The organism is Citrobacter sp. Cpo109 (assembly GCF_030332565.1).
Lineage (GTDB): Bacteria > Pseudomonadota > Gammaproteobacteria > Enterobacterales > Enterobacteriaceae > Citrobacter > Citrobacter portucalensis.
This window is the reverse complement of record NZ_JAOWHQ010000069.1, coordinates 287,993-403,335: the sequence shown is the minus strand read 5'-3', so window position 1 is coordinate 403,335 and position 115,343 is coordinate 287,993. Positions and strand designations below refer to the sequence as shown.

At 52.2% G+C, this 115,343-nt stretch carries 106 protein-coding genes, 1 tRNA gene and 1 riboswitch (2 of these 108 running past the window's edge); of the genes, 50 read left to right on the top strand and 57 right to left on the bottom strand.

Going from position 1 to position 115,343, the window contains the following annotated elements; genetic code table 11:
- The 6 genes from dmsA to lrp form a co-directional block, all read right to left on the bottom strand.
- A protein-coding gene (dmsA, locus tag OGY71_RS19860) for a dimethylsulfoxide reductase subunit A (protein WP_063940624.1) crosses the window boundary here: on the bottom strand, positions 1 to 2,306 show its 5' portion. The gene continues 139 nt to the left of window position 1, outside the view; only the first 2,306 of its 2,445 coding nucleotides appear in the window; the start codon lies at positions 2,304 to 2,306; its stop codon lies off the left edge, out of view.
- Positions 2,307 to 2,542: 236 nt separating this feature from the next.
- Positions 2,543 to 3,835: a serine--tRNA ligase gene (serS, locus tag OGY71_RS19855; RefSeq protein WP_003831902.1), complete on the bottom strand. Its 1,293-nt coding sequence runs from the start codon at positions 3,833 to 3,835 to the stop codon at positions 2,543 to 2,545.
- Positions 3,836 to 3,927: 92 nt separating this feature from the next.
- Positions 3,928 to 5,271 (bottom strand): replication-associated recombination protein RarA, encoded by a 1,344-nt coding sequence (gene rarA, locus OGY71_RS19850; protein ID WP_063940625.1) that lies wholly within the window; start codon positions 5,269 to 5,271, stop codon positions 3,928 to 3,930.
- Positions 5,272 to 5,281: 10 nt separating this feature from the next.
- Positions 5,282 to 5,893: an outer membrane lipoprotein periplasmic chaperone LolA gene (gene lolA / locus OGY71_RS19845; RefSeq protein ID WP_003831898.1), complete on the bottom strand. Its 612-nt coding sequence runs from the start codon at positions 5,891 to 5,893 to the stop codon at positions 5,282 to 5,284.
- A 111-nt stretch (positions 5,894 to 6,004) separates the two neighbouring features.
- Positions 6,005 to 10,030, bottom strand: a complete 4,026-nt coding sequence (gene ftsK / locus OGY71_RS19840) for a DNA translocase FtsK (RefSeq protein ID WP_286613570.1) — start codon at positions 10,028 to 10,030, stop codon at positions 6,005 to 6,007.
- Between the two features lie 134 nt (positions 10,031 to 10,164).
- Positions 10,165 to 10,659 (bottom strand): leucine-responsive transcriptional regulator Lrp, encoded by a 495-nt coding sequence (lrp, locus tag OGY71_RS19835; RefSeq protein WP_002439523.1) that lies wholly within the window; start codon positions 10,657 to 10,659, stop codon positions 10,165 to 10,167.
- 547 nt (positions 10,660 to 11,206) lie between these two features.
- Here lrp and trxB point away from each other — a divergent pair.
- The 5 genes from trxB (at position 11,207) to infA (ending at position 17,031) form a co-directional block, all read left to right on the top strand.
- Positions 11,207 to 12,175, top strand: a complete 969-nt coding sequence (gene trxB, locus OGY71_RS19830) for a thioredoxin-disulfide reductase (RefSeq protein WP_045441247.1) — start codon at positions 11,207 to 11,209, stop codon at positions 12,173 to 12,175.
- 114 nt (positions 12,176 to 12,289) lie between these two features.
- Positions 12,290 to 14,056, top strand: coding sequence for a heme ABC transporter permease/ATP-binding protein CydD (gene cydD / locus OGY71_RS19825; RefSeq protein WP_003831887.1), 1,767 nt, complete (start codon positions 12,290 to 12,292; stop codon positions 14,054 to 14,056).
- On the top strand, positions 14,057 to 15,778 hold the full coding sequence (cydC, locus tag OGY71_RS19820; protein WP_003831885.1) for a heme ABC transporter ATP-binding protein/permease CydC: 1,722 nt from the start codon (positions 14,057 to 14,059) through the stop codon (positions 15,776 to 15,778). It begins immediately after the preceding gene.
- A gap of 44 nt (positions 15,779 to 15,822) precedes the next feature.
- On the top strand, positions 15,823 to 16,527 hold the full coding sequence (gene aat, locus OGY71_RS19815; RefSeq protein WP_003831883.1) for a leucyl/phenylalanyl-tRNA--protein transferase: 705 nt from the start codon (positions 15,823 to 15,825) through the stop codon (positions 16,525 to 16,527).
- A gap of 285 nt (positions 16,528 to 16,812) precedes the next feature.
- Entirely contained in the window at positions 16,813 to 17,031 is a 219-nt protein-coding gene (gene infA / locus OGY71_RS19805; protein ID WP_002211347.1) for a translation initiation factor IF-1, read from the top strand.
- 79 nt (positions 17,032 to 17,110) lie between these two features.
- On the opposite strand, the gene OGY71_RS19800 is transcribed toward infA, so the two are convergent.
- Positions 17,111 to 18,022 carry a LysR family transcriptional regulator gene (locus tag OGY71_RS19800; protein WP_003831675.1) on the bottom strand — a complete coding sequence of 304 codons (912 nt, stop codon included), beginning with the start codon at positions 18,020 to 18,022 and terminating at the stop codon, positions 17,111 to 17,113.
- A gap of 108 nt (positions 18,023 to 18,130) precedes the next feature.
- Here OGY71_RS19800 and OGY71_RS19795 point away from each other — a divergent pair, with 108 nt between their 5' ends.
- The 3 genes from OGY71_RS19795 (at position 18,131) to OGY71_RS19785 (ending at position 19,922) form a co-directional block, all read left to right on the top strand.
- Positions 18,131 to 18,991 (top strand): pirin family protein, encoded by an 861-nt coding sequence (locus OGY71_RS19795; RefSeq protein ID WP_003831674.1) that lies wholly within the window; start codon positions 18,131 to 18,133, stop codon positions 18,989 to 18,991.
- Between the two features lie 16 nt (positions 18,992 to 19,007).
- Positions 19,008 to 19,685 carry an isochorismatase family protein gene (locus OGY71_RS19790; RefSeq protein ID WP_003831673.1) on the top strand — a complete coding sequence of 226 codons (678 nt, stop codon included), beginning with the start codon at positions 19,008 to 19,010 and terminating at the stop codon, positions 19,683 to 19,685.
- A 149-nt stretch (positions 19,686 to 19,834) separates the two neighbouring features.
- Positions 19,835 to 19,922 (top strand) — tRNA-Ser (locus OGY71_RS19785).
- A gap of 310 nt (positions 19,923 to 20,232) precedes the next feature.
- Here OGY71_RS19785 and OGY71_RS19780 read toward each other — a convergent pair.
- From OGY71_RS19780 to OGY71_RS19750, 7 genes are all read right to left on the bottom strand, one after another.
- Positions 20,233 to 21,339, bottom strand: coding sequence for a PTS fructose transporter subunit IIC (locus OGY71_RS19780; RefSeq protein WP_063940631.1), 1,107 nt, complete (start codon positions 21,337 to 21,339; stop codon positions 20,233 to 20,235).
- A gap of 43 nt (positions 21,340 to 21,382) precedes the next feature.
- Positions 21,383 to 21,694, bottom strand: coding sequence for a PTS fructose transporter subunit IIB (locus OGY71_RS19775; RefSeq protein ID WP_063940632.1), 312 nt, complete (start codon positions 21,692 to 21,694; stop codon positions 21,383 to 21,385).
- 55 nt (positions 21,695 to 21,749) lie between these two features.
- The gene (locus OGY71_RS19770) at positions 21,750 to 22,220 is read right to left on the bottom strand and encodes a PTS sugar transporter subunit IIA (RefSeq protein ID WP_286613569.1); all 471 of its coding nucleotides are present in this window, start codon (positions 22,218 to 22,220) and stop codon (positions 21,750 to 21,752) included.
- Positions 22,221 to 22,355: 135 nt separating this feature from the next.
- Positions 22,356 to 23,033 carry a D-allulose 6-phosphate 3-epimerase gene (gene alsE, locus OGY71_RS19765; RefSeq protein WP_063940634.1) on the bottom strand — a complete coding sequence of 226 codons (678 nt, stop codon included), beginning with the start codon at positions 23,031 to 23,033 and terminating at the stop codon, positions 22,356 to 22,358.
- 22 nt (positions 23,034 to 23,055) lie between these two features.
- Positions 23,056 to 24,318, bottom strand: a complete 1,263-nt coding sequence (gene ulaA, locus OGY71_RS19760; RefSeq protein WP_080625471.1) for a PTS ascorbate transporter subunit IIC — start codon at positions 24,316 to 24,318, stop codon at positions 23,056 to 23,058.
- Positions 24,319 to 24,349: 31 nt separating this feature from the next.
- Complete coding sequence (locus tag OGY71_RS19755) at positions 24,350 to 24,616, bottom strand: PTS sugar transporter subunit IIB (RefSeq protein WP_063940636.1); 267 nt, start codon at positions 24,614 to 24,616, stop codon at positions 24,350 to 24,352.
- A 7-nt stretch (positions 24,617 to 24,623) separates the two neighbouring features.
- Positions 24,624 to 25,067: a PTS sugar transporter subunit IIA gene (locus tag OGY71_RS19750; protein ID WP_063940637.1), complete on the bottom strand. Its 444-nt coding sequence runs from the start codon at positions 25,065 to 25,067 to the stop codon at positions 24,624 to 24,626.
- Positions 25,068 to 25,289: 222 nt separating this feature from the next.
- On the opposite strand from OGY71_RS19750, the gene OGY71_RS19745 reads away from it, so the two are divergent.
- A complete protein-coding gene (locus OGY71_RS19745; RefSeq protein ID WP_080470551.1) occupies positions 25,290 to 26,342 on the top strand; it encodes a LacI family DNA-binding transcriptional regulator in 1,053 nt (350 codons plus the stop codon).
- A gap of 90 nt (positions 26,343 to 26,432) precedes the next feature.
- Here the strand turns inward: OGY71_RS19745 and rlmC are convergent, their stop codons facing one another.
- From rlmC to OGY71_RS19695, 10 genes are all read right to left on the bottom strand, one after another.
- Positions 26,433 to 27,560 carry a 23S rRNA (uracil(747)-C(5))-methyltransferase RlmC gene (rlmC, locus tag OGY71_RS19740; RefSeq protein WP_149335576.1) on the bottom strand — a complete coding sequence of 376 codons (1,128 nt, stop codon included), beginning with the start codon at positions 27,558 to 27,560 and terminating at the stop codon, positions 26,433 to 26,435.
- A 41-nt stretch (positions 27,561 to 27,601) separates the two neighbouring features.
- Positions 27,602 to 28,090 carry a YbjO family protein gene (locus OGY71_RS19735; RefSeq protein ID WP_267440842.1) on the bottom strand — a complete coding sequence of 163 codons (489 nt, stop codon included), beginning with the start codon at positions 28,088 to 28,090 and terminating at the stop codon, positions 27,602 to 27,604.
- A gap of 59 nt (positions 28,091 to 28,149) precedes the next feature.
- The gene (gene potI / locus OGY71_RS19730) at positions 28,150 to 28,995 is read right to left on the bottom strand and encodes a putrescine ABC transporter permease PotI (protein WP_003831669.1); all 846 of its coding nucleotides are present in this window, start codon (positions 28,993 to 28,995) and stop codon (positions 28,150 to 28,152) included.
- Positions 28,992 to 29,945: a putrescine ABC transporter permease PotH gene (potH, locus tag OGY71_RS19725; protein WP_286586915.1), complete on the bottom strand. Its 954-nt coding sequence runs from the start codon at positions 29,943 to 29,945 to the stop codon at positions 28,992 to 28,994. The genes potI and potH overlap by 4 nt, the downstream gene beginning before the upstream one ends.
- A 9-nt stretch (positions 29,946 to 29,954) precedes the next feature.
- Entirely contained in the window at positions 29,955 to 31,088 is a 1,134-nt protein-coding gene (gene potG, locus OGY71_RS19720; RefSeq protein ID WP_003831665.1) for a putrescine ABC transporter ATP-binding subunit PotG, read from the bottom strand.
- Between the two features lie 138 nt (positions 31,089 to 31,226).
- Positions 31,227 to 32,339, bottom strand: a complete 1,113-nt coding sequence (gene potF / locus OGY71_RS19715; RefSeq protein ID WP_003831664.1) for a spermidine/putrescine ABC transporter substrate-binding protein PotF — start codon at positions 32,337 to 32,339, stop codon at positions 31,227 to 31,229.
- 433 nt (positions 32,340 to 32,772) lie between these two features.
- On the bottom strand, positions 32,773 to 33,249 hold the full coding sequence (locus OGY71_RS19710; RefSeq protein WP_003831662.1) for a type III secretion system chaperone family protein: 477 nt from the start codon (positions 33,247 to 33,249) through the stop codon (positions 32,773 to 32,775).
- An 89-nt stretch (positions 33,250 to 33,338) separates the two neighbouring features.
- The gene (gene rimK, locus OGY71_RS19705; protein ID WP_286613568.1) at positions 33,339 to 34,241 is read right to left on the bottom strand and encodes a 30S ribosomal protein S6--L-glutamate ligase; all 903 of its coding nucleotides are present in this window, start codon (positions 34,239 to 34,241) and stop codon (positions 33,339 to 33,341) included.
- A gap of 59 nt (positions 34,242 to 34,300) precedes the next feature.
- Positions 34,301 to 35,023 (bottom strand): nitroreductase NfsA, encoded by a 723-nt coding sequence (gene nfsA, locus OGY71_RS19700; RefSeq protein WP_286613567.1) that lies wholly within the window; start codon positions 35,021 to 35,023, stop codon positions 34,301 to 34,303.
- Positions 35,007 to 35,297, bottom strand: coding sequence for a DUF1418 family protein (locus OGY71_RS19695; protein WP_003831656.1), 291 nt, complete (start codon positions 35,295 to 35,297; stop codon positions 35,007 to 35,009). Before OGY71_RS19695 ends, nfsA begins: the two co-directional genes overlap by 17 nt.
- Positions 35,298 to 35,469: 172 nt before the next feature.
- Here OGY71_RS19695 and OGY71_RS19690 point away from each other — a divergent pair, with 172 nt between their 5' ends.
- On the top strand, positions 35,470 to 35,733 hold the full coding sequence (locus OGY71_RS19690; protein ID WP_003035358.1) for a GrxA family glutaredoxin: 264 nt from the start codon (positions 35,470 to 35,472) through the stop codon (positions 35,731 to 35,733).
- A 34-nt stretch (positions 35,734 to 35,767) separates the two neighbouring features.
- On the opposite strand, the gene OGY71_RS19685 is transcribed toward OGY71_RS19690, so the two are convergent.
- Positions 35,768 to 36,148 carry an inner membrane protein YbjM gene (locus OGY71_RS19685; protein WP_003035356.1) on the bottom strand — a complete coding sequence of 127 codons (381 nt, stop codon included), beginning with the start codon at positions 36,146 to 36,148 and terminating at the stop codon, positions 35,768 to 35,770.
- Positions 36,149 to 36,417: 269 nt separating this feature from the next.
- Between OGY71_RS19685 and OGY71_RS19680 the strand changes: the two genes are divergently transcribed.
- Together OGY71_RS19680 and OGY71_RS19675 are read left to right on the top strand one after the other, a co-directional pair.
- A complete protein-coding gene (locus OGY71_RS19680; protein WP_003831652.1) occupies positions 36,418 to 38,103 on the top strand; it encodes an aspartate:alanine antiporter in 1,686 nt (561 codons plus the stop codon).
- 271 nt (positions 38,104 to 38,374) lie between these two features.
- The gene (locus OGY71_RS19675) at positions 38,375 to 39,172 is read left to right on the top strand and encodes an SDR family NAD(P)-dependent oxidoreductase (protein WP_279274955.1); all 798 of its coding nucleotides are present in this window, start codon (positions 38,375 to 38,377) and stop codon (positions 39,170 to 39,172) included.
- On the opposite strand, the gene OGY71_RS19670 is transcribed toward OGY71_RS19675, so the two are convergent.
- Positions 39,159 to 39,719: a TetR/AcrR family transcriptional regulator gene (locus tag OGY71_RS19670; protein ID WP_286613566.1), complete on the bottom strand. Its 561-nt coding sequence runs from the start codon at positions 39,717 to 39,719 to the stop codon at positions 39,159 to 39,161. The genes OGY71_RS19675 and OGY71_RS19670 overlap by 14 nt on opposite strands.
- Positions 39,720 to 39,804: 85 nt before the next feature.
- Between OGY71_RS19670 and OGY71_RS19665 the strand changes: the two genes are divergently transcribed.
- The 3 genes from OGY71_RS19665 (at position 39,805) to OGY71_RS19655 (ending at position 42,217) form a co-directional block, all read left to right on the top strand.
- Entirely contained in the window at positions 39,805 to 41,013 is a 1,209-nt protein-coding gene (locus OGY71_RS19665) for an MFS transporter (protein ID WP_032934393.1), read from the top strand.
- Complete coding sequence (locus OGY71_RS19660; RefSeq protein ID WP_003831644.1) at positions 41,013 to 41,828, top strand: Cof-type HAD-IIB family hydrolase; 816 nt, start codon at positions 41,013 to 41,015, stop codon at positions 41,826 to 41,828. The genes OGY71_RS19665 and OGY71_RS19660 overlap by 1 nt, the downstream gene beginning before the upstream one ends.
- Before the next feature lie 107 nt (positions 41,829 to 41,935).
- A complete protein-coding gene (locus OGY71_RS19655; protein WP_003831642.1) occupies positions 41,936 to 42,217 on the top strand; it encodes a hypothetical protein in 282 nt (93 codons plus the stop codon).
- Positions 42,218 to 42,434: 217 nt separating this feature from the next.
- On the opposite strand, the gene OGY71_RS19650 is transcribed toward OGY71_RS19655, so the two are convergent.
- Positions 42,435 to 43,667 carry an MFS transporter gene (locus OGY71_RS19650; protein WP_008784235.1) on the bottom strand — a complete coding sequence of 411 codons (1,233 nt, stop codon included), beginning with the start codon at positions 43,665 to 43,667 and terminating at the stop codon, positions 42,435 to 42,437.
- A gap of 298 nt (positions 43,668 to 43,965) precedes the next feature.
- On the opposite strand from OGY71_RS19650, the gene ybjG reads away from it, so the two are divergent.
- Complete coding sequence (gene ybjG / locus OGY71_RS19645; RefSeq protein ID WP_003831635.1) at positions 43,966 to 44,574, top strand: undecaprenyl-diphosphate phosphatase; 609 nt, start codon at positions 43,966 to 43,968, stop codon at positions 44,572 to 44,574.
- Positions 44,575 to 44,638: 64 nt separating this feature from the next.
- Positions 44,639 to 45,397, top strand: coding sequence for a DNA-binding transcriptional repressor DeoR (deoR, locus tag OGY71_RS19640; protein WP_003831632.1), 759 nt, complete (start codon positions 44,639 to 44,641; stop codon positions 45,395 to 45,397).
- A 45-nt stretch (positions 45,398 to 45,442) separates the two neighbouring features.
- Here deoR and dacC read toward each other — a convergent pair whose 3' ends face one another.
- Positions 45,443 to 46,645, bottom strand: coding sequence for a serine-type D-Ala-D-Ala carboxypeptidase (dacC, locus tag OGY71_RS19635; protein ID WP_003831630.1), 1,203 nt, complete (start codon positions 46,643 to 46,645; stop codon positions 45,443 to 45,445).
- A gap of 329 nt (positions 46,646 to 46,974) precedes the next feature.
- Here dacC and OGY71_RS19630 point away from each other — a divergent pair, with 329 nt between their 5' ends.
- Complete coding sequence (locus tag OGY71_RS19630; protein ID WP_286613565.1) at positions 46,975 to 47,601, top strand: glutathione S-transferase family protein; 627 nt, start codon at positions 46,975 to 46,977, stop codon at positions 47,599 to 47,601.
- A gap of 5 nt (positions 47,602 to 47,606) precedes the next feature.
- Here OGY71_RS19630 and OGY71_RS19625 read toward each other — a convergent pair whose 3' ends face one another.
- The gene (locus tag OGY71_RS19625) at positions 47,607 to 48,704 is read right to left on the bottom strand and encodes a PQQ-dependent sugar dehydrogenase (protein ID WP_149384175.1); all 1,098 of its coding nucleotides are present in this window, start codon (positions 48,702 to 48,704) and stop codon (positions 47,607 to 47,609) included.
- Between the two features lie 102 nt (positions 48,705 to 48,806).
- On the bottom strand, positions 48,807 to 49,190 hold the full coding sequence (gene bssR, locus OGY71_RS19620) for a biofilm formation regulator BssR (RefSeq protein WP_008784229.1): 384 nt from the start codon (positions 49,188 to 49,190) through the stop codon (positions 48,807 to 48,809).
- A 220-nt stretch (positions 49,191 to 49,410) separates the two neighbouring features.
- Between bssR and OGY71_RS19615 the strand changes: the two genes are divergently transcribed.
- Complete coding sequence (locus OGY71_RS19615) at positions 49,411 to 50,334, top strand: LysR family transcriptional regulator (protein WP_063940643.1); 924 nt, start codon at positions 49,411 to 49,413, stop codon at positions 50,332 to 50,334.
- A 35-nt stretch (positions 50,335 to 50,369) separates the two neighbouring features.
- Here the strand turns inward: OGY71_RS19615 and glgP are convergent, their stop codons facing one another.
- Positions 50,370 to 52,820, bottom strand: a complete 2,451-nt coding sequence (gene glgP, locus OGY71_RS19610) for a glycogen phosphorylase (RefSeq protein WP_193135190.1) — start codon at positions 52,818 to 52,820, stop codon at positions 50,370 to 50,372.
- A gap of 468 nt (positions 52,821 to 53,288) precedes the next feature.
- Between glgP and rimO the strand changes: the two genes are divergently transcribed.
- On the top strand, positions 53,289 to 54,596 hold the full coding sequence (gene rimO / locus OGY71_RS19605; RefSeq protein ID WP_003831616.1) for a 30S ribosomal protein S12 methylthiotransferase RimO: 1,308 nt from the start codon (positions 53,289 to 53,291) through the stop codon (positions 54,594 to 54,596).
- 92 nt (positions 54,597 to 54,688) lie between these two features.
- Here the strand turns inward: rimO and gsiD are convergent, their stop codons facing one another.
- The 6 genes from gsiD to OGY71_RS19575 form a co-directional block, all read right to left on the bottom strand.
- Positions 54,689 to 55,600: a glutathione ABC transporter permease GsiD gene (gene gsiD / locus OGY71_RS19600; RefSeq protein ID WP_003831612.1), complete on the bottom strand. Its 912-nt coding sequence runs from the start codon at positions 55,598 to 55,600 to the stop codon at positions 54,689 to 54,691.
- Positions 55,601 to 55,602: 2 nt separating this feature from the next.
- Entirely contained in the window at positions 55,603 to 56,523 is a 921-nt protein-coding gene (gsiC, locus tag OGY71_RS19595; RefSeq protein WP_048235754.1) for a glutathione ABC transporter permease GsiC, read from the bottom strand.
- 46 nt (positions 56,524 to 56,569) lie between these two features.
- A complete protein-coding gene (gene gsiB / locus OGY71_RS19590) occupies positions 56,570 to 58,108 on the bottom strand; it encodes a glutathione ABC transporter substrate-binding protein GsiB (RefSeq protein ID WP_126318710.1) in 1,539 nt (512 codons plus the stop codon).
- 28 nt (positions 58,109 to 58,136) lie between these two features.
- Complete coding sequence (gene gsiA / locus OGY71_RS19585) at positions 58,137 to 60,008, bottom strand: glutathione ABC transporter ATP-binding protein GsiA (protein ID WP_003831607.1); 1,872 nt, start codon at positions 60,006 to 60,008, stop codon at positions 58,137 to 58,139.
- Positions 59,995 to 60,960 (bottom strand): beta-aspartyl-peptidase, encoded by a 966-nt coding sequence (gene iaaA, locus OGY71_RS19580; protein WP_003836974.1) that lies wholly within the window; start codon positions 60,958 to 60,960, stop codon positions 59,995 to 59,997. The genes gsiA and iaaA overlap by 14 nt, the downstream gene beginning before the upstream one ends.
- A gap of 191 nt (positions 60,961 to 61,151) precedes the next feature.
- Positions 61,152 to 61,940 (bottom strand): aminoglycoside nucleotidyltransferase ANT9, encoded by a 789-nt coding sequence (locus tag OGY71_RS19575; RefSeq protein ID WP_003831605.1) that lies wholly within the window; start codon positions 61,938 to 61,940, stop codon positions 61,152 to 61,154.
- 174 nt (positions 61,941 to 62,114) lie between these two features.
- Between OGY71_RS19575 and moeA the strand changes: the two genes are divergently transcribed.
- Positions 62,115 to 63,350: a molybdopterin molybdotransferase MoeA gene (moeA, locus tag OGY71_RS19570; protein ID WP_008784221.1), complete on the top strand. Its 1,236-nt coding sequence runs from the start codon at positions 62,115 to 62,117 to the stop codon at positions 63,348 to 63,350.
- Positions 63,350 to 64,099: a molybdopterin-synthase adenylyltransferase MoeB gene (moeB, locus tag OGY71_RS19565; RefSeq protein WP_063940649.1), complete on the top strand. Its 750-nt coding sequence runs from the start codon at positions 63,350 to 63,352 to the stop codon at positions 64,097 to 64,099. Before moeA ends, moeB begins: the two co-directional genes overlap by 1 nt.
- 86 nt (positions 64,100 to 64,185) lie before the next feature.
- On the opposite strand, the gene fsa is transcribed toward moeB, so the two are convergent.
- Entirely contained in the window at positions 64,186 to 64,848 is a 663-nt protein-coding gene (gene fsa / locus OGY71_RS19560; RefSeq protein ID WP_063940650.1) for a fructose-6-phosphate aldolase, read from the bottom strand.
- 132 nt (positions 64,849 to 64,980) lie between these two features.
- Here fsa and OGY71_RS19555 point away from each other — a divergent pair, with 132 nt between their 5' ends.
- From OGY71_RS19555 to OGY71_RS19540, 4 genes are all read left to right on the top strand, one after another.
- Complete coding sequence (locus tag OGY71_RS19555) at positions 64,981 to 65,880, top strand: glycyl-radical enzyme activating protein (protein WP_126956723.1); 900 nt, start codon at positions 64,981 to 64,983, stop codon at positions 65,878 to 65,880.
- Between the two features lie 5 nt (positions 65,881 to 65,885).
- Positions 65,886 to 68,318 (top strand): glycyl radical protein, encoded by a 2,433-nt coding sequence (locus tag OGY71_RS19550; protein ID WP_003831600.1) that lies wholly within the window; start codon positions 65,886 to 65,888, stop codon positions 68,316 to 68,318.
- Positions 68,319 to 68,542: 224 nt separating this feature from the next.
- Positions 68,543 to 69,358 (top strand): Cof-type HAD-IIB family hydrolase, encoded by an 816-nt coding sequence (locus tag OGY71_RS19545; protein WP_257661523.1) that lies wholly within the window; start codon positions 68,543 to 68,545, stop codon positions 69,356 to 69,358.
- Positions 69,359 to 69,510: 152 nt separating this feature from the next.
- Entirely contained in the window at positions 69,511 to 70,773 is a 1,263-nt protein-coding gene (locus OGY71_RS19540) for a DUF1479 domain-containing protein (protein ID WP_003831596.1), read from the top strand.
- Positions 70,774 to 70,851: 78 nt separating this feature from the next.
- Here the strand turns inward: OGY71_RS19540 and OGY71_RS19535 are convergent, their stop codons facing one another.
- Complete coding sequence (locus OGY71_RS19535) at positions 70,852 to 72,444, bottom strand: ABC-F family ATPase (RefSeq protein WP_032934551.1); 1,593 nt, start codon at positions 72,442 to 72,444, stop codon at positions 70,852 to 70,854.
- A gap of 228 nt (positions 72,445 to 72,672) precedes the next feature.
- On the opposite strand from OGY71_RS19535, the gene ldtB reads away from it, so the two are divergent.
- The gene (gene ldtB, locus OGY71_RS19530) at positions 72,673 to 73,593 is read left to right on the top strand and encodes a L,D-transpeptidase (protein ID WP_063940654.1); all 921 of its coding nucleotides are present in this window, start codon (positions 72,673 to 72,675) and stop codon (positions 73,591 to 73,593) included.
- A gap of 94 nt (positions 73,594 to 73,687) precedes the next feature.
- Here ldtB and OGY71_RS19525 read toward each other — a convergent pair whose 3' ends face one another.
- Positions 73,688 to 74,797 (bottom strand): anion transporter, encoded by a 1,110-nt coding sequence (locus tag OGY71_RS19525; RefSeq protein ID WP_003831588.1) that lies wholly within the window; start codon positions 74,795 to 74,797, stop codon positions 73,688 to 73,690.
- Positions 74,794 to 75,267 (bottom strand): manganese-binding transcriptional regulator MntR, encoded by a 474-nt coding sequence (gene mntR / locus OGY71_RS19520; RefSeq protein WP_003831586.1) that lies wholly within the window; start codon positions 75,265 to 75,267, stop codon positions 74,794 to 74,796. The genes OGY71_RS19525 and mntR overlap by 4 nt, the downstream gene beginning before the upstream one ends.
- 186 nt (positions 75,268 to 75,453) lie before the next feature.
- Between mntR and mntS the strand changes: the two genes are divergently transcribed.
- Both mntS and OGY71_RS19510 read left to right on the top strand, forming a co-directional pair.
- On the top strand, positions 75,454 to 75,582 hold the full coding sequence (gene mntS / locus OGY71_RS19515) for a manganase accumulation protein MntS (RefSeq protein ID WP_003831584.1): 129 nt from the start codon (positions 75,454 to 75,456) through the stop codon (positions 75,580 to 75,582).
- Positions 75,583 to 75,858: 276 nt separating this feature from the next.
- Positions 75,859 to 77,439 (top strand): phosphoethanolamine transferase, encoded by a 1,581-nt coding sequence (locus OGY71_RS19510; protein ID WP_126318725.1) that lies wholly within the window; start codon positions 75,859 to 75,861, stop codon positions 77,437 to 77,439.
- Positions 77,440 to 77,559: 120 nt separating this feature from the next.
- Here OGY71_RS19510 and ompX read toward each other — a convergent pair whose 3' ends face one another.
- A complete protein-coding gene (gene ompX, locus OGY71_RS19505) occupies positions 77,560 to 78,075 on the bottom strand; it encodes an outer membrane protein OmpX (protein WP_003831579.1) in 516 nt (171 codons plus the stop codon).
- A gap of 411 nt (positions 78,076 to 78,486) precedes the next feature.
- Here ompX and rhtA point away from each other — a divergent pair, with 411 nt between their 5' ends.
- From rhtA to ybiO, 6 genes are all read left to right on the top strand, one after another.
- Positions 78,487 to 79,374, top strand: a complete 888-nt coding sequence (gene rhtA / locus OGY71_RS19500; RefSeq protein WP_003831578.1) for a threonine/homoserine exporter RhtA — start codon at positions 78,487 to 78,489, stop codon at positions 79,372 to 79,374.
- Between the two features lie 303 nt (positions 79,375 to 79,677).
- Entirely contained in the window at positions 79,678 to 80,181 is a 504-nt protein-coding gene (gene dps / locus OGY71_RS19495; protein ID WP_003035253.1) for a DNA starvation/stationary phase protection protein Dps, read from the top strand.
- Positions 80,182 to 80,546: 365 nt separating this feature from the next.
- Entirely contained in the window at positions 80,547 to 81,293 is a 747-nt protein-coding gene (gene glnH / locus OGY71_RS19490; protein WP_003035251.1) for a glutamine ABC transporter substrate-binding protein GlnH, read from the top strand.
- A 137-nt stretch (positions 81,294 to 81,430) separates the two neighbouring features.
- Positions 81,431 to 82,090, top strand: coding sequence for a glutamine ABC transporter permease GlnP (glnP, locus tag OGY71_RS19485; RefSeq protein WP_003035248.1), 660 nt, complete (start codon positions 81,431 to 81,433; stop codon positions 82,088 to 82,090).
- On the top strand, positions 82,087 to 82,809 hold the full coding sequence (glnQ, locus tag OGY71_RS19480) for a glutamine ABC transporter ATP-binding protein GlnQ (RefSeq protein ID WP_286613563.1): 723 nt from the start codon (positions 82,087 to 82,089) through the stop codon (positions 82,807 to 82,809). Before glnP ends, glnQ begins: the two co-directional genes overlap by 4 nt.
- Before the next feature lie 118 nt (positions 82,810 to 82,927).
- Positions 82,928 to 85,165 carry a mechanosensitive channel protein gene (ybiO, locus tag OGY71_RS19475; protein WP_149384170.1) on the top strand — a complete coding sequence of 746 codons (2,238 nt, stop codon included), beginning with the start codon at positions 82,928 to 82,930 and terminating at the stop codon, positions 85,163 to 85,165.
- Here the strand turns inward: ybiO and rlmF are convergent.
- Complete coding sequence (gene rlmF / locus OGY71_RS19470) at positions 85,162 to 86,088, bottom strand: 23S rRNA (adenine(1618)-N(6))-methyltransferase RlmF (protein ID WP_286613562.1); 927 nt, start codon at positions 86,086 to 86,088, stop codon at positions 85,162 to 85,164. The genes ybiO and rlmF overlap by 4 nt on opposite strands.
- A gap of 210 nt (positions 86,089 to 86,298) precedes the next feature.
- On the opposite strand from rlmF, the gene mcbA reads away from it, so the two are divergent.
- The 5 genes from mcbA to ybiJ all read left to right on the top strand — a co-directional run bounded on the left by mcbA (position 86,299) and on the right by ybiJ (position 90,762).
- Positions 86,299 to 86,559, top strand: coding sequence for a DUF1471 family periplasmic protein McbA (gene mcbA, locus OGY71_RS19465; protein WP_063940658.1), 261 nt, complete (start codon positions 86,299 to 86,301; stop codon positions 86,557 to 86,559).
- Positions 86,560 to 86,852: 293 nt separating this feature from the next.
- Positions 86,853 to 89,138, top strand: a complete 2,286-nt coding sequence (locus OGY71_RS19460) for a catecholate siderophore receptor Fiu (RefSeq protein WP_286613561.1) — start codon at positions 86,853 to 86,855, stop codon at positions 89,136 to 89,138.
- Between the two features lie 43 nt (positions 89,139 to 89,181).
- Positions 89,182 to 89,859 (top strand): PKHD-type hydroxylase YbiX, encoded by a 678-nt coding sequence (ybiX, locus tag OGY71_RS19455; RefSeq protein WP_164562979.1) that lies wholly within the window; start codon positions 89,182 to 89,184, stop codon positions 89,857 to 89,859.
- Between the two features lie 75 nt (positions 89,860 to 89,934).
- Positions 89,935 to 90,201, top strand: a complete 267-nt coding sequence (locus OGY71_RS19450; protein ID WP_150344823.1) for a DksA/TraR family C4-type zinc finger protein — start codon at positions 89,935 to 89,937, stop codon at positions 90,199 to 90,201.
- A 300-nt stretch (positions 90,202 to 90,501) separates the two neighbouring features.
- The gene (gene ybiJ / locus OGY71_RS19445) at positions 90,502 to 90,762 is read left to right on the top strand and encodes a DUF1471 family protein YbiJ (protein ID WP_003831561.1); all 261 of its coding nucleotides are present in this window, start codon (positions 90,502 to 90,504) and stop codon (positions 90,760 to 90,762) included.
- A gap of 97 nt (positions 90,763 to 90,859) precedes the next feature.
- Here ybiJ and OGY71_RS19440 read toward each other — a convergent pair whose 3' ends face one another.
- From OGY71_RS19440 to OGY71_RS19420, 5 genes are all read right to left on the bottom strand, one after another.
- Positions 90,860 to 91,945 (bottom strand): malate/lactate/ureidoglycolate dehydrogenase, encoded by a 1,086-nt coding sequence (locus OGY71_RS19440; RefSeq protein ID WP_286613560.1) that lies wholly within the window; start codon positions 91,943 to 91,945, stop codon positions 90,860 to 90,862.
- A 161-nt stretch (positions 91,946 to 92,106) separates the two neighbouring features.
- Complete coding sequence (ybiB, locus tag OGY71_RS19435; RefSeq protein ID WP_164562981.1) at positions 92,107 to 93,075, bottom strand: DNA-binding protein YbiB; 969 nt, start codon at positions 93,073 to 93,075, stop codon at positions 92,107 to 92,109.
- 29 nt (positions 93,076 to 93,104) lie between these two features.
- Entirely contained in the window at positions 93,105 to 95,255 is a 2,151-nt protein-coding gene (gene dinG, locus OGY71_RS19430; RefSeq protein ID WP_071445151.1) for an ATP-dependent DNA helicase DinG, read from the bottom strand.
- A gap of 177 nt (positions 95,256 to 95,432) precedes the next feature.
- The gene (locus OGY71_RS19425) at positions 95,433 to 96,854 is read right to left on the bottom strand and encodes a DASS family sodium-coupled anion symporter (RefSeq protein WP_286613559.1); all 1,422 of its coding nucleotides are present in this window, start codon (positions 96,852 to 96,854) and stop codon (positions 95,433 to 95,435) included.
- Between the two features lie 33 nt (positions 96,855 to 96,887).
- The gene (locus tag OGY71_RS19420; RefSeq protein ID WP_003831555.1) at positions 96,888 to 98,240 is read right to left on the bottom strand and encodes a class-II fumarase/aspartase family protein; all 1,353 of its coding nucleotides are present in this window, start codon (positions 98,238 to 98,240) and stop codon (positions 96,888 to 96,890) included.
- A 202-nt stretch (positions 98,241 to 98,442) separates the two neighbouring features.
- Here OGY71_RS19420 and OGY71_RS19415 point away from each other — a divergent pair, with 202 nt between their 5' ends.
- The gene (locus OGY71_RS19415; RefSeq protein ID WP_164562983.1) at positions 98,443 to 99,177 is read left to right on the top strand and encodes a GntR family transcriptional regulator; all 735 of its coding nucleotides are present in this window, start codon (positions 98,443 to 98,445) and stop codon (positions 99,175 to 99,177) included.
- 68 nt (positions 99,178 to 99,245) lie between these two features.
- Here the strand turns inward: OGY71_RS19415 and rhlE are convergent, their stop codons facing one another.
- The gene (gene rhlE / locus OGY71_RS19410; protein WP_003831551.1) at positions 99,246 to 100,592 is read right to left on the bottom strand and encodes an ATP-dependent RNA helicase RhlE; all 1,347 of its coding nucleotides are present in this window, start codon (positions 100,590 to 100,592) and stop codon (positions 99,246 to 99,248) included.
- A gap of 221 nt (positions 100,593 to 100,813) precedes the next feature.
- Here rhlE and cecR point away from each other — a divergent pair, with 221 nt between their 5' ends.
- The 5 genes from cecR (at position 100,814) to OGY71_RS19385 (ending at position 106,560) form a co-directional block, all read left to right on the top strand.
- The gene (gene cecR, locus OGY71_RS19405) at positions 100,814 to 101,491 is read left to right on the top strand and encodes a transcriptional regulator CecR (protein ID WP_003831550.1); all 678 of its coding nucleotides are present in this window, start codon (positions 100,814 to 100,816) and stop codon (positions 101,489 to 101,491) included.
- Positions 101,488 to 102,483, top strand: a complete 996-nt coding sequence (hlyD, locus tag OGY71_RS19400) for a secretion protein HlyD (protein ID WP_003831548.1) — start codon at positions 101,488 to 101,490, stop codon at positions 102,481 to 102,483. The genes cecR and hlyD overlap by 4 nt, the downstream gene beginning before the upstream one ends.
- On the top strand, positions 102,476 to 104,212 hold the full coding sequence (locus tag OGY71_RS19395) for an ATP-binding cassette domain-containing protein (RefSeq protein ID WP_003831546.1): 1,737 nt from the start codon (positions 102,476 to 102,478) through the stop codon (positions 104,210 to 104,212). Before hlyD ends, OGY71_RS19395 begins: the two co-directional genes overlap by 8 nt.
- A complete protein-coding gene (locus OGY71_RS19390) occupies positions 104,205 to 105,338 on the top strand; it encodes an ABC transporter permease (protein WP_003831545.1) in 1,134 nt (377 codons plus the stop codon). Before OGY71_RS19395 ends, OGY71_RS19390 begins: the two co-directional genes overlap by 8 nt.
- 115 nt (positions 105,339 to 105,453) lie before the next feature.
- Positions 105,454 to 106,560: an ABC transporter permease gene (locus OGY71_RS19385; protein WP_003831543.1), complete on the top strand. Its 1,107-nt coding sequence runs from the start codon at positions 105,454 to 105,456 to the stop codon at positions 106,558 to 106,560.
- Here OGY71_RS19385 and OGY71_RS19380 read toward each other — a convergent pair.
- Complete coding sequence (locus OGY71_RS19380) at positions 106,522 to 106,932, bottom strand: YbhQ family protein (protein WP_003831542.1); 411 nt, start codon at positions 106,930 to 106,932, stop codon at positions 106,522 to 106,524. The genes OGY71_RS19385 and OGY71_RS19380 overlap by 39 nt on opposite strands.
- Before the next feature lie 131 nt (positions 106,933 to 107,063).
- Here OGY71_RS19380 and OGY71_RS19375 point away from each other — a divergent pair, with 131 nt between their 5' ends.
- From OGY71_RS19375 to OGY71_RS19365, 3 genes are read left to right on the top strand one after another with little or no spacing between them, the layout of a single operon-like run.
- Positions 107,064 to 107,825 carry an endonuclease/exonuclease/phosphatase family protein gene (locus OGY71_RS19375; RefSeq protein WP_126318751.1) on the top strand — a complete coding sequence of 254 codons (762 nt, stop codon included), beginning with the start codon at positions 107,064 to 107,066 and terminating at the stop codon, positions 107,823 to 107,825.
- Complete coding sequence (gene clsB / locus OGY71_RS19370; RefSeq protein ID WP_286613558.1) at positions 107,822 to 109,063, top strand: cardiolipin synthase ClsB; 1,242 nt, start codon at positions 107,822 to 107,824, stop codon at positions 109,061 to 109,063. The genes OGY71_RS19375 and clsB overlap by 4 nt, the downstream gene beginning before the upstream one ends.
- Entirely contained in the window at positions 109,063 to 110,025 is a 963-nt protein-coding gene (locus OGY71_RS19365) for a lysylphosphatidylglycerol synthase domain-containing protein (RefSeq protein ID WP_286613557.1), read from the top strand. The genes clsB and OGY71_RS19365 overlap by 1 nt, the downstream gene beginning before the upstream one ends.
- Positions 110,026 to 110,111: 86 nt before the next feature.
- Here the strand turns inward: OGY71_RS19365 and OGY71_RS19360 are convergent, their stop codons facing one another.
- From OGY71_RS19360 to moaA, 6 genes are all read right to left on the bottom strand, one after another.
- On the bottom strand, positions 110,112 to 110,816 hold the full coding sequence (locus tag OGY71_RS19360) for a Bax inhibitor-1/YccA family protein (RefSeq protein WP_003831536.1): 705 nt from the start codon (positions 110,814 to 110,816) through the stop codon (positions 110,112 to 110,114).
- 41 nt (positions 110,817 to 110,857) lie between these two features.
- Positions 110,858 to 111,310 (bottom strand): molybdopterin synthase catalytic subunit MoaE, encoded by a 453-nt coding sequence (moaE, locus tag OGY71_RS19355; RefSeq protein ID WP_003831533.1) that lies wholly within the window; start codon positions 111,308 to 111,310, stop codon positions 110,858 to 110,860.
- A 1-nt stretch (position 111,311) separates the two neighbouring features.
- Positions 111,312 to 111,557 (bottom strand): molybdopterin synthase sulfur carrier subunit, encoded by a 246-nt coding sequence (gene moaD / locus OGY71_RS19350; RefSeq protein ID WP_003831530.1) that lies wholly within the window; start codon positions 111,555 to 111,557, stop codon positions 111,312 to 111,314.
- Positions 111,550 to 112,035, bottom strand: a complete 486-nt coding sequence (moaC, locus tag OGY71_RS19345; protein WP_003831529.1) for a cyclic pyranopterin monophosphate synthase MoaC — start codon at positions 112,033 to 112,035, stop codon at positions 111,550 to 111,552. The genes moaD and moaC overlap by 8 nt, the downstream gene beginning before the upstream one ends.
- 2 nt (positions 112,036 to 112,037) lie before the next feature.
- Positions 112,038 to 112,550 (bottom strand): molybdenum cofactor biosynthesis protein B, encoded by a 513-nt coding sequence (moaB, locus tag OGY71_RS19340; RefSeq protein WP_003035187.1) that lies wholly within the window; start codon positions 112,548 to 112,550, stop codon positions 112,038 to 112,040.
- A 19-nt stretch (positions 112,551 to 112,569) separates the two neighbouring features.
- Complete coding sequence (gene moaA / locus OGY71_RS19335; protein ID WP_032934386.1) at positions 112,570 to 113,559, bottom strand: GTP 3',8-cyclase MoaA; 990 nt, start codon at positions 113,557 to 113,559, stop codon at positions 112,570 to 112,572.
- A riboswitch (molybdenum cofactor riboswitch) is annotated at positions 113,547 to 113,692 on the bottom strand. It overlaps the preceding gene by 13 nt.
- A gap of 329 nt (positions 113,693 to 114,021) precedes the next feature.
- Between moaA and yvcK the strand changes: the two genes are divergently transcribed.
- The gene (gene yvcK, locus OGY71_RS19330; RefSeq protein WP_164562987.1) at positions 114,022 to 114,930 is read left to right on the top strand and encodes a uridine diphosphate-N-acetylglucosamine-binding protein YvcK; all 909 of its coding nucleotides are present in this window, start codon (positions 114,022 to 114,024) and stop codon (positions 114,928 to 114,930) included.
- A gap of 150 nt (positions 114,931 to 115,080) precedes the next feature.
- On the opposite strand, the gene uvrB is transcribed toward yvcK, so the two are convergent.
- A protein-coding gene (uvrB, locus tag OGY71_RS19325) for an excinuclease ABC subunit UvrB (protein ID WP_003831523.1) crosses the window boundary here: on the bottom strand, positions 115,081 to 115,343 show its 3' end. Its footprint extends 1,759 nt past the window's final position; 263 of the gene's 2,022 nt are visible here — the last part of the coding sequence; its start codon lies off the right edge, out of view; the stop codon is at positions 115,081 to 115,083.

Here is a 115,343-nt window from a genome sequence, read left to right as displayed (position 1 = left end):
CCCAATGCCACCACGCCAGGCATCATACGCGGCGTTACTTTCGCCTCGATGTGCACTTCACCACGATCGTTAAAGATGCGCACCTTGTCGCCGTTGTTAATGCCGCGTCGCTGTGCATCCATCGGGTTGATCCACATTTCCTGACGGCAGGATGCTTTCAGAACATCCACGTTGCCATAGGTCGAGTGGACGCGAGACTTATAGTGGAAGCCGGTCAACTGCAGAGGGAATTTCTCCACCAGCGGATCGTTTAAGCTCTCAAAGCCTGGGGTATAAATCGGCAGTGGATCAATCACATCACCTTCCGGCAGTTCCCAGGTTGACGCGATCTCGGCAAGCTGCTGCGAATAAATTTCGATCTTACCTGACGGCGTGGTCAGCGGATTGGCGTTAGGATCCTCACGGAACGCCTTGTAGGCCACGTGATGTCCCTGTGGGTCGCGCTGTTTAAAGATCCCCTGCTTGCGGAATTCTTCAAACGTTGGCAGTTCAGGAATGGCTTTTCGCGACTGCTCGTACAGATGACGCATCCACTCTTCCTGAGTACGACCTTCTGTAAACTGCTGCTCAACACCAAGGCGTTTCGCCAGCTCACTGGTCATCTGGTAGATAGTCTTGCATTCGAAGCGTGGTTTGATCGCCTGATCGGTGAAAATCACATACGACATATTTCCGCAGGAGGCATCCAGTGCGAAGTCCATCTGCTCCGAAGCGGTGCAGTCCGGCAGCAAAATATCCGCGTATTTCGCCGAGGAGGTCATATGACAGTCGATAACAACGATCATCTCGCACTTCTTATCATCCTGTAGGATTTCATGTGTGCGGTTGATATCAGAGTGCTGGTTAATCAGACAGTTACCGGCATAGTTCCAGATCATCTTAATCGGAACATCGAGTTTATCTTTACCACGAACACCGTCACGCAGCGCCGTCATCTCCGGACCTCGCTCAATGGCGTCCGTCCACATAAACATAGAGATGCTGGTTTCGACTGGGTTTTCCAGCGTAGGCATACGTTCAAACGGCAAACTGTATGAGCCCTCACGCGCCCCGCTGTTGCCGCCGTTAATCCCAACGTTACCGGTAAGGATTGCCAGCATAGAAATGGCACGGGTCGCTATTTCACCGTTAGCATGACGCTGCGGTCCCCACCCCTGACTGATATATGCCGGTTTAGCGCTACCGATTTCACGGGCCAGTTTGACGATTCGATCAGCAGGAATACCGGTAATTTGCGCTGCCCATTCCGGGGTCTTGGCGATACCGTCTTTGCCCTGCCCAAGAATATACGCCTTATAGTGACCGTTTTTCGGTGCGTCGGCCGGTAAGGTTTTCTCGTCGTAACCCACGCAGTATTTATCAAGGAACGGTTGATCGATCATGTTTTCGGTGATCAGCACATACGCCAGACCATTAACCAGCGCCGCATCGGTACCTGGGCGGATCGGGATCCATTCATCTTCACGACCCGCGCCGGTATCCGTGTAACGAGGATCGATAATAATCATGCGGGCATTGGATTTTTGTCGCGCCTGTTCAAGGTAATAGGTTACCCCACCCCCGCTCATACGGGTTTCACCTGGGTTATTCCCGAACAGAACCACCAGCTTGCTGTTTTCAATGTCGGACGGGCTGTTACCGTCTGCCCAGCCGCCGTATGTGTAGTTCAACCCGGCAGCGATTTGCGCTGAAGAGTAGTCACCGTAGTGGTTCAGGTAGCCGCCACAGCAGTTCATCAACCGTGCCACCAGTGTTTTGCCTGGCGGCCAGGAGCGTGTCAGGGTGCCGCCCAGCGTACCTGTGCCGTAGTTCAGGTAGATAGACTCGTTGCCGTAGTCTTTGATAAGACGCTGCATATTGCTGGCAATGATGTCGTAGGCTTCATCCCAGCTGATGCGCTCAAATTTCCCTTCACCACGTTTACCGACGCGTTTCATCGGGTATTTCAGACGGTCGGGATTATAAACGCGACGACGCATGGAGCGACCACGCAGACAGGCGCGTACCTGGTGCAAGCCGTCATAGTTGTCATCACCGGTGTTGTCGGTTTCAACATACTTTATTTCACCGTCTACCACGTGCATACGCAGAGGACAGCGGCTACCACAGTTCACCGTACACGCGCTCCATATGACTTTCTCATTGGCCTGTGTCGGATTAAGGGCTTCTGCAGCATTTGCAATACGGGTAAATGGCAGGGTAAACGCGCTACTGGCCGCCGCCAGTCCGCCTATCGCCGTCGTTTTCACCAAACCTCGGCGACTAACCTCAGCTGCCAGCATGGCATCGGGGATCTTAGTTTTCATAGTGGCTCACTCTGCTGCTCACAATAAACAAAAGAGAAATACTCGTTATGTAGATTTTTATATAGCGTATATGTCGATATACAGACTGGTAGATACCGAATTTGCGAAAAGACAGAGATAAATACTGACTTTCATTCGAAGGCAGTATTACTCCTATGGAGGTAGGCGTTATTGTCCGACGTCAAACGGGCATAAAAAAAGCGCCCTAAGGCGCTTTTTTAGCAAAGAAAGGTAGCTTAGCCGATAAATTCCAGGCCATTCATGTACGGGCGTAACACTTCCGGAACCTGAATACGGCCATCAGCCTGCTGATAGTTTTCCATCACCGCAACCAGCGTACGTCCAACCGCCAGACCGGAACCGTTCAGCGTATGTACTAAACGGGTCTTTTTGTCGGATTTGCTGCGGCAACGCGCCTGCATACGGCGAGCCTGGAAATCCCACACGTTGGAGCAAGAGGAGATTTCGCGATAGGTGTTCTGCGCCGGGATCCACACTTCCAGATCGTACGTTTTGCATGCGCCGAAGCCCATGTCGCCTGTGCACAGGATGATCTTACGGTACGGCAGGCCCAGCAGCTGAAGAACCTTCTCGGCATGGCCGGTCATTTCTTCCAGCGCGTCCATAGAGTCTTCCGGGCGAACGATCTGCACCATTTCAACTTTATCGAACTGGTGCATACGGATCAGACCACGGGTATCACGACCGTAAGAACCTGCTTCAGAACGGAAGCACGGCGTATGCGCGGTCATTTTGATCGGCAGCGCATCTTCGTCAATGATTTCGTCGCGAACCAGGTTGGTCAGCGGAACTTCTGCCGTTGGGATCAGCGCATAGTTGCTGCTGTCAGCTTCTTCATCCAGCGGACGGGTGTGGAACAGATCGCCAGCAAATTTCGGCAGTTGCCCTGTTCCGTACAGCGTGTCATGGTTAACCAGATACGGAACGTAGTTTTCGCTGTAACCATGCTGCTCGGTATGCAGATCCAGCATGAACTGAGACAGCGCACGGTGCATGCGCGCGATCTGCCCTTTCATCACGACGAAACGAGAGCCGGTCAGCTTAACCGCAGCGGCAAAATCAAGACCCGTGTGCATTTCACCCAAGGTAACGTGATCGCGCACTTCGAAATCAAACTCACGCGGAGTACCCCAACGGCTGACTTCAACGTTGTCATTTTCATCTTTACCCACCGGAACGTCGTCCGCTGGCAGGTTAGGAATGGTCAGCGCAATGTCGCGGATCTCGGCCTGTAAGGTATCAAGTTCAGCTTTCGCGGCATCCAGCTCTTCGCCCAGTTTGTTCACTTCCAGACGTAAAGACTCGATATCTTCCCCGCGCGCTTTTGCCTGGCCGATGGATTTCGATCGAGAGTTACGCTCTGCCTGCAGGTTTTCAGTTTGTACCTGCAGAACTTTACGACGCTCTTCAAGAGCGCGCAGCTTATCTACATCCAGCTTAAAGCCCCGGCTTGCCAGTTTTTCTGCGACTGCGTCTGGCTCATTACGCAGCAGATTGGGATCGAGCATGCTTATCCTGTGCTTATCGAATTAAAATAGGAGAAAGTGACCACAGCCTGCGGTCACAGGGATACAGAGACAACATTACCGCAACGATAACACTAACGGTAGCGTTTTATAGGGCTATTTTGATCCTGTCCGGCGAGCCAGGCGAGCTTTTCGCCAATCTTGCCTTCAAGACCTCTGTTTGTGGGGTGATAATAGCGCGTTTGTGCCATTTCCTGCGGGAAGTACTCTTCTCCGGCGGCATAGGCATTTGGTTCATCATGGGCGTAACGATACTCCTGACCATAGCCCATTTCTTTCATCAGCTTAGTTGGCGCATTGCGCAGGTGGACCGGCACGTCGTAATCCGGACGTTCGCGGGCATCAGCCAGCGCGGCTTTGAAGGCGGTGTAAACCGCATTACTTTTCGGCGCGCAGGCCAGATAAACAATCGCCTGAGCAATCGCTCGTTCACCTTCCGCGGGTCCCACGCGGGTAAAGCAGTCCCATGCGGAAATTGCCACCTGCATGGCGCGAGGGTCGGCATTGCCCACATCTTCAGAGGCAATCGCCAGACAGCGACGAGCAACATACAGCGGATCACCACCTGCACTAATGATGCGCGCATACCAATAAAGTGCCGCATCCGGGGCGCTGCCGCGAACCGATTTGTGTAATGCGGAGATGAGATCGTAAAAGCGATCGCCTTTATTATCGAAACGCGCGCTGCGTTCACCGGCAATTTCAGTGAGCAACTTGGCCTTCAATACGCGCTTGCCAGAATCATCAACTTCGGCCATATCGGCCATCATTTCCAGCGTATTCAGCGCTCGCCGCGCGTCGCCATTCACCAGTTCAGCAATCGCCCGACGCGTCTCTGGAGGCAGAACGATATCCTGGGCGCCGTAACCCCGCGCTTTGTCTGACATAGCCTGGTCCAGCACCTGTTCAATATCGTCGGTGGTTAACGACTTCAGTAAGTAAACGCGCGCACGCGACAGCAGCGCCGAGTTCAGTTCAAACGAGGGATTTTCTGTGGTGGCGCCAATAAACGTGATGGTACCGTCTTCAATATGCGGTAAAAACGCATCCTGTTGGCTTTTATTAAAACGGTGAACTTCATCCACAAACAGGATCGTACGCCGGCCCGCGTTACGATTCTGACGCGCACGCTCAATCGCTTCACGAATTTCTTTTACGCCAGAGGTAACTGCCGAAATTCGTTCAACATCGGCGTTAGCGTAACGGGCAATAACTTCGGCAAGCGTGGTTTTCCCCGTCCCCGGCGGCCCCCATAAAATCATGGAGTGCAGGTGCCCGGCCTCGATGGCGCGTGGCAAGGGTTTACCCGCAGCCAGCAGATGCTGCTGGCCGATGTACTGCGCTAAATTTTCTGGCCGCATACGTGCGGCCAGTGGCTGAAAGGTATTATCAGAAAAGTCGAGCGACAGATTGCTCACTCACACGCCTCTACTTACGTTGATCGTCAACCGTTACACCTTGCGGCGGGGTAAAGGTAAATTTCGAAGGTTCAATCGCACCATTTTGCTGGGATTTCAGCTGATAGCTGCTGCGCTGATCGTCTTGCTCAACGGCACTAAACTGGTGGATCGTCCCGTCCCGCCCAACATTGATAGTAAACTGCTTCAGGTTACCGCTGCTGGTTTTTGGCGTCAGCACGAAATCGTCGCCGTTTTGCTTAATGTTGTACTGTTGCCAGTCGCTGGCCTGGTTACGCGCAATCAGCATAAACGGAGTGTTACCCGTGGCGTCTTTCAACCAGGTCGCAGTCGCCTGCTCAACAAACGGGTTAAAGAACCACAGCGTTTTACCATCGGAAACCAGGATGCTCTCGTCAGGCTGCGTCATATGCCAGTTAAACAGATTAGGGCGTTTAACCCATAAGTCGCCCTGACCTTCCTGCACCGCCGCGCCGCTACCGTCCGTGACCTTCTGAGTAAAGCTGGCATGGAAGCTACTGACTTTATCCAGACGGCTTTTCAGGTCGCTGGCAGCGTCAGCCCAGACGCTGCTCACCACAAAGCTAGACAGTAATGCACAGGTGATTGCGATTCTTTTCATCGTTATTCCTCAAAATACGTCACTCCCAACGGGGAGATCCCTCTGCTATCCATTTCAGGCCAAAAATCAGCATGAGGAAAGTAGAAAATACTGAATTACTTAACTTTGCAATCATTCGAAGGGCGGCGGAGCCAGCACTTCACGATTACCATTATGCCCTTGTTCGCTGACTATTCCCTGCGCTTCCATCTGTTCGATGATGCGCGCCGCTCGGTTGTAACCGATACGGAACTGACGCTGGACGCCGGAGATTGAGGCTTTGCGTTTCTGAGTAACAAAGTTCACCGCCTGATCGAACAGCGGATCCAGTTCTTCGCCACCATCAAAGCCGCCACCGCCGCCTTCGCTTTCGCTGTCAGAGGTAATGCCATCAACGTATTGTGGACGGCCGCGCGCTTTCCAGTCCTGAACTACCGCGTGAACTTCTTCATCGCGTACAAAGGCGCCGTGTACACGTACAGGGATCGTCGAGTTTGGTGCAGAATAAAGCATGTCACCCATACCCAACAGCGATTCCGCGCCGCCCTGGTCAAGGATGGTACGCGAGTCAATTTTACTGGACACTGTAAAGGCGATACGCGTCGGGATGTTCGCTTTAATCAGACCGGTGATAACGTCAACTGATGGTCGCTGGGTTGCCAGCACCAGATGGATCCCCGCCGCACGCGCTTTTTGCGCCAGACGAGCGATCAGTTCTTCCACCTTTTTGCCAACGGTCATCATCAGGTCAGCGAATTCATCCACCAACACCACGATATACGGCAGTTTTTCCAGCACCGGATGCTGAACATCCATGCTGTCGCCCGGCTTCCAGTATGGGTCTGGAATCGGACGTCCCATACGGGCGGCTTCAGCAATCTTATCGTTATAACCGGCAAGGTTACGCACGCCAAGCGCCGACATCAGTTTGTAGCGACGTTCCATTTCATTGACGCTCCAACGCAAGGCATTGGCGGCATCTTTCATGTCGGTCACAACTTCAGTCAGCAGATGTGGAATACCTTCATAAACAGAAAGTTCCAGCATTTTCGGGTCAATCATGATAAAGCGAACGTCTTCCGGCTGCGCTTTGTACAGCATGCTGAGGATCATGGCGTTCACCCCAACAGACTTACCGGAACCGGTTGTCCCTGCCACCAGCAGGTGCGGCATTTTAGCCAGATCGGCCACCACCGGTTCGCCTGCAATATCTTTGCCCAGCACCACAGTCAGCGGAGATGAGTTATCACGGAATTTAGCGTTATCCAGTACTTCACGCAGATAAACGGTTTGACGTTTTTTGTTCGGTAACTCCAGTCCAACATACGGTTTGCCTGGAATAACCTCGACCACACGTACCGCCGCGGTCGACAATGAACGCGCCAGATCTCGTGACAGGTTAGAAATACGCGCCGCTTTAACCCCTGGAGCCAGATTAAGCTCAAAGCGGGTAATCACCGGGCCAGGAGAGTAGTTCACCACATCGGCTTTAATGCGGAAATCCGCCAGACGCGCTTCCACCAGACGTGCCATTTGTTCTAGTGCGAACGTATCTATCGGCTCAACTTCGCTCGGCGGCGGCGTGAGCAGATCTAACGATGGCAGCGGCGTGCTTGGACGGTGCGCCGGACGACTATCCCCATTACGCATCAGCAGCGGATGGATCAGACTATCCTGCGGCGGCGGTGTAACAGGCCGCGCTGGCTGCTGATAATGCTGCTGCGGTGCAACTGGCTGCGCTGGCTGTTGATAATGCTGCTGCGATGCAACTGGCTGCACCGGTTGCTGGTAGTGCTGCTGCGATGCAACTGGCTGTGTCGGTTGCTGATAGTGCTGCTGCGGTGCAACTGGCTGCGCCGGTTGCTGATAATGCTGCTGCGGCGCAACTGGTTCCTGGTACTGCGGCGCGGGCTCCGGCATTACGCCAGGCGTAAACAGCGGCTCATGCGGCCCCTCATCCACCAGCGTTTTCATTGGCGAAAATTCAAAGTCATCGAGGGAGAATGGATTCGCTCCGGCAGGCTGTTCACCGGAATAACGCTGCTGCTGAGAAGACGCAAACTGGCGAGCAAGCTCCGCTTCTGCGGCTGAATCTTCGTCATCAGTCTGGTGGGTATCGTCCTGATACTCTTCGCCATAACGATGCTGCTGCGACTGAGCGAACTGACGTGCCAGCTCGTCCTGCTGCATTGCATCCATTTCATCGTCACTGTACGCATCTGTATCAAGCTGCTCTTCGCGCGCTTTCTCTTCAGCCATACGCTGTGACGGCAGTTTTATGCCATATGAAGCCAGCTCACGACGAGTAGGCACGCGCACACGATTCGGACGCGGCAACTGCGGGCCAATGCCCTCTTTCACCTGCGGACGCGGCGTACCGCTGCCTGCAAGGCTAAAGACAGGTGCTGCGGCAGCGGCACTCGCCCCTAACGCGGCGCTTTTTACGCCAGCGGCCAGCGGTGCAACGGCAGCAACAGATTCAACGGGCGGTATGGATGCAGTCGTCGGCATAGACGGCGTAGACGGCTTAACACGCTCAGGCTCCTGAGCAGGTTCTGGGATCGGTTGATACCATGCGGCCAGTTGCTCACGCTCACGCGCACGTTTCTCTTCGACTTCTTCAAAGTAATAGAGCGGCGGACGAGTCGGTTTAACTTCTTCAACCACCGGCTCAGGTTCCACCACTGTTGGTTGTTCAACCACAGGCTGCTGGAACGTAGTGCTCTGTTGAAAAGTTGGATCCTGCTGATAAACAGGTTGCTGCACAGGCTCCGGCTGATAAGCAGGCTGCTGGAATGCGGCGTTCTGTTGAGAGGTTGGATCCTGTTGATAGACAGGTTGCAGCACGGGCTCCGGCTGATAAACAGGTTCCGGCTGCGGCGCGACAGGCTGCGTATAAACAGGTTCAACGGGCTGCTGTGCGTAATATTGCGGCTGCGGACTCTGCTCCACAACCGGCTGTTGCCATGGCTCATACGGCTGCTGCACCGGAGGTTGCGCGTACTGGGCTGGCTGCGGATAACCTTCAGGCGCTGGTGCAATCGCGGCATCACCGGTTTGCGGGCCAGGCACGGGCTGCCAGGCCACAGTTGGGACCGGTTGCTCCATAACAGTGTTGGTCACGGGAGACGTTTGCAGCAACGGATCAATCGGTGCGCTCCAGGCCTGAGCGGCCGTTGTAGCTGCAGCTGCTGCAGCCACAGGCTCGGTCACCGAGTGGCCGTTAAGGAGCGGATCAAGTTCGTCATATTCAGGCAGCGTCGCGCGATTACCGGAAAACAGCACATCATTAGGATCGGCAACCACGCCACGGGCGCTGTATTCAATTTCGTCTTCATCATCCATGCGTTTGCCGGAGAACAGCGCCGCATCGGTATGACGACCAAGCGGGTTGGTAAATTTCTCCGCCAGACGTTTACGGCGCGCTAACGCACCGCGCAGAATACGAGCCCGGCGCGATTCATGGGGTTTGCCATCAGCGGCGTCGACAGACTCTTCTTCGTCTTCATATTCTTCGTCATCGACCCAGGTATCGTCGCGGCGGGTACGGTTGCTGGCAAACGTCAGGATATTGAGTAACCAGCCGCCCAGTTTTTCCGCAATGCTCACCCATGACCAACCGGTGAACAGCGTTAATCCCGCAGCCCAAATGCACAACAACGTCAGCGTGCCGCCGCTGCTGTGCAGCAATGGTTGTAGCGTGGTGCTGAGCAGACTGCCGATCACGCCGCCAGAGGCGAAATACCAGATATCATCGGCGTTAATTGCGGCCAGCCCGCAGGAAGTGAGAATCAGCGCCAGAACGCCAATAATGCGCAGCGAGACGGCAAAATAATCGACGTATTCGTCGCTGGCCTGATGTCGCCAGGCAAACCAGCAGCCACCGACAATGATGACGGGGATAGTGTAGGCCATGACGCCAAAAATAAAGAACAGCGTGTCCGCCAGCCATGCTCCAGGTATTCCGCCCAGATTATGGATAGGCTCATGCCACGCGGTTTGCGACCAACTGGGATCCGAAGGGTTAAAGCTGAGTAAGGCAGCCATCAACCAGACGGCAAAAAGGGCAATAAGGATCAGTAGCGCTTCCAGAAGTCGGCGCCCGCTGCTTAACTTCGTCAATGTGACGTCTTTGTCTTCAGTGTATTCCTGGCTCAAAAACGGCTCTCCAGGTTTCGGGCTTTTCCTGCCCGATGCTAAAACGGACAACAGCACCGGGTTGCCCCGGCACTGTTGCTGTATGGATTAACAGGAGTGTAATCAAACTGCGTCGATTTTGCACCTGTTCCGTGTTAGCGCGTCTTAATTACCAGACGATTGCTCTGTTTGACTTCTTCCATTACTACATAAGTACGTGTGTCATTCACGCCAGGCAGACGCAGCAGGGTTTCCCCCAACAGCTTACGGTATGCCGACATATCCGGTACGCGTGTTTTCAGCAAATAGTCGAAATCACCGGAAACCAAATGACACTCTTGAATTTCTTCAAGTTTTTGTACTGCAGAGTTAAATTGTTCAAACACATCCGGGGCGCCACGATTCAGAGTAATCTCAACAAAAACCAGAAGTGATGCATCCAGATAATGCGGGTTTAACAGCGCTGTATAGCCCTGAATAAAACCCTGTCTTTCCAACCGACGCACACGCTCAAGGCAGGGCGTTGGTGAAAGTCCCACACGTTTAGAAAGCTCGACGTTAGAAATACGCCCATCCTTTTGCAGCTCATTAAGAATGTTACGATCGATACGGTCGAGATCTTTGCCAGGGCGCTTCTTACTATCTACCATTATTATTGTCTCTCTGTATTCCTTCCCTACTCCTGCCTGACTCTACCAACATCACTGTTCAGAGTCGCTACCCATCAAGATAAACCGCAACCCAGAGGGATTTTCGGTTCGCAATGTCTGGGTTTATGGTGAGAAGACCGTTGCCTGTCGGCGGCTATCGACATCACGAATGGCATCTGTCCACACCATGCGTAGATTTCGCTAACACGGTAAACATGGTATCTACATGCATGATTATGCAGCACATACATGACACAGTTTTTTTCTTCCTTGAATGTTTTCGCAAAACAGCAGGGGATTGTCAAAGCAAAACATCGATTTTTAGTACAACATGCCAGTTATTCATTCGCAGTGATGGAAAATCGTCATTTTATCACCTTATAACTGACCGATTTTAAGTAGAAATCGTTATAGTATTACGACTAATTCTGCCGTTCATCGGTTCCCGCTATTACACATATTGTTAACAAAATCGCCATACTCTTTTTTTACGCCTGTAAATTCCCTACAATCCTGCTCATTGCCTGCTAACAACTATGGGGATCTCATGGGCACAACCAAACACAGTAAACTTCTTATTCTGGGCTCTGGCCCTGCGGGGTATACCGCTGCGGTCTACGCTGCACGCGCGAACCTGCAACCGGTACTGATTACCGGTATGGAAAAAGGTGGTCAGTTGACCACAACAACAGAAGTGGAGAACTGGCCTGGCGATCCGCACGATCTCACAGGCCCATTGCTGATGGAACGCATGCACGAACATGCGACCAAATTTGAAACTGAAATTATTTTTGATCATATCAGCAAAGTTGATCTGCAAAACCGCCCTTTCCGTCTGACCGGCGACAGCGGTGAATACACCTGTGACGCACTGATCATCGCCACCGGTGCGTCAGCACGCTACCTGGGTCTGCCTTCAGAAGAAGCCTTCAAAGGCCGTGGCGTTTCCGCCTGCGCGACCTGCGACGGTTTCTTCTACCGTAACCAAAAAGTTGCGGTGATCGGCGGCGGCAACACCGCTGTTGAAGAAGCGCTGTACCTGGCGAATATCGCATCTGAAGTGCATTTGATTCACCGTCGCGACAGCTTCCGCGCCGAGAAAATCCTGATCAAGCGTTTGATGGATAAAGTCGAAAACGGCAACATCGTGCTGCATACCCACCGCACACTGGAAGAAGTGACCGGCGATCAAATGGGCGTAACCGGACTGCGCCTGCGCGATACGCAAAACACTGACAACGTCGAGTCACTTGACGTTGCAGGGTTGTTTGTCGCTATCGGCCACAGCCCGAATACCGCCATTTTTGACGGTCAGCTTGAACTGGAAAATGGCTACATCAAAGTTCAGTCCGGTATTCATGGTAACGCCACCCAAACCAGCATTCCGGGTGTATTCGCCGCCGGTGACGTGATGGACCATATTTATCGCCAGGCGATCACTTCAGCAGGCACCGGTTGCATGGCTGCGCTTGACGCAGAGCGTTATCTCGACGGTCTGGCAGACGCTTGCAAATAAGTTTTACAAATCAGTAACAAAAGTAAAAAAGGCGACTATAAGTCGCCTTTATTTTTGCCTCGTTGTAACATTGTCCTGCCCAAAAATTCCAATAACTCACCTGCTAAGCGTGCAATGAATAAAACCCGTCAAAAAGAGCTGACCCGCTGGTTAAAACAGCAAAGTGTAATTTCCCAACGATGGCTGAACATTTCACGCCTGTTGGGGTTCGTGAGCGGCCTGTTAATTGTCGCTCAGGCCTGGCTCATGGCCCGAATTCTCGACCATATGATCATGGACAATATCCCCAGAGAGGCGCTTCTGCTCCCTTTCATTGTGCTGGTATTGATTTTCATCCTGCGAGCATGGGTCGTCTGGTTACGCGAACGCGTCGGGTTTCATGCTGGCCAACATATCCGCTTTGAGATTCGCCGCCAGGTGCTTGACCGTCTGCAACAAGCAGGTCCCGCCTGGATACAAGGCAAACCAGCCGGGAGCTGGGCTACGCTAATCCTGGAACAGATTGATGACATGCATGATTACTATGCACGTTATCTGCCGCAAATGGCGCTGGCCGTATGCGTCCCCTTATTGATCGTGGCAGCGGTATTCCCGTCAAACTGGGTAGCCGCCCTTATTCTGCTTGGAACTGCCCCGCTGATCCCGTTGTTTATGGCGATGGTTGGTATGGGTGCAGCCGACGCTAACCGCCGCAATTTTCAGGCTCTTGCTCGCCTCAGTGGCCATTTTCTCGATCGCCTGCGGGGTATGGAGACGCTAAGAATCTTTGGTCGCGGTGAAGCTGAAACAGAAAGCATCCGCGCAGCGTCACAAGATTTCCGCCAGCGCACCATGGAAGTCCTGCGCCTGGCGTTTCTGTCATCCGGTGTCCTTGAGTTCTTTACCTCCCTGTCCATCGCACTGGTCGCGGTTTACTTCGGTTTTTCCTACCTCGGTGAACTCGATTTTGGTCACTACGGGACAGGCGTCACATTGGCTGCTGGCTTCCTCGCGCTCATTCTGGCGCCGGAATTTTTCCAGCCCCTGCGCGATCTGGGCACGTTTTATCACGCCAAAGCGCAAGCCGTTGGTGCCGCGGATAGTCTGAAAACCTTCATGGAAACCCCGCTTGCACATCCTGAGCGTGGCGATATTGAGCTGACAACAAAAGACGCAGTTTCAATTGAAGCAGAAGATCTGGTCATCACCTCGCCGGAAGGTAAAGTGCTTGCAGGTCCGCTCAACTTTACCCTGCCAGCGGGCCAACGCGCGGTGCTGGTTGGCCGCAGCGGTTCCGGCAAAAGTTCGTTGCTCAATGTCCTGTCCGGTTTTCTCTCTTATCAGGGTTCGCTGCGGATTAACGGCTTTGAGCTGCGCGACCTGTCGCCTGATTGCTGGCGCAAACAGCTGTCCTGGGTTGGACAAAATCCGCAGCTCCCTGCCGCCACGTTACGCGATAACGTGCTTCTCGCTCGCCCCGATGCCAGCGAAGAACAGTTGCAGGCCGCACTCGACAGCGCCTGGGTAAGTGAGTTTTTACCACTTCTGCCACAGGGTGTGGATACACCAGTAGGCGATCAGGCTGCTCGACTTTCTGTCGGACAAGCGCAGCGCGTTGCCGTGGCTCGCGCCTTACTCAATCCATGTCAGTTGTTGCTGCTTGACGAGCCCGCCGCCAGCCTTGATGCACACAGCGAACAACGCGTGATGCAGGCGTTGAAAGCAGCGTCACGCCGCCAGACCACTCTGATGGTGACACACCAACTTGAAGATCTTGCCGACTGGGACGTTATCTGGGTAATGCAGGACGGACAGATCGTTGAACAAGGCACTTATGCCGAACTTAGCGCAGCCAACGGGGCGTTTGCGACATTACTGGCTCATCGTCAGGAGGACATCTAAATGCGCGCTTTGCTACCTTATCTGACGCTGTATAAACGTCACAAATGGATGTTAACCCTGGGGATCGTTCTGGCGATCGTCACACTGCTGGCAAGTATTGGTTTGCTGACGCTTTCCGGCTGGTTCCTGTCGGCTTCTGCTGTGGTGGGTGTCACCGGAATTTACAGTTTTAACTATATGCTCCCTGCTGCCGGGGTACGCGGTGCGGCAATCACCCGAACCGCGGGCCGCTATTTCGAGCGGCTGGTCAGCCACGATGCGACGTTCCGCGTGCTGCAACATTTGCGTATTTATACCTTCAGCAAACTGCTGCCGCTCTCCCCTGCTGGCCTGTCCCGTTATGGACAAGGTGAATTGCTTAACCGAGTAGTGGCAGATGTCGACACGCTCGATCATCTCTATTTGCGCGTGCTCTCCCCGCTTGTGGGCGCTTTTGTCGTCATCATGGTGGTCACGCTGGGGCTAAGCGTTCTCGATTTCACGCTGGCTATCACTCTCGGCGGTATTATGCTGCTGACCTTATTTATCCTGCCCCCACTCTTTTATCAGGCAGGTAAAAGCACCGGGCAAAGCTTGACGCATTTACGTGGGCAGTATCGCCAGCAGTTAACATCCTGGCTGCAGGGCCAGGCTGAACTGACCATTTTTGGCGCCAGTGAACGTTACCGCGCCCAAATGGAAGCCACCGAGTTGCAGTGGCATGAAGCCCAACGACGTCAGTCTGAATTAACGGCGCTATCACAGGCGGTCATGCTGTTAGTCGGCGCACTGGCAGTGGTTGTGATGTTATGGATGGCCTCCGGCGGCGTGGGTGGCAATACCCAGCCTGGCGCGCTGATCGCGCTGTTTGTCTTCTGTGCGCTGGCCGCGTTTGAAGCATTAGCACCCGTCACCGGCGCGTTTCAGCATCTCGGACAGGTTATTGCCTCTGCGCTGCGCATCACCGAACTGACCGAACAGCAGCCAGAAGTCACCTTCCCGGATGCCAGTTCTCCAGTTTCTGAGCAGGTCACTCTCACGCTACGCGATGTTTCATTCAGCTATCCGGGGCAAGCACAAAAAGCGCTCGACACCCTTTCGCTGCAGGCTCAGCCCGGTGAACACATTGCGATTCTCGGTCGCACCGGCTGCGGTAAGTCAACGTTACTACAATTGCTGACCCGCGCATGGGATCCGCAGCACGGCGAAATTCTGATTAATGAGCAGCCGATTTCAGCCCTCAGTGAAGCCACGCTGCGCCAGAGCATCAGCGTCGTGCCACAGCGCGTGCACCTGTTCAGCGCGACGCTGCGTGATAACCTGCTGCTGGCAGCACCGCACGCCAGTGATGACACATTATCCGCAATGCTGTGCCGCGTCGGTCTGGACAAACTGCTAGAGGGTGATGGACTCAATGCCTGGTTAGGCGAAGGCGGTCGTCAGCTTTCTGGCGGCGAACTCCGTCGTCTGGCTATCGCCCGCGCCTTATTGCACGATGCCCCACTGATGCTGCTGGATGAACCGACCGAAGGGCTTGATGCCACAACAGAAAGCCAAATGCTTGAATTAATTGGCGATGTCATGCGCGATAAAACCGTACTGATGGTGACACATCGTCTGCGCGGCTTGTCACGTTTTGATCAAATAATAGTGATGGACAACGGACACATTATTGAGCAAGGTAATCACGCAGATTTGTTAGCCCGGCAGGGGCGTTATTACCAGTTTAAGCAACGTCTGTAAGCTATTATTGAACGATCAAACTCGCGTAGTGGAGTTTCGCTGTCATGCGCCTGGTGCAATTGTCCCGCCATTCTATAGCCTTCCCTTCACCGGAAGGCGCTTTACGCGAGCCTAACGGTTTGTTGGCGCTTGGCGGCGATCTCAGTCCAGCCCGACTGTTAATGGCCTACCAGCGCGGAATTTTCCCGTGGTTTTCACCTGGCGACCCCATTCTTTGGTGGTCGCCCGATCCACGCGCCATTCTTTGGCCCGAGAAATTTCATCTCAGCCGCAGCATGAAACGTTTTCATAAAAACTCGCCTTATCGCGTGACGCTCAATTACGCGTTCGGTCAGGTGATTGAAGGCTGCGCGAACAACCGGGAAGAAGGCACCTGGATAACGCATGATGTAGTCGACGCCTACCATCGCCTGCACGAGCTGGGCCATGCGCACTCCATTGAAGTATGGCGACAAAATGAGTTAGTGGGCGGTATGTATGGCGTGGCGCAAGGTACGCTATTTTGTGGCGAATCAATGTTCAGCCGTCAGGAAAATGCGTCCAAAACCGCACTGCTTGTTTTTTGCACTGAATTTATCCGTCAGGGCGGAAAATTAATCGACTGCCAGGTATTAAATAGCCATACAGCTTCGCTGGGCGCCGTCGAAACCCCACGTCGGGAGTACCTTGAACACCTGAGCAGACTGCGCCAGCAGCGGCTACCGAGCCATTTCTGGGTTCCCAGGACGTTATTTTCGCCTCAGGGGTGAATGTTTTCGGCACATTTTTTGTCGGGGTGTTATAATTGTCGCGCAGAGTTGGTTTAGCCCATTACCCCGCCGCCGTTAAGGAACAGTTCGCGTCAGGCAACGCCTATCGTTTATCTCCTCGTTCCCTTACACGTTGCGCTTTAAGTGCGGCTTTGCCGTGTGTGGTTAGAGTAATGCGCCAAACCCGATTTGCTGTGTTTTAAACGCACAAATCTTTACTTATTAAAAGAACTTCGGCATTATCTTGCCGGTTCAAATTACGGTAGTGATACCCCAGAGGATTAGATGGCCAAAGAAGACAATATTGAAATGCAGGGTACCGTTCTCGATACGTTACCTAATACCATGTTCCGCGTAGAGTTAGAAAACGGTCACGTGGTTACTGCACACATCTCCGGTAAAATGCGTAAAAACTATATCCGCATCCTGACGGGCGACAAAGTGACTGTTGAGCTGACCCCGTACGACCTGAGCAAAGGCCGCATTGTCTTCCGTAGTCGCTGATTGTTTTTAACGCCCGAATGGCGTCCAGATAATAAAAGGTCGGTTTAACCGGCCTTTTTTGTGGGCCAAGGTCAGGTATTTAATCCTCAATCATCCGCGCATATTCTTCCGTTAAGAAATCCACTAATGTGCGTACTGACGGCAATAATCCCCTGCGTGATGGAAAGACTGCGTGAATTATTTCTCGCTTCGGTTCCCAGCCGTCGAGCAATGCCACCAGTTCACCCGCAGCTACTTGATCTTTTACCATCAGCTGTGGAAGTTGAACTACCCCCACACCGGCAACTGCGGCTTCACGTAACGCCAGCATATCGGTGGTGATCATACGCGGCGTGAAATGCACCTCCGCACGTGCGCCCTGCGGCCCGAATAACTCCCAACGATGCACATGTTTACCCGTCGCCAGACTCAGGCCCGGCCAACGCGTCAGCTCCGCCGGAGAATGTAGCGTTCCCATTTGCTCGATTAACTGCGGGCTGGCATACAAACGATGCCCCCTGTCCGCCAGCACACGCATCACCAGGTCGCTATCCTCAAATGGTCGGGGCCTGACGCGAATCGCCACGTCCAAGCCCTCTCCAACAACGTCCACGCGGCGGTTAGTAGCCTCCAGTTGCACTGATACGTCAGGATAACGCGCCATAAAACGGGCAAGCATCGGCCCGATATGCACATGCAGCAGCGTGACCGGACACGTCAACTTCACCACGCCACGCGGTTCAACCTGTAACGCGGCAATCGCATCCTGCGCTGCCTGCGCTTCCACCAGCATCGCCTTACAGTGTTCGTAAAAGGTTTGCCCAACTTCCGTCACGTTAAACTGGCGGGTGGTTCGCTGAATCAGTCGAACTCCCAGTGTCTCTTCCAGTTGCGCTATCCGTCGGCTTAGTTTTGATTTCGGTTCATCAAGCGCCCGACCCGCCGCCGCGAATCCCCCTTCCTCTACAACATGCACAAACCATGCAAAATCATTGAGATCTGGCTTTGTCATCTAATTGTCCTATTTATGAGACAGTGAAGACTATTTTAGCTACTACTCAGCTCGCTGTCATGAATATAAGCTTATTCACATCAAGATAACGCCACAGAGGAGACACATATGAAACAAGTAACAGGCGTCTACACCGCACCTCGCCCGCACTGGGTTGGCGATGGATTTCCGGTTCGCTCGATGTTTTCTTACCAGTCTCATGCTGAGCAACTAAGTCCGTTCCTGCTGCTGGATTACGCCGGTCCACATACGTTTACACCGGGTAACGAAAAACGCGGCGTAGGCGAACACCCTCACCGTGGTTTTGAGACGGTGACCATCGTTTACAGCGGCGAAGTTGAACACCGTGATTCAACCGGTCGCGGCGGCATTATCGGCCCCGGCGACGTGCAGTGGATGACCGCAGGAGCAGGAATATTACACGAAGAGTTCCATTCACCTGAATTTACCCGTCAGGGTGGCGAATTGGAAATGGTACAGCTGTGGGTCAATCTGCCAGCAAAAGACAAAATGGCCGTTCCGGGTTACCAGGGCATCAGCAGCGATGTGATCCCCACTGTCGCCCTGCCTGATGAAGCAGGGAGCGTTCGTGTGATTGCGGGCAGCTATCAGGATACAAAAGGCCCGGCACATACCTTCTCGCCGCTGAACGTCTGGGATATGCGTTTGCAACGTAATCATCAGCTCACGTTGTCCCAGCCGGAAGGATGGAGCACTGCGCTGGTGGTATTGAAAGGGAATATCACCGTAAACGGCACTACGTCTGCCAGCGAAGCACAACTGGTGGTGCTGAGCCAGCAGGGGAAAACGCTGCATATTGAAGCCTCCAGCGACGCCAGCGTGCTGCTGCTTTCTGGAGAACCGTTGAACGAGCCGATTGTAGGTTACGGTCCGTTTGTAATGAACACGAAACAAGAAATCGCTGAAGCCGTACGCGATTTTAACTCCGGCCGCTTTGGCCAAATCTGAATCGAAGGAGAAGAATATGTCCAGTCCTGCAAACTTTAATGGTTCACGTCCAGTCATCGATGTGAATGATTCCGTGATGCTGCTTATCGATCATCAGAGCGGGCTGTTCCAGACCGTCGGCGACATGCCAATGCCAGAACTGCGTGCGCGTGCCGCCGCGCTGGCTAAAATGGCGACTCTGGCGAAGATGCCGGTGATTACCACGGCATCCGTACCGCAGGGACCTAACGGCCCGCTGATCCCTGAGATCCACGCCAATGCGCCGCATGCCCAATACGTGGCGCGTAAAGGCGAAATCAACGCCTGGGATAACGAAGATTTCGTGAAAGCGGTCAAAGCAACTGGTCGTAAAACGCTGATTATCGCCGGTACGATTACCAGCGTGTGCATGGCTTTCCCGGCTATCAGCGCGGTTGCGGAAGGCTATAAGGTTTTCGCTGTGATCGACGCTTCCGGTACTTACAGCAAAATGGCGCAGGAAATCACCCTGGCTCGAGTTGTTCAGGCTGGCGTTGTGCCGATGGATACCGCCGCCGTCGCTTCTGAAATTCAGGGCACATGGAACCGTGAAGACGCCGCCGAATGGGCTGAAGTGTATACCAAAGTCTTCCCGGCTTATCAGTTGCTGATCGAAAGCTACAGCAAAGCCCAGGAAGTCGTGACCAGCGGAGAAAAACTGGACTCTCAGCGCTAATCCAATCCTCTGCGCCTGCCTGGGCGGAGGAATATGTATAATGCGTAACCAAACGAGAGTTAACACGTAAATTCTGCTTGACCGTTTTAGCGCAACTCCCTATAGTAGCGCCCCGTTGCCCCCCAAGCGGTCAGGCAGCAATACAATATGGTGAGGTGTCCGAGTGGCTGAAGGAGCACGCCTGGAAAGTGTGTATACGGCAACGTATCCGGGGTTCGAATCCCCGCCTCACCGCCATATTTTAAGAAGAGCTCGTACGAAAGTACGGGCTTTTTTTTCGCATGTTGCACATCTGCGGGGGGATGAGAAGCCCCGACCGGGGTTCGACTACTGGCGCAGCCAGTTGGACAGACCGGGAGCGCAGCGTACGGGCTGCCCCGCAGGGGCGAGCAAAGCGAGTCAATCCCCGCCTCACCGCCATATTTTAAGAAGAGCTCGTACGAAAGTACGGGCTTTTTTTTCGCATGTTGCACGCCAGTGGGGGATGTAAATCCCCCACTGTATGATGAACGCTTTCCGATATGCACGGAGTACTTTTATTACGTACTTAGCTTATTTTAATATCATCCCAATCGATATCTTCCTCTTCTTGATCATTATTTATAATTACATCCCGAGGAACATCTTTTTTGATAACGGCATAGACAGTAGCCGTGACAAATATATTAACTATCAATGCCATAATACCGGCCATTGGATGTGACATTGTAGGAATCATCAAAACACCACCAAACGGTACTGTTGCATCTGCGCCATAAACCATGGTGATTGCACCACCACAAGCACCGCCGATTGCTGCAGCAGCAATACCACGAACGATATCATTCATAACTATGGGTATAGATCCTTCAACAATATTCACCACCCCCATAGGAACAGCCGATTTTAACATTTCGATTTCTTCGTTATTATAAATATTTTTGCGAAGAAGTTTGGCAATAAAGAATGCAAGCCCAAAACCGATAGGTGTTGCCGTGTTAACTAACTGCAGGGCCGTAATTGGTTCATTTATACCCTGCGCCTGGAGTGTTAAGACAAATGCAAAACACGTTTTATTTATCGGACCGCCAAAGTCAACGATACACAACGCTCCTATAACAGCACCTAATAGTAAATTAGATGAAGTTCCCATACTTCTCAGGAACGATGTCAGAGCGTCTGTAAAAATACCAATAGGCGTACCGATGATATAAACCATAATCAGGGCACTGAGAACGGATGCAAAAAATGGCACAATCAATGTGGGCATTAACCCTCTAGCCCAGTCAGGCACCTTCATATTTTTAATAATAGCAAGAGCAATATACCCGGAAATGTAGCCGCCGATCATGCCACCAATGAAGCCCGCACCAATAGCATTAGCCGCCAGACCAACGACAAAACCAGGGGCAATACCGGGCTTACCTGCGATAGAACCGGAAATCCCGATAGCTATAACGACGGGTAATAGTCCAAGCGCCTTGGCCCCCATAGTAGCGAAGGCCTGCCACAGATCAAATTGACCCGGTACTAAAGTGTCCTGAACCGTCCCCCCAAGACCCATACCAATTGCAATAATAAATCCAGCACCACAAACAATGGGAATCAAGAATGAGATGGCAGTAAGCAGATGACCCTTAGGGTTTGCTGCTTTCCATACTTCTTTAATATTCATAAATTACGCCCTTTAATTTATATAGGATACGCATAGGTAAAAGTTATGAATTTACTAATTCACTGAGTTTTTCAATAAGTTTATTGGGAGATTTAACTGCCATTTCAGTTGGCACTCTGACTACTTTCTTTCCAGCGAACCTTTCTTCACCAGAAACCTTAACATCGGCGGCTAACAGGACAATGTCGGCTTGTGCGATCTCATCAGCGGTTAAGGCATTCTCGATACCTATAGTGCCTTGTGTTTCAATTTTGACATTATGCCCTGCTTTTTTCGCAGCTATTTCAACTTTCTTTTGCGCAATATATGTATGTGCAATACCTACAGTACAGGCTGTAACGCCAACAATATTCATAACTATTCTCCAGGATTTAATTATTTGCTATGCTATGGCAGAGGTGTTGATTAAATTAAGCGTTGATGCCTTCATCTTCAGGGATCAAAAGTTCGATGATTTTCTGAGGATCATTTTCTTTCAGCAATTTTTCTATTATTTCTTCATCTGCTAATGAGCCAGAGACTTGTGATAGTAAACGGATATGAGTTGCATTTTGATCCACTAGACAAACAGCAAATAAAATAATACAACGAACATCACTACCATCCATTGTTTCCCAGGGTATTTGATGCTGGGTTCGTCCAATAGCCAATGCAGTACGGGCTACGCCTGAGGATTTCCCATGTGGGATCGCAACATGATTCTCGAACCCAGTGGAGCCTTGTTCCTCGCGTAGCCAGACATCTTTTAGAAAATCATTTTTACTGATGACAACTCCATCAAGTACTAATAAGTCGGTTAATTCTTCAATGGCTTCTTCTTTTGTTTTAGCCATCATTTTTAGCTTAATGTTCTTTGCATTAAGCACATCCGAAATATTCATAACTCACCTTCATTAATATAATAGGGTTACAGCGCCCTCAACCGAATAAATCAAGAGCGAGAGTAAAGAGACAGATCGGTTAAATAGACTCTTTACCCCAAGTAATGGCTTAATACGGTTGAGCGCACTATAATTTTAGGCAGCGACTTCGCGCTGGTAGATATCGACCATTTTATCCCAGGCATCACTGACATTATCCGCCAGGGAGAACAGACCCGAGGTTCCCACAATAAAGACGTCAACACCGGACCGGGAGATCACATTAAAGGTTTTCTCGTTGCAGGATCCATCAATCTCAGTCAAGTAGTGGTAGCCTTTATTTTCACGCATCGCAATCAGTTCTTTGATTTTGGTGAGTGATTCCGGAATAAACTTCTGCCCTGCGTAGCCGGGGTCAACCGACATAACGGTCACTTTATCCAGCAGATGAGCGTACTCTTTAATAGCATCCGCTGGAGTTGCCGGATTCAACACGACGCCACAGCGGCGACCAGCATCTTTAATCTGGTTCAGCAGGCGGAATATTTTGTTATTCGCCGTTTCCGGATGGAAACTGATAATATCGGCTCCGGCCTCAATACACATTGGAATTATATCTTCCGGGTGATTCACCATCAGATGCACATCAATTGGCACATCGGTGATTTTCTTCAGATTTTCGATAAAGAAGGGTGACAACGTAATGTTCTTCACATAGCTACCGTCCATAATATCGACGTGATAAAAATCAGCCCGGGCGTTCATTGCCGTAATTTGTTCTCTGAACCGCGTTAAATCCATACACATTAACGAGGGCGAAAATTTAGCTGCCATACCTTACCTCTATAAGAATCAATTAGTTAAATAATGAAACGACATGCCCAAGTATGATGCCAACAACGCCGAAATCCGCATCACCAAAGGTGGTGGATGCAAAACCAAGGTCGCCCATTAGAGGCAGCAAGATTGCAGGCAAAAACGAAATCAGCAGGCCGTGCGCGAAGGCCCCCACCACCGCACCTCGGCGACCGCCGCAGATGTTGCCGTAGACGCCCGCCGTCGCGCCGCAGAAGAAGTGTGGTACCAAACCCGGAACAATGACGCTTAAACCAAACAAAGGGCATAGGAACATGCTCACCAGACCGGCGGCAAAACTTGACAGAAAACCGACGATTACGGCATTCGGGGCGAACGGAAAGACGGTTGGGCAGTCGAGCGCCGGTTTGGCGTCTTTCACCAACTTGTCGGCGATACCTTTAAAGGCTGGAACAATTTCGGCAATAATCATGCGCACACCCGCAAGGATGATCCACACGCCTGCCGCAAAGGTCAGCGACTGGATAACGGCGAAGATGATAAAGTTCTGACCACCACTGACGCTGCTCTCAACAAATTCCTTACCTGCAACCAGCACCAGAATTACAAACAGGATCATCATCGTCAGAGAGATAGCAACCGAGGAGTCCCGCAGGAAATTCAGTGATTTCGGCACCTGCATTTCTTCAATTGATGGGCTACCTTTACCGACCGCTTTTCCCACCAGCGCCGACAGCAGATAGCCAGTTGAACCAAAATGACCTAGTGCCAGATCATCAGTACCGGTTATTTTGCGAGTGAACGGCTGCAGAATGGCCGGAGAGACCACCATCATGATGCCGAGGATCACCGCCCCGACCAGTATCACCCAAAATGGTGACAAGCCGCCGACGGAGAGAATGACAGCCAGCATCGCCGCCATATACAGCGTGTGGTGCCCCGTTAGAAAGATGTATTTCAGCGGTGTAATGCGGGCAAGTACAATGTTAAACAGCATCCCCAGCACCATGATCATTGCCGTCGCGGTACCGTAGTTTTTCTGCGCCAACGCCGCCATAGCGTCAGTATTTGGCACAACGCCCTGAATATGGAATGAGTACTCAAACAACTGGCTAAACGTTGTTAACGTAGTGGCAACAATCGCCGCACCGGATGTTAGTATTACAAAACCCATTATAGTTTTAAGAGTTCCGGAAATAACCTCGGAGACTGCTTTTTTTTGCAATAATAAACCGATCATGGAAAACAGACCGACCAGTATTGCTGGTGTACCTAATACATCATGAATAATAAACTGCAGCATAGAATGACTCCGTAGGGCCGCAAAAAATTAGTCAGAGATTCTCGGAAAGAATTTCTTTGATTTTATTGTTATCCAGTAAATTTGATAAGCCAAAGACCTGTGCAGCATGGCTGGATAGGTGCTCAGCAATATCTTTAGCGCTAAGAATAATATCTGCAGTTTCGCTTTTCGCCGACGTCAGATCAGTATGAGAAACAACTGCTTCTTTATTTAACTCTTTAATGATTTTTTTCACGTTCATTTCAACGATAAAACTACTGCCTAAACCGTTACCACACACAATCAGAATTTTTTTCATCTTTACCTCACCATCCGTTGATAACGGCTTGAATTTTTTCCATTGAGGATGCTTTTAACAACGCTGAGAGTCTTTCATCATCGCTAAAAATATCCGCAAGGGCTGTGATCATATTAATGTGCTCATCTCCCGAAATCGCACATAACATAATCACCACATAAATAGGATCATTGTCTTCCGAGTCAAAAGAAATGCCTTGTTTAATATGCAAAAGCGATAAGCCATTTTTAATCCCACCCTGTTCCGGACGAGCATGGGGCATCGCCAGACCAGGTGCTAAAATATAATAAGGACCGAGTTCCTGATGGCTATTTAAAATGGCTTTAATATAAACCTGAGTTATCGACTCTTTATCCAATAAAGGTTGTGCCGCTAACGTAATGGCCTGTTTCCAGTCACAGACTGAATCCACAATTTGGATATTTTCCGTAGGTAACCAGGTCGTAATCATAAATACCCCGATAGCGTTGAAATTGAGCCTACTATAGAGGAATGCCTTCACGCCTTACCGTGATCTCCCTCGCAAAGTTAGCGCTAACACTATGACGATGTTAAAATTCTTGTTACCGCTAACTTCATTAACCATACTTATCATTACTTTGCAGTTGGGCAATGCGCAAAACGCTAAACATCATTTACAATGGGAGCCCAGACAGGCTATAGGAGGACATCAGTGCAGACGTTACAAGCGGACGATAGCGCGCGAGAAAAACGCAGGAAAAACACTGGCAAAATTACGCTCGCCGAAGTGGCAAAACTGGTCGGCGTTAGCACGATGACCGTGTCGCGCGCATTACGTATGCCTGAAAAAGTGAATCCTGAACTACGCATCCGCATCGAAGCAGCGGTGAACGAGTTGGGCTATGTGCCAAACCTGCAGGCCCGCAGCCTCGCCTCTGCTGACTCCAGTCTCGTAATGGGTGTGGTGCCTTCTTTTTCCTCCCCTGGATTTCTTGCCGTCTCCGAAACGCTACAGACGGTGATCGCGACCCAGGGCTACAGCATGATGTTTATCGAGTCCGGCCAGGGTGGACAAAGCGAAGAAAAAGCCTTTGCACAAATGCTCGCCTATAACCCGGCGGCAATTGTTCAGTTCAATATTGATAACATCAGCAGTTGTTCGCAGATGATAAGTAATACCGGCGTGCCGGTGGTTGAGATTGGTGCTATTAATCGCGATGCTAGCTGGGTCAGTATCGGCGTTGACTACGCTGCGGCCATTAAAAAGCTGGTTACCTCCCTTGCGCAGAGCGGATATAAAAATATCGGCTTGCTCTGCACCGCCTCCAATAACATTATGTTTCGCCAGGTGCTGAGCGGCTGGAACAGCGCCATGCTCTCGGTTAACCACTCCCCACATCGCGTGGTGACCTCTCACCTACCAGCAGGCATAACGACCGGTTTAAACCTGCTGGGAGATATTCGTATCACCTGGCCAGAGCTGGATGCGCTGATTTGTACATCTGATGAAATTGCCTGCGGCTGCATTATGGCCTGCCACGGTGCAGGACAAAAAGTGCCCAACTCCCTGGCATTGGCAAGCTTGAGTGGTGGTACTCTTGCCGCAGTTTGCTCACCTTCTCTGACTGCTGTCGAGTTCCCATGGAGTGAAACAGGAACTCGCGCAGGAAAAACGTTACTTGATCTCCTTGCTGGCAATTCGACGGATAAATTCATTGAATTACCATCAACGTTACAAGTTCGCGCGAGCACCAGAAAAATGTAATGCGCTAATATATTTATTGATTTGTCATCCTGCCTACAGCCTTGCATATCTCCGTAGGCCTGATAAGCGAAGCGCCATCAGGCATGGCAGTTATTGTCGGCTGAGCAGCGTTAACACTTCATAGTGCGCGGTGTGTGGGAACATATCGAAAAGTTGGACGCGTTCAATGCGATACCCGGGCAACTCACAAATATCCTTCGCCATGGTTTGCGCATTACAGCTGGAATAAATGATAAAACGCGGTGCCATGCGGGAGAGAAAATCGCATAGCGGCTTTCCAATCCCGCGACGCGGCGGGTTCACCAGCACCAGGTCAGGTACTTCGCCCTGAGCGGTAGCAAACTGGGTTGAATCCAGCGCCTGAAAATGCAGATTCTGCAATCCAAGCTCCTGCGCTGACTGCTTCGCGCAGGTAATCGCTTCTGGCGCGATTTCAATCCCCGTCAGTTTCATCTGCGGTGTGGCGCAGTGCAGACCAAAGCCCCCGACGCCGCAAAACAGATCCCACATATGATTAACCGGAAGCTGACGCACCCAGCCGCGCGCCGTGGCATATAACTGCCCTGCCACCACAGGGTTGGTCTGGAAAAAGCTCTGCGGGCGGATCCACAACGGCACATCGTTAAAGCGTTCCGCCAGTGCCTGTTGTTCAGTCAGGAAGATTTCGGTCTCCCCTTCCATAATCGCCATATGCACCGGCTGAATATTGGCAGTAATTACTTTTAACTGTGGGAGTTGTGCCTGCAACCAGGGTAGCGCCGCGCGCAGTTGTGCCAGTTTTGCGTCAGAACGCAGGACAAAACGCAGCATCATACCGCCGTCGTACCGGCTTTCCGTTAACAGCAGATATTTCAGTTCCCCGCGTTTTCGCGCCACGTTATAGGGCGTCAGCCCCGCCCGAGCGATAAACGGCTTAAGCGCGGCAAATACGGGCGCAAAAGACTCAGGATAGAGCGGACAGTCGCACAAATCCTCAGGCGTACCGTCACGATGCAGCATTCCCAGCAGCGGTTTTTCCACGCTGCCGCTGACCACCATTTTAGCTTTATTACGAAACGCGCTTTCCGGACCACTGATCGGCGCGCACCATTCTCCGACCGGATGCTCGGCAAGCAGATTCTGCAGATCGGCTGTTTTAGCGAAGAGTTGATCGGCGACAGGCTGAGTTATCCACTGACAGGAGCGGCAGCGCTCGGCGTCATATAGTGCGCACTGCATACAAAAACCTATAAATTAACAGGGGGCCAATATTATACACGTTATTGCAAACGGAAGAACCGCCTGCTGGACGCAGGAACAAACAGTAACAGCAATACCAGCATATCCGGCAGTTTTTGCATTACCAGCGTATGCAGGATTTCGCGTCTGGACTCCCCCGCAATACTGAATAGTTCTGGGTATCCGTAGCCCAGCGAAGCAGCCCACAGATAGGCGCTGGCGATAATCTGGGTCAACAGATAGATCCAGCGTGCCCAGTTCCGTCCTTTTACCAGCGAAAATGCGCAGTAAATTTCGATAAATAGCAGCATCAGACTGCCCAGAAACACCAGCGTCAAATTCCAGGTCTGCACGCTGCGATGAATAAACTCACTGGTTCCACGAAACCCAAGCGTATTAAAAATCATCAACAGATCGAGACAGCGGATCATGATAATAGCCAGCGCCGCCACCTGCACCAAAGCAGGGACGTTTAAGCGAGCATGTGATGTGGATGATTTCTTAAAAAATCCCAACGCGTCGTCTTCCATGAAAACGGCGCAACCACCACAGCTGCGCCGTATAGACAGGTTGGCAGATTTTAGTTTTTTCAGCCGCGTCTTGCACGTTGGATATCGCGGATCCGTTGTTTTTCTGTTCGCGCCATCAGATACCACGCGATAAATCCGATAATTCCTACCACACCAAGGATCAGCGTCGCCAGCGCGTTGATCTCCGGGTTCACCCCCATACGTACGCTGGAGAACACCAGCATCGGTAACGTTGTGGCGCCAGGACCAGAGACAAAGCTGGCAATAACCAGATCATCGAGCGACAGCGTGAAGGCTAATAACCAACCGGAAATCACCGCCGGCATAATCATCGGCAGGGTGATGACGAAAAAGACCTTCAGCGGCGTGGCGCCGAGATCCATCGCAGCTTCCTCAATGGAGTGATCCAGTTCGCGCAAACGTGAAGAAATCACCACCGCCACATATGCCGTACAGAAAGTGACATGCGCCAGCCAGATGGTCAGCATGCCGCGATCCGCTGGCCAGCCGATGGCGTGAGCCAACGCAACAAACAGCAGCAGCAGCGACAAACCGGTAATAACATCCGGCATGACCAGCGGCGCGGTGATCATAAAGGCGAAACCATTTGAACCACGAAAACGACCAAAGCGCACCATTACCACGGCGGCGATGGTGCCAAGGATTGCCGCCATCGTCGCAGCACCCGCAGCAATCGTTAAACTCATGCCGACGGCGCTTATCATCGCGCTATCGTGGAAAAGCTCACCATACCAACGGGTTGACCAACCCGCCCATACCGTCACCAGCTTCGAGCTGTTAAACGAATAGATAACCAGCATTAGCATCGGCGCATACAGGAAGGTAAAACCCAGCACCAGGATAAAAATACGCCACGGCGAGCGAACGACCGGTAAGTTATTCATCCGTGTTCCCCCACGCTTTTTTGCTGATATTTATGGAACCACATGATTGGCACAATCAGTAACAGCAGCATAATAATGGCGACAGCAGAAGCCACCGGCCAGTCGCGGTTATTGAAAAACTCCTGCCAAAGCACACGGCCAATCATGATGCTATCCGGGCCGCCCAACAGTTCCGGGATCACAAACTCGCCAACAGCCGGAATAAATACCAGCATTGACCCGGCGATAATACCGCCCTTGGTCAACGGCACAATCACGCTAAAGAAGGTCTTCAGCGGCCGGGCACCTAAATCCAGCGCCGCTTCCACCAGCGAGTAATCGATACGGGTCAGCGCGGTATAAATCGGCAGCACCATAAAGGGCAAATAGGCGTAAACAATACCGATGTAGACCGCCAGATTGGTGTGCAAAATCGTCAACGGTTGGTCGATGACGCCCAGCCACATCAGGAAGTTGTTCAGCACGCCGTTGTTTTTCAGGATCCCCATCCAGGCATATACGCGAATTAAAAACGAGGTCCAGGACGGCAGGATCACCAGCAACAGCAGAATATTACGCGTTGAGGGTTTACTGTGCGCGACGGCCCATGCCAGTGGGTATCCCAGCAGCAGGCAACAGATTGTCGAAATTCCCGCCACCTGTAACGATTGCAGGTAGGCATCGAAATAGAGCGGATCGTCCGTTAACTGCAGGAAGTTGGCTAAGTTGAGTGTGATGGATAGCTGATCATCAGCCCATGAAACGATGTCCGTATAGGGAGGAATAGCGCGCGCCATTTCAGCCAAACTGATTTTGAAGACAATCAGAAAAGGCAGCAGAAACAGGAGCAGCAGCCACACATACGGCAGCGCGATCACCAGCTTGCGCCCGTGCTTCATTTGCAGCCGCGACATAAACAGCGTGAATCGCCCTGCTTTATCCACGCGTGCCGGAGGTTCAAGTGTACTCATCTTCGCTCCTTAAACCGTCAACACCACACAGCTGTCCGCATCCCAACATAAACGGACTTCGTCACCCCAGGTTGGTAATCCCTTGCGATAACGATGCTCATTTTGTAGCTGGGCGCTCAACATCTGGCCGCTTTTCAAACGTACGTGGTACACCGACAAATCACCCAGATAGGCAATGTGCACCACTTCGCCTACCGCGAAGTTATAACCCTCTGGCGGAGGGGCTTCGCAGAGCATGATTTTTTCCGGACGCAGCGCAACATACACCGGGACGTTATCGACAACAGAAGCATCGGCGTCCACTTTCAGCGGATGTACCAGACCAGGAGACTCAATCACCAGACCATCTTCCTGGCGTTCTTTTAGCAGTCCCTCAAAAACGTTTACCGAACCGATAAACTCTGCGCTGTAACGCGTAGTCGGATGCTCATAGATCTCTTCCGGCTCGCCAATCTGGACAAATTTGCCACGGTTCATGATCGCAATACGGCCCGCCATCGTCATGGCTTCTTCCTGATCGTGTGTCACCATCACGCAGGTCACGCCGACGCGTTCAAGAATATCCACCACTTCCAGTTGCATGCGGTCTCGGAGTTTTTTATCCAGCGCCCCCATTGGCTCATCCAGCAACAGCAGTTTTGGACGTTTTGCCAGGCTGCGCGCCAATGCCACGCGCTGACGCTGGCCGCCAGAAAGCTGATGTGGCTTGCGTTTGGCGAACTCCTGCATATGCACGAGTCCCAGCATCTCATTCACCCGACTGGCGATTTCAGCCTTCGGCAGTTTGTCCTGCTTGAGGCCAAAGGCAATGTTCTGCTCCACCGTCATGTGCGGAAACAGGGCATAGGACTGAAACATCATATTAATCGGACGCAGATAAGGCGGGACATGCGCTAAATCGACGCCATCAAGCATGATTTGCCCGGTAGTCGGCAGTTCAAATCCCGCTAACATGCGCAGCAGAGTCGATTTGCCACAGCCGGACGCGCCGAGCAGAGCAAATATTTCACCTTTGTAGATAGTAAGATTGACGTCATCAACGGCGTGCTGACCGTCAAATGACTTGGTCAGATTGCGAATTTCAAGCAGCGGGGTCAGCGCCTTGCGGATTTTCGCTTGTGGGCGTGGGGTTGCATCATTCACTCAGGTGCTCTCCGGCATAAAACAAAGAAACGGTGCAAATAACGCACCATAACGGTGCGTATTGCCGGGTTATATGTGTCCGGGCTCAACACTGCCCGGCAGGCAAAAATCCTGCCGGGTCATGTCCCAAACATCGGTTTATTTCCCGCTTTTTACCTTCGTCCATGCGCGGGTACGTACACGATCGATCTTCGGATCCTGTACTTTCAGTGTGAACAGCTTGGCGCGAACATCCGCAGGCGGGTAGATACCCGGGTTGTCACGAACCTCAGGGCTGACCAGAGCCGTCGCTTCTTTGTTGGCATTGGCATAAAACACGTGGTCGGAGATATGCGCAATCACATCAGGGCGCAGCAGGTAATTGAGGAACTGATAGGCTTCATCTTTGTTTTTCGCATCGGCAGGCATCGCGAATACGTCAAAGAACGCCATTGCACCTTCTTTAGGAATTGAGAAGGAGATATTGACGCCATTTTTCGCTTCTTTCGCACGGTTTGCCGCCTGCCATACGTCCCCTGCCCAGCCAATCGCGACGCAGGTATCACCGTTTGCCAGGTCGTTAATATATTGCGAGGAGTGGAAGTAGCGAATATTTGGACGCAGCTTCAACAGCAGATCGGTTGCTGGCCCGGTGTAATCATCCGCTTTGGTACTGTTTGGGTCTTTACCCAAATAGTTCAGCACCGTGGCAAATACCTCTTCTGGCGCATCGAGGAAAGAGACGCCGCAGCTTTTGAGTTTTTCCAGATTTTCCGGTTTGAGGATCAAATCCCAGCTGTTAACCGGCGCATCCGGCCCAAGCACCGCTTTGACTTTATCCACGTTATAGCCAATACCGGTCGTAGCCCACATGTACGGCATCGCGAACTTGTTGTCCGGATCGTGTTTACCCACCAGCTTCAGCAGTTCAGGATCAAGATTTTTCCAGCCCGGCAATTTGCTCTTATCCAGCGGCTGGAATACGCCCGCAGTCAGTTGACGCTCAAGGAAGCTGGCAGAAGGAACGACAAGGTCAAAGCCGGTACTGCCAGCCATGAGCTTACCTTCCAGTACTTCATTGGAATCAAATACATCATAGATAACTTTAATTCCGGTCTCTTTTTCAAAATTAGCCACCGTATCCGGGGCAATATAATCAGACCAGTTATAAATATGCAGCGTTTTTTGTTCAGCAGCGAGCGTGCCGGCAGAGATGGCCATCAGAGCACCCGCAACCAGGCCTGATAACCATTTTTTATTTAAGGCGGTCATAATCTCTTTCCTTCTGAAAGTTCGTTAACAAACGAACAAAAATGTCACACTCTAATGATATGCAAGAAACGTGCATATTCTTTCATGCAGCACCGATGAAAAGAGAGACCTCTCCTCATGCCGCTGTTGCTCGCTGGCATCCGCCTATGCATTCAACACACATTGTGGCCACAGGTCAGGTCACAAGGGACTGTTTAAATGATGACGTTGGTAAGCTTCGCAAGAATAACTTTAGCCAGGAATTGTGGATATAGCCCAGATTAAAAAACGTCTTTTATCAATTTTTTATGCAGGAATTGTCTATGACATAAAGCGGAAGGCGCTGAATCGAGGTGAATAATTCTTTAATGAAAGGTTAAATGCAGAATAAAAACAGGCAATACGCAACCGCTCTGGCAGCGGCTGCGCAATATATGTCCAGATTCAGGAAGAATTAATGGAGGAAATGAATTTCAGCGGTGCTGTTTTGCGCATCTTCTTCAGCATTAAATAACAGCTGATGCGCTCCGGCTTCGAGGATCACCATCGATATTTGCTCTTCGCTCTGGCGAACAAAACATTCAAACTGCTCAAACGTTACGCCCGGCGTAACGGATAAAGACTGGCAAACCACCAGCTTTGGCAGATTATCATCCTGCATATCCAGAAAAGCTTTCACCGTCAGTGAACTGGCATTGATCGCAGACAGATCGGCTGCCAGTGGCAGCAGTGCAGAAGGTCTGACTTCCGCCATCGCAGAAAACAGAATGACGTTATCGACCAAATCAACTTTTGCATCAAAGATGCCGTCAAAATTCTGCATGTGTGGCAAGTGCAGCGCCTGACAGGTATCGCATTCAAAAAAACTCATGCCCAGGTCGTCGAGCCATTGACGCAACGTATCCAGAGTGGGAACGACCAGTGATGTCATAATAATGTGCGACCTCTATTGATGAAAAAATACCGGCACAGCTTACGCAAAAAGAGCGTGTCATACCACGATCGCAATCGATATTGCGCTTAGCCGCCGATTTTAAGACAAAATTCAGGAGTAGCATGGCGCTCGATCCACAGGATCATTTTCGCGGCAATGTCTATCCCGGTAGTTTTCTCTACGCCTTCCAGCCCCGGAGACGCGTTGACCTCCATGACCAGTGGCCCTCGATCAGCGCGCAGAATATCAACGCCTGCAACATCCAGGCCCATAGTCCGGGCGGCTTTGAGCGCAATTTCTCTTTCGCGCGGCGTGATACTCGCAATAGTCGCCACACCACCGCGATGGAGATTAGAACGAAAATCGCCCTCTTTAGCCCGTCGTTCAATGGCGGCCACTACTTCATCGCCCACCACGAAACAGCGAATATCGCGCCCCTTCGCTTCTTTGATATATTCCTGAACCAGGATATGGGCATTCACCCCACGAAACGCATCTACCACGCTTTCTGCAGCCTGCCGCGTTTCCGCCAGCACCACGCCAATACCCTGGGTGCCTTCAACCAGTTTCACCACCAACGGCGCACCGCCAACCATGTCAATCATGTCGCTGGTATCGTCCGGAGAGTGAGCAATTCCGGTGATGGGTAAATCAATTCCCTGACGCGCCAGCAGCTGTAGAGAACGCAGCTTATCGCGCGCTCGCGTAATCGCTACCGATTCATTCAACGGATAGCTACCCAGCATCTCAAACTGGCGCAGCGCCGCCGTCCCATAAAAGGTAATCGCGGAACCAATCCGCGGGATCACCGCATCGAAATGAGGAAGCTGACGGCCCTTGTAATGAATAGAGGATGCCGCTGGGCTGATGTTCATATAGCAAGAAAGGGGATCGATAACTTCAACCAGGTGACCGCGCTGCATCGCCGCTTCACGCAGGCGTTTACAAGAATAGAGCGTTCCGTCCCGGGACAAAATGGCAATTTTCACCCTGCACCTCTCTGAATGACCTGGTAAAAGCTGGCGTATCATACACTGGGTTAAAATCTTTAGCGCGTGGCCCATCCCTGTTTATGCAAATATTCCAGGATAAAGGGGCGACTTTCTTTAATGATGGTACGGCGAATATGATCGCTCCAGGTGTCGCGGCGGGTATTGCTGCCTCGGGTCAGATAGTACTGCGCGAGCTGCTCATCATATTGCGCCAACACATCGCTGTTGAGTGGCTGATATTGATTTTCGTGCACCACAAGCGACGCGGGCAGCCGCGGCTTGATATCCGGGTTATCCGCAGGCCAGCCGAGGCACAAACCAAAGAGCGGAAGAACATGTTGCGGAAGCTTCAGCAGTTCGGTGACCGGCTCAATATTGTTACGCAGGCCACCAATAAACACGCCGCCAAGTCCCAGCGACTCTGCCGCCGTAAACGCATTTTGCGCCATCATTGCGGTATCAACCACGCCCAGCAGCAGCTGTTCCGCCAGCCCAAGTTGCGCGTCAGGGCAAATCTGCAAATGACGATTAAAATCAGCGCAAAACACCCAGAACTCAGCGGCCTGTGCCACATGCTTTTGGCCGCCAGATAAGGTAGCCAGCGATTCGCGCAGAGATTTATCCGTTATGCGAATGATCGTCGTGCACTGTAGAAAACTGGAGCTTGACGTTCCCTGAGCGGCGGCAATAATCGCCTCACGCTGTGCATCCGAAATGGCATCATCAGTAAAATGGCGAATGGAACGGTGGCTGCGGAGTAAATCAATGGTTGGAGTCATCTCTTTTGTCTCTGTCTGAATCAGTTGAATCACCGGGTGTGCGAGACATCAGTTGCGGTGCCAGCAGTTGAGCAACACGCCACATCAACGCCACCGCAGCAGGGAGCATCAGCAGTACGCCCAGAAATATCATCACCACGCAGGCTAACGGGCTGTTAAGCGGTGCGGGCAAGGTGAGGTAATCGTTAAGCGATAGCAGTGCCAGCGATAACAAAACCATCCCAATTATTTCCAGCATCAATACGCTTTTGGGTAATACACCAATTGTGCGCATACGCGGCCTCCCGGCGAAATGGCTTCCATTATAAAACGTTCCGGCTTGCCGTGTTTAACAGATATAGCTTGAGGATATCAAAGCAACAGGCTGAACCTGCTTTCCATCCGTCACAAATCGCGGCATCATAACCAGTATTGCCATCCGGCCTGATAAGTTCGAGGAGAAAGAGATGTTTGCCGTTATTTTTGGTCGCCCAGGGTGCCCGTATTGCGTGCGCGCAAAAGAATTAGCAGAAAAATTAAGCAGTGAGCATGACGATTTTAACTTCCGCTACATTGATATCCATGCTGAAGGAATTACCAAAGCAGATCTGGAAAAGACGGTAGGTAAGCCAGTTGAAACCGTTCCGCAGATTTTTGTCGATCAAAAACACATCGGCGGCTGCACGGATTTTGAAGCTTGGGCAAAAGAGAACATGAATCTGTTCGCCTGATAGCGGTTTCTACGCCCTCACCTTGAGGGCGTCATCAGTTCTTTTTCCGCCGTTGATGCTGATTGAATAAGCTACTGATAAATAAAAAACATAATGCGCCAAGCGCGCACCAAAACACCGCACTAAACAACCACGCCAGCTCTTGCCACAATGAACGCGTCGGCATAAAAACGAACCGCATCAGTAACAGGCAGCACGGCGCCGCCAACATTGCACCAAGCAGGGGTTTGAGCACTTCCCGACGATGGGAAAAAAAGCTTGCTGCAGCACCAGGTAAGATAAAAAACAACAATCCGACCTCAGGATGCCCTGCCGCTCTGAATGCCCCTTTCACGTTCAGCGTTAATGAAAGACACACCACAATAAAGAGCACAAAGCAGCAGACCGCACTCGCCCAACTTTGCTTATGTTTCAATCGTTCCTCCTGACACATTCTCTATCGAACACTCTTTTCGCCCGCAGGCGTCCAGTCAGATAAAGTAACTCGGCATTCCATGCCAAAAACACACCCACACGATTCTTATAGCCGTTGATACGTAATGAGATTAAACTAACCGCATATATTGTTATGCTGCATTATTCGGGGCTGTGTACGATGCTATCGCCCCTTAATTTCTGGCAAAAACATTAGCGTAAATTGCCATTTCTTTCAATAGCTTACTAGTAAACAAGAAGTTAGTCTCCGTGAATATAAACGTCGCAGATTTGTTAAATGGGAATTACATCCTGTTATTATTTGTGGTCCTGGCTCTGGGCCTGTGTCTGGGCAAATTACGTCTGGGTTCAGTCCAACTCGGTAATTCCATTGGCGTTTTAGTGGTCTCCCTATTATTAGGTCAGCAGCACTTTAGTATTAACACCGATGCATTAAATCTCGGCTTTATGCTGTTTATTTTTTGCGTCGGCGTCGAAGCCGGTCCCAACTTTTTTTCGATTTTTTTTCGCGATGGGAAAAATTATCTAATGCTTGCCCTGGTGATGGTCGGTAGCGCAATGCTGATCGCGCTGGGGCTGGGTAAGCTATTTGGCTGGGATATCGGCCTGACGGCGGGCATGCTGGCTGGCTCGATGACCTCAACGCCGGTACTGGTCGGCGCGGGTGATACCTTGCGCCATTCAGGAATGACAGGGACACAACTTTCAAGCGCTCTCGATAACCTGAGCCTGGGTTACGCCCTCACCTATTTGATTGGTCTGGTCAGCCTGATTGTTGGTGCGCGCTATTTGCCGAAACTGCAGCATCAGGACCTGCAAACCAGCGCCCAACAAATCGCGCGTGAACGAGGTCTGGATACCGACGCTAATCGTAAAGTGTACCTCCCGGTGATCCGCGCCTATCGCGTTGGCCCTGAGCTGGTGGCATGGGCCGATGGTAAAAATCTGCGCGAACTGGGTATTTATCGCCAGACCGGTTGTTACATTGAACGCATCCGTCGCAACGGCATTCTGGCCAACCCGGATGGCGACGCGGTATTGCAAATGGGCGATGAGATAGCCCTGGTGGGTTATCCGGACGCCCATGCTCGCCTCGATCCCAGCTTCCGTAACGGTAAAGAGGTGTTCGATCGCGATCTGCTCGATATGCGCATCGTCACTGAAGAAATTGTGGTAAAAAACCACAATGCCGTTGGTCGTCGCCTGGCCCAGTTGAAACTGACCGACCACGGTTGTTTCCTGAACCGCGTGATCCGCAGCCAGATTGAAATGCCTATCGATGACAACGTCGTGCTCAATAAAGGCGACGTGTTGCAGGTCAGCGGTGATGCTCGTCGCGTGAAAACCATTGCCGATCGTATCGGCTTCATTTCAATTCACAGTCAGGTGACCGATCTGCTTGCCTTCTGCGCCTTCTTTATCATCGGTCTGATGATCGGGATGATCACATTCCAGTTCAGTAATTTCAGCTTCGGCATCGGGAATGCGGCTGGACTGCTGTTCGCTGGGATCATGCTGGGCTTCCTGCGAGCCAACCACCCCACTTTTGGCTATATCCCACAGGGTGCGCTGAATATGGTGAAAGAGTTTGGCCTGATGGTATTCATGGCAGGCGTCGGTTTAAGCGCAGGCAGTGGCATTGGTAATGGCCTGGGTGCCGTCGGTGGTCAAATGTTGATTGCCGGCCTGGTGGTCAGCCTGGTTCCAGTTGTCATCTGTTTCTTGTTTGGTGCTTACGTATTACGCATGAACCGCGCCCTGCTGTTTGGTGCCATGATGGGCGCACGTACCTGTGCTCCGGCAATGGAAATCATCAGCGACACCGCACGCAGCAACATCCCTGCGTTAGGTTATGCAGGGACCTACGCGATTGCCAACGTTCTGCTGACATTAGCGGGGACACTCATCGTCATCGTATGGCCTGGTCTTGGTTAGCACTGAAATTTTCCCTTAATTGAAAAATTTTTTGCAGGTAAGCAGAACTTTTCTTCAAGGCGTCAGTCATAACTATTGCCACTGCTTTTCTTTGATGTCCCCAATTTGTGGAGCCCATCAACCCCGCCGTTTTGGTTCAAGGTTGATGGGTTTTTTGTTGCCTGAAATTTGCGTTCATCGCCTTCCACCTCTGAAACTCCTCCCAAATTTGCAGCATGCCGGTTATGGCACATACTTTAAAACGGTGCTTTATCGGGGATGGGGGTTAGTCATGTTGCTTACTGGCAAAGTCGCAGTAATTTTTGGTGGTAGCGGGGCTATTGGTAGTGCGGTTGCGCAGGCCATGGCGCGCGAAGGAGCCCATGTGTGTCTGGGTGCTCGCAGCCAGGAAAAACTTGAACGGACGGCCAGTATTATCCGAACGACAGGTGGTACAGTCGAAACCTTTATCACCGATGTACTCGACGAGCACAACGCATCGAAGGAAGTTACCCGCCTTGCGCAGCAAACTGGTGGAATAGATGTGGTGGTTAACGCAACGGGATTTATGCACGAACAGGGCAAACGCCTTGACGCATTATCCCTCTCTGAGTTTATGAGCGGCATCACCCCTTTTCTCTCGGCGCAGTTCAATATCGCTAAAGCCGTAACGCCGCACATGGGCGGCAATCGTGCGGGCGTCATTCTCAGCGTTGTTGCCCCCGCGGCTCCGATGGCGATGCCTGGTCATCTGGGTCATATTGTTGGTTGTGCAGGAACAGAGGCTTTTATTAAAGCGCTCGCCAGCGAGGTAGGACCGGCAAATATCCGGGTCGTCGGCGTGCGCTCGCATGCGATTGTGGATGCTGTTGCAGCTGGCTCCTATACCGGAGAAATTTTCTCCGCTAAAGCACAGTCAATGGGTTTAACCGTCGATCAATGGTTAGGGGGTGCGGCGCAAAGCACCATGCTCGCGCGCCTGCCTACGCTTGCACAAATCGCTGAGGTCATGACCTTTCTCTCTTCAGATCATGCCAGCGCCATGACCGCGACGGTGGTGAATATTACCGGAGGCGCTACGCACAGCTGACTGTCGCGGGTATCCCTGCGATACGCTCCACCATCAGCAAGATATCTTCTCGCTGCAGCGGTTTTTTGTCCGTTACAAAATGCAGCGTCATTCCTTCAATAAACGCATCCAGCGCCCGCGCCGTAACCGGGTCAAACCACTGCTCCAGCGTTTGTTGGCTGCGTAGCATCCAGTTCTGCATCACCGTTTTCAACGCTGGTTTACGGCTGGCAAAAGCATACAGCTGATACATGAGCTCCATATTATCAGGCGTTGTAACCTGAGAGCCGTAAATCATATCGGTAATGGCATGGCAAGCCTGCGACGCATCCTTAACATCGGCAAAAAAGTCCTGATACTGCAGCATCATCCTGTCAGTAAAACGGCCAAATGCCTCCATCAAAAGCTCATCAATTCCCGAAAAGTAATAGGTCATAGAACCCAGTGGCACCTCGGCAATCATAGCGATTTTACGGTGTGTAACCCCATGAATACCATGGGATATTACTGCATCCAGAGTCGCCTGAACTATTTTTTCCCGCCGCTGCGGATCGTTTGCACGTCGCACTACATTTCCTCTTATTGCATTTGTGTACAAATGTACACAGTCTTGCTAATGTTGTCTCCTTCCCTCTTTTCTTTGGCCCGAATTCATGACTGGCATCTCATCACGCAAAGCCTTAAGACGTCGCACCTGGGCGCTGTTCACGTTCTTCTTTTTACCAGGATTATTAATGGCCTCCTGGGCAACGCGTACCCCTGCCATCAGAGATATCCTCTCCATCTCCACTGCCGAAATGGGCGCGGTGTTGTTTGGGCTCTCTATTGGTTCGATGAGTGGCATACTTTGTTCGGCCTGGCTGGTGAAACGATTTGGCACGCGTAAGGTGATCCGCACCACCATGTCTTGTGCCGTTCTCGGAATGGCGATCCTCAGCGTAGCGCTCTGGCTGCATTCCGCATGGCTTTTCGCGTTTGGCCTGGGCGTATTTGGCGCCAGCTTTGGCGCGGCAGAAGTTGCCATCAACGTCGAAGGTGCGGCGGTTGAGCGCGAAATGAACAAAACCGTGCTGCCGATGATGCATGGTTTTTACAGTCTGGGAACGTTGGCAGGGGCTGGAGTTGGAATGATGCTTACCGCCTTCAGCGTCCCGGCTACCGCGCATATTCTTTTGGCTGCAATGGTTGCTATCACACCTATTTTCATCGCCATCAAAGCTATTCCTGACGGCACGGGCAAAAATGCCGCTGACGGTTCTCACTCCGGTGAAAAAGGCCTGCCTTTTTATCGTGATATCCAGCTATTGCTGATCGGCGTTGTAGTGCTGGCGATGGCATTTGCTGAAGGTTCCGCCAACGACTGGCTTCCACTGTTAATGGTGGACGGACATGGATTTAGCCCGACATCAGGCTCGCTGATTTATGCCGGTTTTACGCTGGGTATGACCGTTGGGCGATTTACCGGTGGCTGGTTCATCGACCGTTACAGCCGCGTTGCGGTGGTGCGCGCCAGTGCACTGATGGGCGCTCTCGGGATTAGCCTGATTATTTTTGTCGACAGCTCTTGGGTGGCCGGTGTGTCCGTTATTCTGTGGGGACTCGGCGCATCGCTCGGCTTCCCGCTGACCATTTCAGCTGCCAGCGACACCGGTCCCGATGCCCCAACCCGCGTCAGCGTTGTGGCGACCACCGGTTACCTGGCGTTCCTTGTTGGACCGCCGCTGCTGGGCTATCTGGGTGAACACTATGGCCTGCGCAGCGCTATGTTAGTGGTGCTGGCGCTGGTGCTTGTCGCCGCCGTCGTCGCGAAAGCGGTAGCGAAACCGGATCTCAAAAATACTACGGTGATGGAGAACAGCTAATGAGTATCAAATTAATTGCAGTCGACATGGACGGCACATTTTTAAGCGACCAAAAAACCTATAACCGTGAGCGCTTTATGGCGCAATACCGCCAGATGAAAGAACAAGGGATCCGCTTTGTGGTCGCCAGCGGCAACCAATATTATCAGTTGATTTCCTTTTTCCCCGAACTGGCCAATGAGATCTCATTTGTCGCCGAAAACGGTGGTTGGGTGGTCAGTGAAGGAGAAGATGTCTTTAACGGCGAACTGGCTAAAGACGATTTCCATGCCATCGTAGAGCATCTGCTGACCCGCGCCGATATCGACATTATTGCCTGTGGTAAAAACAGCGCCTATACATTGAAACAGTACAGCGATGAGCATAAGAACGTTTCCGCCATGTATTATCATCGTCTTGAATTTGTAGATAATTTTGACAACCTCAGCGACGTTTTCTTCAAGTTCGGGCTGAATATTTCCGACGACCGAATTCCACAGGTACAGGCCGATCTCCACGAGGCGATTGGCGATATTATGGTACCGGTTCATACCGGCTACGGCAGCATCGACTTAATAATTCCCGGCGTGCATAAGGCTAACGGTCTGCGCCTGCTGCAACAACGCTGGAATATTAACGACAATGAAGTTGTTGTGTTTGGCGATGGCGGAAATGATATTGAGATGCTGCGTCAGGCAGGATTTAGTTTTGCAATGGCCAACGCCCATGAGCCGGTGATCGAGGCGGCAAAATATCGCGCAGGCTCGAACAACGAAGAGGGCGTTCTGGATATTATCGACCGCGTGTTAAAGAATGAAGCACCGTTTACGCATTAACGGCTCAGCACAGACGGCAACAAAATGATGGCATGATCTATTCATAATCTGCCTCAAATTAACCCGCTGGATTATTACTTCCAGTGAATATTTCAGGCGAGCGGATCATGAAGAAAAGTGTACTGATGGCGACATTGTTGCTGGGCTTTGCGGGGACAACATTTGCACAAAGCGTTACCGTTGATGTCCCCAGCGGTTATAAAGTGGTGGTAGTACCCTCTTCCGTCAGCGTGCCCCAGGCGGTCAGCGTAACGACCGCACCACAAACGGTATATGTTGCTCCAGCGCCTGCTCCGGCCCCTGTCTATCGCGCACATCCTTATGCGCGACATGTGGCAAGCGTCGGTGAAGGGATGGTTATCGAACATCAGATTGACGACCACCACTAAGTTGTCGCCAGGCCCGGACAACCGTAATACTGGTCAGTTAAGATCTTTGGTGAGCGGTAGGCCGGATAAGGCGTTTACGCCGCCATCCGGCAATTTGCTACAGGCCGCCGGATGGCGCTTCGCTTATCCGGCCTACAGCGTGATTCTCTTATCAACATAATGATGAATTTATCGGCGTCATTATGCTTATCTGCGCTGGATTGCGGAAATCCGGGCCTTAACCTTCCCGGGAATTCCCTACCCGTTTATCTTTCAGGAAGATAACCATCAGAATCAGCCACAGTACGCCGCTTGCCAGATTGAACAAGCTGAATAAGCCGTTCCCTCCCAGCAGATACGCGTGTTTACTCAGCTCAATACCAACGGTAAAAATCAGCATCTGCAGCATACCCATTGCGGCAGAAACGGTACCCTTACTCATTTCGCTGGCAAACAGCGTCAGGCGCACCAGCCCCGCATTCGCCACGCCAATGCCAAACGCATAGATACTCAAACCCGCCGTCATCCATAGATATGCATGGGATGACACCACCGTGGCCGCAGCGGCAATAATCAGGCCAACGGCGATTGGCCAGCCGCCCATGATAATTAGCGAACGCACGGTTTTTCGCGAAGTCAGACGCGCCAGCACCAGGTTACCAGCAATCAACGCGCCAAAAATCGGCACCTGCAACAGACCATATTCGTAGCTGCTGAGATGTTCACCGCTGATGATAATAATCGGGGACTGCGCAATCCACGCCAGTAACGGCAGGCTGACAAAACCCAACGCCAGTGCGCCTGCAACGAAGCGCACGTTCCTCAGCACCAGCTTATAATCCTTGCCCAACTCTTTAATGGACAGCTTTTCACCAAGCCGGGTTGCCGTTTCCGGCATCGCGCGTTGCAGACCAAAAAAGGAGATGGCCGCCAGAGCAGCAAACAGGATAAACATCCCTTCCCACGGCAGAACATGTACCCAGGCTGCGCCTACCAACGGACCCAGCAGTGGCGCAATCAGCGCCACGTTTGCCATCAGCGCGGTAATTTTTATGCAGACCGCTTCTTCAAAAGATTCCTGAATGGCGGCGTAACCCACCGCACCAATAAAGCACAGGCTTATCCCCTGCAAAAAACGCAGGAAGGTAAATTGCTCAATATTCTGTGCAAGCAGGGTTGCAAGGCAGGTAACGATGAACCAGATCACGCCGGTTAACATTACCGGGCGACGACCAATACGGTCCGACAGCGGTCCTAACAACCACTGCAAAAACATGCCGCCTGCCAGATAGGCGGTCATAGACGTAGGTACCCAATCTAATCCGGCGTTATATTGCGCCACCACCGCCAACATTCCGGGCTGGATCATATCGTTGCCGATATAAGTGGAGAATTCGTAAAGCACCAGACAGAGCGGGAAAAGTAATGCCTGACGCCCTAAACGGACGCCTGAAGATAAACGGTTCTGCATGCAATCTCTTAACTATAGAAAAATCGCGCAAAGTGTAATAAATGCGCCGTACTGGTGATAGTGAATTATGTGATTTGAAAGCAAAATGCGCACATTTTTACACTCATTTGCTCAAGAACATTTTGCTTTAAGGTTAATTTAAGTTGAGACCGCTATCATGCTCAATAAGCCTCATAAATTGTCTTAAAAATCGTCATTTAACAGGCAAATAAGACAAGACCGCTTTTTATCCCGTGAAAGCAATTTTATGCTCTTCCCCCTATGGGCCTTTTTAACGATTACACTGAGTCTGGACGTTATGCTGGAAAATCTGAACAATTCTCTTTTTTACTTGATCAATGCAACACCCGACTCTGCGCAATGGGCAATTTCGCTCGCCATTTTCATTGCCAAAGATCTGATCAGCATTGTGCCGCTGTTAGCCGTTGTGCTCTGGCTTTGGGGACCTCGTGGTCAGGTTACGCTCCAGCGCCAGTTGGTCATCAAAATGGCCATTGCGTTAGTAGTCGGTCTGACGATTTCCTGGCTGATGGGGCATCTTTTCCCCCACGATCGTCCGTTCGTTAACCACATCGGCTATAACTTCCTGCACCATGCGGCAGATGACTCTTTCCCGAGCGACCACGGTACGGTTATCTTTACCTTTGCTCTGGCCTTTCTGTTCTGGCATCGCTTGTGGACGGGTGCTCTGCTGATGGTTGTCGCCGTGGCGATTGCCTGGTCACGTGTTTACCTTGGCGTTCACTGGCCGCTGGATATGCTGGGCGGATTACTGGCCGGGTTGATCGGTTGCCTGAGCGCCCAGATGATCTGGCAACGGTTCGGCACAACCTTGTACCTCGGCTTGCAGACGTGCTATCGCACCTGCTTCGCTCTCCCCATCCGTAAAGGTTGGGTACGTGACTAACCCGCGGTAAAAAGAGTAGTATTAAGCGCGAAACTGAGCACTTAATCTATTCTCCAGGGGAACTATGGAAACTCGACGCGACGAGCGTATTGGTCAATTACTGCAGGCGCTGAAACGCAGCGATAAATTACACCTCAAAGAAGCCGCGACGTTGCTGGGCGTATCTGAGATGACCATTCGTCGCGACCTGAATAATCATGATGCTCCCGTCGTGCTGCTCGGGGGCTATATTGTTCTGGAACCCCGCAGCGCTAACCACTATTTAATCAGCGATCAAAAATCCCGTCTGGTTGATGAAAAGCGTCGCGCTGCCCAGCAGGCGGCGAGTCTCGTGCAGGCGCATCAGACCATCTTTTTCGATTGCGGTACGACCACGCCGTGGATCATTGAAGCGATCGACAATGAACTGCCCTTCACCGCAATCTGCTACTCGTTGAATACGTTTTTGGTACTGCAGGAAAAACCGCAGTGCCGCGTCATTCTGTGTGGTGGTGAATTCCATGCCAGTAACGCGATTTTTAAACCGCTCGATTTCCAGGAAACGCTGAACAACCTCTGTCCGGATATCGCCTTTTATTCCGCAGCAGGTGTTCACATCGAAAAAGGCGCGACCTGCTTTAATCTGGAAGAACTGCCGGTGAAGCACTGGGCAATGTCGATGGCGCAGCATCACGTTTTGGTGGTCGATCACAGCAAGTTTGGTAAGGTGCGACCTGCAAGGATGGGGGAATTAAAACGCTTTGATACCATCATCAGTGATAACCGCCCTGACGATGCGTTTGTTGAGTACGCTAAAGCGCAACGTATCACGCTGAAGTACTAACAGATACTGCCGGACGGCGATTGCGCCATCCGGCAATAGATAAGATTAAGAGAACCAACCACCAAACCACTGGTGGAATTTCATCATCACAAAGTCCCACATGCGGCTAAAGAAACCACCCTCTTCCACATCTTCCATCACCATCAACGGACGCTGCTCAATGGATTTTCCGTTCAACTGGAAGTCGATAGTGCCCACAACCTGACCTTTCTTCAGCGGTGCTGTTAGCTGTGGTTCAGTCAGGGTAAAGCTGGCCTTCAGGTTTTTGAGCTGGCCACGCGGAATGGTCACAGAACCCCCTTCTCCGGCGCCCAAATTCACTTCACTCTTATCGCCAAACCAGACGCGCTGGGTCACGAAAGTCGCATCCGGCTTGATCGGCGTAACGGTTTCAAAGAAGCGGAAGCCCCAGGTCAGCAGCTTTTCTGACTCATTAAAACGAATGCGGTCGGTTTTTGCTCCCAGCACCACGGAGATCAGGCGCATATCGCCCTGGGTCGCGGAGGCCACCAGGTTGTATCCCGCCCCGGCAGTGGTCCCGGTTTTCATACCATCCACGTTCAGGTTGGTGCTCCACAACAGACGGTTGCGGTTCGGTTGACGTATTTTATTGAAGGTAAATTCTTTCTCTTTGTGAATAGCGTACTCTTCCGGCACATCGTGGATTAACGCCTTCCCGAGCAACGCCATATCACGTGCGGTACTGAACTGTCCTGCCGCATCCAGGCCGTGTACCGTCTGGAAAGTCGTGTTAGTCAGCCCCAGTTTTTTCGCATAGCCGTTCATCAGACCAATAAAGGATTCCTGGCTGCCGGCAACGTAATCAGCGAGTGCAATACAGGCATCGTTACCTGACTGAATGATAACGCCTTTATTCAAATCGGACACCGCAACCTGATCGCCGGGCTTGAGGAACATGACCGACGAACCGCGCAGGGCTGGATTACCGGTCGCCCAGGCGTCTTTGCCCACGGTGACCATGTCGTTGAGGTTAATTTTTCCGGCCTTCAGCGCCTGCCCAACCACATAGCTGGTCATGATTTTGGTCAGACTGGCAGGATCCAGTTTCTCATCAGCATTACCTTCCGCCAGCACCTTACCACTGGCGTAATCCATCAGAATCCACGCGCGCGCGTCCACGCTCGGCGGGGCCGTCGGTTGCTCCGCCGCCTGTACGGTCGGCACCAAAAGGATTAAGAGTGCAGAACCTGCAGCAAAGCTGCGAAGTGAAGAGAAGTATTGCGTCATAAATGCCACCCGAGTATCCATTCCAAAAAACCACGTCATACCACACCGTGTTTACACAAAACCGGCCAAGCGACCTCGACCAACCCATGCAGAAAAAGTCTGATGGATGACGTGTAAAAATAAGTGCGGTGAGTAATAACGCACTAACGAGCTTAAAGAAACCGTAAGTTGGTAAAGTTTTTAAAGTTTATGCAATAACGCCGCGCTGCGCTGCTCCTGGCACGATTTTTTTAGACTTTGTTGCGTAAATATTAGGTTTACCCCACCATGTGAGCTAGTCAGATGGCATCTGCAGCCATAAAGCTGCTCAATTAATTTGCGGGGTTACTATGATTACACTGTGGGGTCGCAATAACTCGACCAACGTAAAAAAAGTATTGTGGACGCTCGAGGAACTGGAACTGCCATATAACCAAATTCTGGCGGGCGGGCAGCATGGCGGTAACCGCGATGCCGACTATCTGGCACTGAACCCGAACGGACTGGTCCCGCTACTACGCGATGATGAAACGGACGTTGTTCTGTGGGAATCCAATACCATTGTCCGCTATCTGGCCGCTCAGTACGGACAAAAACGTTTGTGGATTGACGCCCCGGCCGCGCGCGCCGTCGGTGAAAAATGGATGGACTGGGCAAATCAGACGCTAAGCCCTGCGCATCGGATTATCTTATTTGGTTTGGTCAGAACACCTGCCGATCAGCGCGATATGGCGGCCATTGAGGCAAGTAAGCAAGTTTGCGATAACCTGTTTGCCATTCTGGATGACGCGCTGGCAGACCAGCCATGGTTCTCCGGGGCTGAATTTGGCACCGCGGATATCGCTGTGGCACCGTTCATCTATAACCTGTTCAACGTTGGCCTGAGCTGGACCCCGCGCCCGCATCTGGAACGCTGGTATCAACAACTGACCGAGCGCCCGGCGTTTCAAAAAATCGTGATGATCCCGGTCAGCTAACCAAATCAGGGACTCACTTTCAGTAATTCCCCGTCGGACTCGTCGGTTAGCACGTACAAATAACCGTCTGGTCCGACGCGCACATCACGGATCCGCTGCCCCCTTTCCTGCAACAGGCGACCATCCTCAGTCACCGTATTCCCTTTAACGCTCAGCACGATCACTTCTTTATCTTTCAACGCGCCGATGAACAACTTTTGCCGCCACTGCGGGAAGGTACCGCTATTGTAAAAAGCCATTCCACTAACCGCCGGCGACTTTTCCCAGTAAAAGATGGGTTGTTCCGTGCCAGCAACAATTTGACCTTTTGCTTCGGGAATTTTCAAACCACTGTAGTTAACCCCCCAGGTCGCGATAGGCCAGCCGTAGTTTTTCCCTTTCTCGGGGATATTAATCTCATCGCCTCCGCGTGGACCATGCTCATTGAGCCACAGCACATCACTCCACGGATTCATCGCCATCCCCTGCGGGTTGCGGATGCCATACGACCAAATCTCTGCCCGCGCTCCCGCCTTGTTCACAAACGGATTATCCGGCGGAATTTTGCCCTCGTCGGTCAGTCTGACTAATTTACCCTGCAATTTATCCAGGTCCTGGGCGGTAGCGCGTTGATTATTCTCTCCCAGGCCAATAAACAGATAACCGTTACCATCAAATACCAGACGTCCACCAAAATGGTTCCCGGTGGAAAGCTTTGGCTGTTGGCGAAAAACGGTCTGAAATCCTTGCAGATGTTTGAGATCGTCACTCAATCGCCCGTAGCCTACCGCGGTGCCCGCTTTGCCTTCGCGGTCGGCTTCAGCGAAGCTTAGCCATACCCGGCGAGATTGTACAAAATCCGGTGCTAACGCCACATCAAGCAGTCCTCCCTGACCATTCGCCCAGACTTTTGGTACGCCGGTCAGCGGGTCGGAAAGCCCTTTATCAGGCTGCCAGAGTCGAAGCTGTCCACCTTTGAGCGTAATGAGCATACCGCGGTTATCGGGTAAAAAAGCCAGTGACCATGGGTGATCGAGTTTAGTTTGCAGCACTTCCACTTTTACCGCGGCGGCATAAGTGGAAAGTAGCGCGAATGAGGCAGCACAGAGAAAGAGTCGACGCATAACACCTCCTGAATAGCTCTGCATAAAGCGTAGCCAGCAAGGGGAATTATCCTGCCACATTTACATAAGCTTAACGAAAAGGGGGAGCGCCCTCCCCCTGATTCAGACGTGTTCCAGCGTTGGGTAAGATTGCAAACTCTGGATACTTAGCGTCAGCGTTGTCAGGCAGTTTTCCAGTTTCTCTGCGTTAACGGCGATAAACGTTGGACAATCGTGATGTCCACTCATAAGACAAACAGCGGCGGCGGCTAACGCCCCTTCAGCACGATGAAGGGCATTCCACTCTTCCTGATCAAGATGCATACCGTGAAGCTGTGATTGCTCGTGCAATTCGCGATTCAGTGCAAAAAAAACATCACGCAGGCGATCGCTCTCGCTAACTGACATGTAGCCTTTCGCTTTTCTCAACTGCAGATAAGCGGCAAGTTCGATACGGGCGTTTATCAATTTGTTGAGAAGATCGGTTCTCAGTCTGTCAACAACCATACTTTGTTCCTCCTCTTTCCAACTATGGTGCAACTTAATAGTATGGTTGTTTTTTGAACAAATAGATGTCCTACATCAATAAAGCCCAATTGATTAACATAATTTACAATGTTACAACTTTATTCTGTACGCTTATCGAAGGCGCCCAGTGTCTGACTCGCCTGACTTTTTTTGCTATACCTGATGTGGTTACTGCCATTGTGTTGATGATGAGGGGTCTATGTCGAAAGCAAATGATGCAGAAAAAATACGCACACTATCAAAAATAGATCTCAATCTGCTGACCATTTTCTGTTTGATCTATAGCGTGGGTAGCATTTCCAGAGTTGCTGACATGCTGAACATATCACCTTCCGCCGTCAGCCAGTCATTAAGAAAACTGCGCGAAATGATGGGTGATAATCTTTTTGTCCGTAGCGGGAATGCACTGTTACCGACGGTCTATTCTGATGAACTGTATGATAATACAATCCCAATTATCGATAAGCTGTCAACGCTGATGCCGCTTTCCACGCCTGCCGCCAAGAAAAGGTTAACGCTTTATACGGAATCTTTTATTTCCCCTATCGTTATTCCAGATGTCACCGCCAGAATAATCGAGACTGACGCCGATATCAGCCTCCTGCACCTTACCGCCGACCTGAATGAACAGAGTATTATTGAACTGCTGAATATGCGTCAGGCAGATGTCGTTTTTTCTACCTTTTCTGTAGAGTCAGCAAGTCTTTCATGCCAGAAAATATGCGATATGCGCCTGGTGCTGGCGGCCTCGCAGAATAATTCTTTATATGGTAACACCATCAGTGAAGCGCAATTCAGAAACGCTAACCTGGTCGGTTACAATACTAAGAATGAGAAAATCATTTATCATCGCAGTATTGTGGATAAAAAATTCAGAACCGGAGAACGCTGCCTGCTTACCTCATCGTTTACGGCGATTCTGACGATTGTGTCCAATACCCATTGTTTAGGGGTGATCCCGGAAAAGGTATTTGAAACACACGCTCAGCTGTATGGACTAAAAAAAATAAACACTCCGTTTCCCTTGCCACAATTTAGCGTGTTTGCCTCATCGCGCAAAGAAAGCAATACCCACAAAATCCTCTCACCTATTCTGGCTGATTTGCAAACAGCCTCCCTGTGATGAAAACCAGAGAGGCTGAGCGTTAGAAAAACTGATTACACGCGAATTTTTGCTATGCGCCAGATATGGTCGGCATATTCCTGAACCGTTCTGTCCGACGAGAAATACCCCATGTTAGCAATATTGTGCATGGTTTTTGTCGTCCACTCCCGGGGAGTACGATACAACTCGTCCACCGAATCCTGGCAATCTACATAGCTGCGATAATCGCCCAACACCTGATAGTAGTCGCCGAAGTTAATCAATGAATCCAACACCTCTCTATAACGCCCTGGCTCCTGCGGACTGAACACCCCCGTACCGATTTGCGTCAGCACCTGATGAAGTTCCTCATCCTTTTCAAAGATGTGCCTCGGGTCATAGCCATCACGTCGCAGAGTTTCAACCTGATTCGCCGTATTGCCAAAGATAAAGATGTTATCTTCCCCAACGTATTCGCGCATTTCGATATTCGCACCGTCGAGCGTACCGATAGTCAGCGCACCATTCATACCGAATTTCATATTACTGGTCCCGGAGGCTTCCGTCCCGGCCAGGGAAATTTGCTCTGACAGATCGGCTGCCGGAATAATTAGCTGAGCAAGACTGACGCTGTAATCCGGAATAAATACTACTTTCAGTTTGCCGCCAATCTGCGGATCGTTATTGACTAACTGCGCCACATCGTTAATCAAGCGAATAATTTGTTTTGCCATGTGATAAGAGGAGGCTGCTTTTCCGGCAAAGATATTCACTCGCGGTACCCAGTTGGCATCCGGCGCGGCTTTGATCCGGTTATAACGTGTAATAACGTGGAGCACATTCATGAGTTGCCGCTTGTACTCGTGGATGCGTTTCACCTGCACATCAAACAGCGCATCAGGATTCACCACCACGCCGTAGTGAGTGGCAATATGGTGCGCCAGCCGCTGCTTATTTTCACGTTTCGCACGATGCACAGCCTCATTCACCGACGGATAATCTATAAACTGCTTCAGCTCGCCCAGCTGCATTAATTTAGTCCGCCAGCTGTCACCGATATTTTCGTCCAGCACTTTGGCAAGCGGTGGATTCGCCAGCGCCAGCCAACGACGCGCAGTCACACCATTGGTTACGTTGGTGAAACGCAGGGGAAAAATATTCGCAAAATCTGCAAACAGTGATTCGGTCATCAGTTTTGAATGCAATGCCGACACGCCGTTAACCTTATGACTGACAACTACTGCCAGCCAGGCCATACGAACGACGCGACCATTGGATTCATCAATTAACGACACACGTTTCAGTAGATCGCTGTCATTACGATAACGTTCCTGTAAGGTCTTCAGAAAACGATCGTTAATCTCAAAAATAATCTGCAAATGGCGCGGCAAAATTCGACTTAGCATTTCTACTGGCCAGGTCTCCAGCGCCTCACTCATCAACGTATGGTTGGTATAAGAAAAAATCTGACAGGTCACGTCAAACGCGTTATCCCAACTAAACTGATGATGATCAATCAATAAACGCATCAACTCAGGGATCGCCAGTACCGGATGCGTATCATTAAGGTGAATCGCAATTTTATCGGCCAGATTGTCGTATGTTTTGTGCAACTGATAATGACGACTCAGAATATCCTGAATCGTCGCCGAGGCCAGGAAATAGGCCTGGCGTAAACGCAATTCACGCCCCGCATCGGTGGAATCATCCGGGTACAAAACCCGCGAGATACGATCGAAGTGGTATTTGTTTTCCACTTCAGTAGCAAAGTCGGCCTGCTGATTCAGTTTGCCCGCATTAACTTCGCTATTCACCTGCACGTTCCACAAGCGTAACGTATTAGTCGTGTCCGTCGCATAACCTGGAATAATTTGATCATGCGCCACGGCCAGAATATCCTCAGTTTCAAGCCAGCGGGTTTTATTCCCCTCCTGTTGAACACGCCCGCCAAAACGTACTTTATAATGCGTATTATGACGTTTGAACTCCCAGGGATTACCGTATTCCAGCCAATAATCCAGCGACTCTTTTTGTACACCGTTAACGATATTTTGTTTGAACATACCGTAGTTATAACGAATACCGTATCCACATCCCGGCAACCCAAGCGTCGCCAGTGAATCAAGGAAGCAGGCCGCCAGACGACCGAGACCACCATTACCTAACCCGGGATCGTTTTCTTCATCAATCAGTTCTTCCAGTTCAAGCCCCATTGCCTCCAGCGCGCTTCTGACTTCGTCATAAATACCTAAAGAGAGCAATGCATTGGATAGCGTACGACCAATTAAAAATTCCATCGACAGATAATATACCTGGCGCGCATCCTGAGAGAATTGCGCCCGATTAGAACGGTGCCAGCACTCGACCATCCGATCGCGTACCGCATATAACGTCGCATTAAGCCACTCCCGTTTCGTGGCGATTGCGGGATCTTTGCCAATAGTGAATAAAAGCTTATTAGCAATATCATCTCTAAGTTTATCAACATCAGAGTCCGTGGCGACCGGAAGTGGCGAAATATACATATTAACGTTACCTTTCAAATTTTGTAGGATGGTAATAGACAGGTGAATTATTTAAAGTTTGGGTACGTGAGCGTTAGATTTTTGTCGAATATTTTCATGACTGGCGATGAACGTTAATTCTGTCATTAATACACGCCAACTTAAGCCTGTGGCAAGTGAGATATAATATAAACTCACACCATTAGCATAAAGAGTTTTAGCCATTTCAAGTTTCGACTTCAAAACAATATCTTTCAAATTAAACCTCATTAGTAACGCTCGACGAGATAAAATTTACGATAATGAGTGTCTATAGCCAAGAAGCGGCACTTAAAGCCGGAATTAGACTCACTAAACACCTTTCACTGACCGATCTACTCTTTATAGGTATCGCTCTTTATTCTCTCCGTCTTATGCTGATCAGATATAGATGTACCGTGAAGGCATCTGTATAATCCCCCGATTACGAGCAATGTACAGTATAAGAAAATGGCAAAAATTGGTTTTATATCACTAGGTTGTCCGAAAAACCTCGTCGATTCTGAGCGCATCCTGACCGAACTTCGTACCGAAGGCTATGATGTTGTGCCAAGCTACGACGACGCGGATATGGTTATCGTTAATACCTGCGGCTTTATCGACAGTGCGGTTCAGGAGTCCCTGGAAGCAATTGGCGAAGCGCTGAATGAGAACGGTAAGGTGATTGTCACCGGCTGTCTGGGCGCGAAAGTCGATCAGATCCGTGAAGTCCACCCGAAGGTACTGGAAATCACCGGGCCGCATAGCTATGAACAGGTTCTGGAGCACGTTCACCACTATGTGCCAAAACCAAAACACAACCCGTTCCAGAGCCTGGTTCCTGAGCAGGGCGTTAAGCTGACTCCTCGCCATTACGCCTATCTGAAGATTTCCGAGGGCTGTAACCACCGCTGCACGTTCTGCATTATTCCATCCATGCGCGGCGATCTGGTGAGCCGTCCGATTGGCGACGTCCTCAGCGAAGCCAAGCGTCTGGTCGATGCGGGCGTGAAAGAGATTCTGGTAATCTCCCAGGATACCTCTGCTTACGGTGTAGATGTGAAGCATCGTACCGGTTTCCATAACGGCGAGCCGGTCAAAACCAGCATGGTTGATCTGTGCGAACAGTTATCAAAACTGGGGATCTGGACGCGCCTCCATTACGTCTACCCTTACCCGCACGTTGATGATGTGATCCCGCTGATGGCGGAAGGCAAAATCCTGCCGTATCTGGACATCCCGTTACAGCATGCCAGCCCGCGTATTCTTAAACTGATGAAACGCCCGGGCTCCGTGGACAGACAGCTGGCGCGCATCAAGCAGTGGCGTGAAATCTGCCCTGAACTGACGCTGCGCTCCACCTTCATTGTTGGTTTCCCGGGTGAAACGGAAGAAGACTTCCAGATGTTGCTCGACTTCCTGAAGGAAGCGCGTCTGGATCGCGTGGGCTGCTTTAAATACAGCCCGGTAGAAGGCGCTGGCGCTAATGACCTGCCGGATCAAATCCCGGAAGAGGTGAAAGAAGAACGCTGGAACCGCTTTATGCAATTGCAGCAGCAGATCTCTGCTGAACGTTTGCAGGAGAAAGTGGGCCGCGAGATTCTGGTTATCGTTGATGAAGTTGACGAAGAAGGCGCAATTGGTCGTAGCATGGCTGATGCTCCAGAAATCGACGGCGCGGTATACCTGAATGGTGAAACCAAGGTGAAACCTGGCGATATCATCCGCGTGAAGGTCGAAAACGCAGATGAATACGATCTGTGGGGCACCCGCGTTTAATTAGCGTAACCCAACGTAGGCCGGATAAGGCATTTATGCCGCATCCGGCAATGCCTGATGGCGACGCTGAAGCGTCTTATCAGGCCTACGGTTTACCCTTTAATTTTCGGGTCCAGCGCGTCGCGCAGACCATCTCCCAGTAAGTTAAACGCCAGCACCGTCAGGAATATCGCTACCGCCGGGAAAATCGCCACGTGCGGCGCGATCACCATATCAGCGCGCGCTTCATTAAGCATTGCCCCCCACTCCGGCGTCGGCGGCTGTGCGCCTAATCCCAGGAATGACAAGCTCGCGGCAGAGATAATCGACGTACCAATTCGCATGGTAAAGAAGACCACGATCGATGAGACCGTTCCAGGCAGAATATGGTTGAAGATGATGGTCGCATCGCTGGCACCAATACTGCGCGCAGACTCAATAAACGTCTGTTGCTTCAGCACCAGCGTATTCCCGCGCACCAGGCGCGCGAAGGCTGGAATGGAGAAAATGGCCACGGCAATGATCACATTAGCAATTCCGCTGCCCAGCACGGCGACCACGGCTATCGCCAGCAATATCCCCGGAAAGGCGAACAGCACATCGCAGATTCGCATGATCAGTCGATCCCACCAGCCTTCGTAGTATCCCGCCAGCAGCCCCAGTACCGTACCAATCGCCGCGCCAATAAACACGGCAAAGACCCCTGCCGCCAGCGAGATTTGCGCGCCAACCAGCACGCGGCTAAAAATATCCCGTCCCAGTGAGTCAACGCCAAACCAATGCAGCATCGACGGCCCATCATTCAAACGGTCATAATCGAAGTAATTCTCGGCATCAAATGGCGTCAGCCAGCGGGCAAAAATCGCCACCATGATCAGGAGCAATACAAACAGCCCAGCGACCATCGCCATGTGCTGTCGACGGAACCGACGCCAGAACTCATGCCACGGTGTGCGTATCTGCTCTGGCTTAACAAGGGGCATCGCATTTAAAATCGCCTGTCGGCGCCAGTTAAAAAATCGCATCCTTACTTGTACCTGATAGCCGGATTAATGGCAGCGTAGAGCACATCCACCACTAAGTTAATAAGAATAAATTCCAGAGAAAACAACAGTACCTCGGCCTGAATCACCGGGTAGTCGCGCATTTCGACGGAGTCCACCAACAGTCGCCCAAGCCCAGGCCAGTTGAACACCTTCTCAACCACGATTGATCCACCAAGCAAAAAGCCAAACTGTAGTCCCATCATGGTGACCACCGGGATCATCGCATTACGCAGACCATGTTTTAACACCACCCAGGTTTCACTCACCCCTTTAGCCCGCGCGGTACGCATATAATCTTCGCTGAGCACATCAACAAACGAGGCGCGAGTAAATCGGGCTAACACCGCAGCCACCGCCGCGCCCAGCGTAATAGACGGGAGGATATAGTGCATCCAGGTGTCAGCGCCAACGGTGGGTAACCAACCGAGCTCAACGGAGAATATCTGCATCAGCAGCATGCCAAGCGCAAACGCCGGGAACGAGATCCCGGTGACCGCCAGCGTCATGCTTAATCTGTCCGGCCAACGATTTCGCCATACGGCAGCAATGATCCCCGCCGTCATACCAAACAATACCGCCCACGCCATACTGGCAATAGTCAGCCATAGTGATGGCATAAAACGACTGGCTATCTCTTCAGAAACCGGGCGACGAGAAACCATCGACGTGCCAAAATCGCCTTGCAACACGTTGGTCATGTAATGCCAGAACTGAACATGCAGCGGCTGGTCCAGACCCAGCTGCTTGCGCACCAGTTCAATCACCTCGGCGTCAGCTTCCGGTCCGGCAATCAGCCGGGCCGGATCGCCGGGTAGCAGATGAACAAATAAAAATACCAGCACCGCAACAATCAACAGAGTTGGAATCAACCCCAGCAGGCGCTTGAAAACATAGTTAAGCATCACGCTCCCTTCGCCGGCCCCTGGGCTGCGGGGCCGAATGAATAGCTTATTTTAAATCCGCATCATCAAAGCTAAATCCGGTATCCGGCATGATCCAGAATCCGGTCAACCTGGTGCTGTGCGCCGAAATCAGTTTTTCCACTACCAGCGGGATCCACGGCGACTCTTTCCAGATAATATCCTGCGCGTCTTTGTACAGCTTCGCTTTCTGCGCCGGATCGTTAGTTTGCAACGCTGCCGATAAATCACTGTCCACCTGCTTATTGCTGTAGAACGCCGTGTTAAACAGAGTTGGCGGCCAGTTTTGTGATGCAAACAGCGGTGACAGCGCCCAGTCAGCTTCACCCGTAGACGCCGACCAGCCGGTGTAGAACATCCGTACCCCGCTCTCTTTCTGCGCCTTCCCTTCAACTTCCGCGGCGCGCTGACCAGCATCCATCGCTGTAACCTGAGCCTTAATGCCCACCTGCGCCAGCTGCTGCTGGGTAAATTGCAGCACTTTCTGCGCGGTACTGTGGTTATGCGAAGACCATAGCGTAGTGGTAAAACCGTTCGGATAACCTGCTTCTTTCAGCAGTTCGCGCGCTTTCGCCGGGTCGTAGGGCCACGGCGTATAGCTTTGCGCATAGGCTATCGACGGGGGGAGAACGCCGGTTGCCGGCGTCGCGTAACCAGCAAAAGCCACTTTCACCAGCGCCTGGCGGTTGATGGCATAGTTCAGCGCTTCACGCACTTTTGGGTTGTCGAACGGTTTTTGCGTGACGTTCATGCTGATATAACGCTGCATAATAGACGGACTGGCCACCAGTTCCAGGTTTTTGTTCTTCGCCAGTAACGCCGCCTGCTCGTAAGGGATTGGGAAGGCAAACTGCGCTTCCCCAGTTTGTAGCATGGCTGCACGCGTGTTGTTGTCGGTCACCGGACGCCAGGTAATCGTATCCAGCTTTGGCAGCCCTTGCTGCCAGTAGCCCGCGAACTTCTTAACCTTCACAAAATCCGTCTGATTCCAGGTATCAAGCTGGTACGGCCCGGTCCCCACAGGATGGAAACCGATCTCCTTACCGTATTTCTCCAGCGCGGCGGGAGAAATCATCACCGTTGCCGGGTGCGCCAGAATATTGATAAAGGCAGAGAACGGCTGTTTCAGCGTAATCTTCACCGTCGACGGATCGACGACTTCGGTTTTATCGATATTCTTATACAGGTTGTAACGTTTCAGATGGTTTTCCGGGTTACTGGCCCGATCGAGGTTAGCTTTAACCGCATCGGCGTTGAAGTCGGTGCCATCCTGAAACTTCACCCCCTGACGCAGCTTAAGGGTATAGGTCAGCCCATCATCAGAAACCGTATAACTCTCCGCGAGCACATTTTTCAGTTTCATCTCTTTATCAAGGCCAAACAACCCCTGATAAAACGACTTCGCTACCGCCTGCGACAACGTGTCATTCGCGTCATAGGGGTCGAGCGTCGTGAAATTGGATCCCACCGCCACCACCACATCTTTGGCGGCCCAGCCAGGCGATGCGGCCAGTGCAGAGACCACTCCCACAGCAACCAGCCATTTTCGAGCAACAATTTTTGTCATGTTATTCTCCTTAAACCCTGCCTGCCTGTTATAAACGCGAAAGCGCATTTTCTGGTTGCCCACGCGCAACATAATGCCCCGGACCAACTAACTGGAGCGAAACGGGGGAAATCTCTTCGCCACGTTTGCGAATATTGCTGGGGATATCGTCCGACAACAGCACGCGCTGGGGACGGTGATGGGATGGATCGGCGACCGGAACTGCCGCCATCAGCTTGCGAGTGTACGGATGTTGCGGATTTTCAAACACCGCCCGCCGGGTGCCTATCTCAACGATCTGCCCCAGATACATCACCGCCACACGGTGACTGATCCGTTCCACTACCGCCATATCGTGGGAAATAAACAGATATGCGATACCCAATTCTCGCTGCAGGTCGAGCATCAGGTTGATGATTTGCCCACGAATTGAAACATCCAGCGCCGAGACAGATTCATCGGCAATAATCACTTTGGGATTGAGCGCCAATGCCCGTGCAATACAGATACGCTGACGCTGACCGCCGGAAAACTCATGCGGATAGCGCCAGGCATGCTCAGGTAGCAAGCCTACACGTTCCAACAACCATGCAACCCGTTTTGACCCCGCATCGCCCTGCAATAACCCATGTACTCGTAGCGGCTCCAGAATGGAATATCCCACAGTCTGGCGCGGATCGAGCGAGGCATACGGATCCTGGAAGATAAACTGAATATCCCGACGCAGCGGCTGCAACTTGCTGGCAGCAAGGGTATCAATACGCTGTCCGTTGAAAATGATTTCCCCACGCTGAGACTCAACCAGGCGCAGCAGCGCCCGCCCGGTGGTGGATTTCCCGCAGCCTGACTCCCCCACCAGCGAGAGCGTTTCTCCCGGCCACAGGTCAAAACTGACGTTTTCCACTGCATGCACCTCGCGAGTCACGCGATTTAGAATGCCGCTGCGCAGAGGAAAACGCGTCACCAAATTTCGTACCCGCAGAATAGGCTCGCCTTCAACCACGGTGTCCTGCTCGGTCTGCGGTTCTACATGACTGGGATCGTGCAATGAAATAAGCGGGAAACGGCGTGGAAGCTCATGCCCGTTCATCGCCCCAAGCTGCGGCACGGCAGCCAACAGCGCTTTGGTATAGGGATGCTGGGGATTGTGAAAAATCTGTTCAACGCTGCCGGTTTCTACCGCCTCGCCCTGATACATCACCAGCACGCGGTCGGCAATATCCGCCACGACGCCCATATCGTGGGTAATGAAGATCACTCCCATCGACATATCCTGCTGCAACACTTTTATTAGTTGCAGGATCTGCGCCTGAATGGTGACATCCAGCGCGGTCGTCGGCTCATCGGCAATTAAAACCGCAGGGCGACACGACAGTGCCATGGCGATCATCACCCGCTGGCGCATACCGCCGGAAAGCTGGTGTGGATATCGCGATAAAATCGCCTTCGCCTCGGGGATTCGCACCTGATCGAGCATTCGCTTCGCTTCTACCATCGCCTCTTCATGGCTGGCGCCCTGGTGCAAGCGTATAGACTCGGCAATCTGTTCGCCCACGGTAAACACCGGATTGAGCGATGTCATAGGCTCCTGGAAGATCATCGCGATATCCGCACCGCGCACGTGACGCATTTGTGATGCGCTCTGTTCACCCAGCTCAATAACCTGTCGGTTACGGCGTCGTAGCAGCATTTCATCGCAGCTCACCTCGCCGCCGGCCTGTTCAATCAGACGCATCAGCGACAAGGCTGTTACCGATTTTCCTGAACCGGATTCGCCCACGATCGCCAGCGTTTCGCCACGCTTCAGGCGAAATGACAGATTGCGCACCGCACTGACGCGCTGCTGCTCCTGTTCAAAGGCAATATTCAGATTGTTGACTGCCAGCACGTCGCTGGCATCAAGCTCATCACTGTGTGGCAACGCTATCTCCTTTTTCCCGATAAATACCGGTGGTTGGCGTATCGCCTGCGTATCCCCAGGCGCGGTACATGCCTTCGCTATTAAACGGCAAGGCGACATTGCCCTCATGATCGATAGCAATTAAACCGCCGCTGCCACCGAGCGCCGGTAATTTTTCCATTACTACGCGTTCACACGCCTCCGATAAACTCAGGCCGCCGTAATCCATCAACGCCGCAATGTCATAGGCCGCCAGCGCACGAATAAAGACTTCCCCGGTTCCGGTGCAGGAGACTGCCACACTTGCGTTATTGGCATAACAGCCTGCGCCAACCAACGGACTGTCACCCACCCGCCCCGGTAATTTGTTGGTCATTCCACCGGTCGATGTTGCGGCCGCCAGATTGCCAAACATATCTAACGCGACCGCCCCCACGGTACCCATTTTGTTGTTTTCATCCAGCGGGCTCGCGCTATGGTCCAGCACCGTTTCACCCGCTGTTCGCGCCGCCAGCAGTTGAGCATAGCGTTCTGGCGTAGAGAAAATATCCGCTGATACGCGTTCCATACCCTGCGCAATGGCAAAGTTCTCAGCCCCTTCACCTATCATCATGACGTGTGGGCTGTGTTCCATTACCAGGCGCGCCGCGAGAATCGGATTGCGTAAATGGCTGACTCCGGCGACGGCTCCCGCATTAAGCGTGTTACCGTCCATCACGCAGGCATCCAGTTCATGGGTTTCATCACGGGTATATACCGCGCCAATTCCGGCATTAAACAACGGACACTCTTCCAGTAAGCGCACGGCTTCGGTCACCACATCCAGTGCGCTACGACCGTCCTCTAGCATCCGCTGGCCGGTTTCAACGATATCCGACAGCGCCTGAATATAACGCAACTCTTGCTCCTGACTCAGCTGCGAACGGGTGATAGCCCCTGCGCCGCCGTGAATTGCAATGACTGCTTTACCCATTTTTTTCGTCCATTAGGTGGCAGGTACCGGGGTTATAAATATCAGAATTTCTGTGACTTATTGATTCGATTTTTGAATATAGAAAGATGCAGACGTCATGTAAAGGTAAAGGCCCGTACCTCACGCCCCATCCCATCAGGTTATTTAAATGAGTTAAACAGAAAGTGTATCTTCCAACATCGTTGAATATATTATTCAAGCCGATCGGCAATCTGTTTTTTTGCATAAAACACAAAGCGTTCAACAGACGGCATAGACGCAGTCCAGTTCTTTTTGGTTAACCCCAGGTATTCCGCACGTGCGGCTTGCAGCGTATCCGCATACTCATCGGGTAATTGCGGTATAAGCCAGGAGGCGGCTTCATCTTTAGCGACAATATTGCCCGTAACTACGCTGTACCAAATACGCGCCAGAGTAAGGATGATATTTCGCTCGTCACCCTCTAAATCGCCCGGTTTCTGCCACATATCAAGGATATGCCGAAATGTTTGCACGACATCGCTAAAAGGGATGACGTTGAATAACGTCTCAGCGGGTTCACCGAACAACGCTACGCTGGCGCGCCGGGCCTGGGTCAGCAGGATGGAAAGATCAGGATCCACCTGCGCCGGTTCATACACGCCAGCGCAGATATCATCACGCAACCATTCGCCAAACTGCATCTCTCTCGCCGGAGGGAATCGCCACGGCACAAGTTGTGAATAGACCACGATGGTCACTTCCAGCGCCCGATAGTTATCAACGCTGCCAGGCGGTGCTGATATTTCCAGAAAACCCTGCATCAGATCTTTTCTTTGCCGGGTATTCAGTGGCTGCCTAATGGTAACCAGTAAATCGATATCGCTTTGGGGCTTTAAGCCACCTTCAACAGCAGAGCCATACAAATGAACAGCAACCAGGTCGCCCTCGATAATCCGCGCAATCAGTGCACTGGCGGCATTCACCTGTTGTCGAATTGAATTTGGGATAATCGCAGCCATTTAGCCTCCTGGAAAAAAGCAGAAATAATGAGTCTATACTGCATTTTTCCTGTAGCGCTATTCTCTGGCAGAAAACCTGTCTCAGATCGGATCCTAAGCCTGAGGTAGCATACTGTCCGCGTCCATTTTCTGACATAATGAGCAGATTCGATTTTGCCCCGCAGGAGTCTTCTCATGGAATTTACCGCCGGACTGATGCCGCTTGAAACGGCTCTCTCTCAGATGCTTTCGCGTATTACCCCACTCACCGCCGTCGAAACGCTGCCGCTGGTTCAATGCTTTGGCCGCATTCTGGCCACCGACGTCATCTCCCCGATTGATGTGCCGGGATTCGATAACTCGGCAATGGATGGCTATGCGGTGCGATTAGCCGATTTACAATCAGACCAGCCTCTTGCGGTGGCTGGCAAAGCCTTTGCTGGTCAACCATTCCACGGCGAGTGGCCTGCGGGAACCTGCATCCGCATTATGACCGGTGCCCCGGTGCCTGCCGGTTGTGAAGCGGTGGTGATGCAGGAGCAAACGGAACAAACTGACGACGGTGTGCGTTTTACCGCCGAGGTCCGCAGCGGACAAAATATTCGTCTGCGCGGTGAAGATATCGCAAACGGCGCGGTGGTATTCCCCACCGGAACTCGTCTGACAACCGCCGAGCTTCCGGTTCTGGCCTCACTCGGCATTGCCGAAGTACCGGTCGTTCGCAAAGTTCGCGTGGCGTTGTTCTCCACCGGTGATGAGCTGCAACTGCCGGGTCAACCGCTGGGCGACGGGCAGATTTATGACACAAACCGTCTGACCGTTCACCTGATGCTGCAGCAGTTGGGCTGCGAAGTGATCAACTTAGGAATTATTCGCGACGATCCCAACGCGCTGCGAGCCGCATTTATCGAAGCCGACAGCCAGGCCGACGTCGTCATCAGCTCTGGCGGCGTTTCGGTAGGCGAAGCGGATTACACCAAAACCATTCTGGAAGAGCTGGGAGAAATTGCCTTCTGGAAGCTTGCCATCAAACCCGGTAAACCGTTCGCGTTTGGTAAACTGAGCAACAGCTGGTTTTGCGGCCTGCCGGGTAACCCGGTGTCTGCGGCCCTCACCTTTTATCAGCTGGTGCAACCGCTGCTGGCGAAACTCAGCGGAAACACCGCCTGTGGGTTACCTCCGCGCCAGCGCGTGCGCACCGCCTCACGCCTGAAGAAAACGCCAGGGCGTCTGGATTTTCAACGTGGTGTATTGCAGCGTACTGCGGAAGGCGAACTGGAAGTCACCACCACCGGACACCAGGGCTCGCATATTTTTAGCTCCTTTAGCCAGGGCAACTGCTTTATCGTGCTGGAGCGCGATCGCGGTAACGTTGAGGCCGGAGAATGGGTTGAGGTCGAGCCGTTTAACGCACTGTTTGGAGGCCTGTAATGGCAGAACTCAGCGACCAGGAGATGATGCGCTATAACCGGCAAATCATTCTGCGCGGCTTCGATTTCGAAGGTCAGGAAGCGCTCAAAGATGCGCGGGTACTGGTCGTTGGTCTGGGGGGGCTGGGATGCGCAGCAACCCAGTACCTTGCGGGCGCTGGCGTCGGGCATTTAACCCTGCTCGACTTTGACACGGTCTCCGTGTCGAACCTCCAACGCCAGACGCTGCACAGCGATACGACCGTTGGACAGCCCAAAGTGCTCTCCGCCCGCGACGCACTGGCGCGGATTAACCCTTACATCGCCATTACGCCAGTGAATGCGCTGCTGGAAGAAAACCAGATTCACGCGCTGATCGCCGAGCACGATTTGGTGCTGGACTGTACGGATAACGTCAGCATCCGCAATCAGCTGAATGCCGGATGCTTCGCCGCCAGGGTTCCGTTGGTTTCTGGGGCGGCAATTCGCATGGAAGGACAAATTACCGTCTTTACGTATCAGGAAGGAGAGCCATGCTACCGTTGCCTGAGTCGTCTGTTCGGTGAAAACGCCCTGACCTGCGTCGAGGCAGGAGTGATGGCCCCGCTGATCGGCGTGATTGGCTCGTTACAGGCGATGGAGGCCATTAAGTTGCTGGCAAACTATGGTAAACCGGCGTCTGGAAAAATCGTCATGTACGACGCCATGACCTGCCAGTTTCGCGAAATGAAGCTAATGCGCAACCCGGGGTGTGAGGTTTGCGGGCAGTAAAAAAGTCGGGTGGCGGCTTCGCCTTACCCGACCTACAACGGCTCCAACGTAGGCCGGGTAAGCGTTAGCGCCATCCGGCAACAGCATCAGATCGACGTGCGTCCAAATGCACTCTGCCAGTCGTGCTCAAACTTCGCGACGGCAGCATCAACTGCCGGAGAGCTAATCATCTGCTGAGCAACATCCAGCGGTAGCGTGATGGACTCGCAGCCCGCGAGCAGACAATCCAGCGCCTGACGCGGTGTTTTAAAACTGGCTGCCAGTACTTTGGCGTGCGGGGCATGCATTTTCAGTAACGTCTGCAGGTCGGTCACCGTCTGGATGCCATCCCCTCCTTGCGCATCCACGCGGTTAACATATGGCGCAACGTATTCCGCACCCGCCAGAGCAGCCAATAACCCTTGAGCTGCACCGTATACCGCAGTACCCAACGTCGGGATCCCTTCTTCTTTCAGCAATTTTATAGCCGCCAGACCTTCTGCTGTCACCGGCACTTTGACCACGATATTAGAAATGATTGCCCGCAGCTTACGCGCATCGCTGACCATCCCTTCGGCGGTGGTCGCCATCACCTGAGCAAACAGACGCCCTTGCCCTCCCGTCGCCTCCTGCAGTTGCGGCAGTAGTACTTCCAGCGTCTGGTTCCCTGCCGCCACAATGCTCGGATTAGTGGTCACCCCTGCCAGCGGGAAAATGCGCGCCAGAGCTTTTACCGCATCAACATCAGACGTATCTAAATAGAGTTCCATAAGCTTTCCTCAAACGAATAATTAGCATGAATAAAAGGTAGCACGGCGAAACCTCACGGTTAGTTGACGCATGTCAATATAACTTTCATTCGAAAGTAATTTAATCTTTATACGAAAGAAAAGAGGTCGCTTATGATTTTCAATATCCAGCGCTACTCCACGCATGATGGCCCCGGGATCCGTACTGTGGTGTTCCTTAAGGGATGCTCCCTGGGCTGTCGGTGGTGCCAGAATCCGGAAAGCCGCGCCCGCACGCAGGACCTGCTTTATGACGCGCGTTTGTGCCTTGACGGTTGCGATCTCTGTGCTCAGGCTGCACCCGCGGTGATTGAACGGGCGCTGGGCGGATTACTTATTCATCGCGAAAAACTGACCGATGACGTCCTCGCAGCGCTGACCCACTGCTGTCCAACGCAGGCGCTAACCGTCTGTGGAGAGGTAAAAAGCGTGGACGACATCATGGCGACCGTATTGCGTGATAAACCGTTTTACGATCGCAGCGGAGGGGGCCTCACCCTGTCCGGCGGCGAACCGTTTATGCAGCCAGAGCTGGCGGCAGCGTTACTCAAGGCCAGCCACGACGCCGGCATTCATACCGCAGTGGAAACCTGTCTGCATGTCCCGTGGAAGTATATTGAACCATCATTACCTGACGTCGATCTATTTCTGGCCGATCTAAAACACGTGGCGGATGCGCCGTTTAAACAATGGACCGATGGGCGTGCCTCTCGCGTGCTGGAAAATCTAAAAAAGCTGGCTGCCGCCGGTAAAAAAATGATTATCCGCGTACCGCTGATTCAGGGATTCAACGCAGACGAAGCTGCTATTCAGGCCATTACCGATTTTGCCGCCGATGAGCTTCACGTCGGTGAGATCCATTTCTTGCCCTACCACACCCTGGGCATCAACAAATACCACTTACTCAGTCAACCCTACAACGCACCGGATAAACCGCTTGATGCGCCAGCACTGCTCGAATTTGCCCAGCAGTACGCCAGCCTTAAAGGTTTAACCGCGACCCTACGAGGATAATCGCCATGACCACTCTGAAACTGGACACACTCAGCGACCGTATCAAAGCACATAAAACGGCCCTGATCCACATCGTGAAACCACCGGTTTGTACCGAGCGCGCCCAGCACTATACCGAGATGTATCAGCAACACCTGGATAAGCCTATCCCGGTACGTCGCGCACTGGCACTAGCCCATCATCTGGCGGAACGCACCATCTGGATCAAACATGACGAACTGATCATTGGTAACCAGGCAAGCGAAGTGCGTGCCGCGCCTATTTTCCCGGAATACACCGTCTCCTGGATTGAAAAAGAGATCGACGACCTCGCCGACAGACCGGGTGCAGGATTTGCGGTAAGCGAAGAGAACAAACGTGTATTGCATGAGGTGTGCCCATGGTGGCGTGGTCAAACCGTGCAGGATCGCTGCTACGGGATGTTCACTGATGAGCAGAAAGGGCTGCTGGAAACCGGCATTATCAAAGCCGAAGGTAACATGACCTCCGGCGACGCGCACCTGGCGGTAAACTTCCCGCTGCTGCTGGAAAAAGGTCTCGACGGCCTGCGTCACAAAGTCGATGAACGTCGCTCCCGCATCAATCTGACATGTCTGGAAGACCTCCATGGCGATCAGTTCCTGAAAGCGATAGATATCGTGCTGGAGGCCGTCAGCCTGCACATTGAGCGCTTTGCCGCGCTAGCACGTAAAATGGCATCCACAGAAACTCGCGCCAGTCGTCGAGATGAACTGCTGACCATGGCGGAAAACTGTGATGTTATCGCCCATGAGCCGCCAAAAACATTCTGGCAGGCGCTGCAGCTGTGCTATTTCATCCAGTTGATCCTGCAAATTGAATCTAACGGTCACTCGGTGTCGTTTGGTCGTATGGATCAATACCTCTACCCATTCTATCGTCGCGACGTCGAACTGAACCAGAGCCTTGATCGTGAGCACGCTATTGAACTGTTGCACAGCTGCTGGTTGAAACTGCTGGAAGTGAACAAAATCCGTTCCGGCTCCCATTCGAAAGCCTCGGCGGGCAGTCCGCTGTATCAGAACGTGACCATTGGTGGTCAAAATCTGGTCAACGGTCAGCCGATGGATGCCGTCAACCCGCTCTCCTACGCCATTCTGGAGTCCTGCGGCCGCCTGCGTTCTACGCAGCCAAACCTGAGCGTGCGTTATCACGCGGGGATGAGTAATGACTTCCTCGATGCCTGCGTGCAGGTGATCCGCTGCGGCTTCGGGATGCCCGCCTTTAACAACGATGAAATCGTCATACCGGAATTCATTAAGCTGGGCATTGAACCGCAGGACGCCTATGACTATGCGGCTATTGGATGTATCGAAACCGCTGTTGGCGGGAAATGGGGCTATCGTTGCACCGGCATGAGCTTTATTAACTTTGCCCGCGTGATGCTGGCGGCACTGGAAGGTGGGCGCGATGCCACCAGTGGCAAAGTCTTTCTGCCACAGGAAAAAGCGCTCTCAGCCGGTAACTTCAACAATTTCGACGAAGTGATGGACGCCTGGGATACACAGATCCGCTACTACACGCGTAAATCCATCGAAATTGAGTATGTCGTCGATACCATGCTGGAAGAGAACGTGCACGATATTCTGTGCTCCGCGCTGGTAGACGACTGCATTGAGCGGGCGAAAAGCATTAAGCAAGGCGGCGCGAAGTATGACTGGGTATCGGGTTTGCAGGTGGGTATTGCCAACCTCGGTAACAGCCTGGCTGCAGTGAAGAAACTGGTCTTTGAACAGGGTGCTATCGGTCAACAACAGCTGGCCGCCGCGCTGGCCGATGATTTTGACGGTCTGACCCATGAGCAGTTACGCCAACGACTGATCAACGGCGCGCCGAAATACGGTAACGATGACGATAGCGTTGATACGCTGCTGGCCCGCGCTTATCAGACCTATATCGATGAACTGAAACAGTATCATAATCCGCGTTACGGACGTGGCCCGGTTGGCGGCAATTACTACGCCGGGACCTCGTCTATTTCTGCAAACGTGCCTTTTGGCGCAGCAACGATGGCAACGCCGGATGGCCGTAAAGCACACACTCCACTGGCAGAAGGCGCCAGTCCGGCTTCCGGTACGGACCATCTCGGCCCAACGGCGGTAATTGGTTCGGTGGGTAAACTGCCGACCGGTTCGATTCTTGGCGGCGTGCTGTTAAATCAGAAGCTCAACCCGGCCACGCTGGAAAATGAATCCGATAAGCAAAAGCTGATGATCCTGCTGCGCACCTTCTTCGAAGAGCACAAAGGCTGGCATATTCAGTACAACATTGTCTCCCGTGAAACGCTGCTGGAAGCCAAAAAACACCCGGATCAATATCGTGACCTGGTGGTCCGTGTAGCAGGTTATTCCGCCTTCTTCACTGCGCTTTCTCCGGATGCGCAAGACGACATCATCGCGCGTACTGAACATATGCTGTAAACAATATTGTCGGCCGGATGAGATTCCGCACCACCATCCGGCACGCTACCCTCCCCATTGCCGGATGCGCTGACGCTTATCCGGCCTACAACGATTCTCCCCGTAGCCGGGTAAGGCGAAGCTACCACCCGGCTTTTTACTTTCATTCGAAATTAAATTTGTGCTACAGGTCACATTGTTATTAGAATGTTTCTGGTTGCAGTAATCGCCAGGAGCCTATCTTTATGACCATCAAAGTTATCGTCACCGATATGGACGGAACTTTTCTCGACGACGCCAAGAAATACGATCGTGCACGTTTTATGGCGCAGTATCAGGAACTAAAAAAACGAAATATTGAATTTGTCGTGGCCAGCGGCAACCAGTATTACCAGCTGATCTCCTTTTTCCCGGAGCTCAAAGAGGAAATTTCCTTTGTCGCCGAGAACGGGGCGTTAGTTTTTGAACATGGCAAACAGCTATTTCACGGCGAGCTAACCCGCCACGAGTCCCGTATTGTCATTAGTGAACTGCTAAAAGATAAGCAGCTCAACTTTGTGGCTTGTGGGCTGCAAAGCGCTTACGTTAGCGAAAATGCGCCGGAGTCCTTTGTCGCATTGATGTCAAAACACTACCATCGCCTGAAACCTGTAAAAGATTATCAGGATATCGACGATGTGCTGTTCAAGTTCTCGCTAAATTTACCGGACCAACAAATCCCATTGGTTATCGATCACCTGCATGCTGCGCTGGACGGCATCATGAAGCCCGTCACCAGCGGCTTCGGGTTTATCGATCTGATCATTCCGGGCTTACATAAAGCCAACGGGATCAGCCGCCTGCTTAAACGCTGGAACCTGTCACCGCAAAACGTAGTCGCCATTGGCGATAGCGGCAACGACGCGGAAATGCTGAAAATGGCGCACTACTCTTTCGCCATGGCCAACGCGGCAGAGAGTATTAAAGCGATTGCTCGCTATCAGACCGACGACAACAACCATCAGGGCGCGCTGAACGTAATTCAGGCAGTGCTGGATAACACCTCTCCTTTTAACGTCTAATCCTGCCAACCGGGGTATCCCTCATCCCGGTTTTCACTCTTTTTCCATTTTGCTCACTCCATCAAGTTTTAAACTTGCGTTAACTAAATTTTAACTTATATTATCATCTGTAAGTTATTTTTGTTTCGAATGAAAGTTAATGCGAGGTGGATATGGCTTTTACTTTTACCAGCGACACGCTGCCCGCCGATCACAAAGCGGCAATCCGGCAGATGAAACGGCAACTGCGGGCACAGCTTGGGGATGTTCAGTTGATCTTCAATCAGTTGAGCGACGCTATCGCCGCCCGCGTGGCAGAAATCAACGCCCTCAAAGCGCAGGGTGCCCCGGTGTGGCCAGTGATATCTTATGCAGATATCAAAGCTGGCCACGTAAATGCAGAGCAGCGTGAAGAAATTAAGCGTCGCGGATGCGCGGTTATTAAAGGTCATTTCCCTCGCGAACAGGCTCTCGGCTGGGACAGCTCAATGCTGGACTATCTGGACCGCAACCACTTTGACGACGTCTATAAAGGACCAGGCGATAATTTCTTCGGTACCCTGAGCGCATCACGACCTGAAATCTACCCCATCTACTGGTCCCAGGCGCAGATGCAAGCCCGCCAGAGTGAAGAAATGGCCAATGCACAGTCGTTTCTCAATCGTTTGTGGACCTTTACAAGCGAAGGTAAACAATGGTTTAACCCGGATGTCAGCGTTATTTACCCTGACCGCATTCGCCGTCGACCGCCGGGAACCACGTCCAAAGGGCTGGGCGCGCATACGGATTCCGGCGCGCTGGAACGCTGGCTTCTTCCGGCATATCAGCAGGTCTTTGCTCATGTATTCAATGGCAAGCTGGAAGATTACGATCCGTGGCAGGCGGCGCATCGCACCGAGGTAGAAGAGTACACGGTGGATAACACCACCAAATGTTCGGTATTCCGTACCTTCCAGGGCTGGACTGCACTGTCCGATATGCTGCCAGGTCAGGGATTGTTGCATGTGGTCCCGATCCCTGAAGCGATGGCGTATGTACTGTTACGCCCATTGCTTGACGATGTGCCAGAAGATGAACTTTGCGGCGTCGCGCCCGGCCGGGTGCTGCCGATTTCCACGCAATGGCATCCGCTGCTGATTGAAGCGCTAACCAGCATTCCACAACTGGACGCCGGGGACTCCGTCTGGTGGCATTGTGATGTGATTCACTCCGTCGCACCGGTGGAAAATCAGCAGGGTTGGGGTAACGTGATGTACATTCCTGCCGCACCGATGTGCGAAAAGAATCTGGCCTACGCCCACAAAGTGAAGGTCGCGCTGGAAAAGGGTGCGTCGCCGGGTGATTTTCCACGGGAGGATTATGAAACTAACTGGGAAGGACGCTTCACGCTGGAGGATTTGAATATCCACGGTAAACGCGCGCTGGGGATTGTTTAATTTTATATACCCTTATCCCTAAGTATCCCGTGTTACAGGTGCAACCATCACACCTGTAACACGAGAACGACGGGATAATTATTCGACGCCTTTGCTACGCAGGTAATCTTCGTAGTTACCGGTGAAGTCAATTACACGTTCTGGCGTAATTTCAATCACGCGGGTTGCCAGCGAGCTGACGAACTCACGGTCGTGAGAAACGAAGATCAGCGTGCCCTGGTACATTTCCAGCGCCATGTTCAGCGACTCGATAGATTCCATATCCAGGTGGTTGGTCGGTTCATCCATAACCAGGATATTCGGTTTCTGCATCATCAGTTTACCGAACAGCATGCGTCCTTTTTCACCACCGGAGAGCACTTTCGCAGGTTTCTTGATATCGTCCTGGCTGAACAGCAGACGGCCAAGGAAGCTACGTACTACCTGCTCATCATCGCCTTCTTGTTTCCACTGGCTCATCCATTCGAAAACAGTCAGATCGTTTTCGAACTCGTATTCATGATCCTGCGCGTAGTAACCGACCTGGGCGTTCTCAGACCACTTAACGGTACCGTTGTCCGGCTGCAAGTCGCCAACCAACGTTTTCAGCATAGTGGATTTACCCACGCCGTTGGCACCAATGATGGCAACCTTCTCCCCTACTTCCAGCAGCAGGTTGAAGTTTTTAAACAGCGGGCCTTCATCAAAACCTTTCGCCAGCGCTTCCACTTCCAGCGCGTTACGGAACAGTTTCTTATCCTGTTCGAAGCGGATAAACGGGTTCTGACGGCTGGACGCTTTCACTTCGTCGAGCTTAATCTTATCAATCTGACGCGCACGAGAAGTCGCCTGTCGAGATTTAGACGCGTTGGCGCTAAAGCGGCTGACGAAGGATTGCAGATCGGCAATTTGTGCTTTCTTCTTGGCGTTATCGGCCAGCAGACGTTCACGCGCCTGGGTTGCCGCCGTCATGTATTCGTCGTAGTTACCCGGATAAACACGCAGTTCGCCGTAGTCCAGATCCGCCATGTGCGTACAGACCATGTTCAGGAAGTGACGGTCGTGCGAAATGATGATCATGGTGCTGTCACGCTCGTTCAGCGTCTGCTCCAGCCAGCGGATAGTGTCGATATCCAGGTTGTTCGTTGGTTCGTCGAGCAGCAGAATGTCCGGGTTAGAGAACAGCGCCTGCGCCAGAAGCACACGCAGCTTCCAGCCGGGCGCGACTTCGCTCATCGGGCCGTAATGCTGTTCTACCGGAATGCCTACGCCCAGCAGCAGTTCACCCGCACGCGCTTCCGCAGAGTAGCCGTCCATTTCGCCATACTGAACTTCGAGGTCAGCCACTTTATAGCCGTCTTCTTCGCTCATCTCGGCCAGGCCGTAGATACGATCGCGCTCCTGCTTCACTTCCCACAGTTCAGCATGACCCATAATAACGGTGTCAAGCACGGTGAACTCTTCAAAGGCGAACTGATCCTGACGCAGCTTACCGATGCGCTCGTTCGGATCGAGTGAAACGTTACCCAGCGTCGGTTCGAGGTCGCCGCCGAGAATTTTCATAAAGGTGGATTTACCGCTACCGTTCGCGCCAATCAGGCCGTAACGATTGCCGCCGCCAAACTTGACGGAAATATTTTCAAACAGCGGCTTACTGCCGAACTGCATAGTGACGTTGCTGGAAACTAACACAGGCGTATCCTGAAAGAGAAAGAAATATGTGACAAACCGCTTATTATGCCATAAGTCTGCAATAAGATCGCGCCGTTCATGCTGCACAGATAAAGTGAAAGCAAAAGGAAAAAAATGTGATTTAGTACACATCCGAATTCCTTGTTGCTCAGAATGCACATATAATGCGTGCCCAACACTACATAAATCTCAACCCACTAGCCTGCTTGGCTTCAGAATCTCGCAAAAATGAATATGAAATTGACAACGCTTTTCGCGGCGGCGCTCGCGGTAGTTGGTTTTTGTAACACTGCTTCAGCCGTCACGTACCCGCTGCCTACCGATGGTAGTCGTTTAATTGGCCAAAACCAGGTTATCACCATTCCTGAAGGCAACACCCAGCCGCTGGAATACTATGCGGCAGAGTACCAGATGGGTCTGTCTAACATGCTGGAAGCCAACCCGGGCGTGGATACCTTCCTGCCGAAAGGCGGCACCGTGCTGAACATTCCTCAGCAGTTGATCCTGCCGGATACTGTGCATGAAGGTATTGTTATCAACAGCGCTGAAATGCGTCTGTACTACTACCCGAAAGGCACCAACACCGTAATTGTTCTGCCGATCGGTATCGGCCAGCTGGGCAAAGACACGCCAATCAACTGGACCACCAAAGTAGAACGTAAAAAAGCGGGCCCAACCTGGACGCCAACGGCGAAAATGCATGCGGAATACCGCGCTGCAGGCGAGCCGCTGCCAGCCGTTGTTCCGGCGGGTCCGGATAACCCGATGGGTCTGTACGCGCTGTATATCGGTCGCCTGTATGCCATCCACGGCACCAATGCTAACTTCGGCGTCGGCTTACGCGTCAGCCACGGTTGCGTGCGTCTGCGTAACGACGACATCAAATTCCTGTTTGAAAATGTGCCAGTCGGCACCCGCGTACAGTTTATCGATGAGCCGGTAAAAGCCACTACCGAACCAGACGGCAGCCGTTACATCGAAGTACATAACCCACTGTCTACGACTGAAGCACAGTTCGAAGGCGGAGAAATCGTACCGATTACCCTGACCAAGAGCATTACCAGCATCACCGGCCAGTCTGACGTCGATCAGGCCGTCGTTGAGCAGGCGGTACAGAACCGTTCAGGTATGCCGGTTCGTCTGAACTAATCTGCTATATATGCCCGATGGCGCTACGCTTATCGGGCCTACCAACGCAGTAGGCCGGATTAGGCGCCAGCCGCCATCCGGCACACCACATCAATTACATCAACAGCAGCAAACCATACCCCACCAGCGCCGCCCATATCAGCATCGGTACCGAATACCAATGAAAACGCCACCAGATCCGTCGGTCGTTTGCCATCCGTAACGCAATGAGATTCGCCAGCGATCCCGGCAACAGCCCAAAGCCACCCACATTAACCGCCCAGGCCAGCAGCAGCGTCGGCGGGACATAGTTCAGCAGCAAAATCGTACTGGGCACATTACTGATAAACTGCGACAAGCCAATAGCCGTTAACCAAAGTCCCGGTGCTGAGAGCGTGCCAATCTGGTGGGTAATCCCCTGCAAGGCCGGGAGCTGCGTCAGCAAATGCACATCAATGAACATCGCCATAAACACTAACAGCAACGTCCAGTCCACGCTGAGGATCACGCGACGCGCCAGCACCATGAACCCTGCCGCCACAATCGCCAGACCCCACAGCTCTTGCTTTAACTCCAGCGCCGCAAGGAAGACGATATACAGCGCCAGACAGCTCCATACCAGGCGTGGTTGCCAGTCAGGTGCGCGCGTACCGGTATGATAGTGCAACGCTTTAGGTGGGAAACTGAACCAGCACAGCACCACCAGCGTCAGCATCATGGCCCCCGCAAGCGGCGCCATTTGCCAGGTAAACGCGGTAAACGATAAGCCTGAGCGTCCCCACATCAGAATGTTTTGTGGATTGCCTATTGGCGTGAGCAACGATCCGGCATTTACCGCCAGCGCCTCAAAGATAATCAGGCGATTCACCGGAATGGCACATAATTTTTTCAGCGTGATGGTTAGCGGAACAACAATAAACAATGCAACGTCGTTGGTCAGAAACGTCGACAACAACGCCGCCGCCAGCACCATAAATATCGCCAGCTGGCGCTCTGTTTTGAAGCGGCGGGTCATCTTGCGCCCTAACACATCGAAATAACCGCTTAGCTCTACGCCTTTGGTCAGTAACATCAGGCCGCTAAGCGTGATAATCGTGTGCCAGTCAATCGCCCCTGGCCAGGACCGGGGCGTAAATGGCGTGAACAGACTCAGTACAACCCCAACAATGATTAACAGCTGGAAAAAACGATCGCGCTGTAAGGCACGTAATAAAGGAAAACTCATTCAGAGCCAGTTCCTTGCTGTTGCGTAAACCGGCTAAAAGCCTCCAGCGTTTCCTTACTGACGTGATGCTCCATCCCCTCCGCGTCGCGACGGGCAATTTCCGGGCTGATGCCTAACATCAACAGGAAATTTTCCACAATCTGATGACGTTCCCGGCTCTCCTGGGCTAGTCGTTCACCTTCTGCGGTTAAAAACACCCCACGCCACGGAATCATTTCAATCAATCCGACTGAAGCAAGGCGCTTAAGCATTTTAGCAACCGTCGGCTGAGAAACCCCAAGTCGCGCTGCCATATCCACCTGGCGCGCTTCACCCACCTCAATAATGAGATCGGAAATCAGCTCTACGTAGTCATCAATCAGTTCGCGGCGATGCGCCTCCCGGACCTGACGAAATCCTTCAACGTGTTCTTCGACATTCACCAATTGCGTCACTTTTTTTGTTGTTGGCATACCTGCGCGACGACTCATTCTGCTTCCTCGTTACTGTGACGCGTTAACGGCATCTGATTAGAGAGCGCTCATTGTAAACCAGAGTTGCGTGGGCACAAAAAATTAACGTTTTAGCAATAGCTATATAATATAGCCTGTGCTATATCTGTATATAATAAAGACATCCCTCAAGGACTGATGGGATCGTGAAGTCAGGAGGTTTACATGAATGAATTTAAGAGGTGTATACGCGTGTTTAGCCACTCTCCCTTTAAAGTACGGTTGATGCTGATCTCTATGCTGTGTGACATGATTAACAGCAAACCAGAGCAGGATAAACCTTCAGAAAAATAATGCGGCGTCGCGGTACGCCGCTTCATTTTCCTACCGTCATCCGGGTACGGTGGTGGTTTTCGTCTCAATAACCCTTCTTTTTGTCAGTTTTGCCACGTCCCTCGCAAAACAATTTCTTTGTAGTAGTTGACCTTCTCTTGCGCACACTCTATCTTTTCGCAGCCCTGCGTATATTGCGGCTCGCGGATGCGGACCCTATCCCTCTTCTCGCTCTCTCAGGCAGGCAATGACCCTTAGCGCCAGGGTAAGCACATGGCGTTTTTGTAACAGTGGCATATGAATTTAACCCTCAAAGATTCAATCATTGCTCGTAGCCGGGCAATTAGTCCGTGGACTGGCCTCTATTTCTTACAGTCTCTGCTGATCAACCTTGCACTGGGCTATCCACTTAGCCTGCTCTATAGCGTTGCTTTCACCTGTATATTGATGCTGCTGTGGCGTAGCGCGCCGCGCGCGCAGAAAGCACTGATTGGCATTTGCTCACTCGTTGCGGCAATGTATTTTCCGTTCGGCCAGGCTTACGGCTCACCGAACTTCAATACCTTACTGGCGCTGCACTCAACCAATATGGAAGAGTCAACCGAGATCCTGACCATCTTCCCCTGGTACAGTTATCTGGTTGGAGTGTTTATTTTTGCCCTTGGCGTTATCGCCGTACGCCGTAAAAAAGATGTGCAGCAGCGCAGCTGGAATAAGTTCGACAGCATTTGTTTGCTGTTTAGCGTTGTCGCATTCTTTGTTACCCCGGTACAAAACCTGGCCTGGGGCGGCGTGTTCAAGCTGAAAGATACTGGCTATCCGGTTTTCCGTTTCGCCAAGGACGTTATCGTCAATAACAACGAAGTGCTCGACGAACAAGAGCGTATGGCGAAACTGTCGAGCGTAAAAGACAGCTGGACGGTAACCGCCGTTAAACCGAAGTATCACACCTACGTCGTGGTGATCGGTGAAAGCGCCCGCCGCGATGCGTTAGGCGCGTTTGGCGGTCACTGGGATAACACCCCGTTTGCCAGCTCCGTTAACGGCTATATCTTCGCGGATTACATTGCTGCCAGCGGTTCAACGCAAAAATCGCTCGGCTTAACGCTTAATCGGGTAGTGGATAATAAACCCCAGTTCCAGGATAACTTTGTCACCCTGGCTAACCGTGCGGGCTTCCAGACATGGTGGTTTTCCAATCAGGGACAGATTGGTGAATACGATACGGCCATCGCCAGCATTGCGAAGCGCGCTGATGAGGTTCAGTTCCTCAAAAGCGGTGACTTCGAAGCGGATAAAAACACCCGTGACGAAGCGCTGTTGAAGATGACTGCCCAGGTGCTGGCAACCGAGCGTACTCAGCCACAGCTCATCGTGCTGCATTTAATGGGCTCGCATCCGCAGGCCTGTGACCGAACACAGGGTAAATACGAGACTTTCGTCCAGTCAAAAGAGACATCTTGTTATCTGTACACCATGACGCAGACGGATGACCTGCTGCGCCAGCTTTACGAGCAGTTACGTAACAGCGGTAATAGCTTCTCGATGGTCTATTTCTCCGATCATGGCCTCGCGTTTAAAGAGCGGGGAAAAGAGGTGCAGTACCTGGCGCATGACGATCAGTTCCAGCAGAATTTCCAGGTGCCTTTCATGGTGCTTTCGAGCGATGATAAAGCGCATCGGGTGATTAAAGCCCGTCGCTCCGCCAATGATTTCCTCAGCTTTTTCTCGCAGTGGACAGGGATCAGCGCAAAGGAAATCACCAACAGCTACCGCTTTATCTCAGAGAAAAAAGCCGGGCCGGTGTACATCACCAACTTCAAACTGCAGAAGGTGGACTACAACCATCTGGGTACCGATATTTTCTCAACCAAATAATACGCTTGTAGGCCGGATAAGACGCACTGTGTCTTATCCGGCCTACAACGAACTTCCTTCCAGGATTACAGACAAAAAAAATCCGCCCCAAGAGGCGGATTTTTCATATCACCGAAGTGATTAGAAGCGGTAACCCACGCCAGCAATCCAGGTGCCAACGTCAACGCTACGAATACGGCTCTGCTCGTAGGAGAAGTCCAGAGCAACGTTTTCGATCGGGTTGAACTGCAGGCCCGCACCATAAGAGAAACCGTAGTCGCTGGTGCTGTGGTTGTAAGTCGAAGATTCTACGTTCTGGAATTTACCGTAACCAACACCCACAACGCCGTAGATGCTTGCCCAGTCGTTCAGACGGTAAGCCGGACCAGCAGTGATGCCGTAGTATTGGGTTTTGTTGTAGTCGCCAGAAGCATCGGTACGATCTTTTTCAGTGTAAGTGAAGGAACCGATAACACCCAGCGGGTTGTTGTCCTGCTCGTAGCGATACTTCAGGTTGAAACCGTTCATTTTGTTCGCTGCGCCCTGAGCATCGCTCTGAGCGTAACCACCGGTAACGGTAGAAGTAGCAGCTACAGCAGTACCTGCGGAGAAAGCCAGAACAGCGGCCAGTGCTGAAAGACATGCAATTTTTTTCATAACCACCTCAAATGTGCTTCAAGTAAATCTTAAGTTTTAAATATACCAAAAATTGATGGGAAACTCTTTGCGATTCGCGATGTCTAACGGGGTCTTTCATGTAACAGAACATTTCAAAAACCCGCTATCTCTTTCAATTAACATCACTTTTTCAATTGAAAATACCATTATTGCGCGCACAATATGGCACATTCATCCAGAACATTCCTAATCACACAGATTATTAATCCATCGTTTTCATGCCATTGTACGGAACTGAGCAATTTTTTTTTCAACGAATACTCAACCAGTTGAGCGTAATTCCATTACACTCGCTGTTTTACTTTTCTATACATAAAATCATCTGCGTCGTAACAATGCTGAAGCGTGGCACAGATGGAGATGTGTAATCATCATTTGACAGGAGAAAGGATGCCGGGGTTGTCACGTAAAGCGCCAGTCTGGTTGCCTATTTTGGTTTTGCTTATTGCTATGTCCTCCATTCAAAGCGGAGCATCACTGGCAAAATCGTTGTTCCCACTCGTCGGTGCGCCAGGCGTTACCGCGCTGCGCCTTGCGCTGGGTACGCTCATTCTTATCACTTTCTTTAAGCCCTGGCGTTTACGATTCGCCAAAGAACAACGCCTGCCGCTACTGTTTTATGGCCTGTCTCTGGGCGGGATGAACTACCTTTTCTACCTGTCAATCCAAACCGTCCCACTGGGAATCGCCGTGGCGCTGGAATTTACCGGCCCGCTCGCGGTAGCGCTGTTTTCATCCCGACGCCCGGTGGATTTCATTTGGGTTGCGTTGGCAGTGCTCGGGCTTTGGTTCCTGCTGCCTCTGGGTCAGGACGTTTCTCACGTAGATTTAACGGGTGCTGCACTGGCGCTGGGGGCTGGTGCCTGCTGGGCCATCTATATTCTTACCGGGCAGCGAGCCGGCGCGGAACACGGTCCTGCGACCGTCGCGGTAGGGTCATTCATTGCAGCACTGGTATTTGTACCAATCGGCGCACTCCAGGCCGGAGATGCCCTGTGGCACTGGTCCATTTTGCCGTTAGGTCTGGCCATTGCAGTCCTCTCTACTGCGCTTCCCTATTCGCTGGAGATGATTGCGTTAACGCGCCTACCTACGCGTACTTTCGGTACATTGATGAGCATGGAACCCGCGCTGGCCGCGATTTCCGGAATGATCTTCCTCGGTGAAACGCTGACGCTTATCCAGACGTTCGCTCTGGGCGCCATTATTGTCGCATCAATGGGCTCTACGCTCACTATTCGTAAAGAGCCACAAATAAAACAAGTCGACGTGAATTAACCACGTAATATTCTGCATGGTTTGCATAATCATGCAGAATATCCAATTGTAAATCTGCGTGATAATAATTCTAATAAATATAATTTTCTCATCCGCATATTTCATTTAATCTTAAAATTAACATAAAAATAACACCACACAAGTAACAAAACACTCATTGCATTGATTTTATTTGATATTTTATATTTACCCTCGTCTTCGCTATTAAAGTGATAGGCAACACCGGAAACAAAAATCCAAATTTAGCGCTATACTTAATTCTGTTGAAGAGTTGGGACATAAATATCAAGAGGATATGAAAATATGAGTACCGCGAAACTGGTAAAAACAAAAGCATCCGCCCTCCTTTATACCCGCAACGATGTGTCTGATAGCGAAAAGAAAGCGACCGTAGAACTGCTGAATCAGCAAGTAATCCAATTCATTGACCTGTCATTGATCACCAAACAGGCTCACTGGAACATGCGCGGTGCAAACTTCATTGCAGTACATGAAATGCTGGATGGCTTCCGTACAGCTTTGACCGATCACCTCGACACCATGGCTGAACGCGCCGTACAGTTGGGCGGTGTGGCACTGGGCACAACTCAGGTTATTAATAGCAAAACGCCTCTGAAAAGTTACCCGCTGGATATCCATAGCGTACAGGACCACTTAAAAGAGCTGGCCGAACGTTATGCCGTAGTTGCAAACAGCGTACGTAAAGCTATCAGCGAAGCAAAAGACGAAGATACCGCGGATATCTTTACCGCAGCTTCTCGCGACCTCGATAAATTCCTGTGGTTTATCGAAGCCAACATTGAGTAACAGCAGACATAAGAATTACCTATATAACCCTCGCTCCGGCGGGGGTTTTGCACATCTATGGTGCATAACATTGATCATTCGTCACTCCAAAGTAAATTATTTGTAATAATCACCTCACACAATCGTTAACGAAAGATTGTTTTATCAACAATTTTTACGCTAAATAGTCATACCGTTTGCACCGTGACTGGTTCGCACCAAATGAGTGCCCCAAAACAGTGCATATTACTCACTTTGCCCTACTTATTGTGCAACAAAACGAGACACCCTCTTGTTAAAACAATGAGTTGCAAAATTGGCACGATTTTTTCATTAAGCCATTTGTTCTCGCAGGGGATCGCCCCGTGGATATAAAAGGAAATCCTATGAAGTCTGTATTAAAAGTTTCACTGGCTGCACTTACCCTGGCTTTTGCGGTGTCCTCCCATGCCGCAGACAAGAAACTGGTTGTCGCAACCGACACCGCGTTTGTACCGTTTGAATTCAAACAGGGTGACAAATACGTTGGTTTTGATGTGGATCTGTGGGCTGCCGTGGCCAAAGAACTGAAACTGGATTATGAACTGAAACCAATGGATTTCAGCGGCATCATCCCGGCTCTGCAAACCAAAAATATCGACCTGGCACTGGCAGGTATCACCATCACCGATGAGCGTAAAAAAGCGATCGACTTCTCCGACGGCTACTACAAAAGCGGTCTGTTAGTGATGGTGAAAGCGAATAACAACGACGTCAAAAGCGTAAAAGATCTGGATGGTAAAGTCGTTGCGGTTAAGAGTGGCACCGGTTCCGTTGATTACGCGAAAGCGAATATCAAAACCAAAGACCTGCGTCAGTTCCCGAACATCGATAACGCATATATGGAACTGGGCACCAACCGCGCAGACGCTGTACTGCACGACACACCAAACATTCTTTACTTCATCAAAACAGCTGGCAATGGTCAGTTCAAAGCTGTAGGCGAATCGCTGGAAGCCCAGCAGTACGGTATCGCCTTCCCGAAAGGCAGCGACGACCTGCGTGAGAAAGTGAACGGCGCACTGAAAACGCTGAAAGAGAACGGTACTTACAACGAAATCTACAAAAAATGGTTCGGTACTGAACCTAAATAATAACCGGCAGCGTTGCCCGGTAGCGTGATGCTTACCGGGCCTACGCCTGGATTTTTGAGACCTGTAGGCCGGATAAGCACAGCACATCCGGCAAAACGGGCATTTGAATATTTACACCACGGTAACAGGAACGACATATGCAGTTTGACTGGAGTGCCATCTGGCCCGCCATCCCGCTTTTGATTGAAGGCGCCAAAATGACCCTGTGGATCTCGGTCCTCGGTCTGGCTGGCGGTCTGATAATCGGACTTGCAGCAGGGTTTGCGCGCACTTTCGGCGGTTGGATCGCCAACCACGTAGCGCTGGTGTTTATCGAAGTCATTCGCGGTACGCCAATCGTTGTGCAGGTAATGTTTATTTACTTCGCTCTGCCAATGGCATTTAACGATTTACGCATTGACCCCTTTAGCGCCGCCGTTGTCACCATCATGATCAACTCCGGGGCCTATATTGCGGAAATCACCCGCGGTGCGGTGCTCTCAATCCATAAAGGGTTCAGCGAAGCCGGTTTGGCGCTTGGACTTTCACGCACAGAGACTATCCGCCACGTTATTTTACCTCTCGCACTGCGTCGTATGCTGCCGCCGCTGGGCAACCAGTGGATCATCAGCATTAAAGATACCTCGCTGTTTATTGTCATTGGCGTCGCTGAACTGACCCGTCAGGGCCAGGAAATCATTGCCGGTAACTTCCGCGCACTGGAAATCTGGAGCGCCGTTGCGGTGTTCTATCTGATCATTACGCTGGTGCTGAGCTTCATTCTGCGTCGTCTGGAAAGAAGGATGAAAATCCTGTGATTGAATTTAAAAACGTTTCTAAGCACTTTGGTCCAACCCAGGTGCTGCACAATATTGACCTGAACATTCAGCAGGATGAAGTTGTGGTGATTATCGGGCCGTCAGGATCCGGTAAATCTACCCTGCTGCGCTGCATTAACAAGCTGGAAGAGATAACCTCCGGCGATCTGATCGTCGACGGTCTGAAAGTAAACGATCCGAAGGTAGACGAGCGCTTAATCCGTCAGGAAGCCGGAATGGTATTTCAGCAGTTTTACCTGTTCCCACATCTGACGGCGCTGGAAAACGTCATGTTTGGACCGCAGCGCGTACGCGGGGCGAATAAAGAACAGGCCGAGAAACTGGCGAAAGAGCTGCTGGCAAAAGTGGGTCTGGCCGAACGTGCACATCACTACCCTTCTGAACTGTCCGGCGGTCAACAACAGCGTGTGGCTATCGCCCGTGCGCTGGCGGTAAAACCGAAAATGATGCTGTTTGATGAGCCAACCTCAGCACTCGACCCGGAACTGCGCCATGAAGTTCTGAAAGTTATGCAGGACCTGGCGGAAGAAGGGATGACCATGGTGATTGTGACCCACGAAATTGGCTTTGCCGAAAAAGTGGCTTCACGCCTGATTTTCATTGATAAGGGACGAATTGCCGAAGACGGTAATCCGCAGGCCCTGATTGAAAATCCACCCAGCCAACGCTTACAGGAATTCTTGCAGCACGTTTCCTGATAGCTCAACCTCCCTTCGCCCGAAGGGAGGTTTTTCACCAGAATCCTCTCATTTCAATTCCCTCCCGCCCTGACATCTATACTTATCCTTTTGAATTTATTTTCTCATGGGAGGAGTCATGCGCTGGATCCTGTTCATCTTTGTTTGTCTGTTGAGTCTTCCGGCACAAGCAGTGACGATACCTGGCGTCACCACGCCAACGTCAACCAACGCACAAACCGCCCCGGCAAAGGAGCCAGATGTTGAACAGAAGAAAGCGGCTTACGGCGCACTGGCTGATGTGCTGGAAAATGACACCTCTCGGAAGGAACTGATCGATCAATTACGCAAAGTGGCAACTGCGCCCCCTGCTGAGCCGGTGCCAACCATTGTCCCACCCACGTTAACGGAAGAAAAAACGGTACTGGAAAACGTCACGGATGTCACCCGGCACTACGGTGAGGCGCTCTCCAGCCGCTTTGCCCAGCTTTATCGCAATATTACCGATGCACCGCACAAGACCTTTAACTCGCAAACGTTCACCAATGCCCTGACTCATTTTTTAATGCTGGCGGCGTCAGTGTTCGGTTTTTACTGGCTGATCCGCCTGTGCGCGCTGCCTCTGTATCGTAAAATGGGGCAATGGGCACGGCGGAAAAACCGCGAACGCAGCAACTGGCTGCAGCTTCCGGCGATGATCGTTGGCGCATTCATTATTGATTTGCTTCTGCTGGCGCTGACATTGTTTGTCGGGCAGATACTGAGCGACAGAATGAATGCCGGCAGTCGCACCATCGCCTTTCAGCAAAGCCTGTTTCTCAATGCCTTTGCCCTGATTGAGTTCTTCAAAGCCATTTTGCGTCTGATATTTTGCCCAACGGTGGCTGAACTACGCCCGTTTAACATTCAGGATGCAGGTGCGCGCTACTGGAATCGGCGTTTGAGTTCATTAAGCAGTTTGATTGGTTACGGGCTTATAGTTGCCGTTCCCATTATCTCCAATCAGGTCAATGTGCAGGTCGGCGCGATGGCCAACGTCATCATCATGCTGTGTATCACGCTATGGGCGCTGTACCTGATTTTCAGAAACAAGAAAGAGATAACGCTGCATTTACAGAATCTGGCAGAAAGATCGTTAGCTTTTTTCAGCCTGTTTATCCGTGCCTTTGCGTTGGTATGGCACTGGCTGGCCAGCGCCTACTTCATTGTGCTGTTTTTCTTTTCGCTGTTTGATCCGGGCAACAGCCTGAAATTCATGATGGGCGCTACGCTGCGCAGCCTGGTAATCATTGGAATTGCCGCCTTTGTTTCCGGCATGTTTTCCCGCTGGATAGCCAAAACTATTACCCTTTCGCCACACACCCAGCGCAGCTATCCGGAATTACAAAAACGACTGAATGGCTGGCTGTCGACGGCGTTAAGCGTGGCCAGGATCCTGACGGTGTGCGTTGCGGTGATGCTGCTATTGAATGCCTGGGGATTGTTCGACTTCTGGAACTGGCTGCATTACGGCGCAGGAGAAAAAACGGTGGATATTCTGATCCGTATCGCGCTGATTTTATTCTTCTCCGCCATCGGCTGGACGATCCTTGCCAGCCTGATTGAAAATCGTCTGGCTTCCGATATTCACGGACGCCCGCTACCCAGCGCTCGTACCCGAACCCTGTTGACGCTGTTTCGCAACGCGCTGGCGGTGATCATCAGCACGATCACCATCATGATTGTGCTGTCGGAAATTGGCGTTAATATCGCCCCATTGCTGGCCGGGGCCGGGGCGCTGGGGTTGGCTATCTCTTTCGGCTCGCAAACGCTGGTAAAAGATATTATTACCGGGATTTTTATTCAGTTTGAAAATGGCATGAACACCGGCGACCTGGTGACCATCGGTCCACTCACCGGTACGGTTGAACGAATGTCCATTCGTTCTGTGGGCGTGCGTCAGGACACCGGGGCGTACCATATCATTCCCTGGTCATCGATTACGACCTTCGCCAACTTTGTGCGTGGAATTGGATCGGTCGTCGCCAATTACGACGTAGACCGCCATGAGGATGCGGATAAAGCGAATCAGGCGTTGAAAGACGCAGTTGCTGCGGTGATGGAAAAAGATGATATTCGCGGGCTGATTATCGGCGAGCCGTCGTTTGCCGGGATTGTAGGATTAACCAATACGGCATTCACGCTACGGGTCTCGTTTACCACCTTACCGCTGAAGCAGTGGACGGTACGTTTTGCGCTCGACAGCCAGGTGAAGAAATACTTCGATCTGGCCAACATACGCGCCCCGGTACAGACGTATCAAGTGTTACCTGCACCAGGGAATGGTCCTGCGTCGGCGGCAAGCGAACCGCTACCGCCAACCGAGCCAACGCTTTAGCGTTTACGCGCCATAAAACGACGACGCTGATCGTTATCCATAAAGGTCCAGGCAATAAAGCGGCTCTGCTTTTGCCCCTGGGCCATCTCTTTCTTAACCACTTTCACCGCGCCCGCATCCGTTAGCGCGTGATACAGTGGAGGCAAGTTCTCACCGCGCGAAACCAGCGTGGTAAACCACATCACCTGGCGACCAAAGGCCTGGCTTTCGGCGATCATTTTTTTGATGAACGCCACTTCACCGCCTTCACACCACAACTCCTGCTGCTGTCCGCCAAAGTTCAGCGCATCGTCTTTGTCCTGTCCCAGATTACGGCGTTTGCGCTCGCTTCCGGCGCGGGCTGAGGCCGCAGAATCATGGAATGGCGGGTTACATAATGTGGCTTCATACTGCTCATTTTTGTGAATGATGCCGTTGAAGATTGCCGTTGCATCTTTCTGGCGACGCAGACGAATAGCACGGGTTAATCCCGGATTGGCGTTGACGATCGCCTGAGCGCTGTTAAATGCTTCGCTACTGGTTTCACTACCCGTGAATCGCCAGCCATATTCATGCACGCCGATCAGTGGATAAATACAGTTTGCCCCAACTCCCACGTCCAGCACGCTCGCATTTGCCGGAATGGTTTCGCTGGTTTCACTCAACAGATCGGCCAAATGGTGTATGTAGTCAGCACGACCAGGCACCGGCGGACACAAAAAACCATCTGGAATATCCCAGTTTTTCACCGCATAAAAATGCGCCAGTAGTGCTTTATTGAGCGCCTTTACTGCCTGCGGATTCGCGAAATCAACACTCTGCTCGCCGCCGGGCGTGAGGGTGAGAAATTGCGTCAGCTCGGGCGTAACCTGGCATAAAGTCGCAAGATCATAACGGCCATTGTGGCGGTTGCGTGGGTGTAATCCCGGTTTCAGGGCGGACATAGCATTCTCCTTTTAACAGCGGCGTAAGATACCCGCATAACGCCACGCGGTAAACACACACAACAAGGAAATTTGATTTTTTACACCTGTTTGATGCTTTGCGAATTGTTCAAAAAACAGACAGCTCATCACCAATTTTTTGCGGTAAATGTCATCCCCTGACGACCTAAACTTATCAGGCACACCTGTTGTTTTTCAGAGGATATCACCATGAAGAAATGCCTCACATTACTTGCTGCTACCGTACTTTCCGGCATGACATTTGCCTCCTTTGCTGCACAGCCATACACCAGCTCAGCTACCGGTCAGCTACAAGCTTCCGGCACAGTATCCGCTACCGGCGCCTCTAACCTGAGCGACCTCGAAGACAAGCTGGCAGAGAAAGCGAAAGAGCAAGGGGCAAAAGGCTTTGTCGTTGATTCTGCGGGCGGCAAAAATCAGATGTACGGTACCGCAACCATCTATAAGTAACCCCCCCTTCTCAGCCCAACTGCATTCACCCCGAATGCAGTTTTCTGCGTGCGGTTCACTTCATTGCAGCTCAATTTGTAATCAATATGTTGGCATTTTGAATCCAATGTAAATAAATGTATTTATTTTTGAATTAATGAATGCTAAAACGTCGCACTGATTAGTAATGCTTATCAAAATCATTATCAATTACATATTCATTTCCGCGAGGCCTGCAGGGTATAACATCCATAGAGATGTCCCTTCGCGCGAGTGAAACCGTCCACTCAAACAATAATAAGTCACTCATTAACATGGATAAAAATCGCAACTTGCCGTCCAGTAGCTTTCACTCACTGACTTTTTTTGCCAGTCTGTGCATTGGCCTGTCCCCTATAGCTCAGGCTGTCGCTGCGGACGACCAGGATAAAAAACAAGAAGACACTCTGGTCGTTGAAGCGGCCAAACCTTCGCTGTACGCCCCAACACAGTCTGCCGACCCTAAATTCTCCCGTCCGGTGGCGGATACAACCCGCACCATGACGGTGATTTCTGAGCAGGTGATTAAGGATCAAGGCGCAACAAATCTGACCGACGCGCTGAAAAACGTCCCGGGCGTTGGCGCATTTTTCGCCGGTGAGAATGGTAACTCCAGCACCGGAGACGCGGTTTACATGCGTGGTGCGGATACCTCGAACAGTATTTATATCGACGGTATCCGTGATATTGGCAGCGTCACGCGCGACACCTTCAATACCGAACAGGTGGAAGTAATCAAAGGTCCTTCCGGTACCGACTATGGACGTAGCGCACCGACTGGGTCTATCAATATGATCAGCAAACAGCCACGCACCGACTCAGGAATCGATGCATCGGCCAGCGTCGGTAGCGCCTGGTTCCGCCGTGGTACGCTGGACATTAACCAGGTCATCGGCGAGACCACCGCCGCACGTTTAAACCTGATGGGCGAAAAAACGCATGATGCCGGTCGCGATAATGTTAAGAATGAACGTTACGGTGTGGCCCCCTCTCTCGCTTTTGGCTTAGGGACTGAGAACCGACTGTACCTGAACTATCTACATGTCACCCAGCACAACACGCCGGATGGCGGCATCCCTACCATTGGCCTGCCGGGATATTCCGCACCTTCTGCGGGGACTTCTGCACTGAATCATTCAGGCAAAGTGGATACGCATAATTTCTACGGTACCAACTCGGATTATGACGATTCGACAACCGATACCGCGACGATGCGTTTTGAACATGACCTGAACGACAGCACCACTATTCGCAACACCACCCGCTGGTCGCGCATTAAACAGGATTATCTGATGACGGCGGTGATGGGCGGCGCGTCTAACATCACCCAACCCACCAGCAGCGTCGACAGCTGGACCTGGTCACGCCTGGCAAATACCAAGGATGTCAGCAATAAGATCTTGACCAACCAGACCAACCTGACCTCAACGTTCTACACGGGCTCCATCGGTCACGACATCAGCACCGGTGTGGAGCTGACGCGCGAAACACAAACCAACTATGGCGTGGCGCCGATCACCCCACCACCGGTGAATATCTATCACCCCGACAGCAATGTGAATATCGGCGGATTGTCTCGTAACGGCGCCAACGCTAACGGGCAAACAGACACCTTCGGTGTATACGCTTTTGATACGCTACAAATTACCCGTGAATTCGAGCTGAACGGTGGTATTCGCCTCGACAATTACCGCACAGAATATGACAGCGCCACCGCTTGCGGCGCTTCCGGTCGCGGCGCAGTCGCGTGCCCGACAGGCGTGGCTAAAGGTTCCCCGGTCACCACTGTGGATACTGCCAAATCAGGCAATCTGGTGAACTGGAAAGCTGGCGCGCTGTATCACCTGACCGATAACGGTAACGTGTACATCAACTATGCCGTTTCTCAGCAACCGCCGGGCGGCAGCAACTTTGCTCTTGCTCAGGGCGGCAGCGGTAACAGTGCGAATCGTACCGATTTCAAACCGCAGAAAGCGAAAACCAGCGAGATCGGCACCAAATGGGAGGTGCTGGATAAGCGCCTGCTGTTAACCGCTGCGATTTTCCGCACGGATATTGAGAATGAAGTTGAGCAGAACGACGACGGTACCTATTCCCAGTACGGAGAGAAACGCGTTGAAGGCTACGAGCTCTCGGTAGCAGGCAACATCACCCCCGCATGGCAGATTATTGGGGGTTACACCCAGCAACGCGCGACCATCCACAGCGGTAAAAACGTTGCTCAGGATGGCTCCTCTTCCCTGCCATATACACCGGAACATGCGTTCACGCTGTGGAACCAGTATCAGGCTACCAATGATATCTCCGTTGGCGCAGGCGCTCGCTACGTGGGTAGTATGCATCGCGGTTCCGACGGTGCAGTGGGTACGCCATCCTACACTGAAGGTTACTGGGTCGCTGACGCCAAACTGGGCTATCGCGTGAATCACAATCTCGATTTCCAGCTAAACGTCTATAACCTGTTCGACACCGATTATGTATCCTCCATAAACAAGAGTGGATACCGTTATCATCCGGGCGAGCCAAGAACTTTCCTGCTCACCGCCAATATGCATTTCTAATCCATCGCGTGGGGCGTAAGCCCCACTTTCAGGAGAAATACTGATGATGTACCACATTCCCGGCGTTCTGTCGGCGCAGGATGTAGCCTGGTTTCGTGAACAACTGGACGCTGCCGACTGGGTTGATGGCCGCGCAACCACCGGCGCTCAGGGGGCGCAGGTAAAAAACAACCAGCAGGTGAATACGCAAAGTGAACGCTACGGCGTTTTACAACAGGCGGTACAGACTGCGGTAAGTAACAGCGCGCTTTTCTTCGCCGCAGCACTACCAAAAACGCTCTCCACACCGCTGTTTAATCGCTACCAGGACAACGAGACCTACGGTTTTCACGTCGACGGTGCGGTGCGTAGCCATCCGCAAAACGGCTGGATGCGCACGGACCTTTCCGCAACTTTATTCCTGAGTAACCCGAATGATTATGAAGGGGGAGAACTGCTGGTCAATGATACTTACGGCCAGCATGCGGTGAAGCTTCCGGCAGGCGATCTGGTGCTTTACCCTTCCAGCAGCCTACATTGCGTCACGCCAGTGACCCATGGCGTTCGTGTAGCGTCTTTTATGTGGATACAGTCGATGGTCCGTGACGACAAAAATCGCGCCATGCTTTTTGAACTGGATAAAAACATTCAATCCCTGAAAGCTCGCCATGGGGAGAGCAGCGAGATCCTGTCATTACTCAATCTCTACCATAACCTGCTGCGTGAATGGTCTGAAATCTGATACTGCTGGCGCGTGGTCGTTTTTCAATCATCACCTTCGCTATACTTAGTCTGTAGACATCAGCAGGAGGTACACATGGCATCCGGATGGGCAAATGACGACGCGGTTAACGAACAGATCAACAATACTATTGAAGATGCTGTTGCCCGCGCTCGCGGTGAGTTACCGACAGGGGAAAGTCTGTATGAATGCGAAGAATGCGGCAATCCTATCCCTCAGGCCAGACGTGAGGCCGTGCCAGGGGTACGCTTGTGCATCGCCTGCCAACAGGATAAAGATTCACATAGCTCAGCATTTTCAGGATATAATCGCAGAGGTTCGAAAGACAGCCAGCTACGTTGACTTATCTTTACCAAAAGTTTCAGCGCATACGATTTCCTTTACGAGCACGATTTTTTGCACCCTGTGTAGCAAAATGTGCCGTTGTCGCCTTCTCTGTAAAGCGCAATGACAAGAACTGTAAATCCCTTACTCGAATTTATTAATATTCAATAAGTTATTTGTCATTCAATTTATTTGATTGATGTGGTCAATTCTATTCGATTTTCTCTCACCAAAAAAAACGTGATACTTATCACATCGACGGAACAACGTCTTCTTAAAGAACACTGACTAACAGAACAACCCTGCGAGAGATTAATCATGAAAAATATCAAATTTGCTGTTGCTGCCATCGCCCTGTCTACCCTGTCATTTGGCGTTTTCGCTGCCGAGCCGGTTTCCTCTACTCAGGCGCAAAACATGAACAAAATTGGTGTGGTATCTGCTGACGGCGCTACTACGCTGGACGGCCTGGAAGCCAAACTGGCTGAGAAAGCGAATGCAGCTGGCGCAACTGGCTACAGCATCACTTCCGCTATCGGCAAAGACAAAATGAGCGGCACCGCGGTTATCTATAAATAACCGAAAGATTACCTGTACGACCCAATGCTCCAACCCTCATTGACCCTGTTTGTTACCCTTTGTTTGCCCGTCCGCCACTGGACGGGCTTTTTTTTGCCTATTTTTCCAGCCGTTGACAGAATTCCTGCAACACGGTGTCTGGCATCCCAATTTGCAGTGCCGCCTCACAAATCGCTTGCCAGCTTCCGGCATCCAGCGGAATACCGTGTTCCAGCCGTTCCTCGCGAGTATTCACCTCCCACTCCCCAGGCAACAGGATCGGGGCATCTTCAGCATGCGGGGACGCTTTCACCCACTCAGCAAATGCCGCGACCTGGTTGTCGCAGTCCGGCGCGCAGAACAGTTGTGGATTCATAATGATGGTGGTCATACAGTTAATGATGGCGTCCGCGCTGGTCTGCAGGCTCTCTTCATGTGTGGTTTTACCGCCAGAAAGCGCACCGCCCATAATTTCGCACATCGCCGCCAGCGCATACCCCTTGTGCTCGGCAAAGGTCAGCAACGACCCCAGCGGAGAAACCTGCATTACCGCAGGATCGGTAGTGGGCACACCCTCCACATCAATCAGGCATCCTGGAGCCACCGGCTCGCCCTTATGCCATGCCACACGGGTTTTGCCAAACGCGATGGCGCTGGTTGCATAGTCCAGCAACAGTGGGAAGGTATCTTTACGCGGGAATACGACGCAGAAGGGATTGGTGCCAAAACGGCTATCGCGGCCATGAAACGGTGCGACCATCGGGATCCCCACCACATTCACAAAATGCACCGAGACAAAACCTGCTGCCGCACATTGCTCCGCCCAGTAGCCAATACGGCCGATATGGTGCGAATTATGTAATGCCACAGCGGCGATTCCGTACTGACGCGCCTTTTCGATTCCAAGCGTGATTGCCTCGTGCGCCGCCACCTGACCAAACGCACAGTCGCCGTCAAGCGTAATCACCGCCCCCGCATCTTTTACCACTTTGGCATGACGGTTGATCTGCAGATGCCCCTGCGAGAATGAGCGAATATAGCTTGGGATCATACCGATGCCATGGGAGTCGTGACCGGCGAGGTTAGAGGCTATCAGATGGTCGGCCACCAGCCGCGCCTCCTGATCATTGCTTCCCATCTGATGAAAAACGGCCTGGATAAAGGCGTGCAGCGTTGGCACATGGAAGCGATGTCCACTGTTCATTGTTATCTCCTTTGTGTCGCGTGTTTGTTGTGTTTCTTATTTTTCAACAAACTATGCTGCGCCACGGTGCGCTGGAGGTCAATAAACGTGCAGAAATTTCACATTGCCGAAAAGAGAGAACCGACAGGCCAGGCAACAGGCCCGTCGGGATAACAAATGGTTTAGAAACTTTGCTCGACGCGGGCAAGTCCTTCAGCCAGTGAGGCGGACTCACCGGTTGCCACCAGGCAGCAGGCCATCTGGATTTTCAACGATGCCGGAACAGGCTCGCTGCCAACCAGACAACGCTCAATCCAGCGCGCGGTGGTTTCCGGGTCTTTTGCTACCGGTAGCGGTACCGGCTCGTCAGGCATCTCGCTCTGTCGGTCTTGTAGCACTCGCACACCGGATGAATCGATCAGGCTTATCTGCGGGCAGCGCTGCGGGTTGGCATACACTTCGCCCTCGGTACCATGCATCAACAGGCCGCGCCCACCGATATCGCCGAAGAACTTCGCCACGCGCGAAACGTATTCCGGGTGGGACACGCTGGAAAGACGCAGCGCGGCATCTTCAGCAAACGGCGTGGCTAATTTAGCCAGCGTGTGCGCACTGTTACGCACACCCATGCGCCAGCGCATCGCCAGCTGTTTCTCCAGCGGAGGGCAAAGCGTGCTCACCGGAATAAACACCGGCTCATGACCATCCAGCTTTGCCTGCGCCTGCCCGGCATGCAGCGTTGGCGTAATTCCCATCAGTTCGAAAATGGTTTCAGTCAGCACGCGGGTCGGATCCTCGCTGACGCCGTGCACCACCACCGGGAAGCCAAGTTTATGCAATAAAATCGCCAGCAGCGGAGTCAAATTCGCCTGCTTGCGCGCACCATTGTAGCTGGGAATGACAATCGGCATGGGTTTGGCTACCGGCGGAGTCAGGCGAATGGTGTGGTTTTGCATCGCTTCGTAAAAGCCCAGCATCTCCGCTTCACCTTCGCCCTTGATACGTAGCGCAATCAGTACCCCGCCCATCTCGAGGTCAGGTACGTCGCCGTTCATCATATGGGTATACAGTCCGCGAGCGGTATCCTTGTCCAGGTCACGCGCGTGATTTTTTCCTCGCCCAATCTCTTTAATGATTTTGCGGTAATCCATCGATAACTCCTTGCCTGTTGCTCGCATCGTTAACGCCGACGGCGGCGCGTGGGTTTCGCTTTTTCTTTTGGTTTTACTATAACGTCTGGCACAGCAGGTTGCTCTATCGGAAATATGGGTAACGCGTTCAGTAAACGCTTGCCATAGCTTTTGGTCAATAAACGCTTGTCATAAATAACCACTTCTCCCCAGCAGCCATGGCTACGGATGAGTCGCCCAACCTGCTGGATCAAATTGAACGACGCCGCAGGCAGGCTCTGCACCTCGAAGGGGTAGCGGTTCAGGCTTTTCAACCACTCGCCCTCGGTGATCACCACCGGACTGTCGATAGGCGGAAAAGCAATTTTGTGAATATGCACCTGAGTCAGCAGATCGCCTTTCAAGTCCAGACCTTCAGCAAAAGATTGCAGCCCAACCAGCACGCTGCGCTCGCCGTTGGTCACCCGTTTGCGGTGCAACTCCACCAGACGGTAGCGCGGCTGATCGCCCTGCACCAACAACAGCAGGCGCAAATCGGTAACGTGCTCAAGAAAACGCTGCATCGCCCGACCGCTGGCAAAGAGTACCAGCATGCCCTGATGCTTTTTACTCTCCAGCTGTTCACGAAAATAGGCGGCCATTTCCGCGATATGCTGCTCTTCGTTATCAATTAACGGTTCATAGCGCATTTGCGGAATGACGATTTTGCCCTGTTCAACGTGATTAAACGGTGAATCCAGCGCGACAAACCGGTCTCCTGCTTTTTCCTTCAGACCGCTCATCTCCTGCAAACGCGAGAAGCTGTTGAGCGAGCGCAGCGTTGCGGAAGTGACAATAATATGCGGGACGCTACGCCACAGCAGTCGTTCTAGCTGATCGCTCACACGAATCCCCACGCAGTGGAACCAGACGTGGATCTGCCCGTCACGCACCTCGCGCGTCGCCCATTTACTTACCGGTGCACCTGACGACTGCGCGAGCGATGCTAGCCGCCACAGTTTGCTTTGCGCCTCAAACATGCCAAGCGCCCGGTTCATCTGCAAAATAACCCGATGCAGACGCACGATATCGTGAGTGCCGGTTTTTTCGCTGAGATCGTTGAGGAACAGTTCCGCCAGACCGCGCAGCATTTCTGTTAGCTTTGCCAGACGCTGACAAATCTCCATCACTTCCGTAGGCAATTCGCCCATCGCGAAGCGGTGTTCTGCCTCCTGGGTAGCGGGCATATACAGATTAAGAATGTTATTGAGCGATGAAATCAGCTCATACAGCTCCTCACAGTGACCGTTCAGACGCTCGGCATTTGCCAGTGGCGGCGTGGTCTTCGGGCGAAACTGCTCCAGGCAGGTAGCCACTAATTTGCAAAATAGATCCAACTGCAGTCGATACCAGGGGGCGCTGATTTCTGCGCTCATCTCCAGCGCATCGCGCGCGACATCCGGCAAATGGTGGCCTTCATCAAGTACCAGCAGTAGATTTTTCGGCTCCGGCAAAACGGCTTCGCTTTCCATGGCCGCCATTACCAGCGCATGATTAGCCACGACCACTTCAGCTTCCTGAATCTCCCGGCGGGCGACAAAAAAAGGGCATTCACGATAGTAGTGACAGTTGCGATTCAGACAGCTGGCTTTATCGGTGCTCAGACGCTGCCAGAGTCCGTCGTCGATAGCGATATCGGTGTGATCGCGCAGCCCGTCCCACTTGTAGCTGTCGAGATCGCCTTTTAGCCTGGCACAGCGCTTTTGTTCTTCCTGGTTGTTGGGCGTCAGGTCATCGTCGAGAAAAGCCAGCAGATCCTGCTGATTGGGTTCAGTGCTGGCCAGCGCCGCTAAGTTACGCGGGCAGACATAGCGTCCGCGACCAAACGCAGCGGTAAAACGCAGGTCGGGGATAATTTTGCGCAGCAGCGGTAAATCTTTGCTGTAGATCTGGTCCTGCAAAGCGACGTTGGCGGTACTGACCACCAGCGTTTTTTGTTCTTCACGCGCGATGGCAATACCGGGGATCAGATACGACAGGGTTTTCCCCACCCCGGTCGGTGCTTCAATCGCCAGATGTCGCCCTTCTTCCCCGGAGAGCGTTTTCGCGACGTCAGCAATCATCTGCCGCTGCGGCGCACGGGGGATAAAGTCGGGGATCTGTTCCTGAAGCGCCTTGTACCAGGCGGCGATTTGCGCTTTTAGCGCAGCCGTAAGTGCCATGAGAAAACCTGAAATACTGTATAAACAGCCACTATTGTGGCACATTTCAGGCGTTGGATGTACCTTTTTCCCCCATTCTGGAAAGCGCTTCGCAGCTCTGGCTTAAATTACCGGATGGCGGCTTACACCTTATCCGGCCTACAGTCAGGTACATTGCAGGCCGAATAAACGTGTCGGTTAATAGTATCCCAGCAGCTTCCACCACAGCATGCCCACTGCAAAAATGATAATCACATTTGCCGTTACCACACAGAGGTTAATTTTGTAAAAACGCGGTCGTTCAAAATAGCCCTGGGCAAAATAAATAGGACCAGGTCCGCCACCATACTCGGTATTCCCCCACATCAGATTACTAAAGATACCGAAGCAAATAGCAACCATCATCGGCGGTGCACCCGCAGCTATCGCCGTGGCCGCGAAAGGAGCATACAGCGCAGCTACGTGCCCGGTAGCCGTAGCAAAGAGATAGTGGACGTAAATGTAAAGGATTCCCAGCACAATAAAGGACTCAATCGCACCAAACCCTTGAATACCGCTGCCTAACTTTATTGTCATCCATTTAATAAAACCCAGATCGGCAAGTCCGGTCGCAAGGCTAATAATGACGCTAAACCAGATAACCGTATCCCAGGCTGCATGGTCATTAAGCAAACTTTTCCAGCTAACAGCACCCGAAGCAAACAGATAAGCAGCCAGCCCCAGCCCGACAGATGTGGCAGACAATCCAGTAATCAAACTGGTGCCCCAGCCAACCAGCGCCAGCACAAAACCAAACGCGACCTTTTTCTCGTTGCTGCTCATCGAACCGAGCTCACCGAGCGCCTGCTTACCCATCGCTTTTGCCTCTGGCGTACGCTTAAGCTCAGGATCCAATAATTTATAGACCAGTAGCGGCATCAGACAGAAACAAACCATCGCAGGGACTACTGCGGAAATAAACCATCCGCCCCAGGTTATCTCCATACCCAATGACGATTTCGCCAGGCTCGCTACCAGCGGATTCGCCGCCATCCCGGTGAGAAATATCGCCCCGGTAATCGGCGTAAACTGGAAGCACACCATGGTTAAGAAATCGCCAATACGTTTGCCCGTTACCCCTGGAGCGGAGCCCAACACATCATTGATGGAACGCGTGATGGGAAAAATTATGCCCCCGGACCGCGCAGTTACTGACGGCATTGCCGGGGCCATAATCAGATCGGAAACCCCCAGTGAGTAAGCAATACCCAGGCTGCTGCCGCCAAAGAGCGATAACATTTTATACGCAATACGTTTCCCCAGTCCTGACGTCACAAACCCCAGAGACAAGACGTAGGCGCAGAAAATGAGCCATACCGTACCGGACGCAAACCCTGACAGCGCCTTTGCCTCTGGTAACGTTTTGGTGAAAATAACCACGCAAAGTGCAATCAACATCACCGCCCCCGAAGGGAGCGGCTGAGTGAGAATGGCGGCAATGGTCGCGGCAAATATCGCGAACATATGCCAGGCCTGAGGTGTTAGACCATCAGGAACAGGATAAAACCAAATGATCGCGCTTATCGCCAGCGGTATCAGGAACGACAGAATGGATTTTCCCGTGACAGAATTCGTTGACATAAAAATATCCTTATTCCGTTAGCCCGAGAGCATTCATTTCCGCGACATGTATCTTGCTAATACCTGATCCACCATCGCCGGTGCCATTCCAAGGTAATTTGCCGGGTCGGTCAGTTTTTCAATCAACTGTGGGTCCAGTCGTTCAGAGACAGATGGCATCGCATTCAGCACATCAGCCAATCGTCCACCTTGTTCGTTGACGATACGACAGGCGTCATACACCACGTCATGTGCATCCTGACGACCAATATACGGAGCCAACCCCATCATGACCGCTTCAGCCACAATCAATCCGTTAGTCATGCCTAGGTTACGTTTCATCGCCTCTTCATCGACCACCAGCCCCGCCAGCATAAAGTTGGCCTGATGCAATGCCCCCGCGCTGAGAACGAAACTTTCCGGGATAGCAATCCATTCGGCATGCCACGGCCCGGTTGCTCGCTCCAGATCTTGCACCATCGCATCAAGCATCAACCCTGCCTGTTGGCGAACACCTTTGGCGCAGGCCAGCATCAGCTCGCTGGAAATAGGGTTGCGTTTCTGCGGCATGGTACTGCTGGCGCCACGCCCTTTAACAAACGGCTCATACAGTTCGCCAAACTCGTTTGCTGCCAGCAGCATTACGTCGTAGGCAATCTTGCCCAGCGACCCGGTAATCACCGCTAACAGGTTCACCGCTTCGGCAAAACCATCACGCGCGACGTGCCAGGTGGATGTTGGGACATTTAGCCCAAGCTCTTCCATCATCGCTTTTTGTACCGCGAGGCCTTTATCCCCCAGTGATGCCAGCGTACCGGCTGCCCCCGCAAATTCGCCGACCAATACACGAGGACGCGCCTGGGTAAGACGTTCCGCGTGGCGTTCAAACATATCCAGCCAGATGGCAGTTTTGTAGCCAAAGGTCACGGGCAAAGCCTGTTGTAAATGGGTTCGTCCGGCCATCGGCGTATCACGGTAGCGGCGTGAAAGATCGGCCAGCGTGGCGCGGAGTTTGTCCATATCGGACTCAATGAGCGCAAAAGCATCACGAATTTGCAGAACCACTGCGGTGTCCATAATGTCCTGAGTGGTGGCCCCCCAATGCACATAACCTCCGGACTCGCCTGCCTGTTTAGAAATCTGGTGCACCAGCGGTAGGATCGGATAACCCACAATTTCGGTTTCATGGCGCAATAAATCAAAATCGAGCGTGTCAGCATTACATTTTTCTGCGATTTCCTGCGCCGCAGCCTCGGGTATCACACCGCAGCGTGCCTGGGCTTTGGCTAATGCCACTTCCACTTCCACGTATTTGCGTACCAGCTCGCGATCGTCAAACACCGCGCGCATCGCCGGTGTGCCGAAAGAATCCCTGAACAGAACAGAATCAAGTACATTCGAAGCCATAAATCCCCCTGGAAAATCTGATAATGATAAGATGCGTGTTTACGGCAGTTTGTTGGATATTCAAATGCCGCCACAATGTCCAGACACAAACAAATGTCCGTACATTTGAATGTACGGACATTTATAGTATTCATAAGAAATGTAGGGAATAGTCCGTACAAATTTTCGTGATAAAGATCACTAATATTTTGATGAAACTGCGATGAAAGAATCTCTGTACAAGCGAATAGCACGTGAACTGGCGCAGCAAATTGCGGTGGGAACTTTTGCCCCCGGTTCGCTGTTTCCTACGGAAATGGAACTGTGCGAAACATGGCAGGTCAGCCGCCACACCATGCGTGAGGCGTTAAGGGAATTAACAGAGCAAGGTCTGATATCACGGCGTAAAGGCGCGGGAACCCGCGTTTGCGAACCTAAGGCTAACGGCGTCAATCACCCGCTATCGCATCTTGAGGATCTGTTGCTGCTGGCCAAAAACAATCTGCGCGTCATCAAGAAAATCGATGAGATTGTGGCGGACATAGAGTTGTCCCTGATGATTGGCTGCCCGCCCGGTTCCCGTTGGCTGCACATTGCCAGCACTCGCGAAGATGCGCAAAACCCCGACGCGCCAATCTGCTGGACGGACAGTTATGCCAGCACGGATTACGCCAAGCTGCGTACGTACATCCGTGACGATCCACACTCGTTAATCAGCGATTTGATCGAAACGCATTACGGTATTAAAAGCCATGAGGTGCATCAGACCATTACGGCTGTCGGCGTGCCCAAAAAGGTGGCAAAGATTCTCAATGTAGCACCTGATTCGCCAGCGATGAGAATCGTGCGTCGTTATCTGGACAGGGACGGGAAAGTATTTGAGACGACGATTTCGATTCACCCGGCAGGACGATATACCTGCTCAATCGTGCTGAAATCGCAAAGTTCGGGGGAGTGATTGACCTATCCGGTCTACACAGTGTGTAGGCCGGATAGCGTGTTTATACTGCCATACAGCAAGGTGAATTACTGTGCTGCAGACGGTTTGCGCGGACGGCGCGGTGGACGAGGCTTATCGCCTGCCGGTTTGCCTTCTCCGCTACGCGGTTTCGCTTTTGGCGCACCGCCATCCTGACGACGCGGCTGCTGGCCACGCCCTGCTCCGCCCTGCCCACGACCACCGCCGCCGCCACGCTGCTGGCGACCGTTCTGGATCGGCTCAGCTTTAATGGACGGATCTGGCTCGTAGCCTGGCGTTGCAATACGCGGGATCTCTTTTTTCAGCAACTTCTCGATATCACGCAACAGCTTGTGTTCATCGACGCACACCAGAGACAACGCTTCGCCGGTAGCGGCCGCACGACCGGTACGACCAATGCGGTGCACATAGTCTTCCGGGACGTTTGGCAGCTCGTAGTTCACCACGTGCGGTAACTCTTCAATGTCCAGACCACGTGCGGCAATATCGGTCGCTACCAGCACGCGAATATCACCGGATTTAAAATCAGCCAGCGCACGCGTACGCGCACCCTGAGATTTATTACCGTGGATAGCCGCACTGCGGATGCCGTCTTTATTCAGCTGCTCTGCCAGATGGTTCGCGCCATGTTTGGTACGGGTAAACACCAGCACCTGCTGCCAGTTGCCCTGACCAATCATCTGCGACAGCAGTTCACGTTTACGTTTTTTATCAACGAAATGAACGTGCTGAGTAACCTGCTCTGACGCGGTATTACGACGCGCCACTTCAATTTCCAGCGGGTTGTGCAACAGTTTTTCGGCCAGCGATTTAATGTCATCAGAGAACGTTGCCGAGAACAGCAGGTTCTGACGTTTTGCCGGCAGTTTTGCCAGAACGCGACGAATATCGTGAATAAAGCCCATATCCAGCATGCGGTCAGCTTCATCCAGTACCAGGATCTCAACCTGATCCAGTTTCACCGCATTCTGGTGTTCCAGATCGAGCAAACGACCCGGAGTGGCGATCAGCACATCTACGCCGCCACGCAGCTTCATCATCTGCGGGTTAATACTGACGCCACCGAAGACCACCAGCGAGCGAATATTCAGATACTTACTGTAATCACGGACGTTTTCGCCAATCTGGGCCGCCAGTTCGCGGGTTGGCGTGAGGATCAGCGCACGAACCGGACGACGGCTTTTACCATGCGGCTGATTGGTGATCAGGTGCTGCAACAGCGGCAAGGTAAATCCTGCCGTTTTCCCCGTACCGGTCTGGGCGCTGGCCATCAGATCGCGGCCTTCCAGCACGGCAGGAATAGCCTGCTGCTGAATAGGGGTAGGTTCACGGTAACCCTGCTCGGCAACGGCACGTAAAATTTCAGGGTTTAAACCAAGGGAATCAAAAGACATAACAACTCCGAACCGCCCTGACCGTTACCGGTGTCGTTTTCAGGGAGATACATACAATAGAGATGACAAAAACCACAATGTCATGAAGGGGCGGAGTGTAGCAGTTTTTGTGATGTGCCGCATAAATTATCCCTTCACTGGAAAATAACGCTCCGGACTGGACAAGGCTACACATCAGTCATAATCTTAATCAATCGATTGATTAAGATCAGAGTCGTGCCATGAATACACCCACCATGACAACCAAAGGTGAACAGGCGAAGAACCAGCTCATTGCCGCCGCATTGGCGCAATTCGGCGAGTATGGTCTGCACGCCACGACGCGCGATATCGCTGCACAGGCCGGGCAAAACATTGCGGCTATCACCTACTATTTTGGCTCAAAAGAGGATTTATATCTCGCCTGCGCCCAGTGGATTGCGGATTTTATCGGTGCACAGTTTCGCCCGCACGCTGAAGAGGCCGAGCGTTTATTCGCCCAACCAGAGCCGGACCGTGGCGCGATGCGCGAACTGATCCTGCGCGCCTGCAAAAATATGATCATGCTGTTAACTCAGGACGACACCGTTAACCTGAGCAAATTTATCTCGCGTGAACAGCTTTCCCCCACCGCGGCTTATCAACTGGTGCACGACCAGGTTATCAATCCGCTGCATACACATCTGACGCGCCTGATTGCCGCCTATACGGGCGGCGATGCCAATGATACCCAAATGATTCTGCACACCCACGCCATTCTCGGCGAGGTGCTGGCTTTTCGTCTGGGGAAAGAAACCATTCTGTTGCGTACGGGCTGGTCACAATTTGATGAGGATAAAACCGCGCTGATTGACCAAACGATCACCTGTCACATCGATCTTATTCTGCAAGGTTTAACGCAAAGGAGTCTGGAGTCATGAAAAAACCTGTCGTTCTCGGGCTGGTTATCGCGGCCCTCGTTGCCGTGATTGCCGGTGGAACGTGGTGGTATCAGAGTCGGCAAGATAACGGCCTGACGCTATACGGCAATGTCGATATCCGTAGCGTCAACCTGAGTTTTCGTGTCGGCGGCAGGCTGGCCTCGCTGGCGGTTGACGAAGGCGATGCCATTACCGCCGGCCAGGTGCTGGGTGAACTGGACCGCGCACCGTATGAAAACGCATTGATGCAGGCAAAAGCCAATGTAGCTGCCGCACAGGCGCAATACGATCTGATGCTGGCAGGGTATCGCGAAGAAGAGATCGCGCAAACCGCGGCGGCAGTCAAACAGGCGCAGGCCGCCTATGATTACGCGCAGAACTTTTACAATCGGCAGGTCGGATTGTGGAAAAGCCGCACCATTTCAGCCAACGATCTGGAAAACGCCCGTTCATCTCGCGATCAGGCGTTAGCTTCGCTGAAATCCGCGCAGGATAAACTCACGCAATATCGCAGCGGTAATCGTGTGCAGGACATCGAGCAGGCAAAAGCCACGCTCGAACAAGCTCAGGCCGAGCTGGCACAGGCAGAGCTTAATTTGCATGACACCACGCTGACCTCGCCGTCTGACGGCACGCTTCTCACCCGTGCGGTTGAACCCGGCAGCATGCTGAACGAAGGGGGCACAGTACTGACGCTGTCGCTCACGCGTCCGGTTTGGGTTCGTGCTTACGTTGACGAACGAAATCTGAGCCAGGCGCAGCCAGGACGTGAGATCCTGCTCTATACCGATGGCCGACCGGACAAACCGTATCACGGCAAAATCGGCTTCGTTTCTCCTACCGCCGAATTTACCCCGAAAACGGTCGAGACTCCTGACCTGCGTACCGACCTGGTTTATCGCCTGCGAATTGTCGTCACCGACGCGGACGATTCGCTGCGCCAGGGAATGCCGGTAACGATTAAGTTTGGCGATGAGGCACGGCATGAATGACGCCGTCATTACGCTTAAAGGGCTGACGAAAAACTTTGCCGGAATGGAAAAGCCGGCCGTCGCCCCGCTCGACTGTACCGTTCATGCGGGCTACGTGACCGGACTTGTCGGGCCTGACGGCGCGGGCAAAACCACGCTGATGCGAATGCTGGCGGGATTATTAAAACCTGATGCCGGAAGTGCTGCGGTGATTGGTTTTGACCCCATCAAAGACGACAGCGCGCTCCATGCGGTGCTGGGCTATATGCCGCAGAAATTTGGTCTGTACGAAGATTTAACCGTCATGGAGAACCTCAATCTCTATGCCGACTTACGCAGCGTCACCGGTGAAGCGCGAGAAAAAACCTTTGCCCGACTACTGGAGTTTACCTCGTTAGGGCCGTTTACCGGGCGACTGGCGGGCAAGCTTTCTGGCGGCATGAAGCAGAAGCTCGGGCTTGCCTGTACGCTGGTTGGCGAACCCAAAGTGTTGCTGCTGGATGAGCCAGGCGTGGGTGTCGACCCTATTTCCCGTCGCGAACTGTGGCAAATGGTCCACGAACTGGCCGGGGACGGCATGCTGATCCTCTGGAGTACGTCGTATCTGGATGAAGCAGAGCAATGCCGTGATGTGCTGCTGATGAACGAAGGTGAACTGTTATACCAGGGCGATCCTACTCAGCTTACGCAAACCATGGCGGGTCGTAGCTTCCTGATGAGCAGTCCACAGGAAAACAACCGCCGACTGCTGCAACGCGCGTTAAAGCTGCCGCTGGTCAGCGACGGAATGATTCAGGGTAAATCCGTCCGTTTAATCCTGAAAAAAGAGGCTACTGCTCAGCAGATCCAAAACGCTGACGGCATGCCGGAGATAACCATCAACGAAACAGCCCCCCGCTTCGAAGATGCCTTTATCGATTTACTCGGCGGAGCCGGAACATCGGAGTCCCCACTGGGCGCTATCCTGCATACCGTGGAAGGCACGCCAGGCGAAACGGTGATCGAAGCCAAAGCGTTGACCAAGAAATTTGGCGATTTTGCCGCTACCGACCACGTAGACTTTGCCGTGCAGCGCGGCGAGATTTTTGGTCTGTTAGGCCCTAATGGCGCTGGCAAATCCACCACCTTTAAAATGATGTGCGGCCTGCTGGTCCCCACTTCCGGCAAAGCGCTGGTGCTGGATATGGACCTGAAAGTCAGCTCCGGCAAAGCGCGTCAGCATCTGGGCTATATGGCGCAGAAATTCTCCCTGTACGGTAACCTGACGGTTGAACAGAATCTCCGCTTTTTCTCCGGCGTCTACGGCCTGCGCGGTCGGGCGCAGAAAGAGAAAATCGATCGTATGAGCGAGGCATTTGGCCTGAAAAGTATCGCCTCCCACGCCACCGACGAACTGCCGCTGGGCTTTAAGCAGCGTCTGGCGCTGGCCTGCTCGCTGATGCATGAACCCGACATTCTGTTCCTTGATGAACCCACTTCTGGGGTCGATCCTCTTACCCGCCGCGAGTTCTGGTTGCATATCAACAGCATGGTGGAAAAAGGCGTCACGGTGATGGTGACCACCCACTTTATGGATGAGGCGGAATACTGCGATCGCATCGGGTTGGTATATCGCGGCAAGCTGATTGCCAGCGGTACGCCAGACGACCTGAAGGCTCAGGCTGCCGACAGCGACACGCCGGACCCGACCATGGAACAGGCGTTCATCACGCTAATCAATGACTGGGATAAGGAGCATACGCATGAGTAACTCCGCTCTCTCCTGGCGTCGCGTACGTGCGCTTTGCGTGAAAGAGACGCGCCAGATCGTCCGCGATCCCAGCAGTTGGCTGATTGCGGTGGTGATCCCGCTGCTGCTGCTGTTTATCTTCGGCTACGGGATCAACCTCGACTCCAGCAAGCTGCGGGTAGGGATTTTGCTCGAACAGCAGAGCGAAGAGGCGCTGGATTTTACCCATACCATGACCGGTTCGCCGTATATTGACGCCACCATCAGCGATAATCGCCAGGAACTGATTGAGAAAATGCAGGCCGGGCGCATTCGCGGGCTGGTGGTGATCCCGGTGGATTTTGCCCAGCAGATGGCACGACCCAATGACGTGGCACCGATCCAGGTGATCACCGACGGCAGCGAACCCAATACCGCCAACTTTGTGCAGGGTTATGTCGAAGGCATCTGGCAAATCTGGCAGCAACAGCGGGCAGAAGATCGTGGGGAATCGTTCAAACCATTGATCGACGTGCAGACCCGTTACTGGTTTAACCCGGCGGCCATCAGCCAGCACTTTATTATTCCCGGGGCGGTCACCATCATCATGACGGTGATTGGCGCCATCCTCACCTCATTAGTGGTGGCGCGCGAATGGGAGCGCGGCACCATGGAAGCGCTGCTGTCTACCGAAGTCACCCGCGTCGAGCTACTGCTGTGCAAACTGATCCCGTATTACTTTCTGGGCATGCTGGCGATGCTGCTGTGTATGCTGGTGTCGGTGTTTATTCTTGGCGTGCCCTACCGCGGCTCGTTGCTGATCCTGTTTTTCATTACCAGCCTGTTTCTGCTCAGTACGCTGGGTATGGGGTTGCTTATTTCCACCATCACCCGCAACCAGTTTAACGCCGCGCAGGTCGCGCTGAACGCCGCCTTCCTGCCCTCGATTATGTTATCGGGTTTTATCTTCCAGATAGACAGCATGCCCGCGATTATCCGGGCGGTAACCTACATTATTCCGGCGCGTTATTTCGTCAGCACCCTGCAAAGCCTGTTCCTGGCGGGCAATATTCCGGTGGTGCTGATTATCAACGTGCTGTTTTTAATCGCTTCGGCGGTGATGTTTATTGGCCTGACGTGGCTTAAAACCAAACGTCGGCTGGATTAAATATGTGTATGGATAATTGTAGCCGTAGGCCGGATAAGGCGTTCACGTCGCCATCCGGCATTATGCCTGATGCGCTTTGCTTATCAGGCCTACAAACTGGACTGAGAGGACGGGCATGTTTCATCGCTTATGGACATTAATTCGCAAAGAGCTGCAATCGCTGTTACGCGAACCGCAGACGCGAGCCATTCTGATTTTACCGGTGCTGATTCAGGTTATCCTGTTCCCGTTCGCGGCAACGCTGGAAGTCACCAACGCCACAATTGCTATCTATAACGAAGACAACGGTAAACATTCGGTTGAGCTTACCCAGCGCTTCGCCCGCGCCAGCGCTTTTACGCATGTTCTGCTGCTGAAAAGCCCGCAGGAGATCCAGCCCACCATCGACACGCAAAAAGCCCTGCTGTTGGTGCGTTTCCCGGCCAATTTTTCGCGTAATCTGGATACCTTCCAGCAGGCACCCATGCAGATTATCCTAGACGGGCGAAACTCCAACAGCGCGCAAATTGCCGCGAATTACCTGCAGCAAATCGTTAAGGAGTATCAGCAGGAGCTGATGGACGGCAAGCCGAAACCGAACAACAGTGAGCTGGTAGTGCGTAACTGGTACAACCCGAATCTGGATTACAAATGGTTTGTGGTTCCGTCGCTGATCGCCATGATCACCACCATCGGCGTAATGATCGTCACCTCGCTCTCGGTTGCCCGCGAGCGTGAGCAAGGCACACTGGATCAACTGCTGGTTTCCCCGCTGACCACCTGGCAGATTTTTATCGGTAAAGCGGTGCCCGCGCTCATTGTGGCTACTTTTCAGGCCACCATTGTGCTGGCGATCGGTATCTGGGCTTATCACATTCCGTTTGCCGGTTCATTGGGGCTGTTCTATTTCACGATGGTGATTTACGGGCTGTCGCTGGTTGGCTTTGGTCTGCTGATTTCGTCACTGTGCGCCACCCAGCAGCAGGCGTTTATCGGCGTGTTTGTGTTTATGATGCCGGCGATTTTACTCTCGGGCTACGTCTCACCGGTCGAAAACATGCCGGTCTGGTTGCAGAATCTGACGTGGATAAACCCGATCCGCCATTTTACGGACATCACGAAACAAATTTACCTGAAAGATGCGAGTCTGAAGATTGTCTGGGGAAGCTTGTGGCCGCTGTTGGTGATAGCGGCCACGACCGGATCAGCGGCGTATGCGATGTTTAGACGCAAGGTGATGTAGCTTTTTGTCTTTCGCCAGCAGCGAGACCACGGCGGGTCCGGCAAGGATTACCAGCCCCGCCAGTGCCAGCAAGACGTTGTTTTGCAGCACACGCGACAGCAGCCACAGCACGATCATTGCGGCACCGAAATACCACGTCGTGGTCAACTCTTCCAGCACATCAGCCACGTCGCGCCAGCGCTGTTCGTGGTGACGTTGCAATGCCAGCATCAATAAAACCGTAACGCCGTACACGACGCACAATCCCAGGCCGACATGCACCAGTCTGCCGCTCATCCAGCCCATTACCAGCAACGCCACTACCAGTAAATGCAACACTATCTGCCAGCAACTTAGACCCGTTGCGACACGAACACGTTGTTGCCACCTCATGGCTATTCTCCTGAAGGATTTTCGACTAATTGTTCAGAGTACCGGACTTTACGGAAAATTCCGCAACACCGCATCTTTTTGTGACGACGACTACACTATTTTATTTAGGAAGTGACGCCATCGGGAGGCTCATGAGCGGATCGGGAGTTCAATTTTCATTCAATGTGCTCACCATTAATACTCACAAAGGGTTCACCGCCTTCAACCGGCGTTTTATTTTGCCTGAGCTACGGGAGGCCGTCAGAACGGTTGGGGCAGACATTGTATGTCTGCAGGAAGTCATGGGCGCACACGAAGCGCATTCGCTGCACATTGATAACTGGCCGGATACCAGCCATTACGAATTTCTGGCGGACACCATGTGGAGCGACTTCGCCTACGGGCGTAACGCCGTGTACCCGCAGGGACATCATGGTAATGCGGTGCTGTCGCGGTATCCCATTGAGCATTATGAAAATCGTGATGTGTCAGTCGGCGCGAGTGAAAAGCGCGGAGTCCTTTACTGCCGAATCGTACCGCCAATGCTCTCCCACCCCATCCATGTGATGTGTGTACATCTCGGCCTGCGTGAAGCTCACCGCCAGACCCAGCTCTCTATGCTGGCAGACTGGGTTAACGCCCTACCCAACGCGGAGCCCGTAGTGATTGCCGGAGATTTTAATGACTGGCGGCAAACGGCCAATCGTCCGTTGAAAGCCAAAGCTGGCCTTGACGAGATTTTTACCCGCGCCCACGGCCGCCCGGCGCGAACCTTTCCGGTGCAGTTTCCCCTGCTGCGCCTGGACAGGATCTATGTGAAAAACGCGAATGCCAGTACCCCAACGACGCTGGCGCTGCGTCACTGGCGACATTTGTCCGATCATGCCCCCCTGAGTGCGGAGATTCATTTATGAAATATGGCTGGCGTGAAGGCAATCAAATTCAACTGCTGGAAAATGGCGATCAATTCTACCCCGCCGTCTTTGACGCCATTGAGCAGGCAGAGCAAAAAATTATCCTTGAGACCTTTATCTGGTTTGAAGATGCGGTCGGAAAACGGCTGCATGCCGCGTTGCTCGAAGCCGCCCGGCGAGGTATCAAAGCAGAGGTGCTGCTGGATGGCTACGGCTCGCCGGATCTGAGCGACAGTTTTGTTGAAGAGCTGACCGTAGCCGGCATTGTTTTCCGCTACTACGATCCGCGCCCGCGCCTGTTCGGTATGCGCACCAATCTCTTTCGCCGTATGCATCGAAAAATAGTGGTCATTGATGACCGTGTTGCCTTTGTCGGCGGCATCAATTACTCCGCTGAACATATGTCTGATTACGGCCCGGAGGCCAAACAGGATTACGCCGTGCGCGTTGAAGGTCCAGTCGTAGCCGACATCCTAAGATTCGTGCTGGAAAACTTGCCCGGACAGAGCGCCGTACGACGCTGGTGGCGACGTCATCACCGGGCAATCGACAATCATCGCCCTGGCGAAGCGCAGGCGCTGTTTGTCTGGCGCGATAACGAAGAGCATCGCGATGATATTGAACGCCACTATCTGAAAATGCTGACCCAGGCCCGGCGGGAAGTGATTATCGCCAATGCCTATTTCTTTCCAGGATACCGCCTGCTGCATGCCCTGCGTAAAGCGGCACGACGCGGCGTTCGGGTAAAACTCATCGTGCAGGGTGAACCGGATATGCCGATTGTGAAAGTGGGCGCCCGCCTGTTGTACAACTATCTGGTTAAAGGTGGCGTCCATGTCTATGAATACCGCCGTAAACCTCTGCATGGCAAAGTGGCGCTGATGGACGATCACTGGGCGACGGTGGGATCCAGCAATCTTGATCCGCTGAGCCTGTCGCTGAATCTGGAAGCAAATCTGATTATTCATGACCGCACGTTTAACCAGACCCTGCGCGACAACCTGAACCCTATTATTACGCAGGACTGCAAGCGGGTTGATGAATCCATGCTGCCAAAACGCACCTGGTGGAACCTGACTAAAAGCGTGTTGGCCTTCCACTTTTTACGCCACTTCCCGGCGCTGGTCGGCTGGCTTCCGGCGCATACCCCGCATCTGGCCGAGATAGAGCCGCCCGCGCAGCCCGCTCTGGAAACTCAGGACCGTATACAAACTGAGGATGCAGGAGGGAAAACCTGATGGCAAAAAATCACCGACGCTGGCGGTTAGCGAAAAAGATCCTCACATGGTTATTTTTTATTGCGGTGACCGTGTTGCTGGTTGTTTATGCCAGCAAAGTCAACTGGCAGGAAGTGTGGACGGTAATTCACGATTACAACCGGATCGCCCTGCTCAGCGCCGTGGGGTTGGTGATCGTCAGTTATTTACTTTACGGCTGTTATGATCTGCTCGGCCGCTACTACTGCGGTCACAAACTGGCAAAACGCCAGGTCATGCTGGTGTCGTTTATTTGTTACGCCTTCAACCTGACGTTGAGCACCTGGGTGGGCGGTATTGGGATGCGTTATCGCCTTTACTCGCGCCTCGGGTTGCCGGGGGGCACAATAACGCGGATTTTTTCGCTGAGCATAACCACCAACTGGCTGGGCTATATTCTGCTGGGCGGTTTTATTTTTACCTTCGGCGTCGTCGAACTGCCCGCACACTGGTATATCGATGAAGGCACATTGCGCATTTTAGGCATAGCGCTGCTGATGATTATTGTTGTTTATCTGTGGTTTTGCGCTTTCGCTAAACATCGTCACATCACCATCAAGGGCCAAAAGCTGGTGCTACCCTCGTGGAAATTTGCCCTCGCGCAAATGGCGATATCCGGGGCTAACTGGATGGTTATGGGGGCGATTATTTGGTTGTTGCTGGGCCAGAACATCAACTATTTCTTTGTGCTGGGCGTGCTGCTGGTGAGCAGTATTGCCGGGGTTATTGTGCATATTCCGGCGGGGATCGGCGTGCTGGAGGCAGTGTTTATGGCGTTGCTGGCGGGAGAGAACACGTCTCAGGGGACAATCATTGCTGCCCTGCTTGCGTATCGCGTGTTGTACTATTTTATTCCGCTGCTGCTGGCGCTGATGTGTTATTTGCTGTTGGAGAGTCGGGCGAAAAAGCTACGGGCAAAGAACGAGAAGGCGATGGCGAAATAAGGGTGTATATAGTGCCGGATGCGGCCTACCGCCTGGTATCAAAAGTAGGCCGGATAAGGCGTTAAGCCGCATCCGGCAACAGACAATTAACGACGATTGCCGAAAATACGCAGCAGCATCAGGAACAGGTTGATGAAGTCCAGATACAGCGTTAAGGCCCCAAGAATTGCGTATTTACGCAGATTGGAGCTGTCGCGCAGGTCGATCTGTTCACCGATATTTTTCAGCTTCTGTGTGTCATAGGCGGTTAGACCGACAAACACAATCACCCCGATATAGGTCACCGCCCACATCAGCGCTTCGCTCTTCAGCCAGAAGTTAACCAGTGAGGCCAGCACAATACCGATCAGCGCCATAAACAGCATATTGCCGAAGCCGCTCAGATCGCGCTTGGTGGTGTAGCCATACAAGCTCATGATCCCGAACATCCCACCAGTGACCACGAAGGTGCTGGCGATAGACGAGTAGGTATAGACGATAAAAATGCTTGATAGCGTCAACCCGGTTAATGCCGAATAGAGCATAAACAGCGTGGTCGCCATACCCGCGCTCAGCCTTTGCACCATGCCGGACAGGACAAACACCAGCGCCAGTTGAGCGATGATCAGGCCAAAGAAGGTGATTTTGCTGGAGAAGACAAACATCATCACCGCGGGCGTATTTGCCGCATACCAGGCGATAAACGCCGTCAGCAACAGTCCGCAGGTCATCCAGCCGTACACCTGCGCCATATACGTTTGCAGACCGGAACGGGCCTGTACAATAGAATCGGATCGTGGGAATCGGTCCATGACAATCTCCTGAATCAGTATGAGCCTACAACAATTGTACTCTACCAGCGTTTTGCTGCTAGCTTATCGCTGTCGCGGGCATCAACCCAGCGCTCACCTTCCGGCGTAGCCTCGCGTTTCCAGAACGGCGCGCGGGTTTTCAGGTAATCCATAATGAACTGCCCGGCATCAAATGCGCTGCTGCGATGCGCACTGGTCACGCCAACAAACACGATTTCGTCACCCGGCCACAGTTCGCCAATGCGATGAATCACCGTCACCCGACCCAGTGGCCAGCGCGAACGCGCTTCGTCGACAATCTCCGCCAGCGCTTTTTCGGTCATTCCCGGATAGTGTTCCAGCGTTAACGCCTGCACGCTGTCACCGAGATTGTGATTGCGCACTTTACCGGTGAAAGTGACGACCGCGCCGTCTTCATCGCGCTCTGCCAGCCAGGGATACTCATCCCCGACGCTGAACGGCGCATGGCCAACAACAATTCGCGTTTGAGCCATTTTAGCCTCCGGTTACCGGCGGGAAGAAAGCGACTTCATCACCCGCGTTAAGAGGATGGTCAAAACTGACCAGCGTCTGATTCACCGCCGCCAGCAGCTTGCCGTCTTCCAGCGCCAGCGCCCAGCGATCGCTTTGCGCCGCCAGATGCTTGCGCAGCGCTTCTACCGTTGCAAACTCGGCGGCAACTTCTAACGCATCGGTGTTCACCAGTTCCCGTACCTGAGCAAAGAAAAGAACCTTAATCATGCGCATCCACCTTAAAATCACCCGATTTGCCGCCGCTTTTTGCCAGCAGACGCACCGGACCAATCACCATATCCTTTTGTACCGCTTTGCACATATCGTAGATGGTCAATGCCGCCACGGAGGCTGCCGTTAACGCTTCCATTTCAACGCCGGTTTTACCGGTCAGGCGACACAGCGTTTCAATACGTACGCGATTGTGCTCCGGCTCGGCGTGCAAATTGACTTCGACCTTGCTCAACATCAGCGGGTGACACAGTGGGATAAGATCCCAGGTCCGTTTGGCAGCCTGAATACCGGCAATACGCGCCGTGGCGAAAACGTCACCTTTATGGTGGCTGCCGTCGATGATCATCGCCAGCGTTTCGCTATGCATGGTTACGAATGCTTCTGCACGCGCCTCGCGTACGGTTTCCGCTTTGGCGGAGACATCCACCATATGCGCTTCGCCAGCGGCGTTAATATGAGTCAGTTGCGACATACTTATTTCTTCAAATGTGGGTGGAAATTACACGGACGCGTACGGGCATCAAGCTGCGGCGCAATGATATTTTCCCATGCGGTACGACACGCTTTCGTCGAACCCGGCATGGCAAAAATCAGCGTTTTATTGGCCACCCCGGCAATCGCCCGGGATTGCAGCGTCGCGGTGCCAATCTCTTCAAACGACAGCATACGGAAGACTTCGCCAAACCCTTCAACTTCTCTGTCGAACAGCGGTTGCAGCGCTTCCGGCGCCTGGTCCCCTTCGGTTAAGCCAGTGCCACCGGTAATGAGCACCACCTGTACATCGTCACTGGCAATCCAGGCAGAAACCTGGGCGCGGATGGCGTAGCGGTTCTCTTTGACAATCGCCTTATCGACAATCTGATGACCCGCTTCTTGCGCCGAGTCACGCAGATAATGGCCGGAGGTGTCATCTTCTTCGCCGCGACGGTTGGAAACAGTAAGAATAGCAATGCGTGTCGGGATAAATTCAGCGCTTACCTGACTCATGAAAAACTCCTTTTAGCGATCAGCCGCCAATGTAAGATAAGTTTTGCGTAATACCGGTATTGTTCTGATGCAGGAAATGGGTCTGCTTTTTCTCCAGCAGCGCGGCTGAAATACGTTCTTCCAGCGCCGGTTGCTGAGCATCGTCTTCCAGCAAATCACGCAGGCTTACGCCACCTTCACCAAATAAACACAGATGAAGCTTGCCGACAGAGGAAACGCGCAGACGATTACAGGTGGCGCAGAAGTCTTTCTCATAAGGCATGATCAGACCAATTTCGCCAACATAATCAGGATGACAGAATACCTGAGCCGGGCCGTCGCTACGCTGTCGGATCTGGTGGATCCAGCCGCGACGCAGCAGCTCATCGCGCAGTACCTGTCCGGAAATATGGTGTTTACGGAAGAGAGAGCTGCCCTCGCCCGTTTCCATCAGTTCAATAAAACGCAGTTGGATTGGTCGAGGTTGGATCCACGCCAGGAAGGTGTCCAGTTGATGATGGTTTACGTCGCGCATCAGCACGGTGTTGACTTTCACTTTTTCAAAACCGGCATCAAAGGCGGCATCAATGCCTGCCATCACCTGCTGAAACTTGTCCTGTCCGGTAATGGCGTGAAACTGACGGGCATCGAGGCTGTCGACGCTGACGTTGAGCGCGGTCAGTCCGGCATCGCGCCAGGCGGCGGCATCGCGCGCCAGACGATAACCATTGGTGGTTACCGCAATCTGGCGGATGGCGTCGTTTTCGCGCACGGCGGCGATGATGTCAGTGAAGTCGCGACGCAGTGAAGGTTCGCCCCCCGTCAGACGCACTTTTTCCGTTCCCAGACTGGCGAACGCACGCGTGACGCGGCGAATTTCATCAACGGTCAAAAAGCCGTTATTGGTGACCCCGCCGGGCTTATAGCCATCCGGCAGGCAGTAGGTGCAACGAAAGTTACACACATCGGTAATCGACAAACGTAAGTAGTAAAACTTACGTGCGAAAGCATCGGTAAGTTGAGAGCCCATGTACACCTTTCCAAATACGGGAGACGTAGTCATTTCTTCCTGCGCCCTGGTGACAAACTTTTTCAAGTCTTGTCACGGCCAAAGCACCGTATCATTTGACCCAGGTGCAGAGGCTAGAGTGTTTATACTCATCATACTTCGAGTTGCAGATGCGTTGGCTTTCGGCAACTCAAATTATTAAAAGTACTTTGTGGTTATGCCGATACTAGCGTGTAAATGACGCTTTTGCCATGTACACTTTCGCTGTATAAATACATACATAACGACATGATCGTGCAATTTCGTTACAGAATAAGCAAAAACTACAGTTTTGCATTGATATACATCATCTTGCTATCAGGTGGGTGTCGTCAGAAAGGAGTAGATCGCAGAAAAAAATTACGGCAGATGCCGACTGGATAATTGCCGAAAACACGCTATTTACGTTACTGTAGCGCCGATCAATTGATATCAGGAAAATATATGCGCACTCGCACGCTGGCAGATCTGGACCGCGTTGTCGCTCTCGGCGGAGGGCATGGATTAGGACGCGTTCTCTCCTCTCTTTCCCCATTAGGTTCCCGCCTGACGGGTATCGTCACCACCACGGATAACGGCGGGTCGACAGGTCGTATTCGTCGCTCTGAAGGAGGGATAGCCTGGGGAGACATGCGTAACTGTCTGAACCAGTTAATTACCCAACCCAGCGTTGCATCCGCCATGTTTGAGTATCGTTTTGGCGGTAATGGTGAACTTTCCGGACATAACCTCGGAAATCTGATGTTAAAGGCGCTCGACCACCTCAGCGTGCGGCCTCTGGAAGCCATCAATTTAATTCGCAGCCTGTTGAAAGTTGACGCACATTTAATTCCAATGTCGGAGCTGCCGGTGGATCTGATGGCCATTGATGACCAGGGGCACGAAGTTTATGGCGAAGTGAATATCGATCAGCTCACCGTCCTGCCTCAGGAACTGATGCTGTCGCCAAAAGTCCCGACTACGCGGGAGGCGGTAGAAGCTATCGCGGAAGCGGATTTGATTTTGATAGGCCCCGGCAGTTTTTACACCAGCCTGATGCCGATTCTGTTACTCGATGAAATGTCACAGGCATTACGTCGCACACCGGCTCCGATGGTCTACATAGGCAATCTTGGGCGCGAATTAAGCCTGCCAGCAGCCAGCCTGACGCTTAGCGATAAGCTGGCCATTATTGAACAGTACGTCGGGAAGAAAGTGATTGATGCGGTGGTTGTGGGGCCGAAAGTGGATGCTTCCGCTGTTACCGACCGCGTTGTGATCCAGGAAGTGCTGGAAGCCAGCGATATTCCCTACCGCCATGACCGCCAGCTATTGCATAGTGCGCTGGAGAAAGCAGTGCAGGCGCTGGGCTGAACGGATTTGCCTGATGCGCTTTGCTTATCAGGCCTACAAAACGATTTGCTCCGGCATCAAACAATGCCTGATGTGCTGCGCTTATCAGGCCTACAAAGGCAATCTACCCCGTAGGTCGGATAAGGGGTTTACCCCGCATCCGACACCGCCTTACGATGCCGCAATAAACAACTCGCGCAGCTGATGCAACTGGTCACGGATTGTCGCGGCCTCTTCAAACTCGAGATTCTGTGCGTGCTGCATCATCTGCCCTTCCAGCTCGTGAATCTTCTGCTGCAGCGCTTTTGGCGTCATATCCAGTTCGACAACCTCAGACTTCGCGCCTGCGCGTGACTTCCCTTTGCCTTTCGCTTTGGTCTTCGCAATATTCTGACCCAACGCCAGAATATCGACCACTTTCTTGTTCAGGCCCT

Bases quoted from the DNA above. Each gene is read 5' to 3' on its own strand.
- serS (WP_003831902.1), bottom strand. From the start codon at position 3,835: ATGCTCGATCCCAATCTGCTGCGTAATGAGCCAGACGCAGTCGCAGAA.
- lolA (WP_003831898.1), bottom strand. From the start codon at position 5,893: ATGAAAAGAATCGCAATCACCTGTGCATTACTGTCTAGCTTTGTGGTG.
- lrp (WP_002439523.1), bottom strand. From the start codon at position 10,659: ATGGTAGATAGTAAGAAGCGCCCTGGCAAAGATCTCGACCGTATCGAT.
- trxB (WP_045441247.1), top strand. From the start codon at position 11,207: ATGGGCACAACCAAACACAGTAAACTTCTTATTCTGGGCTCTGGCCCT.
- cydD (WP_003831887.1), top strand. From the start codon at position 12,290: ATGAATAAAACCCGTCAAAAAGAGCTGACCCGCTGGTTAAAACAGCAA.
- cydC (WP_003831885.1), top strand. From the start codon at position 14,057: ATGCGCGCTTTGCTACCTTATCTGACGCTGTATAAACGTCACAAATGG.
- aat (WP_003831883.1), top strand. From the start codon at position 15,823: ATGCGCCTGGTGCAATTGTCCCGCCATTCTATAGCCTTCCCTTCACCG.
- infA (WP_002211347.1), top strand. From the start codon at position 16,813: ATGGCCAAAGAAGACAATATTGAAATGCAGGGTACCGTTCTCGATACG.
- OGY71_RS19800 (WP_003831675.1), bottom strand. From the start codon at position 18,022: ATGACAAAGCCAGATCTCAATGATTTTGCATGGTTTGTGCATGTTGTA.
- OGY71_RS19795 (WP_003831674.1), top strand. From the start codon at position 18,131: ATGAAACAAGTAACAGGCGTCTACACCGCACCTCGCCCGCACTGGGTT.
- OGY71_RS19790 (WP_003831673.1), top strand. From the start codon at position 19,008: ATGTCCAGTCCTGCAAACTTTAATGGTTCACGTCCAGTCATCGATGTG.
- OGY71_RS19780 (WP_063940631.1), bottom strand. From the start codon at position 21,339: ATGAATATTAAAGAAGTATGGAAAGCAGCAAACCCTAAGGGTCATCTG.
- OGY71_RS19775 (WP_063940632.1), bottom strand. From the start codon at position 21,694: ATGAATATTGTTGGCGTTACAGCCTGTACTGTAGGTATTGCACATACA.
- OGY71_RS19770 (WP_286613569.1), bottom strand. From the start codon at position 22,220: ATGAATATTTCGGATGTGCTTAATGCAAAGAACATTAAGCTAAAAATG.
- alsE (WP_063940634.1), bottom strand. From the start codon at position 23,033: ATGGCAGCTAAATTTTCGCCCTCGTTAATGTGTATGGATTTAACGCGG.
- ulaA (WP_080625471.1), bottom strand. From the start codon at position 24,318: ATGCTGCAGTTTATTATTCATGATGTATTAGGTACACCAGCAATACTG.
- OGY71_RS19755 (WP_063940636.1), bottom strand. From the start codon at position 24,616: ATGAAAAAAATTCTGATTGTGTGTGGTAACGGTTTAGGCAGTAGTTTT.
- OGY71_RS19750 (WP_063940637.1), bottom strand. From the start codon at position 25,067: ATGATTACGACCTGGTTACCTACGGAAAATATCCAAATTGTGGATTCA.
- rlmC (WP_149335576.1), bottom strand. From the start codon at position 27,560: ATGCAGTGCGCACTATATGACGCCGAGCGCTGCCGCTCCTGTCAGTGG.
- OGY71_RS19735 (WP_267440842.1), bottom strand. From the start codon at position 28,090: ATGGAAGACGACGCGTTGGGATTTTTTAAGAAATCATCCACATCACAT.
- potI (WP_003831669.1), bottom strand. From the start codon at position 28,995: ATGAATAACTTACCGGTCGTTCGCTCGCCGTGGCGTATTTTTATCCTG.
- potH (WP_286586915.1), bottom strand. From the start codon at position 29,945: ATGAGTACACTTGAACCTCCGGCACGCGTGGATAAAGCAGGGCGATTC.
- potF (WP_003831664.1), bottom strand. From the start codon at position 32,339: ATGACCGCCTTAAATAAAAAATGGTTATCAGGCCTGGTTGCGGGTGCT.
- OGY71_RS19710 (WP_003831662.1), bottom strand. From the start codon at position 33,249: ATGACATCACTGGTCGTTCCCACTCTGGATACGTTGCGTCAATGGCTC.
- nfsA (WP_286613567.1), bottom strand. From the start codon at position 35,023: ATGACTCCAACCATTGATTTACTCCGCAGCCACCGTTCCATTCGCCAT.
- OGY71_RS19695 (WP_003831656.1), bottom strand. From the start codon at position 35,297: ATGCGCACAATTGGTGTATTACCCAAAAGCGTATTGATGCTGGAAATA.
- OGY71_RS19690 (WP_003035358.1), top strand. From the start codon at position 35,470: ATGTTTGCCGTTATTTTTGGTCGCCCAGGGTGCCCGTATTGCGTGCGC.
- OGY71_RS19675 (WP_279274955.1), top strand. From the start codon at position 38,375: ATGTTGCTTACTGGCAAAGTCGCAGTAATTTTTGGTGGTAGCGGGGCT.
- OGY71_RS19665 (WP_032934393.1), top strand. From the start codon at position 39,805: ATGACTGGCATCTCATCACGCAAAGCCTTAAGACGTCGCACCTGGGCG.
- OGY71_RS19660 (WP_003831644.1), top strand. From the start codon at position 41,013: ATGAGTATCAAATTAATTGCAGTCGACATGGACGGCACATTTTTAAGC.
- OGY71_RS19655 (WP_003831642.1), top strand. From the start codon at position 41,936: ATGAAGAAAAGTGTACTGATGGCGACATTGTTGCTGGGCTTTGCGGGG.
- OGY71_RS19650 (WP_008784235.1), bottom strand. From the start codon at position 43,667: ATGCAGAACCGTTTATCTTCAGGCGTCCGTTTAGGGCGTCAGGCATTA.
- ybjG (WP_003831635.1), top strand. From the start codon at position 43,966: ATGCTGGAAAATCTGAACAATTCTCTTTTTTACTTGATCAATGCAACA.
- deoR (WP_003831632.1), top strand. From the start codon at position 44,639: ATGGAAACTCGACGCGACGAGCGTATTGGTCAATTACTGCAGGCGCTG.
- dacC (WP_003831630.1), bottom strand. From the start codon at position 46,645: ATGACGCAATACTTCTCTTCACTTCGCAGCTTTGCTGCAGGTTCTGCA.
- OGY71_RS19630 (WP_286613565.1), top strand. From the start codon at position 46,975: ATGATTACACTGTGGGGTCGCAATAACTCGACCAACGTAAAAAAAGTA.
- OGY71_RS19625 (WP_149384175.1), bottom strand. From the start codon at position 48,704: ATGCGTCGACTCTTTCTCTGTGCTGCCTCATTCGCGCTACTTTCCACT.
- bssR (WP_008784229.1), bottom strand. From the start codon at position 49,190: ATGGTTGTTGACAGACTGAGAACCGATCTTCTCAACAAATTGATAAAC.
- OGY71_RS19615 (WP_063940643.1), top strand. From the start codon at position 49,411: ATGTCGAAAGCAAATGATGCAGAAAAAATACGCACACTATCAAAAATA.
- glgP (WP_193135190.1), bottom strand. From the start codon at position 52,820: ATGTATATTTCGCCACTTCCGGTCGCCACGGACTCTGATGTTGATAAA.
- rimO (WP_003831616.1), top strand. From the start codon at position 53,289: ATGGCAAAAATTGGTTTTATATCACTAGGTTGTCCGAAAAACCTCGTC.
- gsiD (WP_003831612.1), bottom strand. From the start codon at position 55,600: ATGCGATTTTTTAACTGGCGCCGACAGGCGATTTTAAATGCGATGCCC.
- gsiC (WP_048235754.1), bottom strand. From the start codon at position 56,523: ATGCTTAACTATGTTTTCAAGCGCCTGCTGGGGTTGATTCCAACTCTG.
- gsiB (WP_126318710.1), bottom strand. From the start codon at position 58,108: ATGACAAAAATTGTTGCTCGAAAATGGCTGGTTGCTGTGGGAGTGGTC.
- iaaA (WP_003836974.1), bottom strand. From the start codon at position 60,960: ATGGGTAAAGCAGTCATTGCAATTCACGGCGGCGCAGGGGCTATCACC.
- OGY71_RS19575 (WP_003831605.1), bottom strand. From the start codon at position 61,940: ATGGCTGCGATTATCCCAAATTCAATTCGACAACAGGTGAATGCCGCC.
- moeA (WP_008784221.1), top strand. From the start codon at position 62,115: ATGGAATTTACCGCCGGACTGATGCCGCTTGAAACGGCTCTCTCTCAG.
- moeB (WP_063940649.1), top strand. From the start codon at position 63,350: ATGGCAGAACTCAGCGACCAGGAGATGATGCGCTATAACCGGCAAATC.
- fsa (WP_063940650.1), bottom strand. From the start codon at position 64,848: ATGGAACTCTATTTAGATACGTCTGATGTTGATGCGGTAAAAGCTCTG.
- OGY71_RS19555 (WP_126956723.1), top strand. From the start codon at position 64,981: ATGATTTTCAATATCCAGCGCTACTCCACGCATGATGGCCCCGGGATC.
- OGY71_RS19550 (WP_003831600.1), top strand. From the start codon at position 65,886: ATGACCACTCTGAAACTGGACACACTCAGCGACCGTATCAAAGCACAT.
- OGY71_RS19545 (WP_257661523.1), top strand. From the start codon at position 68,543: ATGACCATCAAAGTTATCGTCACCGATATGGACGGAACTTTTCTCGAC.
- OGY71_RS19540 (WP_003831596.1), top strand. From the start codon at position 69,511: ATGGCTTTTACTTTTACCAGCGACACGCTGCCCGCCGATCACAAAGCG.
- ldtB (WP_063940654.1), top strand. From the start codon at position 72,673: ATGAATATGAAATTGACAACGCTTTTCGCGGCGGCGCTCGCGGTAGTT.
- OGY71_RS19525 (WP_003831588.1), bottom strand. From the start codon at position 74,797: ATGAGTTTTCCTTTATTACGTGCCTTACAGCGCGATCGTTTTTTCCAG.
- mntR (WP_003831586.1), bottom strand. From the start codon at position 75,267: ATGAGTCGTCGCGCAGGTATGCCAACAACAAAAAAAGTGACGCAATTG.
- mntS (WP_003831584.1), top strand. From the start codon at position 75,454: ATGAATGAATTTAAGAGGTGTATACGCGTGTTTAGCCACTCTCCCTTT.
- OGY71_RS19510 (WP_126318725.1), top strand. From the start codon at position 75,859: ATGAATTTAACCCTCAAAGATTCAATCATTGCTCGTAGCCGGGCAATT.
- ompX (WP_003831579.1), bottom strand. From the start codon at position 78,075: ATGAAAAAAATTGCATGTCTTTCAGCACTGGCCGCTGTTCTGGCTTTC.
- rhtA (WP_003831578.1), top strand. From the start codon at position 78,487: ATGCCGGGGTTGTCACGTAAAGCGCCAGTCTGGTTGCCTATTTTGGTT.
- dps (WP_003035253.1), top strand. From the start codon at position 79,678: ATGAGTACCGCGAAACTGGTAAAAACAAAAGCATCCGCCCTCCTTTAT.
- glnH (WP_003035251.1), top strand. From the start codon at position 80,547: ATGAAGTCTGTATTAAAAGTTTCACTGGCTGCACTTACCCTGGCTTTT.
- glnP (WP_003035248.1), top strand. From the start codon at position 81,431: ATGCAGTTTGACTGGAGTGCCATCTGGCCCGCCATCCCGCTTTTGATT.
- ybiO (WP_149384170.1), top strand. From the start codon at position 82,928: ATGCGCTGGATCCTGTTCATCTTTGTTTGTCTGTTGAGTCTTCCGGCA.
- rlmF (WP_286613562.1), bottom strand. From the start codon at position 86,088: ATGTCCGCCCTGAAACCGGGATTACACCCACGCAACCGCCACAATGGC.
- mcbA (WP_063940658.1), top strand. From the start codon at position 86,299: ATGAAGAAATGCCTCACATTACTTGCTGCTACCGTACTTTCCGGCATG.
- OGY71_RS19460 (WP_286613561.1), top strand. From the start codon at position 86,853: ATGGATAAAAATCGCAACTTGCCGTCCAGTAGCTTTCACTCACTGACT.
- ybiX (WP_164562979.1), top strand. From the start codon at position 89,182: ATGATGTACCACATTCCCGGCGTTCTGTCGGCGCAGGATGTAGCCTGG.
- OGY71_RS19450 (WP_150344823.1), top strand. From the start codon at position 89,935: ATGGCATCCGGATGGGCAAATGACGACGCGGTTAACGAACAGATCAAC.
- ybiJ (WP_003831561.1), top strand. From the start codon at position 90,502: ATGAAAAATATCAAATTTGCTGTTGCTGCCATCGCCCTGTCTACCCTG.
- OGY71_RS19440 (WP_286613560.1), bottom strand. From the start codon at position 91,945: ATGAACAGTGGACATCGCTTCCATGTGCCAACGCTGCACGCCTTTATC.
- ybiB (WP_164562981.1), bottom strand. From the start codon at position 93,075: ATGGATTACCGCAAAATCATTAAAGAGATTGGGCGAGGAAAAAATCAC.
- dinG (WP_071445151.1), bottom strand. From the start codon at position 95,255: ATGGCACTTACGGCTGCGCTAAAAGCGCAAATCGCCGCCTGGTACAAG.
- OGY71_RS19425 (WP_286613559.1), bottom strand. From the start codon at position 96,854: ATGTCAACGAATTCTGTCACGGGAAAATCCATTCTGTCGTTCCTGATA.
- OGY71_RS19420 (WP_003831555.1), bottom strand. From the start codon at position 98,240: ATGGCTTCGAATGTACTTGATTCTGTTCTGTTCAGGGATTCTTTCGGC.
- OGY71_RS19415 (WP_164562983.1), top strand. From the start codon at position 98,443: ATGAAAGAATCTCTGTACAAGCGAATAGCACGTGAACTGGCGCAGCAA.
- rhlE (WP_003831551.1), bottom strand. From the start codon at position 100,592: ATGTCTTTTGATTCCCTTGGTTTAAACCCTGAAATTTTACGTGCCGTT.
- cecR (WP_003831550.1), top strand. From the start codon at position 100,814: ATGAATACACCCACCATGACAACCAAAGGTGAACAGGCGAAGAACCAG.
- hlyD (WP_003831548.1), top strand. From the start codon at position 101,488: ATGAAAAAACCTGTCGTTCTCGGGCTGGTTATCGCGGCCCTCGTTGCC.
- OGY71_RS19395 (WP_003831546.1), top strand. From the start codon at position 102,476: ATGAATGACGCCGTCATTACGCTTAAAGGGCTGACGAAAAACTTTGCC.
- OGY71_RS19390 (WP_003831545.1), top strand. From the start codon at position 104,205: ATGAGTAACTCCGCTCTCTCCTGGCGTCGCGTACGTGCGCTTTGCGTG.
- OGY71_RS19385 (WP_003831543.1), top strand. From the start codon at position 105,454: ATGTTTCATCGCTTATGGACATTAATTCGCAAAGAGCTGCAATCGCTG.
- OGY71_RS19380 (WP_003831542.1), bottom strand. From the start codon at position 106,932: ATGAGGTGGCAACAACGTGTTCGTGTCGCAACGGGTCTAAGTTGCTGG.
- OGY71_RS19375 (WP_126318751.1), top strand. From the start codon at position 107,064: ATGAGCGGATCGGGAGTTCAATTTTCATTCAATGTGCTCACCATTAAT.
- clsB (WP_286613558.1), top strand. From the start codon at position 107,822: ATGAAATATGGCTGGCGTGAAGGCAATCAAATTCAACTGCTGGAAAAT.
- OGY71_RS19365 (WP_286613557.1), top strand. From the start codon at position 109,063: ATGGCAAAAAATCACCGACGCTGGCGGTTAGCGAAAAAGATCCTCACA.
- OGY71_RS19360 (WP_003831536.1), bottom strand. From the start codon at position 110,816: ATGGACCGATTCCCACGATCCGATTCTATTGTACAGGCCCGTTCCGGT.
- moaE (WP_003831533.1), bottom strand. From the start codon at position 111,310: ATGGCTCAAACGCGAATTGTTGTTGGCCATGCGCCGTTCAGCGTCGGG.
- moaD (WP_003831530.1), bottom strand. From the start codon at position 111,557: ATGATTAAGGTTCTTTTCTTTGCTCAGGTACGGGAACTGGTGAACACC.
- moaC (WP_003831529.1), bottom strand. From the start codon at position 112,035: ATGTCGCAACTGACTCATATTAACGCCGCTGGCGAAGCGCATATGGTG.
- moaB (WP_003035187.1), bottom strand. From the start codon at position 112,550: ATGAGTCAGGTAAGCGCTGAATTTATCCCGACACGCATTGCTATTCTT.
- moaA (WP_032934386.1), bottom strand. From the start codon at position 113,559: ATGGGCTCTCAACTTACCGATGCTTTCGCACGTAAGTTTTACTACTTA.
- yvcK (WP_164562987.1), top strand. From the start codon at position 114,022: ATGCGCACTCGCACGCTGGCAGATCTGGACCGCGTTGTCGCTCTCGGC.